The 111,722-nt window shown below is 66.5% G+C and carries 101 protein-coding genes and 2 rRNA genes (1 of these 103 running past the window's edge); 57 read left to right on the forward strand and 46 right to left on the reverse strand.

What is annotated here, in order from left to right; translation table 11 throughout:
- Both rrf (ACNFBT_RS15325) and rrf (ACNFBT_RS15330) read left to right on the forward strand, forming a co-directional pair.
- A 5S ribosomal RNA gene (gene rrf, locus ACNFBT_RS15325) occupies positions 1 to 111 on the forward strand; the annotation flags it as partial.
- Positions 112 to 216: 105 nt separating this feature from the next.
- Positions 217 to 332 (forward strand): 5S ribosomal RNA (gene rrf / locus ACNFBT_RS15330).
- 208 nt (positions 333 to 540) lie between these two features.
- Here the strand turns inward: rrf (ACNFBT_RS15330) and ACNFBT_RS15335 are convergent.
- The 7 genes from ACNFBT_RS15335 to ACNFBT_RS15365 form a co-directional block, all read right to left on the reverse strand.
- On the reverse strand, positions 541 to 843 hold the full coding sequence (locus tag ACNFBT_RS15335) for a GNAT family N-acetyltransferase (RefSeq protein WP_416750685.1): 303 nt from the start codon (positions 841 to 843) through the stop codon (positions 541 to 543).
- Between the two features lie 3 nt (positions 844 to 846).
- Positions 847 to 987, reverse strand: a complete 141-nt coding sequence (locus ACNFBT_RS15340) for a hypothetical protein (RefSeq protein WP_416750687.1) — start codon at positions 985 to 987, stop codon at positions 847 to 849.
- Between the two features lie 119 nt (positions 988 to 1,106).
- Positions 1,107 to 2,324 (reverse strand): beta-ketoacyl-ACP synthase I, encoded by a 1,218-nt coding sequence (fabB, locus tag ACNFBT_RS15345; protein ID WP_152222291.1) that lies wholly within the window; start codon positions 2,322 to 2,324, stop codon positions 1,107 to 1,109.
- Positions 2,325 to 2,334: 10 nt separating this feature from the next.
- A complete protein-coding gene (fabA, locus tag ACNFBT_RS15350) occupies positions 2,335 to 2,850 on the reverse strand; it encodes a 3-hydroxyacyl-[acyl-carrier-protein] dehydratase FabA (protein WP_207888227.1) in 516 nt (171 codons plus the stop codon).
- Positions 2,851 to 3,079: 229 nt separating this feature from the next.
- Complete coding sequence (locus tag ACNFBT_RS15355; protein WP_416750689.1) at positions 3,080 to 4,993, reverse strand: ATP-binding protein; 1,914 nt, start codon at positions 4,991 to 4,993, stop codon at positions 3,080 to 3,082.
- Positions 4,990 to 5,910, reverse strand: a complete 921-nt coding sequence (locus tag ACNFBT_RS15360; RefSeq protein ID WP_416750691.1) for an ABC transporter substrate-binding protein — start codon at positions 5,908 to 5,910, stop codon at positions 4,990 to 4,992. Before ACNFBT_RS15360 ends, ACNFBT_RS15355 begins: the two co-directional genes overlap by 4 nt.
- A 1-nt stretch (position 5,911) precedes the next feature.
- A complete protein-coding gene (locus tag ACNFBT_RS15365) occupies positions 5,912 to 8,020 on the reverse strand; it encodes a TonB-dependent receptor plug domain-containing protein (RefSeq protein ID WP_416750693.1) in 2,109 nt (702 codons plus the stop codon).
- A gap of 151 nt (positions 8,021 to 8,171) precedes the next feature.
- On the opposite strand from ACNFBT_RS15365, the gene ACNFBT_RS15370 reads away from it, so the two are divergent.
- From ACNFBT_RS15370 to sixA, 3 genes are read left to right on the forward strand one after another with little or no spacing between them, the layout of a single operon-like run.
- Positions 8,172 to 9,194: an NAD(P)H-dependent glycerol-3-phosphate dehydrogenase gene (locus tag ACNFBT_RS15370; protein WP_416750695.1), complete on the forward strand. Its 1,023-nt coding sequence runs from the start codon at positions 8,172 to 8,174 to the stop codon at positions 9,192 to 9,194.
- Between the two features lie 13 nt (positions 9,195 to 9,207).
- Positions 9,208 to 9,549, forward strand: a complete 342-nt coding sequence (locus ACNFBT_RS15375; protein WP_416750697.1) for a DUF4389 domain-containing protein — start codon at positions 9,208 to 9,210, stop codon at positions 9,547 to 9,549.
- On the forward strand, positions 9,546 to 10,010 hold the full coding sequence (sixA, locus tag ACNFBT_RS15380) for a phosphohistidine phosphatase SixA (protein WP_416750698.1): 465 nt from the start codon (positions 9,546 to 9,548) through the stop codon (positions 10,008 to 10,010). Before ACNFBT_RS15375 ends, sixA begins: the two co-directional genes overlap by 4 nt.
- A 44-nt stretch (positions 10,011 to 10,054) precedes the next feature.
- On the opposite strand, the gene ACNFBT_RS15385 is transcribed toward sixA, so the two are convergent.
- Positions 10,055 to 10,549, reverse strand: a complete 495-nt coding sequence (locus ACNFBT_RS15385; protein ID WP_416750700.1) for an MgtC/SapB family protein — start codon at positions 10,547 to 10,549, stop codon at positions 10,055 to 10,057.
- A 271-nt stretch (positions 10,550 to 10,820) separates the two neighbouring features.
- Here ACNFBT_RS15385 and ACNFBT_RS15390 point away from each other — a divergent pair, with 271 nt between their 5' ends.
- The 8 genes from ACNFBT_RS15390 (at position 10,821) to ACNFBT_RS15425 (ending at position 18,633) form a co-directional block, all read left to right on the forward strand.
- Positions 10,821 to 12,488: an AMP-binding protein gene (locus ACNFBT_RS15390; protein WP_416750702.1), complete on the forward strand. Its 1,668-nt coding sequence runs from the start codon at positions 10,821 to 10,823 to the stop codon at positions 12,486 to 12,488.
- Between the two features lie 15 nt (positions 12,489 to 12,503).
- Positions 12,504 to 12,929 (forward strand): hotdog fold thioesterase, encoded by a 426-nt coding sequence (locus ACNFBT_RS15395; RefSeq protein ID WP_416750704.1) that lies wholly within the window; start codon positions 12,504 to 12,506, stop codon positions 12,927 to 12,929.
- A gap of 222 nt (positions 12,930 to 13,151) precedes the next feature.
- Positions 13,152 to 13,955: an AraC family ligand binding domain-containing protein gene (locus ACNFBT_RS15400; protein ID WP_416750705.1), complete on the forward strand. Its 804-nt coding sequence runs from the start codon at positions 13,152 to 13,154 to the stop codon at positions 13,953 to 13,955.
- 38 nt (positions 13,956 to 13,993) lie between these two features.
- Positions 13,994 to 14,641: a LysE family translocator gene (locus ACNFBT_RS15405; protein ID WP_416750707.1), complete on the forward strand. Its 648-nt coding sequence runs from the start codon at positions 13,994 to 13,996 to the stop codon at positions 14,639 to 14,641.
- A gap of 230 nt (positions 14,642 to 14,871) precedes the next feature.
- Positions 14,872 to 15,672 carry an alpha/beta fold hydrolase gene (locus ACNFBT_RS15410; RefSeq protein ID WP_416750709.1) on the forward strand — a complete coding sequence of 267 codons (801 nt, stop codon included), beginning with the start codon at positions 14,872 to 14,874 and terminating at the stop codon, positions 15,670 to 15,672.
- A 9-nt stretch (positions 15,673 to 15,681) separates the two neighbouring features.
- Positions 15,682 to 16,542 (forward strand): alpha/beta hydrolase, encoded by an 861-nt coding sequence (locus ACNFBT_RS15415; protein WP_416750711.1) that lies wholly within the window; start codon positions 15,682 to 15,684, stop codon positions 16,540 to 16,542.
- Between the two features lie 155 nt (positions 16,543 to 16,697).
- Complete coding sequence (locus tag ACNFBT_RS15420) at positions 16,698 to 17,516, forward strand: DUF4892 domain-containing protein (RefSeq protein WP_416751207.1); 819 nt, start codon at positions 16,698 to 16,700, stop codon at positions 17,514 to 17,516.
- A 67-nt stretch (positions 17,517 to 17,583) separates the two neighbouring features.
- The gene (locus ACNFBT_RS15425) at positions 17,584 to 18,633 is read left to right on the forward strand and encodes an AI-2E family transporter (RefSeq protein WP_416750713.1); all 1,050 of its coding nucleotides are present in this window, start codon (positions 17,584 to 17,586) and stop codon (positions 18,631 to 18,633) included.
- Positions 18,634 to 19,116: 483 nt separating this feature from the next.
- On the opposite strand, the gene ACNFBT_RS15430 is transcribed toward ACNFBT_RS15425, so the two are convergent.
- The 5 genes from ACNFBT_RS15430 to ACNFBT_RS15450 all read right to left on the reverse strand — a co-directional run bounded on the left by ACNFBT_RS15430 (position 19,117) and on the right by ACNFBT_RS15450 (position 23,845).
- Entirely contained in the window at positions 19,117 to 20,397 is a 1,281-nt protein-coding gene (locus tag ACNFBT_RS15430) for a CynX/NimT family MFS transporter (protein ID WP_416750715.1), read from the reverse strand.
- Positions 20,398 to 20,427: 30 nt separating this feature from the next.
- Positions 20,428 to 21,075 carry a FadR/GntR family transcriptional regulator gene (locus tag ACNFBT_RS15435; protein ID WP_416750717.1) on the reverse strand — a complete coding sequence of 216 codons (648 nt, stop codon included), beginning with the start codon at positions 21,073 to 21,075 and terminating at the stop codon, positions 20,428 to 20,430.
- 119 nt (positions 21,076 to 21,194) lie between these two features.
- Positions 21,195 to 21,917 (reverse strand): XopAW family type III secretion system calcium-binding effector, encoded by a 723-nt coding sequence (xopAW, locus tag ACNFBT_RS15440; RefSeq protein ID WP_416750719.1) that lies wholly within the window; start codon positions 21,915 to 21,917, stop codon positions 21,195 to 21,197.
- A gap of 106 nt (positions 21,918 to 22,023) precedes the next feature.
- The gene (locus tag ACNFBT_RS15445; RefSeq protein ID WP_416750721.1) at positions 22,024 to 23,106 is read right to left on the reverse strand and encodes a sensor histidine kinase; all 1,083 of its coding nucleotides are present in this window, start codon (positions 23,104 to 23,106) and stop codon (positions 22,024 to 22,026) included.
- Positions 23,087 to 23,845, reverse strand: coding sequence for a response regulator (locus ACNFBT_RS15450; protein ID WP_416750723.1), 759 nt, complete (start codon positions 23,843 to 23,845; stop codon positions 23,087 to 23,089). Before ACNFBT_RS15450 ends, ACNFBT_RS15445 begins: the two co-directional genes overlap by 20 nt.
- 321 nt (positions 23,846 to 24,166) lie before the next feature.
- On the opposite strand from ACNFBT_RS15450, the gene kdpF reads away from it, so the two are divergent.
- The 6 genes from kdpF to ACNFBT_RS15480 all read left to right on the forward strand — a co-directional run bounded on the left by kdpF (position 24,167) and on the right by ACNFBT_RS15480 (position 32,326).
- Positions 24,167 to 24,256 carry a K(+)-transporting ATPase subunit F gene (kdpF, locus tag ACNFBT_RS15455; protein ID WP_090262021.1) on the forward strand — a complete coding sequence of 30 codons (90 nt, stop codon included), beginning with the start codon at positions 24,167 to 24,169 and terminating at the stop codon, positions 24,254 to 24,256.
- 8 nt (positions 24,257 to 24,264) lie between these two features.
- Complete coding sequence (gene kdpA, locus ACNFBT_RS15460; RefSeq protein WP_416750725.1) at positions 24,265 to 25,959, forward strand: potassium-transporting ATPase subunit KdpA; 1,695 nt, start codon at positions 24,265 to 24,267, stop codon at positions 25,957 to 25,959.
- Between the two features lie 12 nt (positions 25,960 to 25,971).
- Positions 25,972 to 28,056, forward strand: a complete 2,085-nt coding sequence (gene kdpB, locus ACNFBT_RS15465) for a potassium-transporting ATPase subunit KdpB (protein ID WP_416750727.1) — start codon at positions 25,972 to 25,974, stop codon at positions 28,054 to 28,056.
- 172 nt (positions 28,057 to 28,228) lie between these two features.
- Positions 28,229 to 28,777 carry a potassium-transporting ATPase subunit KdpC gene (gene kdpC / locus ACNFBT_RS15470; protein WP_416750729.1) on the forward strand — a complete coding sequence of 183 codons (549 nt, stop codon included), beginning with the start codon at positions 28,229 to 28,231 and terminating at the stop codon, positions 28,775 to 28,777.
- Positions 28,778 to 28,932: 155 nt separating this feature from the next.
- Entirely contained in the window at positions 28,933 to 31,590 is a 2,658-nt protein-coding gene (locus ACNFBT_RS15475) for an ATP-binding protein (protein WP_416750731.1), read from the forward strand.
- Positions 31,591 to 31,633: 43 nt separating this feature from the next.
- Positions 31,634 to 32,326: a response regulator gene (locus tag ACNFBT_RS15480; RefSeq protein WP_416751209.1), complete on the forward strand. Its 693-nt coding sequence runs from the start codon at positions 31,634 to 31,636 to the stop codon at positions 32,324 to 32,326.
- Positions 32,327 to 32,855: 529 nt separating this feature from the next.
- Here the strand turns inward: ACNFBT_RS15480 and ACNFBT_RS15485 are convergent.
- Positions 32,856 to 33,893: a patatin-like phospholipase family protein gene (locus ACNFBT_RS15485; protein ID WP_416750733.1), complete on the reverse strand. Its 1,038-nt coding sequence runs from the start codon at positions 33,891 to 33,893 to the stop codon at positions 32,856 to 32,858.
- 107 nt (positions 33,894 to 34,000) lie between these two features.
- Here ACNFBT_RS15485 and selD point away from each other — a divergent pair, with 107 nt between their 5' ends.
- On the forward strand, positions 34,001 to 35,035 hold the full coding sequence (gene selD / locus ACNFBT_RS15490; protein WP_416750735.1) for a selenide, water dikinase SelD: 1,035 nt from the start codon (positions 34,001 to 34,003) through the stop codon (positions 35,033 to 35,035).
- Positions 35,035 to 36,135 (forward strand): tRNA 2-selenouridine(34) synthase MnmH, encoded by a 1,101-nt coding sequence (gene mnmH, locus ACNFBT_RS15495; RefSeq protein ID WP_416750736.1) that lies wholly within the window; start codon positions 35,035 to 35,037, stop codon positions 36,133 to 36,135. Before selD ends, mnmH begins: the two co-directional genes overlap by 1 nt.
- 4 nt (positions 36,136 to 36,139) lie before the next feature.
- On the opposite strand, the gene ACNFBT_RS15500 is transcribed toward mnmH, so the two are convergent.
- Both ACNFBT_RS15500 and ACNFBT_RS15505 read right to left on the reverse strand, forming a co-directional pair.
- Positions 36,140 to 36,601 carry a thermonuclease family protein gene (locus ACNFBT_RS15500; RefSeq protein WP_416750738.1) on the reverse strand — a complete coding sequence of 154 codons (462 nt, stop codon included), beginning with the start codon at positions 36,599 to 36,601 and terminating at the stop codon, positions 36,140 to 36,142.
- Between the two features lie 59 nt (positions 36,602 to 36,660).
- Positions 36,661 to 37,653, reverse strand: a complete 993-nt coding sequence (locus tag ACNFBT_RS15505; RefSeq protein WP_416750739.1) for an aldo/keto reductase — start codon at positions 37,651 to 37,653, stop codon at positions 36,661 to 36,663.
- Positions 37,654 to 37,768: 115 nt separating this feature from the next.
- On the opposite strand from ACNFBT_RS15505, the gene ACNFBT_RS15510 reads away from it, so the two are divergent.
- The 6 genes from ACNFBT_RS15510 to ACNFBT_RS15535 all read left to right on the forward strand — a co-directional run bounded on the left by ACNFBT_RS15510 (position 37,769) and on the right by ACNFBT_RS15535 (position 48,538).
- The gene (locus tag ACNFBT_RS15510) at positions 37,769 to 38,668 is read left to right on the forward strand and encodes a LysR family transcriptional regulator (protein WP_416750741.1); all 900 of its coding nucleotides are present in this window, start codon (positions 37,769 to 37,771) and stop codon (positions 38,666 to 38,668) included.
- Positions 38,669 to 38,828: 160 nt separating this feature from the next.
- A complete protein-coding gene (tpx, locus tag ACNFBT_RS15515; RefSeq protein ID WP_371226394.1) occupies positions 38,829 to 39,329 on the forward strand; it encodes a thiol peroxidase in 501 nt (166 codons plus the stop codon).
- 197 nt (positions 39,330 to 39,526) lie between these two features.
- Positions 39,527 to 40,840, forward strand: coding sequence for an MdtA/MuxA family multidrug efflux RND transporter periplasmic adaptor subunit (locus tag ACNFBT_RS15520; protein ID WP_416750743.1), 1,314 nt, complete (start codon positions 39,527 to 39,529; stop codon positions 40,838 to 40,840).
- The gene (locus tag ACNFBT_RS15525) at positions 40,837 to 43,959 is read left to right on the forward strand and encodes an MdtB/MuxB family multidrug efflux RND transporter permease subunit (RefSeq protein ID WP_416750744.1); all 3,123 of its coding nucleotides are present in this window, start codon (positions 40,837 to 40,839) and stop codon (positions 43,957 to 43,959) included. Before ACNFBT_RS15520 ends, ACNFBT_RS15525 begins: the two co-directional genes overlap by 4 nt.
- Positions 43,959 to 47,069, forward strand: coding sequence for a multidrug efflux RND transporter permease subunit (locus tag ACNFBT_RS15530; protein ID WP_416750746.1), 3,111 nt, complete (start codon positions 43,959 to 43,961; stop codon positions 47,067 to 47,069). The genes ACNFBT_RS15525 and ACNFBT_RS15530 overlap by 1 nt, the downstream gene beginning before the upstream one ends.
- A complete protein-coding gene (locus ACNFBT_RS15535; RefSeq protein ID WP_416750748.1) occupies positions 47,066 to 48,538 on the forward strand; it encodes an efflux transporter outer membrane subunit in 1,473 nt (490 codons plus the stop codon). Before ACNFBT_RS15530 ends, ACNFBT_RS15535 begins: the two co-directional genes overlap by 4 nt.
- A 6-nt stretch (positions 48,539 to 48,544) precedes the next feature.
- On the opposite strand, the gene ACNFBT_RS15540 is transcribed toward ACNFBT_RS15535, so the two are convergent.
- The 5 genes from ACNFBT_RS15540 to ACNFBT_RS15560 form a co-directional block, all read right to left on the reverse strand.
- Complete coding sequence (locus tag ACNFBT_RS15540; RefSeq protein ID WP_416750750.1) at positions 48,545 to 48,838, reverse strand: hypothetical protein; 294 nt, start codon at positions 48,836 to 48,838, stop codon at positions 48,545 to 48,547.
- A 38-nt stretch (positions 48,839 to 48,876) separates the two neighbouring features.
- The gene (locus tag ACNFBT_RS15545; protein ID WP_416750751.1) at positions 48,877 to 49,473 is read right to left on the reverse strand and encodes a C40 family peptidase; all 597 of its coding nucleotides are present in this window, start codon (positions 49,471 to 49,473) and stop codon (positions 48,877 to 48,879) included.
- Between the two features lie 145 nt (positions 49,474 to 49,618).
- Entirely contained in the window at positions 49,619 to 50,203 is a 585-nt protein-coding gene (locus tag ACNFBT_RS15550) for a C40 family peptidase (RefSeq protein ID WP_416750753.1), read from the reverse strand.
- A gap of 120 nt (positions 50,204 to 50,323) precedes the next feature.
- Positions 50,324 to 50,647 carry an antibiotic biosynthesis monooxygenase family protein gene (locus ACNFBT_RS15555; protein ID WP_416750755.1) on the reverse strand — a complete coding sequence of 108 codons (324 nt, stop codon included), beginning with the start codon at positions 50,645 to 50,647 and terminating at the stop codon, positions 50,324 to 50,326.
- Complete coding sequence (locus tag ACNFBT_RS15560; protein ID WP_416750757.1) at positions 50,644 to 51,378, reverse strand: glutamine amidotransferase-related protein; 735 nt, start codon at positions 51,376 to 51,378, stop codon at positions 50,644 to 50,646. Before ACNFBT_RS15560 ends, ACNFBT_RS15555 begins: the two co-directional genes overlap by 4 nt.
- Before the next feature lie 85 nt (positions 51,379 to 51,463).
- Between ACNFBT_RS15560 and ACNFBT_RS15565 the strand changes: the two genes are divergently transcribed.
- A complete protein-coding gene (locus ACNFBT_RS15565) occupies positions 51,464 to 52,375 on the forward strand; it encodes a LysR family transcriptional regulator (protein ID WP_416750758.1) in 912 nt (303 codons plus the stop codon).
- A 54-nt stretch (positions 52,376 to 52,429) separates the two neighbouring features.
- Here the strand turns inward: ACNFBT_RS15565 and ACNFBT_RS15570 are convergent, their stop codons facing one another.
- Positions 52,430 to 52,804, reverse strand: coding sequence for a hypothetical protein (locus ACNFBT_RS15570; RefSeq protein ID WP_416750760.1), 375 nt, complete (start codon positions 52,802 to 52,804; stop codon positions 52,430 to 52,432).
- Between the two features lie 235 nt (positions 52,805 to 53,039).
- On the opposite strand from ACNFBT_RS15570, the gene ACNFBT_RS15575 reads away from it, so the two are divergent.
- Together ACNFBT_RS15575 and ACNFBT_RS15580 are read left to right on the forward strand one after the other, a co-directional pair.
- Positions 53,040 to 53,357, forward strand: coding sequence for an I78 family peptidase inhibitor (locus ACNFBT_RS15575; RefSeq protein ID WP_416750762.1), 318 nt, complete (start codon positions 53,040 to 53,042; stop codon positions 53,355 to 53,357).
- Positions 53,358 to 53,772: 415 nt separating this feature from the next.
- Complete coding sequence (locus tag ACNFBT_RS15580; protein ID WP_416750764.1) at positions 53,773 to 56,148, forward strand: type VI secretion system Vgr family protein; 2,376 nt, start codon at positions 53,773 to 53,775, stop codon at positions 56,146 to 56,148.
- 1,144 nt (positions 56,149 to 57,292) lie between these two features.
- Here the strand turns inward: ACNFBT_RS15580 and ACNFBT_RS15585 are convergent.
- The gene (locus tag ACNFBT_RS15585) at positions 57,293 to 58,216 is read right to left on the reverse strand and encodes a LysR family transcriptional regulator (RefSeq protein ID WP_416750766.1); all 924 of its coding nucleotides are present in this window, start codon (positions 58,214 to 58,216) and stop codon (positions 57,293 to 57,295) included.
- A 121-nt stretch (positions 58,217 to 58,337) separates the two neighbouring features.
- Between ACNFBT_RS15585 and ACNFBT_RS15590 the strand changes: the two genes are divergently transcribed.
- Positions 58,338 to 59,099 (forward strand): 3-oxoacyl-ACP reductase family protein, encoded by a 762-nt coding sequence (locus ACNFBT_RS15590; protein WP_416750768.1) that lies wholly within the window; start codon positions 58,338 to 58,340, stop codon positions 59,097 to 59,099.
- A gap of 112 nt (positions 59,100 to 59,211) precedes the next feature.
- On the opposite strand, the gene ACNFBT_RS15595 is transcribed toward ACNFBT_RS15590, so the two are convergent.
- Complete coding sequence (locus ACNFBT_RS15595; RefSeq protein ID WP_416750770.1) at positions 59,212 to 60,300, reverse strand: FUSC family protein; 1,089 nt, start codon at positions 60,298 to 60,300, stop codon at positions 59,212 to 59,214.
- Positions 60,301 to 60,386: 86 nt separating this feature from the next.
- On the reverse strand, positions 60,387 to 61,823 hold the full coding sequence (locus tag ACNFBT_RS15600; RefSeq protein WP_416750772.1) for an ArnT family glycosyltransferase: 1,437 nt from the start codon (positions 61,821 to 61,823) through the stop codon (positions 60,387 to 60,389).
- Between the two features lie 116 nt (positions 61,824 to 61,939).
- Between ACNFBT_RS15600 and ACNFBT_RS15605 the strand changes: the two genes are divergently transcribed.
- Together ACNFBT_RS15605 and ACNFBT_RS15610 are read left to right on the forward strand one after the other, a co-directional pair.
- Positions 61,940 to 63,001: a metallophosphoesterase gene (locus ACNFBT_RS15605; RefSeq protein ID WP_416750774.1), complete on the forward strand. Its 1,062-nt coding sequence runs from the start codon at positions 61,940 to 61,942 to the stop codon at positions 62,999 to 63,001.
- An 86-nt stretch (positions 63,002 to 63,087) separates the two neighbouring features.
- Positions 63,088 to 65,151, forward strand: a complete 2,064-nt coding sequence (locus ACNFBT_RS15610) for a putative bifunctional diguanylate cyclase/phosphodiesterase (RefSeq protein WP_416750776.1) — start codon at positions 63,088 to 63,090, stop codon at positions 65,149 to 65,151.
- Here ACNFBT_RS15610 and ACNFBT_RS15615 read toward each other — a convergent pair.
- A complete protein-coding gene (locus tag ACNFBT_RS15615) occupies positions 65,135 to 66,001 on the reverse strand; it encodes a LysR family transcriptional regulator (RefSeq protein WP_416750778.1) in 867 nt (288 codons plus the stop codon). The genes ACNFBT_RS15610 and ACNFBT_RS15615 overlap by 17 nt on opposite strands.
- A 178-nt stretch (positions 66,002 to 66,179) precedes the next feature.
- Between ACNFBT_RS15615 and ACNFBT_RS15620 the strand changes: the two genes are divergently transcribed.
- The 3 genes from ACNFBT_RS15620 to ACNFBT_RS15630 are packed head-to-tail and all read left to right on the forward strand — an operon-like array spanning position 66,180 to position 68,501.
- Positions 66,180 to 66,815: an ankyrin repeat domain-containing protein gene (locus tag ACNFBT_RS15620; RefSeq protein ID WP_416750780.1), complete on the forward strand. Its 636-nt coding sequence runs from the start codon at positions 66,180 to 66,182 to the stop codon at positions 66,813 to 66,815.
- Positions 66,816 to 66,843: 28 nt separating this feature from the next.
- Complete coding sequence (locus tag ACNFBT_RS15625; RefSeq protein ID WP_416750782.1) at positions 66,844 to 67,299, forward strand: nucleoside deaminase; 456 nt, start codon at positions 66,844 to 66,846, stop codon at positions 67,297 to 67,299.
- Entirely contained in the window at positions 67,296 to 68,501 is a 1,206-nt protein-coding gene (locus tag ACNFBT_RS15630; protein WP_416750784.1) for a CynX/NimT family MFS transporter, read from the forward strand. Before ACNFBT_RS15625 ends, ACNFBT_RS15630 begins: the two co-directional genes overlap by 4 nt.
- 337 nt (positions 68,502 to 68,838) lie before the next feature.
- On the opposite strand, the gene ACNFBT_RS15635 is transcribed toward ACNFBT_RS15630, so the two are convergent.
- From ACNFBT_RS15635 to ACNFBT_RS15660, 6 genes are all read right to left on the reverse strand, one after another.
- Positions 68,839 to 69,006, reverse strand: coding sequence for a hypothetical protein (locus ACNFBT_RS15635; RefSeq protein WP_178119515.1), 168 nt, complete (start codon positions 69,004 to 69,006; stop codon positions 68,839 to 68,841).
- Positions 69,007 to 69,136: 130 nt separating this feature from the next.
- Positions 69,137 to 69,352: a hypothetical protein gene (locus tag ACNFBT_RS15640; protein ID WP_416750786.1), complete on the reverse strand. Its 216-nt coding sequence runs from the start codon at positions 69,350 to 69,352 to the stop codon at positions 69,137 to 69,139.
- Positions 69,353 to 69,585: 233 nt separating this feature from the next.
- The gene (locus tag ACNFBT_RS15645) at positions 69,586 to 70,983 is read right to left on the reverse strand and encodes an efflux transporter outer membrane subunit (RefSeq protein ID WP_416750788.1); all 1,398 of its coding nucleotides are present in this window, start codon (positions 70,981 to 70,983) and stop codon (positions 69,586 to 69,588) included.
- Entirely contained in the window at positions 70,980 to 74,171 is a 3,192-nt protein-coding gene (locus tag ACNFBT_RS15650) for an efflux RND transporter permease subunit (protein ID WP_416750790.1), read from the reverse strand. Before ACNFBT_RS15650 ends, ACNFBT_RS15645 begins: the two co-directional genes overlap by 4 nt.
- A gap of 108 nt (positions 74,172 to 74,279) precedes the next feature.
- Positions 74,280 to 75,515: a multidrug efflux RND transporter periplasmic adaptor subunit MexE gene (gene mexE / locus ACNFBT_RS15655; RefSeq protein WP_416750792.1), complete on the reverse strand. Its 1,236-nt coding sequence runs from the start codon at positions 75,513 to 75,515 to the stop codon at positions 74,280 to 74,282.
- A gap of 341 nt (positions 75,516 to 75,856) precedes the next feature.
- Positions 75,857 to 76,771, reverse strand: a complete 915-nt coding sequence (locus ACNFBT_RS15660; RefSeq protein ID WP_416750794.1) for a LysR family transcriptional regulator — start codon at positions 76,769 to 76,771, stop codon at positions 75,857 to 75,859.
- A 314-nt stretch (positions 76,772 to 77,085) separates the two neighbouring features.
- On the opposite strand from ACNFBT_RS15660, the gene ACNFBT_RS15665 reads away from it, so the two are divergent.
- The gene (locus ACNFBT_RS15665; protein WP_416750796.1) at positions 77,086 to 78,105 is read left to right on the forward strand and encodes a zinc-dependent alcohol dehydrogenase family protein; all 1,020 of its coding nucleotides are present in this window, start codon (positions 77,086 to 77,088) and stop codon (positions 78,103 to 78,105) included.
- Between the two features lie 349 nt (positions 78,106 to 78,454).
- On the opposite strand, the gene ACNFBT_RS15670 is transcribed toward ACNFBT_RS15665, so the two are convergent.
- A complete protein-coding gene (locus ACNFBT_RS15670; protein WP_416750798.1) occupies positions 78,455 to 78,802 on the reverse strand; it encodes a GFA family protein in 348 nt (115 codons plus the stop codon).
- 101 nt (positions 78,803 to 78,903) lie between these two features.
- Here ACNFBT_RS15670 and ACNFBT_RS15675 point away from each other — a divergent pair, with 101 nt between their 5' ends.
- Complete coding sequence (locus ACNFBT_RS15675) at positions 78,904 to 79,182, forward strand: hypothetical protein (RefSeq protein WP_416750799.1); 279 nt, start codon at positions 78,904 to 78,906, stop codon at positions 79,180 to 79,182.
- 86 nt (positions 79,183 to 79,268) lie between these two features.
- Positions 79,269 to 79,877, forward strand: coding sequence for a flavin reductase family protein (locus ACNFBT_RS15680; protein ID WP_416750801.1), 609 nt, complete (start codon positions 79,269 to 79,271; stop codon positions 79,875 to 79,877).
- Positions 79,878 to 79,889: 12 nt separating this feature from the next.
- On the opposite strand, the gene ACNFBT_RS15685 is transcribed toward ACNFBT_RS15680, so the two are convergent.
- Positions 79,890 to 80,264, reverse strand: a complete 375-nt coding sequence (locus ACNFBT_RS15685) for a hypothetical protein (RefSeq protein ID WP_416750803.1) — start codon at positions 80,262 to 80,264, stop codon at positions 79,890 to 79,892.
- A gap of 273 nt (positions 80,265 to 80,537) precedes the next feature.
- Between ACNFBT_RS15685 and ACNFBT_RS15690 the strand changes: the two genes are divergently transcribed.
- A complete protein-coding gene (locus tag ACNFBT_RS15690; RefSeq protein WP_416750805.1) occupies positions 80,538 to 82,493 on the forward strand; it encodes a methyl-accepting chemotaxis protein in 1,956 nt (651 codons plus the stop codon).
- On the opposite strand, the gene ACNFBT_RS15695 is transcribed toward ACNFBT_RS15690, so the two are convergent.
- Both ACNFBT_RS15695 and ACNFBT_RS15700 read right to left on the reverse strand, forming a co-directional pair.
- Positions 82,461 to 84,197: a SulP family inorganic anion transporter gene (locus tag ACNFBT_RS15695; protein ID WP_416750807.1), complete on the reverse strand. Its 1,737-nt coding sequence runs from the start codon at positions 84,195 to 84,197 to the stop codon at positions 82,461 to 82,463. The genes ACNFBT_RS15690 and ACNFBT_RS15695 overlap by 33 nt on opposite strands.
- A gap of 236 nt (positions 84,198 to 84,433) precedes the next feature.
- On the reverse strand, positions 84,434 to 85,438 hold the full coding sequence (locus tag ACNFBT_RS15700; protein WP_416750809.1) for an NADP-dependent oxidoreductase: 1,005 nt from the start codon (positions 85,436 to 85,438) through the stop codon (positions 84,434 to 84,436).
- A 226-nt stretch (positions 85,439 to 85,664) separates the two neighbouring features.
- On the opposite strand from ACNFBT_RS15700, the gene ACNFBT_RS15705 reads away from it, so the two are divergent.
- The 8 genes from ACNFBT_RS15705 to ACNFBT_RS15740 all read left to right on the forward strand — a co-directional run bounded on the left by ACNFBT_RS15705 (position 85,665) and on the right by ACNFBT_RS15740 (position 95,047).
- Positions 85,665 to 86,426, forward strand: coding sequence for an SDR family oxidoreductase (locus tag ACNFBT_RS15705; protein ID WP_416750810.1), 762 nt, complete (start codon positions 85,665 to 85,667; stop codon positions 86,424 to 86,426).
- Positions 86,427 to 86,861: 435 nt separating this feature from the next.
- Positions 86,862 to 87,752: a bile acid:sodium symporter family protein gene (locus ACNFBT_RS15710; protein ID WP_416750812.1), complete on the forward strand. Its 891-nt coding sequence runs from the start codon at positions 86,862 to 86,864 to the stop codon at positions 87,750 to 87,752.
- Positions 87,753 to 88,077: 325 nt separating this feature from the next.
- Positions 88,078 to 88,617: a fimbrial protein gene (locus tag ACNFBT_RS15715; protein WP_416750814.1), complete on the forward strand. Its 540-nt coding sequence runs from the start codon at positions 88,078 to 88,080 to the stop codon at positions 88,615 to 88,617.
- A 91-nt stretch (positions 88,618 to 88,708) separates the two neighbouring features.
- A complete protein-coding gene (locus ACNFBT_RS15720; RefSeq protein WP_416750816.1) occupies positions 88,709 to 89,455 on the forward strand; it encodes a molecular chaperone in 747 nt (248 codons plus the stop codon).
- A gap of 496 nt (positions 89,456 to 89,951) precedes the next feature.
- Positions 89,952 to 92,495 carry a fimbria/pilus outer membrane usher protein gene (locus ACNFBT_RS15725; protein ID WP_416750819.1) on the forward strand — a complete coding sequence of 848 codons (2,544 nt, stop codon included), beginning with the start codon at positions 89,952 to 89,954 and terminating at the stop codon, positions 92,493 to 92,495.
- A gap of 35 nt (positions 92,496 to 92,530) precedes the next feature.
- Positions 92,531 to 93,556 carry a fimbrial protein gene (locus ACNFBT_RS15730; RefSeq protein ID WP_416750821.1) on the forward strand — a complete coding sequence of 342 codons (1,026 nt, stop codon included), beginning with the start codon at positions 92,531 to 92,533 and terminating at the stop codon, positions 93,554 to 93,556.
- A gap of 104 nt (positions 93,557 to 93,660) precedes the next feature.
- Positions 93,661 to 94,644: a fimbrial protein gene (locus tag ACNFBT_RS15735; protein ID WP_416750823.1), complete on the forward strand. Its 984-nt coding sequence runs from the start codon at positions 93,661 to 93,663 to the stop codon at positions 94,642 to 94,644.
- Positions 94,645 to 94,855: 211 nt separating this feature from the next.
- A complete protein-coding gene (locus ACNFBT_RS15740; protein ID WP_416751211.1) occupies positions 94,856 to 95,047 on the forward strand; it encodes a hypothetical protein in 192 nt (63 codons plus the stop codon).
- A gap of 460 nt (positions 95,048 to 95,507) precedes the next feature.
- Here the strand turns inward: ACNFBT_RS15740 and ACNFBT_RS15745 are convergent, their stop codons facing one another.
- Genes ACNFBT_RS15745 through ACNFBT_RS15755 form a run of 3 tightly spaced genes read right to left on the reverse strand, consistent with a single transcriptional unit; the run spans position 95,508 to position 98,532 of the window.
- Complete coding sequence (locus ACNFBT_RS15745; RefSeq protein ID WP_416750825.1) at positions 95,508 to 96,671, reverse strand: AAA family ATPase; 1,164 nt, start codon at positions 96,669 to 96,671, stop codon at positions 95,508 to 95,510.
- 46 nt (positions 96,672 to 96,717) lie between these two features.
- Positions 96,718 to 97,917: a benzoate/H(+) symporter BenE family transporter gene (locus ACNFBT_RS15750; RefSeq protein ID WP_416750827.1), complete on the reverse strand. Its 1,200-nt coding sequence runs from the start codon at positions 97,915 to 97,917 to the stop codon at positions 96,718 to 96,720.
- 12 nt (positions 97,918 to 97,929) lie between these two features.
- Complete coding sequence (locus ACNFBT_RS15755) at positions 97,930 to 98,532, reverse strand: LysE family translocator (protein WP_416750829.1); 603 nt, start codon at positions 98,530 to 98,532, stop codon at positions 97,930 to 97,932.
- Positions 98,533 to 98,704: 172 nt separating this feature from the next.
- On the opposite strand from ACNFBT_RS15755, the gene ACNFBT_RS15760 reads away from it, so the two are divergent.
- Positions 98,705 to 99,346, forward strand: a complete 642-nt coding sequence (locus ACNFBT_RS15760; RefSeq protein WP_416750831.1) for a hypothetical protein — start codon at positions 98,705 to 98,707, stop codon at positions 99,344 to 99,346.
- Here ACNFBT_RS15760 and ACNFBT_RS15765 read toward each other — a convergent pair.
- A complete protein-coding gene (locus tag ACNFBT_RS15765; RefSeq protein WP_416750833.1) occupies positions 99,343 to 99,786 on the reverse strand; it encodes a MarR family winged helix-turn-helix transcriptional regulator in 444 nt (147 codons plus the stop codon). The genes ACNFBT_RS15760 and ACNFBT_RS15765 overlap by 4 nt on opposite strands.
- Positions 99,787 to 99,868: 82 nt before the next feature.
- Between ACNFBT_RS15765 and ACNFBT_RS15770 the strand changes: the two genes are divergently transcribed.
- The 4 genes from ACNFBT_RS15770 (at position 99,869) to ACNFBT_RS15785 (ending at position 103,491) form a co-directional block, all read left to right on the forward strand.
- On the forward strand, positions 99,869 to 101,035 hold the full coding sequence (locus ACNFBT_RS15770) for a PLP-dependent aminotransferase family protein (RefSeq protein WP_416750835.1): 1,167 nt from the start codon (positions 99,869 to 99,871) through the stop codon (positions 101,033 to 101,035).
- A gap of 9 nt (positions 101,036 to 101,044) precedes the next feature.
- Entirely contained in the window at positions 101,045 to 101,647 is a 603-nt protein-coding gene (locus ACNFBT_RS15775; protein WP_275607765.1) for a glutathione S-transferase family protein, read from the forward strand.
- A gap of 435 nt (positions 101,648 to 102,082) precedes the next feature.
- Positions 102,083 to 102,544: a bacteriohemerythrin gene (locus tag ACNFBT_RS15780; RefSeq protein WP_416750838.1), complete on the forward strand. Its 462-nt coding sequence runs from the start codon at positions 102,083 to 102,085 to the stop codon at positions 102,542 to 102,544.
- Positions 102,545 to 102,642: 98 nt separating this feature from the next.
- Positions 102,643 to 103,491 (forward strand): cache domain-containing protein, encoded by an 849-nt coding sequence (locus tag ACNFBT_RS15785; protein WP_416750840.1) that lies wholly within the window; start codon positions 102,643 to 102,645, stop codon positions 103,489 to 103,491.
- 63 nt (positions 103,492 to 103,554) lie between these two features.
- Here the strand turns inward: ACNFBT_RS15785 and folE are convergent, their stop codons facing one another.
- The 4 genes from folE to ACNFBT_RS15805 form a co-directional block, all read right to left on the reverse strand.
- Positions 103,555 to 104,100, reverse strand: a complete 546-nt coding sequence (gene folE / locus ACNFBT_RS15790) for a GTP cyclohydrolase I FolE (protein ID WP_015476787.1) — start codon at positions 104,098 to 104,100, stop codon at positions 103,555 to 103,557.
- A 130-nt stretch (positions 104,101 to 104,230) separates the two neighbouring features.
- Positions 104,231 to 104,788 carry a Smr/MutS family protein gene (locus ACNFBT_RS15795; protein WP_416750843.1) on the reverse strand — a complete coding sequence of 186 codons (558 nt, stop codon included), beginning with the start codon at positions 104,786 to 104,788 and terminating at the stop codon, positions 104,231 to 104,233.
- 67 nt (positions 104,789 to 104,855) lie between these two features.
- Complete coding sequence (locus ACNFBT_RS15800) at positions 104,856 to 105,173, reverse strand: hypothetical protein (protein WP_416750845.1); 318 nt, start codon at positions 105,171 to 105,173, stop codon at positions 104,856 to 104,858.
- Positions 105,174 to 105,344: 171 nt separating this feature from the next.
- Positions 105,345 to 105,941, reverse strand: a complete 597-nt coding sequence (locus ACNFBT_RS15805; protein WP_416750846.1) for a cysteine hydrolase family protein — start codon at positions 105,939 to 105,941, stop codon at positions 105,345 to 105,347.
- Between the two features lie 178 nt (positions 105,942 to 106,119).
- Between ACNFBT_RS15805 and prmB the strand changes: the two genes are divergently transcribed.
- Positions 106,120 to 107,037 (forward strand): 50S ribosomal protein L3 N(5)-glutamine methyltransferase, encoded by a 918-nt coding sequence (prmB, locus tag ACNFBT_RS15810; protein ID WP_416750848.1) that lies wholly within the window; start codon positions 106,120 to 106,122, stop codon positions 107,035 to 107,037.
- A 161-nt stretch (positions 107,038 to 107,198) separates the two neighbouring features.
- On the opposite strand, the gene ACNFBT_RS15815 is transcribed toward prmB, so the two are convergent.
- Both ACNFBT_RS15815 and ACNFBT_RS15820 read right to left on the reverse strand, forming a co-directional pair.
- The gene (locus ACNFBT_RS15815) at positions 107,199 to 107,984 is read right to left on the reverse strand and encodes a hypothetical protein (RefSeq protein ID WP_416750850.1); all 786 of its coding nucleotides are present in this window, start codon (positions 107,982 to 107,984) and stop codon (positions 107,199 to 107,201) included.
- Positions 107,985 to 108,031: 47 nt separating this feature from the next.
- Positions 108,032 to 109,063 carry an alpha/beta hydrolase gene (locus ACNFBT_RS15820; RefSeq protein ID WP_416750852.1) on the reverse strand — a complete coding sequence of 344 codons (1,032 nt, stop codon included), beginning with the start codon at positions 109,061 to 109,063 and terminating at the stop codon, positions 108,032 to 108,034.
- A gap of 122 nt (positions 109,064 to 109,185) precedes the next feature.
- Between ACNFBT_RS15820 and aroC the strand changes: the two genes are divergently transcribed.
- The 3 genes in view from aroC to ACNFBT_RS15835 are tightly spaced (at most 58 nt apart) and all read left to right on the forward strand, a layout consistent with a single transcriptional unit that may run on beyond the window.
- Positions 109,186 to 110,277: a chorismate synthase gene (aroC, locus tag ACNFBT_RS15825; protein WP_416750854.1), complete on the forward strand. Its 1,092-nt coding sequence runs from the start codon at positions 109,186 to 109,188 to the stop codon at positions 110,275 to 110,277.
- 58 nt (positions 110,278 to 110,335) lie between these two features.
- A complete protein-coding gene (locus tag ACNFBT_RS15830) occupies positions 110,336 to 111,499 on the forward strand; it encodes an MFS transporter (protein ID WP_416751213.1) in 1,164 nt (387 codons plus the stop codon).
- Positions 111,483 to 111,722: the 5' end (the start) of a methylthioribulose 1-phosphate dehydratase gene (locus ACNFBT_RS15835; RefSeq protein WP_416750856.1), read on the forward strand. It continues 384 nt past the right edge of the window; the window shows 240 of its 624 coding nt (coding positions 1–240); its start codon is at positions 111,483 to 111,485; its stop codon lies off the right edge, out of view. The genes ACNFBT_RS15830 and ACNFBT_RS15835 overlap by 17 nt, the downstream gene beginning before the upstream one ends.

Raw genomic sequence — 111,722 nt, forward strand, 5'->3', positions numbered from 1 at the left:
CGACCATAGAGCGTTGGAACCACCTGATCCCATCCCGAACTCAGCAGTGAAACGACGCATCGCCGATGGTAGTGTGGGGTTTCCCCATGTGAGAGTAGGTCATCGTCAAGCACCTATCCCAAAGCCCCTGATCAGCACTGCTGGTCGGGGGCTTTGCTTATTAGTGTAAGCAACCCGAATTCGGATGAGCGCCAAGGCGAGCATCCAACCGAATTGCTTGACGACCATAGAGCATTGGAACCACCTGATCCCATCCCGAACTCAGCAGTGAAACGATGCATCGCCGATGGTAGTGTGGGGTTTCCCCATGTGAGAGTAGGTCATCGTCAAGCTTCTAATTCCAAAGCCCCTGATCAGCGCGAGCTGGTCGGGGGTTTTGTTTTTGGGGCGGAAAAAGGCTGGTTGCTGTGCTGGTTCTGGTGGTAACCGGAGATTCTGGCGTGCGCTGTGAGCGTGGTTTTCGCGGACAAGGTCCGCTCCTACGAGAGCTGCAATCGAGTGGTGACGACGGAGCAGGGCGGTTCGCGAGCAAGCTCGCTCCTACAAGGTCGCTAACGTCTTGATCATGATGAGAGTGCGCTCTTCGCCGTGGAGCTGTTCGCGCACCACGCGATAGCCCAGGTGAGCGTAGAAGCTTTCAGCGGTGAGGGAAGAGGGGATTAGCAGGGCCTCTATACCGCGCTCCAGGGCGACTTTCTCGATGCGGGTCAACAGGGCCTGGCCGATGTCTTTGCGCTGCTGCAGAGGCGCTCTGAAGAGGCTGCGTACGGCATTGCCATCACCGACGATCTCGTCGCCAAGTATGGCCACGAAAACCAGGCGTTGCTGCAGCAACTCGATCACCCGCTAAGGCGTGAAGCTTGCCACCACCGACTCGATGACGCTCACCGGGTAGTCCTGGTCGTTACTCTTCCTGACGGCAGCCACTATCGCCCGGCTAATGGTCTCGGCGTTGTCGCTGTGGGCCTGCCTGATCGTCAATTCCATCTGCACGCTTCCGGTTATCAACCCTGGCCATCCTGACGGGATCGAGAGCGGGAGGGTAGGGCTGAATCGCAGACAACAAAAAAGGCGCCCTGGGGCGCCTTTCTTGTTTGGATCACCGATCAGCCGTTGTGGCGTTTCAGGACCAGGGTGGCGTTGGTGCCGCCGAAGCCGAAGCTGTTGCTCATGACGGTGTCGATCTTCGCGTTCTCGCGAGTCTCGCGCAGGATCGGCATGTCGGCGACTTCCGGGTCCAGTTCGTCGATGTTGGCCGAACCGGCGATGAAGTTGCCTTCCATCATCAGCAGGCAGTAGATGGCCTCGTGAACGCCAGCGGCGCCCAGGGAGTGGCCGGACAGGCTCTTGGTGGAGCTGATGGCCGGGGCCTTGTCGCCGAACACTGCACGCACGCCACGGATTTCAGCAACGTCGCCGACCGGGGTGGAGGTGCCGTGGGTGTTCAGGTAGTCGATCGGGGTGTCCACGGTCGACAGGGCCTGCTGCATGCAGCGGATAGCGCCTTCGCCGCTCGGGGCAACCATGTCGTAGCCATCGGAGGTGGCGCCGTAGCCGACGATTTCGGCGTAGATCTTGGCGCCGCGCTTCAGCGCGTGTTCCAGCTCTTCGACAACGACCATGCCGCCGCCGCCGGCGATGACGAAACCGTCACGCTTGGCGTCGTAGGCGCGGGAGGCCTTTTCCGGGGTCTCGTTGTACTGGGTGGAGAGGGCGCCCATGGCGTCGAACAGGCAGCTCTGGCTCCAGTGTTCTTCTTCACCGCCACCGGCGAAGACGACGTCTTGCTTGCCCAGCTGGATCTGTTCCATGGCCTGGCCGATGCAATGCGCGCTGGTGGCGCAGGCCGAGGAGATGGAGTAGTTCACGCCCTTGATCTGGAAGGGAGTGGCCAGGCAGGCGGAAACGGTGCTGCCCATGGTGCGGGTGACGCGGTATGGGCCGATGCGCTTGACGCCCTTCTCGCGCAGGGTGTCGATGGCTTCCATCTGGTTCAGGGTGGAAGCACCACCGGAACCGGCGATCAGGCCGGTGCGCGGGTTGGAGATCTGCTCGGGGGTGAGGCCGGAATCCTTGATTGCCTGTTCCATCGCCAGGTAGGCGTAGGCGGCGGCGTCGCCCATGAAGCGGAAGACCTTGCGGTCGATCAGCTCTTCCAGGTTCAGGTTGACCGAACCGGAAACGTGACTGCGCAGGCCCATCTCGGCGTAGCTCGGGTTGTGGCGGATGCCAGCACGGCCTGCACGCAGGTTGGCGGAGACGGTGTCTTTGTCATTGCCCAGGCAGGAAACGATGCCCAGACCGGTGATCACGACGCGACGCATGCGGATACCCTTAGAAGCTGTCAGTGGAAGTGAACAAGCCGACGCGGAGGCCTTCGGCGCTGTAGATTTCGCGGCCATCGACGCTGACGCTGCCGTCGGCGATAGCCAGAACGAGCGATCGATTGATCGTACGCTTGATGTGGATGTTGTAGGTGACTTTCTTGGCGGTCGGCAGGACCTGGCCGAAGAACTTCACTTCACCCGAACCCAGGGCGCGGCCGCGGCCGGGGTTGCCCTGCCAGCCGAGGTAGAAGCCCACCAGCTGCCACATGGCGTCAAGGCCCAGGCAGCCCGGCATGACGGGGTCGCCTTCGAAGTGGCAGGCGAAGAACCACAGGTCGGGGTTGATATCCAGCTCGGCGACCAGTTCGCCCTTGCCATACTTGCCGCCGGTTTCGCTGATGTGGGTGATGCGGTCGATCATCAGCATGTTGGGGGCGGGCAGTTGCGCATTACCCGGGCCGAAGAGCTCGCCGCGGCTGCAACGCAGCAGGTCTTCTCGGGTGAAGGCGTGTTGTTTGGTCATGCGAGCTCCTCAAAAATCTTGGATGGCAGGCGGTGTTGGCTTCTGCCTGCGGCGCCGCGTTCCGTTGTTATTGTCACGGTCTCACGCGGCAGCCTAGTCATAGACTATTGCCTTTAAGTGAAAGTCACAGCGTCCGGCGAACGCTTGTTCACTTTTCGTCGGCGCCGGTTTTTTGTCAGGGGCAGATGCCCGTGGTCGGTCCGCAGTTTGGTGCATGCCAGCGCGCGGATCAACGCCCTGGAGCAACCCAGCGCTGCAGAATCCGTTGCAGTTCAGCGCGTTTGAACGGCTTGGCCAGGTAGTCGTTCATCCCCGCCTCCAGGCAGGTTTCCCGGTCGCCCTGCAGGGCGTTGGCGGTCAGGGCGATGATCGGCACCTGTTCGCCGCCGGGTTTCGAGCGGATCTGCCGGGTGGCCTCGTAGCCGTTGAGCACCGGGAGCCGGCAATCCATGAGGATTACCGCGAACTCGCCGCGCTCGGAGGTACGGACCGCCTGGACGCCATCGCCCACCAGCGTGACGCGATAACCCAGGCTGCGCAACATAGCTTCTATGACCGTTTGATTCACCGGGTTGTCCTCGACGAGCAGCACGGACTGACCAGCGGCAATCATATCGGCGCCCGCTTCGCTTTCCTGCGAAGTGCCTTGGCGCTCGCGGAAGGGCAGGGGGATTTCCAGGGTGAAGGTCGAGCCGCAGCCTTCCTCGCTGCTGGCACTGAGGGTGCCGCCCATGCGCTCGGCCAGCGTCCGGGCGATGGTTAGGCCCAGGCCGGTGCCGCCGTAGCGGCGCGAGGTGGAGGAGTCGGCCTGCTGGAAGGCGTCGAACATGTGCTCCAGGCGCTCGTGGGAGATGCCGATGCCGCTGTCCTGCACCGAGCAGCTGAGCCACAGGACTTCATCGTCCAGCGCTTGCCAGGTGGCCTCCAGCCGCACACCGCCTTCTTCGGTGAATTTCAGGGCATTGCCCAGCAGGTTCACCAGGATCTGCCGGATGCGCGTCGGGTCGCCCTGGACTTCGAGTGCATTCAGGCCGTCCTGTACCGCCAGTTCCAGCTCCAGGCCGCGCTGGTGCGCGCTGTGCTGGAAGACCTGTACGGAACTCTGGATCAGCTCCAGCAGGTTGAACGGGATGCGCTCGAGCTCCAGCGCTCCGCGCTCGATGCGGGAGAAGTCGAGGATGTCGTTGATCACTTTGAGCAGGTGCTCGGTGGATTCGGTCGCCAGCGCGCTGTACTCCGCCTGCTCCTGGTTCAGCTCGGTGGTTTCCAGCAGCTGGAGCATGCCCAGCACGCCATTCATCGGCGTGCGCAGTTCGTGGCTCATCATCGCCAGGAAGTCGGACTTGGCGCGGTTCGCCTCTTCGGCCTCCTCGCGCGCGGCCACCAGTTGGGCGATGCTGCGCTCCTGCTCCAGGGCGGCTTGTTGCAGGCCGCGGGCGAGGTTGTTGATGTGCCGGGCGAGGTCGCCGACTTCGCCGTCGTCGGGCACGGGCAGCGTGGTGTGGTAGTCGCCGCTCTGGATCGCCTGGACCGCGCGGCCCATGGTGCTGATCGGCGCGGCCAGACGGCGCGCCAGGCGACGGGCGAGGAGGTAGGTCAGTACCAGTGCGAAGAGCGCCAGCAGGCTGGCCTTGAAGAGGATTTCCTGTTGCCGCTCGCTGAAGGCATCGCTGGCCATGCCGACCACTACCCGGCCGAGGTAGTCGCTGCTGGAGGCCGGGGCTGCGGCGGCATCGAGGGCGACGTCCAGGTTGCCGTCACTGAGCTGGATGTTCTCGCGCTGGATCGCGGCATGGAAGATTTCCACCTTGGTGGTGGCCTGTGCCGGGTCGGCGGGATGCTCGACGTAGACCAGGATGTTGTCGCTGCGGTCGCGTACTTCGATGAAGCGCACGTGGGCGGTGCCCAGGGTGGCGCGCAGCAGGCTCTGCAGTACCGGCAGGTTGCCGGAGATGACGCCGTATTCGGCGGCCGGCGCCAACTGGTTGGCGATCAACTGGCCGGTGTGGTTGGACTCCTGCCGCAGGTCCTGCAGGCGCGAGTAGGTGAAATAGCCGGTGAGCAGCAGTGTCAGCAATAACGCCGGACCGAGGCTGATGGCCAGCATGCGCGTCTGGATATTCCAGCTCTTGCGGGCGCTCATGGGGATTCTCCTTCGGCAAGACGATGCGCGAGCGAGGCGTCGTCCGGCAGCTCGATGCCCAGCGAACGCGCCACCTGGCGGTTGCTTTGCACCTTGAAGTGTTCAGGGTAGAGGCTCTGGGGCCATTGCGATGGCGGCTGATCGAGCAGTGGGTCGAGCGTGTCCAGCCAATCGTCCTGGTCGCTGTAGGTACTGGCCAGGCTGCCGGCCCTGACGAACGCCACCGTGGGGCCGATCAGGGCGTGATTCTCGGCGTAGGCGCTGAGCAGGATGCCTTTGACGGTGCGCGGGTTGTAAAGCAGTTTGTCGTCCAGCCCGAGCAGCAGGTCACTGCTATCGAGCAATTCACGCAGCGGGCGGGGATCGTCGCCGCGGTCTTGCTCCTGGGCGACCAGCTCGACGCCGAGCTGTCGGGCGTGTTCCGCCAGCTCGTTCAGCAGGAACTCGCTGGCGGGGCTGTAGAGCACGCCGATGCGCTGTGGCTTCGGTTGCAACTGCAGGGCCAGTTGCAGTTGCCGGGCAGGCGGTGGATCGCTCCAGAGCAGGCTGATGCCGTCGGGATGGCGGCCATCGAGTAGCTGCTGCGCTTCGACACGGCTGACCAGCAGCGTCAGCGCGGGTGGGCCCTGATCGCTGGCCAGGCGCCAGTTCAACGCGGCGGTTCCCAGCAGCAACAAATGGGTTTCAGGAGAGAGCCTCGAGGCGGGGGGCAACTGCTCGGGTGACTCCACGCGGATCTGGTCCTGCGGGCGGCGTTCGGCGAGCGCCTGGCTGAACGCCTGCACGGCCGCGCCCTGTTCACTGCTGACCAGCAGCAGCTCGCGGGCCTGCGTCGGCAACGCCAGCAGGCAGAGCAGGCCGAGCAGCAAGGGCCTGACAAGGTGTCCGAGGCTCATCCCTGAGCGGCGGGCCGCCATGCTAGAAATCCACCTCGGCGCTGAAATACAGCAGGTGACGGTCGTCGTAGCGGTTTTCCGGCCAGGTCAGCGGCTCATCGTCCAGGCGCTGTTGCAGCACACCCGCCAGTTCCAGCGCGGCGCTGCCCAGGGGGAAGCGCTTGGCCACGCGCAGGTCCACGCGCTCGAAGCGGTGTTCGTTCAGCGCGTCATCGCCGTAATAGAACACCGCGCTCGACCAGCCACGGCCCCAGTCGCGCATCCAGCCCGCCGAGCCGCTGTTGCGGGCGGTGAGGCGCCGGTCATAGCGGCTGCTGGCGTCGTAGTCGACATAGGCGTAGGTGAAGCGCAGGCGATCCCGGAGGCCGACGCGCCAATCCAGTTGGGTCTCGGCGCCGCTGAAGCGGATTTCGTTGTCGTTGGTGGGTTCGAAGTCGGTCAGCTTCAGCGGATCGCTGATCAGGTCGTGAATCTCGTCGTGGTACGCCTTCACGTCCAGCGCCAGACCGAGCTCGTCGAACTGGCCGTTGTAGCCGACTTCGCGGGAGCGCATGCGCTCCTGATCCAGGTCCCCGGGCCCATGGGCGCGGGCGAAATAGTAAGCGGTGCTCTGGCCATAGGGCGCCGGGCTGAGACGGCGTGCGCGATAGCTCCAGTTCACGTCGTTCTCGTACATGTCGGGTGAGCGCACGGCTTCGGAGTACACCGCCCGCAGGCTGTGGCGCGGCGTGATCAGGTAGTTCAGGGCGATGCGTGGGCTGACGGAGCTGCCGGAGCTCTGGTCGTCTTCCAGCATGGCACCGCCCTGCAACAGCCAGTGGGGCGTCAGGTGCCATTCCAGCTGGCTGAACAGCCGCCAGATTTCGTTGTTCACCGTGCCGTTGAAGTAGGTCTCGGAGGTCGCCTGGTCATGGCGGTAGCTCATGCCGGTGAGCAATCGAACGCCATCGGTCAGGCTCAGCGTGTCCTGCATTTCGAGGTCGTAGCGGGTCTCGCGGATGTTCTGGTTCACCTGGCCGCAGGCCGGCGCGCCGGCTCCGCCGACGATCTGCCGCAGCACCTGGTTGGCCAGGGCCTGCTCCTGGGCGGTGCCCTTGGGGATGCGTGGCAAGGCGTCTGCCAGCTTCTCCACGTACTTCGGGTCGAGTGCCCAGAGCTGACCCAACTGAGGGCTGAATACGATCTGCGCCTCGCAGGCGCGGAAGTCCTGCAAGCGCTCCCAGTGCTCGGCATAGCCCTGGACGTAGAAGCTGTGCTGCGGATTGGCGTCGAAGGTCCAGCGCATGGAGCCGGCATAGTCGCGGGCTGTCAGGTCGGAGTCGCTGTCGCCGGCGGGGATGCCGTCGAAGACCGGGCGGTAGTTGTAGGGCCGCTGGTTGCTGCCTTCCTTCGCGGCGATCTGCCAATCCAGCGTGTTGCGCAGGTCGAGGCTGTGGTTGGCCACCAGGTTGAAGCGGGACAGGCGGCGGCCGTCGCGGTAGTCGCGGTCGAACTGGTCGTGGTCGAAGCCATCGTCCGCCTGGCCGGAGAGCGACAGGCGATAGTCGCTGGACTCGCCCCGCAGCCCTTGGCTGGCGTACCAGTCGCGGATGCCGTTCTGCCCGGCGGTGTACTTAAGGCGCGTGCCCTGGCTGTCGGCGGGGTGGCGGGTGAGGATGTTGATCACGCCCATCAGAGCGTTGGCGCCATAGCTCACGGCGTTCGGGCCGCGGAATACCTCGATGCGGTCGATGTCCTCGATGGCCACTGGAATGTCGCTCCAATCCACTGTGGCCAGGCCTGGGCGGTACACCGAGCGGCCGTCCACCAGCACCTGCAGGCGGCGCGCCTCGGTGACGTTGGTGCCGTGGTAGTTGACCGTGGCCTGATTGCCGGACAGGTAGCCGACCATCATGCCCGGCACCAGGCGCATCAGTTCGGGGATGTCACGGGCGCCGGAGGCGCGGATCAGGTCGCGGTCGAGCACCGTCATGCTGCCCGGCACCTCGGCCGGCGACTGCTTCAGCCGGCTGGCGGTGAGCACGTCCGGGACATCCACGCGATCGACGAAGAGATCGCCGGCGACTGCCTGACCCGCCAGCAGGGCGGCAAACAGGGACAGCGGCAGGGGAGCGCGGGAGGAAAGCTGCACGGAACGGCCTTGTTCTCGATTTCTTCTTGAATAAACGGATGTTAAACGAGGCGCTGTTGTTTGCCAGTCCTGCGATCCGGGCTGGCCGCTGCGCGACGGGGCCTTATAATGCCTCAATCGCCGCCCCGAGGCGGCCCGTGATGGAAAAGACATGACTGAGCAGCAACCGATCGCCGTCCTCGGCGGTGGCAGTTTCGGTACCGCGTTCGCCAATCTGCTGGCGGAGAACGGCCAGCGCGTTCGCCAGTGGATGCGCGACGAGGAACAGGCCGAAGCGATCCGCACCCAGCGCGAGAACCCGAACTACCTCAAGGGCGTGCGTATCCATGCCGGCGTTGAGCCGACCACCGACCTGCCGGCGACCCTGGCCGCGTGCGAAATGATCTTCGTCGCCGTGCCGTCCAGTGCCCTGCGCAAGGTGCTGGAGGGCCGCAGCGAGGAGCTGGCGGGCAAGATGCTGGTCAGCCTGACCAAGGGTATCGAGGCGCAGACCTTCAAGCTGATGAGCCAGGTCCTCGAGGAAATCGCGCCGAAATCCCGCATCGCGGTGATCTCCGGCCCGAACCTGGCACGCGAGATCGCCGAGCATGAGCTGACCGCCACCGTGGTCGCCAGCGAGGACGAGGAAGTCTGCAAGCGGGTGCAGGAAGCGCTGCACGGCCGCACCTTCCGCGTCTACGCCAGCGGCGACCGTTTCGGTGTCGAACTGGGCGGCGCGCTGAAGAACGTCTACGCCATCATCGCCGGCATGGCCGCCGCGCTCGGCATGGGCGAGAACACCAAGGGCATGCTGATCACCCGCGCCCTGGCGGAGATGACCCGCTTCGCCGTCAAGCTCGGCGCCAACCCCATGACCTTCCTCGGCCTCGCTGGGGTGGGCGACCTGATCGTCACCTGTTCGTCACCCAAGAGCCGTAACTATCAGGTCGGTTTCGCCCTGGGCGAGGGCTTGAGCCTGGACGACGCCGTGGCGCGCATGGGCGAGACCGCCGAAGGCGTGAATACCCTGCGCGTGCTCAAGGCCAAGGCCGACGAGCTGCAGGTCTACATGCCGCTGGTGGCCGGCCTGAACGCCATCCTGTTCGGCGGCCGTACCCTGGCACAGGTCATCGAGGCGCTGATGAGCGGCGAGCCGAAGACCGACGTCGACTTCATTCCCACTACCGGTTTCTGAGGGAGGCAATCCCATGTCTGCTGAGCGTATGGAAAAAGAATCCCTCGTCCTGCGAGTCGTCTGGATGCTGGTGTTCGCCCTGGTCTGGTTCGCCGCGGAGATCCTTCTCGGCGTCGTCGTGGTGGTCCAGCTGATCTATCGGATCATCTATGGCGCGCCGAGCGGCAGCCTGATGGCCTTCGGCGACAGCCTCAGCCAGTACTTCGCGCAGATCGGCCGCTTCGGCACCTTCCAGACCGAGGAAAAGCCCTGGCCGTTCGCCGACTGGCCAGCCGCCCGCGCACCCCAAGGCGAGCAGCCGCACAGCGTGCCGCCCGCCGAGCATCCGGCGCGCGACGAAGAGCCCAAGCTATGAAGCTCTGGCTGCTGCGCCACGGCGAGGCCGAGCCGCAGGCCCGTCGCGACTCGGAGCGACGCCTGACCGCCCACGGCCGCAAGGAAGTGCTCAAGAGCGCGGCCCAGCTCGCCGGCCAGCCGCTCGACGGCATCCTCGCCAGCCCCTACGTGCGCGCCCAGGAAACCGCCGAGCTGATTCGCGAGGCCCTGGGCTTCGACGGCTCCGTCGGCACCGCCCCCTGGCTGACCCCGGACGACGATCCCAAGGATGTCCTGCGCTTCCTCGACGGCCGCACTGAGCGCAACCTGCTGCTGGTCAGCCACCAGCCGCTGATCGGCTCCCTGGCCGGCCTGCTGGTCCACGGCAGCCGCACCGACGCGGTGCCCTTCAGCACCGCGTCGCTGGCCGAACTGGAGGGCGAGTGCCCGGTGGCGGGGTTGATGGAGCTGGTGTCGCTGCACCATCCGCGGCACAACTGAGCGCACATGCCACTCCATCAACAAGGCCCCGAAAGGGGCCTTGTTCATTTCAGCGGATCATCGTCGTCGGTCAGCGTGGGCGCTGGTTTGCGGAAGCGGGCGTCGATGTGGTGTTCCAGCCAGCTGCCCAGGCTGAGGATCAGCAGCGTCAGCACCACGCCGAACGCGGCGGTGACAGCGTGGCCGCTGCCGCAGGCGATGCCGATCATGGACGACACCCAGATGGAGGCGGCGGTGGTCAGGCCTTCCACGCGGTAGCGGTGCTCGTGGTGGACGATGACCCCTGCGCCGATGAAGCCGATGCCGGTCAATACGCCCTGGACCACCCGGCTGGCGGCGTCGGGGCTGGTCGGGTGCAACTGCAGGATGACCCCCACCGCCAGCGCGGCGGCCAGTGAGGTCAGGGCGTGGGTGCGCAGGCCGGCGGGGCGGTTGTGCAGTTCGCGGTTGAGGCCGACCAGGCCGCCGCAAACGGTGGCGATCAGCAGGTTCAGCAGCAGGTCGAGCTGGCCTGGCGGTATCTGGAAGGCTTCCGGCATGGCGGATATCCGTCGGGGGTGTTCCCGAAAGGGTAGTGCGCCTTTGCTCGCAAAGTACTGTCGCCGGGCAAATCGTCGCCGGATGTTTCGCCGAAAAGATCCATGGCAGAGCGGCTGCATTCGGTCTGAAGGACACTCCCTACAAAAGTTCACACGATCAGTCTTGTCTGAAGTGTCCGTGCATGGAATATTCAACCAAGCAAGTGCTTGGTTGATCTATCGCTATACCTCTGAGCTACACCTCTGAAAAAGAACAACAAAGGAGGGGCACGTGGTTAAAGCAGTCCGATTACCGCTCGACCTGTTCTATCAGCGCGAGACCAGTCACCCGAACAAGCCTTACCTCGTCCAGCCGCTGGGCGGCGGCGAGGTGGAAACGCTCACCTGGGGCGAAGTGGGCGATCAGGCGCGGCGCGCCGCCGCCTGGCTCCGCAGCCTGCAACTGCCTGCGGGCAGCCGGGTGGCGATCATTTCCAAGAACTGCGCGCACTGGGTCGTCGCCGATATTGCCATCTGGATGGCCGGCCACGTGTCCGTGCCGCTGTACCCCAACCTCACCGCCGATTCCGTGCGCCAGGTGATGACTCACTCCGAGGCGGCGGTGGCCTTCGTCGGCAAGCTGGACGACTGGCCGGCGATGGTCGATGGCATTCCGCCGGGCGTGCCGACCGTGGCGCTGCCGCTGCATCCGCAAGGGCGCTTCGACCACCAGTGGGCCGACCTCCAGAGGCAGTCGCCGCTGCGCGACGATCCGCGTCCGGATGCCGCCACCCTGGCGACCCTGATCTACACCTCCGGCACCACCGGCACGCCCAAGGGCGTGATGCATACCTTCGGTAATTTCGCCTTCTCCGCGAGCCATGCCATCGACCTGTTCGGGGTGGGGGAGGAGGACCGCCTGCTGTCCTACCTGCCGCTGTGCCACGTGGCCGAGCGCATGTTCGTGGAAATGGCGTCGATCTACGCCGGCCAGACGATCTACTTCGCCGAGAGCCTGGACACCTTTGTCGCCGACATGCGCCGCGCGCGGCCCACGGTGTTCTTCGGCGTGCCGCGCATCTGGACCAAGTTCCAGATGGGCGTCTACGCGCAAATGCCGGCGCAGAAGCTCGACCGCCTGCTGCGCCTGCCCATAGTCGGGCGCCTGGTCGGCCGCAAGGTGCTCGCCGGCCTCGGCCTGGATGCCGTGCGCTACGCCCTGTGCGGCGCCGCGCCGGTACCCGAAGCCCTGCTCGACTGGTACCAGCGCCTTGGCCTCAATGTACTGGAGGTCTACGGCATGACCGAGAACTGCGGCTATTCCCACGTCTGCCGCCCCGGTGAGCAGAAGAAGGGCTGGATCGGCCGCAACAGCCCCGGCGTGGAGGTCCGCATCAGTGACGAAGGCGAGGTGCAGGTGCGTAGCGGTGCGACCATGCTCGGCTACTACAAGGACCCGGAGCGCACCGACGAGGCCATCACCCGGGACGGCTTCCTGCGCACCGGCGACAAGGGTGAGCAGGACGCCAACGGCAACCTGCGCCTGACCGGGCGGATCAAGGAAATCTTCAAGACCGCCAAGGGCAAGTACGTGGCGCCGGCGCCCATCGAGAACCGCCTGGCGGTGCATTCGCGTATCGAGCAGATCTGTGTGGTCGGCGATGGCCTGATCGCGCCGCTGGGGCTCTGCGTGCTGTCGGAGATCGGCCGGCAGGAAGCGGCCAATGGCGCCCGCGGCGAGTTGGAGCAGAGCCTCAAGGCGCTGCTGGACGAGGTGAACGACGCCCTGGACAAGCACGAGCGGCTGGCCGGACTGGTGCTGGTCCGTGATGTCTGGACGGTGGACAACGGCTTCCTCACCCCGACCCTGAAGATCAAGCGCAACGTGGTGGAGGGCGCCTACGGCCGGCGCTTCAATGAATGGGCGGAGCGTCGCGAGGCAGTGCAGTGGCATGACTGAGCAGGGGGAAAGGCAATGATCTGGCGCAACGTGCCCAATCTGGAAAAGCTCAACGCGAACCTGAAGAACACCATTGGTGAAGTGCTCGACATCCGTTTCGAGGCGTTCGACGACGACTCGCTGAGCGCCAGCATGGTGGTGGATTCGCGTACCCACCAGCCCTATGGTTTGCTGCACGGTGGCGCTTCGGTGGTGCTGGCGGAGACCGTGGGCTCCACCGCCAGCTACCTGTGCCTGGATTCCAGCCAGTACTACTGCGTCGGACTGGAAGTGAACGCCAACCACCTGCGCGGCCTGCGCAGCGGGCGGGTGACGGCGGTGGCGAAAGCGGTGCACATCGGCCGTTCGACCCATGTCTGGGAAATCCGCCTGCATGGGGATGACGGCAAGCCGAGCTGCATTTCGCGGTTGACCATGGCCATTGTGCCGCTGGAGCGCTGAGCGGTTTCGTAGGGTGCATAACCCGGAATGGGTTATCCGCCCTACAGAGTTGGAGCGCTGAGTGGTTTGCTTTTTGTAGGAGCGAGCTTGCTCGCGAACAATGCCGTGCACCAAGGCATCAGGCGGTTCGCGAGCAAGCTCGCTCCTACAGGTCCCGCGCCGTTTGGCACCCGTCGCAATTTTGTCCAAGACCCACCGTTCCCGCGCCGGTAGAGTAGGCGCATGGAACGCATCGAACACCACAGCAGCGGCCTGCCCGGCGTCCGTTTCATCGACGCCGAGTACCGCCGTTTCGCCTTTCCCCGGCACTTCCATCTCGACTACCACGTCGGGCTGGTGGTGGACGGCTGCCAGCGCTACACCCATCGCGGTGAGCGCTCGCTGGCCGGAAGTGGCGACATCCTGCTGATGAGCCCCGAGAGCATCCACGATGGCGCCAGCGAGGGTGACGAGGGGTACCGCATCCGTGTGCTGTCCATCGACCCGCAATGGCTGGACGACGCCTGCCGCGCCTTCAGCGATGGTCGCCAGGGCGCGCCCAGGCTGACCGCCGCGCAACTGCGCGATCCGCGCCTGCAGGTCGAATTGCAGCGCGCCCACGCCCTGTTGCTCGGTGGCGAACGCCTGGCCCAGGAAGGGCAGCTCTGGCAGGCACTCGCCGCGTTGCTGCAGCGTGCATCCAGCCTGCGTATCCGCGAGCCGGGGCAGGGCTTCGATCCCCTGACCTGGGCGCGCCTCCGCGAGTGGCTCGAATCGCGCCTGGAGACGCCGCCGACGCTGGAGGAGATCGCCGCGTTCTGCGACCTCAGCCCCTGGCAGGTGCTGCGCCGCTTCCGCCACCAGTGCGGATTGCCGCCGCACCAGTGGTTGACCCAGTTGCGCCTGGAGCGCGCACTGCCGCGGGTGATCAAGGGCCAGCCGTTGTCGGAGATCGCCCTGAGCCTCGGGTTCTACGACCAGGCCCATTTCAGCCGCCTGTTCCGCCGCACCTACGGATTGCCGCCCGCGCGACTACGCCAGCGCTGATCCGCTCCCATTTCACTTTCCCACTGGAGAATCCCGCCATGCAGGAGGTTCACGCCTTGCTCATGCTCACCGCCGTGTTCGCCGTCGCCCTGGTCAGCCCCGGGCCGGATGTCGCGCTGGTGGTGCGCACCGCTTTGCACCAGGGCCGCCGCGCCGGCGTACTCAGCGCCCTGGGGCTGGCCTGCGGCATCCTGGTCCATGGCACCCTGGTGTTGACCGGCGTGTCGCTGCTGCTCAGCCGCTCGCCGCTGCTGTTCAGTGCGCTGCAACTGGTGGGCGCGGCCTATCTTGGCTGGCTCGGCATCGGCGCACTGCGCGCTCTGCGCAAGCCGGGAGGGGCAGGGCGGATCGACGGCGAGCTGGCCGACTCCAGGTTCGGCCCCTGGTTGCGCGGTCTGGCGACCAACCTCTTCAACCCCAAGGCGCTGGTGTTCTTCCTTGCGCTGCTGACCAGCCTGATCCCGGCGGACATGTCGGCGCCCGGCAAGGTCGCGGTGGCGGTGATGCTGTTCGGCACCGGCTTCATCTGGTTCAGCCTGCTCAGCGTGATCCTCACCAGGCCGCTTTGGCAGCAGCGCCTGCTGCGCGCCGTGCCGGTGATCGACGGCGCCTGCGGCCTGGTGTTCCTGCTGGTGGCGGGCGGAATCCTGTTCAGTGTGGTGAACCACGCAACGCATTGGGTTTGACTGTTGCCGGCGGATAACGCGTTCCGCGCCCTACGAACAGCGTCATGCAGGGCGAATAACCGTTCACGGTTATCCGCCGAAGTCGCCGTGCACGAAGCGAGGATCAGGGCAAAACCGCCGGAGCGCCATGGACTTTGGCCGTAGTGCCGTCATTCGCGGCAGTGCGGGTCATTGCCGCGCTCTCGGTGCTGTCGGAAAATTCAGGCTGTCATTCCCCTGAGTTCGCCGGCATGCCGCAATCGGTCTTCTTCGCCCACGCCAACGGGTTTCCATCGGGCACCTACAGCAAGCTGTTCGACGCCCTGGAGCCGGATTACCGGGTTCACCGGCTGGACATGCACGGCCACGACCCGCGCTTCCCGGTGAATGCCAACTGGGAAAACCTGGTGGAAGAACTCCTGCATCACCTCGAAGCGCTGGACGAGCCGGTCTGGGGCGTCGGCCATTCCCTGGGCGGCGTGCTGCATTACCATGCCGCGCTGCGCCGTCCGGAGCTTTACCGCGGCGTAGTGATGCTCGACTCGCCCCTGCTTACCTTCGCCGACCAGCTGGTGATCCGCGTGGCCAAGCGTTTCGGCTTCATCGACCGACTGACGCCCGCCGGGCGCACCCTCGGTCGCCGCGAGGACTTCAGTGACTTCGCCGAAGCCCTGGAGTACTTCGCCGGCAAGCCGCTGTTCAAGCGCTTCGATCGCGACTGCCTGGAAGCCTACGTGCGTCACGGGCTGGCGCAATCGGCGGCGCAGGGGCTGCGGCTGAAGTTCGACCCGGCCACCGAGATCAGCATCTACCGCAACGTCCCGCACACCAGCCCCGGCCGGCCGAAGCAACTGGCCGTGCCGTTGACCATGGTGCGCGGCCGCCACAGCCGCGTGGTGCTGCCGCATCACGCACGATTGGTGAGCCGCATTCCGCTGGGCGAGAACCTGTCGCTGCCGGGCGGTCACATGTTCCCGCTGGAGCGCCCGCAGGACACCGCCGCGCTGCTCAAGACCGTATTCGCCCGCTGGCAGCAGCGTGCAAGCCAATAAGGAATCGCCATGACCGCCCACGTCCAGGAAATCCGCCTGAACCTGCCGCACATCGAGCTGGCTGCCCACTTGTTCGGCCCGGAAGACGGCCGCCCGGTGATCGCCCTGCACGGCTGGCTGGACAACGCCATGAGCTTTGCCCGCCTGGCGCCGAAACTGCCCGGCCTGCGCATCCTCGCCCTCGACTTCGCCGGCCACGGCCTCTCGGCGCACCGCGCGCCGGGCGCCAGCTACCTGCTGTGGGACTACGCCCTGGACGTGCTGATGGTGGCCGACCAGATGGGCTGGGAGCGTTTCACCCTGCTCGGGCACTCCATGGGCGCCATCGTCTCGGTGCTGCTGGCTGGCGCCATGCCCGAGCGCGTCGAGCGCCTGGCGCTGATCGACGGCCTGGTGCCCTACACCGGCGAGGCGGAAACCTCGCCGCAGAAGCTCGGCGAGGCGCTGCGTGCGCAGATCGCGCTGCCGAACAAACGCAAGCCGGTGTACGAAGCCATCGACCGCGCCGTGGAAGCGCGCATGAAGGGTGTCGGCGCGGTCAGCCGCGAGGCGGCGGAACTGCTGGCTTCCCGTGGCCTGATGCCGGTGCCCGGTGGCTACACCTGGCGCAGCGATTCGCGCTTGACCCTGCCATCACCGCTGCGCCTGACCCGCGCCCACGCGCGGCAGTTCGTCCAGGCCATCCAGTGCCCGACCAGCCTGGTGCTGGCGCAGCAGGGGATGCTGCTGGTGGAGCCGGCCACCCGCGAACTGCTCAAGGATCGCCCCATCGAGGTCCATGAACTGCCCGGTCAGCATCACCTGCACCTGGATGACGAGGCCGGCGCCGAGGCGGTGGCGGCGATCTTCCGGCCCTTCCTGCTGGGGTGAGGGCAACACCCTGTAGCGCCCTTCGGCTTGACTAAACCGGGGCCTGCCGCGAGTCTGCACGGATCGCTTCAGGGAGATTGTGCATGCTCGACATCCAGACCGCCGCGCGCCCGTGCTGCAAAGGGACTTTCCAGACCGCCGCGCAGAGGACCCGGATGCCACGGCTGCTGCCCGCTCTGCTGTTGGGCGGCCTGCTCGCTGCCAGCGCTGGCAGCTTCGCCGCCGATCTGCCCGACAGCCACGACCTGGAGATCCTGCCGCGCTTCCCGCGCTCGGAAATCGTCGATTTCAACCAGGCCGCAACCCAGGAACGGACCTATCCGCAGGGCTCGATCAGCCGCATCAGCGGGCGCCTGCGCATGGAAGGGGAAGTGCGCGCTATCGGCAATCTCACCGCCGTGACCTACCGCCTGCCCGACGAGGATTCCAGCCAGAGCGCCTTCGCCGCCGCCCGCAAGGAGCTGCTCAAGGCCGACGCCACGCCGTTGTTCTGGTGCGAAAGCCGCGACTGCGGCTCCAGCAACCTGCTGGCCAACGCGGTGTTCGGCAACTCCAAGCTCTACGGCCCGGACGACCAGCAGGCCTACCTGCTGGTGCGCCTCGCCGCCCCTCAGCAGAACAGCCTGCTGGCCGTCTACACCATCACCCGCGGCAACCGCCGCGCCTACCTGCACGCCGAACAGCTGGACAGCGGTGCTGCCCTCGGCGAGCTGCTGCCCAGCCCGTCCACCTTGATGCGCCTGCTCAAGGCCAACGGCGAGCTGACCCTGAGCCATGTGCCCGAGCAACCCGGCGGCGCCTGGCTCGACCTGCTGGTGCGCACCCTGCGCCTGGATACCGGCGTGCGCGTCGAGCTGGCCGGCAAGCATGCCGGCGACTGGCGCACCGCGCTGACCGCCCAGGGCGTGCTCGATGCGCGCCTGGAACAGGGCAAGGACGACAGCGACGGCCTGCACCTGACCTGGCTGCGCTGATTCGCCTACGCTGATCTCTGGCGCTCTGGAAGGGGCGTCTCACCGTTCTCGATATTCCGGAGTCCCGATGTTCGACAATGATCGTCTGCTGGCGCGCCTGCTGCTGCTGGTTCTGCTCACGGCCAGCGTCTGGGTGCTGTTGCCATTCTGGTCGGCGCTGGTCTGGGCTGCCGTGCTGGCTTTCGCCAGCTGGCCGCTGATGCGCCTGCTCACCCAGTTGCTGCGTGGCCGGGAAGCCGCCGCCGCCGGCCTGCTCACGCTCTGCTGGATCGTGCTGGTGGCGCTGCCGCTGGTGTGGCTGGGTTTCGGCCTGGTGGACCGGGTGCGCGAAGGTGTCGAGCTGGTGAAGAACCTGCAGGTTTCCGGCCTGCCGCCGCCGCCGGCCTGGATGGCGCGCGTACCCCTGATCGGCGATCGCCTGATCGGCTGGTGGTACCAGGCCGACCAGCAGGGCGTGGCGATGTTCTCCGCGCTCAAGCCCTACATGGGCGAGGTCGGCAACTGGGTGCTGGCGCGCAGCGCCAAGCTCGGCACCGGGATCTTCGAACTGGTGCTGAGCCTGGTGCTGATCTTCTTCTTCTACCGCGACGGCCTGCGCCTGCAGGCCTTCGCCCACGCCATGCTGCAACGCCTGATCGGCAATGCGGCTTCGCAGTACATGGATATCATCGCCGGCACCGTGCAGCGGGTCGTCAACGGCGTGATCGGCACCGCCGCCGCACAGGCGGTGCTGGCCACCATCGGTTTCCTTATCGCCGGTGTTCCGGGGGCCTTCGTGCTGGGGCTGCTGACCTTCGTCTGCAGCCTGCTGATGGTCCCGCCACTGATCTGGGGGCCGGCGACGATCTGGCTGTTCTACCAGGAGAGCTACGGCTACGCCGTGTTCATGGCGATCTGGGGGTTCTTCGTGATCAGTGGCGTGGACAACATCCTCAAGCCGTACCTGATCAGCCGTGGCGGCAACCTGCCGCTGGTGGTGGTGCTGCTGGGGGTGCTCGGCGGGTTGCTCAGCTTCGGCTTCATCGGCCTGTTCCTCGGGCCGGTGCTGCTGGCGGTGATGTACAACCTGATCAGTGCCTGGATCGACAGTTCGGATCGGTCGCCGCCGGCGGTTTGATGGCTCGCTTGGGGGCAGGAATCGTAGGAGCGGACTTTGTCCGCGATGCTTTTGATTCTGGTGTGTATGCGTCGCTTCGGCATGTGCTGAGGCTTCTTGTTTCGCCCACTCGGGCGACCTCCTTTGGCAAACGACCCAAAGGAGGCAAAGGTCTTGCCCCTACATCCGGTTTTTCGCTTAGGCGAAAAATTCCCTCGTCGAACCGGAGTGTCAGGGGCACGCTGTGAAGGGCCATCCCTGGCCCATCGCAGCTCTCGCGACATCCATGTCGCTCAACCCCTGAAACTCCGCTTCATCGAGGCCTCCTGAAAGGGGCGGTTCGGAGTGCTCGGGTATTTCACTGGAAGGCCCTAAAGGCCAGAGCACGGCTCCTGTAGGAGCGGACCTTGTCCGCGAAAGTCATCTCGTCCACTCCAAGGCAATGACAGGGCGCGGTTCGTGAGCAAGAACCAGTCGTCCCCCTCGTTCCAACAGAAAATCGCTTTACACGTGCTCGCTCTTCGCCCGCACCAACCGATCCCGCCCGGCCCCCAGGCCGAAGCCAATCGCCGCGACCGACACCACCACGAAAATCACCCCGGTCGCGCTCCAGCCGCCGGTGACGTCGTGCACCACGCCGACCAGGAAGGGCCCACAGGCCGCCAGCGTGTAGCCCACGCCCTGGGCCATGCCGGAGAGGTTGGAGGCGACGTGGGAGTCGGGCGAGCGCAGCACGATCAGCGCCAGCGCGATGGCGAAGGTGGCGCCCTGGCCGAGGCCGAGCACCACCGCCCAGCCCCAGATGCCCGACAGCGGCGCGTAGAGCAGGCCGAGCAGACCCGCCAGGGTGAGGCTCATGACGATCACTACGGCCAGGCGCTGGTCCTTGCCGCGGGTGGCCAGCCAGGGGCCGGCCAGGGCGCTGAACAGCTGCACCATCACCGAACCGGATAGCACCAGCCCGGCCTCCACCGGGCTCAAGCCCCGGTCGATGAGGATCGACGGCACCCAGCCGAAGACGATGTAGGCCAGTGACGATTGCAGGCCCATGTACAGGGTGACCTGCCAGGCCAGCGGCTCGCGCCACAGGCCTTTCACCTTGTACACCGCGCGGTGGGCGTGGTGGTTCTGCCGGGTTTGCGGCAGCCAGACCAGCGCGGCGACTACCGCCGGCAACGCCCAGAACGCCAGCGCCAGTTGCCAGCTGTCGCCCATCAGCCCGGACAGCGGCACGGTGGCGCCGGCGGCGGTGGCCGCGCCGAGGCACAGCGCCATGGTGTAGACGCCGGTCATGGTCCCGGCGATGTGCGGGAAGTCGCGCTTGACGATGCCCGGCAGCAGCACGCCGATGATGCCGATGCTGGCGCCGGCCACCAGGCTGCCGAGGAACAGCCCGGCCACCGGGAACAGGCTGCGCAGCACGATGCCGGCGGCCAGGGTGAGCAGGATCAGCAGCACCGTGCGCTCAGCGCCGAGGCGGCGGGCGAGCATCGGCGCCAGGGGCGCGAACAGGCCCAGACAGAGCACCGGCAGGGTGGTCAGCAGGCCGGCGGCGGCCGCCGACAGGCCGGTGCCGTCGCGTACGGTATTGAGCAGCGGGGCGAGGCTGGACAGCGCAGGGCGCAGGTTCAGCGCCACCAGCACCAGGCCCAGGAGCAGCAGCCAGGGACGCGGCGGGTGCGCCGGGGGCGTCGGTTCGTCGTTGGCTTCGGCGTCGACCAGCAGTTCTTCCGGCGGGCAGGCGCGCTTGTGTTCGGCGGCGTGTGGATCGTGGGGCAGGGACATGGTGGGCATTCCGGCAAAAGGCAGAAGACGTCAGATCAGCAAGGCGCGGTTGGCGCAGGCGGCGGCGTCGGCATCGCCGCGCTCGATGGCGTCGAGCAGGTCGCGGTGCAGTTCGAAGCTCGGCTGCGGTCGGCTGGGGTCGCCGATGGTGCGTTCCAGGCCGGCGCGGATCACTTGGGAGAAGTAGCGGTACAGCTCGCTGAGCACCGGGTTGTGGGCGCTGTCGACCACGCGCTGGTGGAAGATCAGGTCATGGACGATGTAGTCGTCCAGCGCGCCGCCATGGCGAGCGGCGGAGGCCTCCAGGGCTTCGCGCAGGGCCTGGATGTCCGCATCGGTACGGCGCCCGGCGGCCAGCCGGCTGGCTTCCACCTCGATGATGCCGCGTGCTTCGAGGGCCTGTTCCACCGAGCTGCGCGCCAGCACCAGCATGGTGTCCAGCGGATTGGCGCAGGCGCGCACGTAGGTGCCGTCGCCCTGGCGCACTTCCAGCACGCCGGAGAAGGTCAGCACCCGCACCGCTTCGCGCACGGTGTTGCGGCTGATGCCGAGGGACTCGGCAAGTTCGGGTTCCGGCGGCAGGCGCTGGCCTAGGGGCCAGGTGCCGTCGTCGATTCGCAGGCGGATCTGCTCGAGGGCGATATCCACCAGCGAGCGCTTCTGAATGGGGCTGGGCATGGAAACATCCAATCATCGGATGAATGTACAGGTGCCAAGCCTAGGGCATGACCGGGGCGGGTTGCAAATGGGAGAGACCGCCGGGACGCACGCCCCGGCGGCCAATTTCGCCACGCGGATCAGGCGGCGATGTTCACCAGGCTGCCGCTGCTGGCCTGGAGGGCCGTGGCGTCGCTGCTCTGGTACTGCCTGAGCAGGTTGGCCACCAGCTTCTGGTAGGCGTCGCTGGTGCTGGAGCCATCGGCGGACTGGCTGCGCGACGGCGGCGGTGGCGGCGGGCCATCGCCACGGCCTTCGGCCTTGAAGGCGCTGGCCAGTTCGTCGCTGCTGATGCCGCCACTGCCGTCGCTGTCGAGCTTGCTGAACAGCTGGCTGAGCTTGTCGCTGCCGTCACTGCTGCCGGCAGCCGCCAGCTCGTCGGCGCTGATCACCCCATCGCCGTTGGTATCCAGCGAGCTGAGCGCGTCCTCGCTGGAGCCGCCCGCACCGCCGGGGCCGCCCATCCCGCCGGGTGGCGGAGGCGGTGGCATGGCCGCCGACAGTTCGCTCTGCGAGATGCCGCCGCTGCCATCGCCGTCGAGCTGGCTGAGCAGGTCATCGACGTCGATGTCGCTGCTGCCGCTGTCGTCGCTGGACGAAAGCGCCGAGGTCAGTTCGTCCTTGCTGATGTTGCCGTCGCCATCGTTGTCGATGGACTTGAACAGGTCTTCGTCGAACTTCGCCTTGCCCTGTGCGCCGCCGCAACTGCCAGTCTGGGTGCCGGTCGTGCTGCTGGCGGCCTGGGTCTTGGCGAGCGTCGAGCCGGAGTAGTAGCTCGTGTAGCCGCTGACGCCACTGATCATAGGACTGTCTCCCTGGTTGCCCGGAGGGTTCTCCGGTTGTCGCAGCCTCGATGGCGTCTGTGTCGCGGGTTTGTGCGCTTTGTATGCGGCTTTCTACACGGGGATCTCAGCTGCGCGGCAGGCGCAGCACGGCGGTGGCGCCGCCGCCGAGGGTCTCCTCGAAGAACAGCTCGCCGCCCTGGCGCCGCGCGGCGTCGCGGGCGATGGCAAGGCCGAGGCCGACACCGCCGGAGTTGCGGTTGCGCGAGCCTTCCAGGCGGAAGAAGGGCTCGAACACCTGCTCGCGCAGTTCGGCGGGAATGCCCGGGCCGTGGTCGCGTACGCGGATTTCCACCTCGTGGGGGCCGTCGTGCAGCTCGATGCAGACGTCGCTGGCGTAGCGCAGGGCGTTGTCCAGCAGGTTGTTCAGGCACGAGCGCAGGGCCATCGGCTGCACCTTGAGCGGTGCGCAATAGCCGTCCACGCCGACATCCTCGCCACGTTCGCAGACGTCCTCGGCCAGGGAGTCCACCAGCGCCTTCATGTCGAGCCACTGCGGCGGCTCGCTGGCGCGTTCCTGCTGCAGGTAGTGCAGGGTGGAGTCGAGCATGCCGATCATCTCGGCCAGGTCCTGGCTGATGCGCGTGCGCAGCTGCGGGTTGTCGACTTCCTCGACGCGCAGACGCAGGCGCGACAGCGGCGTGCGCAGGTCATGGGACACCGCCACCAGCATGCGGCTGCGCTGCTGCACCTGTTCGCGGATGCGTTCGCGCATGCGGTTGAAGGCGCGGGCGGCCTGACGTGCCTCGTGCGGGCCGGTTTCCGGCAAGGGCGGGCTGTCCAGGTCTTCGGAGAGGCGCAGCGCGGCATCGCCCAGGCGCCGCACCGGGCGGGCGAGCAGGCACGCGCCGATGCCGGCGGCGCCAACCAATGCCAACAGCTGGAAGAGGAACGGCAGGCTCCAGAACGGCGGATGGCGTGGCGGCGGGCCCGGGGGCGGTCCTTGCTGGAAGGCGTGTTCCGGTGGCGGCGGGGGAGGTGGCGGAGGCTGGTGCGGGCCGTAGTGGCTGAACCAGGCGAAGGCCAGCAGGTGGGCGATCACGATGGCCAGCAGGAAGACCCCGAACAGCCGCGCGAACAGGCTGTCCGCGCGCTTGAGCGGCGGCTCCTGCGCGCCCTGGGGCGCCGGCTCAGGCGATGTCGCGGACATCGAACAGGTAGCCTTCGCCACGCACGGTCTTGATCAGCCGGGGCGAGCGCGGGTCGTCGCCGAGCTTCTGCCGCAGGCGCGAGACCAGCAGGTCGATGCTGCGGTCGAAGGCCTCGATGGCGCGGCCACGGGCGGCGTCCAGCAGCAGCTCGCGGTTGAGCACCCGGCGCGGGCGTTCGAGGAACACCCAGAGCAGGCGGAATTCGGCGTTGGATAGCGGCACCACCAGACCGTCCGGCGCGTGCAGCTGGCGCAGCACGCTGTCCAGACGCCACTGGTCGAAGCGCACCTGGGCGCGCGGTTCGCCGCGCACGCCGTCCTCGCCACCGGGGCCGTTGCCGCCGCGCACCCGGCGCAGGATGGTCTGGATGCGCGCCACCAGCTCGCGCGGTTCAAAGGGCTTGGCCATGTAGTCGTCGGCGCCCAGTTCCAGGCCGATGATGCGGTCGGCCGGCTCGCAGCGGGCGGTGAGCATCAGGATCGGAATGTCCGACTCGGCGCGCAGGTAGCGGCACAGCGACAGGCCGTCCTCGCCGGGCAGCATCAGGTCGAGCACCACCACGTCATAGCTGCCGTCCTGCAGGGCGCGGCGCATGCCCACACCATCGGCCACGCCGTGGGCCTCGATATTGAAGCGCGCCAGGTAGCCGCAGAGCAGTTCGCGGATCGGCTCGTCGTCGTCCACCAGCAGGGCGCGGGTGGTCCAGCGGCGCGGGTCGTCGGAAGAAGTGTGCTGCATGGGGAGGCCTGTCGCAGGAAACGGGGGCAGGGCGGGCCGGCGGGCCGCGCGGGATACGCGACGGTGCACATGCTAACCCGACGCCGCGGGCAGGGCCACGCTGAGCGAGGCTGGGGCCGGCGGGTGTCTCCAGCGTGTCGGCTCTGTAACGGCTCCGATACATGCCCGCGAGCCGGCGCTTTTGAGCGGTTTTTTACGCTTTCTTTATGCCCCGCCAGCACCTCGGGAATCGCTCCTTTACGCCCTTCATGGGGAAAATTTCCGTCAAGCGGCAAGAGCCGCGCAAAGCGATGGAGTCGCCCGCGTGAGGAGAGAGAAATCATGAGCGTGCTCGACGGTGTGTCCCTGGTCCTGGCCACGGCACTGTTCATTTATCTGCTGGTGGCGCTGCTGCGCGCCGACCGTTCCTAGGAGTGGCCATGAACAGCCATGACGTACTGCTGATCGTCGCCTTCCTGGCGCTGGTGCTGCTGCCAGCACCCTTCCTCGGGCGTTTTTACTTCAAGGTGATGGAAGGGCAGCGCACCTTCCTGAGTCCCGTTTTCCTGCCGGTGGAACGGGCAATCTATCGCGCCTGCGGCATCGATCCCGAACAGGAGCAGGACTGGAAGGGCTACACCGTCGCGCTACTCGTCTTCAACCTCGCCGGCCTGGTCCTGCTGTTCTCGATCCTGCTGCTGCAAGGCTCGCTGCCGCTCAACCCGCAGCACCTGCCGGGCCTGGAGTGGACCCTGGCGTTCAACACCGCGGTGAGCTTCGTCACCAACACCAACTGGCAGTCCTATAGCGGCGAAGCCTCGCTCAGCTACCTGAGCCAGATGCTCGGCCTGACCGTGCAGAACTTCGTCAGCGCCGCCGTCGGCTTGGCCGTGCTGGTGGCCCTGGCCCGTGGCATCGCGCGCAAGTCGACGCACAATCTGGGCAACTTCTGGGTCGACCTGACCCGCGCCACCCTCTACGGGCTGATCCCGCTGTGCCTGCTGCTGGCGCTGTTGCTGGTCTGGCAGGGCGTGCCGCAGACCTTCCTCGACTACGCCCACGCCCTGACCCTGCAGGGCGCCGACCAGTCCATCCCGCTGGGCCCGGCCGCCAGCCAGATCGCCATCAAGCAACTGGGCACCAACGGCGGCGGTTTCTTCGGCGTGAACTCGGCGCACCCGTTCGAGAACCCGACCATCTGGAGCAACCTGTTCGAGGTCGTCTCGATCATCCTGATCCCGGCCGCGCTGGTGTTCACCTTCGGCTACTACGTGAAGGACCTGCGCCAGAGCCGCGCCATCCTCGGCTGCATGCTGGTGCTGTTCTGCCTCGGGCTGGGCGTGTCGCTGTGGGCCGAGTACCAGCCCAACCCGGTGCTCAGTGCGCTGCCGGTGGAGCAGGCCGCGCCGCTGGAAGGCAAGGAAAGCCGCTTCGGCACCACCGCCAGCGTGCTCTGGTCGGTGACCACCACCTCGGCGTCCAACGGCTCGGTGAACGCCATGCATGACAGCCTCAATCCGCTGTCGGGCATGGTGGCGATGATCAACATGATGCTCGGCGAGGTGATCTTCGGCGGAGTCGGCGCCGGTCTCTACGGCATGCTGCTGTTTGTCCTGATCGCCGTGTTCCTCGCCGGGCTGATGGTCGGCCGCACCCCGGAATACCTGGGCAAGAAGCTCGAAGCCCGCGAAGTCCGCCTGCTGGTGGCGACCCTGCTGGTGATGCCGGTGGGCGTGCTGGTGCTCGGCGCCATCGCCGCCAGCCTGCCGGGCCCGGCCGCCGCGGTCACCAATCCAGGCCCCCACGGCTTCAGCCAGCTGCTCTATGCCTACACCTCGGGCACCGCGAACAACGGTTCGGCCTTCGCCGGGTTCGGCGCCAATACCCCGTTCCACAACCTGATGATCGCCCTGGCCATGCTGATCGGCCGCTTCGGCTACATCCTGCCGGTGCTGGCGATCGCCGGCAGCCTGGCGGCGAAGAAGGCCACCCCGGTCGGCCCCAACAGTTTCCCGACCCACGGCCTGCTGTTCGTCAGCCTGCTGACCGCCACCATCCTGCTGGTGGGCGGCCTGAATTTCCTGCCGACGCTGGTGCTGGGCCCGGTGGCCGATCACCTGACGCTCGGTTTCTGAGGAGCTTTCGCAATGAATGCGCGTACCCAGGATCTCGCCCTGAACAACCCGTCGAGAAGCGCCGACAAACGCCCGACCACCGCCTTCTCCGCACTCTGGAGGCCGGCGCTGGTGCAGGCCTTCGCCAAGCTCGACCCGCGCCAGCTGCAACGCTCGCCGGTGATGCTGGTGGTGGCCCTGACCGCCGTGCTGACTACCGTGCTCTGCGTGGTGGGCGGCGAGGCTGTGCCGACCATCGTGGCGGTGCAGATCGCCGTCTGGCTGTGGTTCACCGTGCTCTTCGCCAACTTCGCCGAAGCCCTCGCCGAGGGCCGCGGCAAGGCCCGCGCCGACAGCCTGAAAGCGGGCACCCAGGGCCTGCAGGGCCTGCGCCGGACCGCCAGCGGCAGCTTCGAGAAAGTCGCCGCCAGCAGCCTGCGTAAAGGTGACGTGGTGCGGGTCGAGGCTGGCGAGCTGATCCCCGGCGACGGCGAGGTGATCGAAGGCGTGGCGGCGGTCAACGAAGCCGCCATCACCGGCGAATCCGCGCCGGTGATCCGCGAGTCCGGCGGCGACCGCTCGGCGGTGACCGGCAACACCCGGCTGGTTTCCGACTGGCTGTTGGTGAAGATCACCGCCAACCCCGGCGAATCCACCCTCGACCGGATGATCGCCCTGGTGGAAGGCGCCAAGCGGCAGAAGACCCCCAACGAAGTGGCGCTGGACATCCTGCTGATCGGCCTGACCCTGATCTTCCTGCTGGTGGTCGTCACCCTGAAACCCTTCGCCCTGTTCGCCGGGGGCAAGCTGCCGCTGGTGTTCCTGGTGGCGCTGCTGGTGACCCTGATCCCCACCACCATTGGCGGTTTGCTCTCGGCCATCGGCATCGCCGGCATGGACCGCCTGGTGCGCCTGAACGTCATCGCCAAGTCCGGCCGCGCCGTGGAAGCGGCGGGGGACGTGCACGTGCTGATGCTCGACAAGACCGGCACCATCACCTTCGGCAACCGCCGCTGCAGCGCACTGCACACCGCCCCCGGCGTGCAGCCGCTGGAGCTGGCCGAGGGCGCCTTCCTTGCCTCGCTGGCGGACGACACGCCGGAGGGCAAGTCTATTGTCGAATTCTTACAAACCGAGAGCCTGCGCGCAGAGATCATCCTGCCGGAGCCGGAGCGCAACCGCGTCACCCCGGTGGCCTTCAGCGCCGAGACGCGCCTGTCGGGCATCGACTTCGACGGTCACGTCTATCGCAAGGGGGCGGTGGACGCCGCGCTGGCCTTCGTCGGCATGGACCGCAAGCAGATGCCGGAGTCGCTGGCGAAAGAGATCGAACGCATCGCCCAGAGCGGCGGCACGCCGCTGCTGGTGGTGGCCGACGGCAAGCTGCTGGGCGCCATCCACTTGAAGGATGTGGTCAAACCGGGCATCCGCGAGCGCTTCGCCGAACTGCGTCGCATGGGTATCCGCACCGTGATGGTGACCGGCGATAACCCGCTGACCGCCGCCGCCATTGCCGCCGAGGCCGGTGTGGACGACGTGATCGCCGAAGCCACCCCGGAGAAGAAGCTGGCGCGCATCCGCCAGGAGCAGGGCGAGGGGCGCATGGTCGCCATGTGCGGCGACGGCGCCAACGATGCTCCGGCCCTGGCGCAGGCGGACGTCGGCATGGCCATGAACGACGGTACCCAGGCCGCCCGCGAGGCCGCCAACCTGGTGGACCTGGACAGCGACCCGACCAAGCTGCTGGACGTGGTGCAGGTGGGCAAGGAACTGCTGGTGACCCGTGGCGCGCTGACCACCTTCTCGGTGGCCAACGACGTGGCCAAGTACTTCGCCATCCTCCCCGCGCTGTTCGCCGGCATCTACCCGCAACTGGGCGTGCTCAACGTCATGAAACTGGCCAGCCCGCAGAGCGCGATTCTCTCGGCCATCGTGTTCAACGCGCTGATCATCGTTGCGCTGATCCCCCTGGCCCTGCGCGGCGTGCGCGTGCAGGCCACGGATGCCTCGCAGCTGCTGCGGCGCAACCTGCTGATCTACGGAGTGGGCGGGCTGGTCGCGCCCTTCGTGGGGATCAAGGTGATCGACATGATTCTGGTGGCGGTGGGGTTGGCCTGAGGCGCGCGCCTTTTCCCCTCACCCTAACCCTCTCCCAATGGAAGAGGGGACCGTCCGGAGTGATTGGGAAACGCTGAACTCGCCGGACACACCGAACGGCTCCCTCTCCCTCTGGGAGAGGGCTGGGGTGAGGGCCGATGCCCCGCTCCGAACCCAACAGAGGAACACGAACATGCTCAACCAACTCCGCCCCGCTATCGCCTCCCTGGTCCTGCTCAGCGCGATCACCGGCGTCGTCTATCCGCTGGCCGTCACCGGCATCGCCCAGGTGGCCTTCCACGACCAGGCCAACGGCAGCCTGGTGCGCGACGAGAACGGCAATGTGCGCGGCTCGGCCCTGATCGCACAGAAATTCGACGGCGCCCAGTGGTTCCACTCGCGCCCCTCGGCCGGTGATTTCGCCACCGTCTCCAGCAGCGCCAGCAACCTCGCGCCCGGCAACCCGGCGCTGGCCGAGCGCATCGCCAAGGACGCCGCCGCCCAGCAGATCGGCGCCCAGCCGGTGCCGCTGGCGCTGGTCACCACCTCCGGCAGCGGCCTCGATCCGCAGTTGCCGCCTGCCGCTGCGCTGTACCAGGTGCCGCGCATCGCCCTGGAGCGCGGCGTACCGGCCGCCAGCCTGGAAAAGCTGGTGGAGGCGAACACCGAGCGCCCGCTGATCGGCCCCGCCGTGGTCAACGTGCTGGCGCTGAACATGGCCCTGGCCAGCCTGCCTCGCTAGACTCCAGCGCCAACTGCAGTCCGGGCCGTAGCACAATGTCTCCAGCGCGCCACGGACAACCCCCTCTCCCTTTGGGAGAGGGCTGGGGTGAGCGGCTCTAGAGCCTTCACTCCACTTGATGAGGCGAGCGCCAGGAGCGCTCCGAGGATAGCGACATGACCGACCCCAACCGCGCCGACGCCCTGCTTGCCGACCTGCCGAGCATGGGCCGTGGCCGACTGAAAGTGTTCCTCGGCGCCGCGCCGGGGGTCGGCAAGACCTACGCCATGCTGCAGGCCGCCCAGAGCCAGCTGCGCCAGGGCGTGAACCTGCGCGTGGGCATAGTCGAGACCCACGGCCGCGCCGAGACCGAGGCCTTGCTCGCCGGTCTGCCGCAGCAGGTGCTCAAACGCTCCGAGTACCGTGGCATCAAGCTGGTGGAAATGGACCTCGACGGCTTGCTGGCCGATCCGCCGCAACTGGCGCTGGTCGACGAGCTGGCCCACAGCAATGCCCCCGGCAGCCGCCACGCCAAGCGCTGGCAGGACATCCAGGAACTGCTGTCGGCCGGCATCGACGTCTACACCACGGTCAACGTGCAGCACCTGGAAAGCCTCAATGACCAGGTGCGCGATATCACCGGCGTACAGGTACGCGAAACCGTCCCCGACTGGGTGTTGCAGGAGGCCTACGACCTGCTGCTGGTGGACCTGCCGCCCCGCGAGCTGCTCGAGCGCCTGCGCGAGGGCAAGGTCTACGTGCCCGAACAGGCCCGCGCCGCCATCGATGCCTTCTTCAGCCAGACCAACCTCACCGCGCTGCGTGAGCTGACCATGCAGACTGCAGCGGCACGGGTCGATGCCGACCTGGCCCACCGCTACCGCCAGCAGGGCGGCGACGCCCCGGCGGTGCGTGGGCGGCTGCTGGTCGGCGTGGACGGCGAGCGCAATGCCGAGCGCCTGGTGCGCCATGCCTGCCGCGTGGCCGAGCGTCGGCACCTGCCGTGGTCGCTGGTCCACGTCGATACCGGCGAGGCGCGCAGCGAAGAGTCGCGCATGCAACTGCAGAGCGCCCAGCAACTGGCCGAACGCCTGGGCGGCGACGTAGTGGAGCTGCGCGGCGGCGAAGTGGCGCGCACCCTGGTCGAGCACGCCAAGGAGCGCCGCGCCAGCCTGCTGCTGGTGGGGCGTTCACGGCAGCGCTGGTATCGCCGGCTGTTCGGCGGTGGCCTGGCGGCGCGCCTGCTGCGCCTGGGCGACGGGCTGGAAATCAGCGTGCTCGACAGCGAGGCCGATCTCGCTCCGCCCAAGGCGCGCGCGCAGGCGCCCTGGCCCTGGGGTGACTACCTGCTGGCGGCACTCGCTGCTGCCGGCGCCAGTGCGCTGGCCTGGGCGGTGGCGAGTGTGCTGGAGCTGCCGAATATCTCCCTGGTGTTCCTGGCCGCCGTATTGCTGGTGGCGGTGCGCAGCAGCCTCGGCCCGGCGCTGGCGTGCGCGGTGCTGTCGTTCCTGGCCTACGACTTCCTGTTCATCCCGCCGCATTTCTCCTTCGCCATCCAGCGTGAGGAGGACGTGCTGACCCTGCTGTTCTTCCTGCTCATGGCCGGGCTCACCGGCAACCTTGCCGCCCGCCAGCTCCGGCAACTGCAGGCGCTGCGCGAGACCCAGGAGGAGACCAGCCAACTGCTCGAGCTGTCGCGCAAGCTCACCGCCGCCACCGACCGCAAGGCGGTGATGGCTGCCGCCGTGCAACAGCTCAGCGGTTGGCAAGGGCTGGACATCTGCCTGCTCGGCCGGGTCAACGGCGAGTGGAAAGTGGAGGGCGGGCTGAACCGAGCGCTGGACGACCAGGAGCGTGCCGCCGCCGATTGGGCCTGGCAGCACGACCAGTCCGCCGGCCTGGGTACCGGCACGCTGCCGAGCGGGCGCTGGTGGTGGTGGCCGCTGTCCGGCGAGGACGGCCCGCTGGCGCTGCTCGGTGTCAGCCCGCGCGATGCACAGCCGTTACCCGGCTCGCGCCGCCGTCTGCTCGCGGCCCTAGGGCAACCGCTGGCGCAGGCGCTGGCCCGTGCACGCCTCGCCGAAGACCTCGAAGCTGCACGCCTGCACGGCGAAACCGAACAACTGCGCAGCGCGCTGCTGGCCTCGGTCAGCCACGACCTGCGCACGCCGCTGACCTCCATGCGCGGCGCCATCGACAGCCTTCTGGCCCTCGGCGACGCGATTCCGCCCGACGACCGTCGCGAGCTGCTGGAAAGCACCCGCGACGAGGCCGAGCGCCTGGACCGCTATATCCAGAACCTGCTGGACATGACCCGCCTCGGCCACGGTGGCCTGAAACTCTCGCGCGACTGGGTGTCGCCCGGCGACATCGTCGGCAGCGCGCTCAATCGCCTGCGCGCGGTGGTTGCTCCGTATCGCATGGAAACCCGCGTGCCGCCCGAGTTGCCGCTGCTCTACGTGCACGCCGCGCTGATCGAGCAGGCGCTGGTCAACGTGCTGGAAAACGCCGCGCGCTTCTCGCCACCCCAGGGCCGCCTGCGCGTGGCGGTGGAGGCGGTCGAGGGCGAATTGCGCTTCTCGGTCAGCGACGAGGGGCCGGGGATTCCACTGGCCGAACGTGAGAAGATCTTCGACATGTTCTATACCGCCGCCCGTGGCGATCGCGGCGGGCAGGGCACCGGGCTGGGCCTGGCGATCTGCCAGGGCATGGTCGGCGCCCACGGCGGGCGGATCACGGTGGAAGACGGTATCGACGGGCGCGGCACGACCCTCGTGCTGCACCTGCCGCTGCAGCAGCAGCCGGACATGGAGCAGCTTGATGCCGCTGTCTGAAAGGCTCAAGCTGGACGGCCCCGCCAGCCAGTCCAGTTCCCCGATGAACGCCAGCGCCGCCACCATCCTGGTCGTCGACGACGAACCGCAGATCCGCAAGTTCCTCCGCATCAGCCTCAGCGCCGGCGGCTACAAGGTGCTGGAGGCGGGCACTGGCGAAGAGGGCCTGGCCCAGGCCGCGCTGGGCCGCCCGGACCTGGTGGTGCTGGATCTCGGCCTGCCGGACAAGGACGGCCAGGACGTGTTGCGCGAACTGCGCGAGTGGTCGCAGGTACCGGTGCTGGTGCTCTCGGTGCGCGCCAGCGAGAGCGAGAAGGTGCTGGCGCTGGACGGCGGCGCCAACGACTACGTGACCAAGCCCTTCGGCATCCAGGAATTCCTCGCGCGCATCCGTGTGCTGCTGCGCCAGGGCGGCAGCGGCGAGACGCAGGAGGCCGTGATCGCGGTTGGCCCGTTGAGTGTGGACTTCTCCTACCGCCGGGTGCTGCTCGACGGCGCCGAAGTCTCGTTGACCCGTAAGGAATACGCCGTGCTCTCGACGCTGGCGCGCCACCTTGGTCGCGTGGTTACCCAGCAGCAGTTGCTCAAGGATATCTGGGGGCCGACGCATACCGCGGACACCCACTACCTGCGCGTCGTCGTAGGCCACCTGCGGCAGAAACTCGCCGATGACCCGGCCAGTCCGCGATTCATCGTTACCGAGGCGGGTGTCGGCTACCGCTTGCGCGAGAGTTGATCGCACGGAGCTCCTACAGGCTGACTCCGGCATCACCGTTTTCGTAGGAGCGGACTCCGTCCGCGATGCTCTTCTTGTTTGGGTGTTCTGCGCCGCTACGGCGTGTGCTGAGAGATTTTGTTTCGCCCCCTCGGGCGAGTCCCTTTTGGCGCCCCAAAAGGAACCAAAAGGGCTTGCCCCTGCATCCGGTTTTTCGCTTAGGCGAAAAATACCCTCGCTCCATCGGAGTTTCAGGGGCACGCGTCGACGGGCCATCCCTGGCCCAACGACGCTCTCGCGGCATCCATGCCGCTCAACCCCTGAAACTCCGATTCCACTCGGCCTCCTGAAGGGGCGCTCCGGTGTGTGCGGATATTTCTCTGGAAGACATCAAGGGCAAGAGCCAAAGCCAGAGAGGAGGGATGGGCTCCCGTAGGAGCGGACTTTGTCCGCGAAATCCCTCGCGGCGGAATCTGATTCTGAAGGGGGCACACGCGTGTCGCGCTCGTTGTAGGAGCGAGCCTACTCGCGAACCACACAACACCGGCGGTCAATACCGATTCTCTTCCTCATACCGATCCAGCGTATCGCTGGCGATCTGCCGGCCGAGGGCGATCAGCTCCGGGGCCTTGTAGAACTCGAAGAAACGGCACACGCGCTTGGGCACGTTGATCAGGATGTCCGGCGGGTAGCCGGCGATCTTGTACTGCGCCAGCGACGTCTGCATCACCTCGAAGCTCTGGTTCACCAGCTCCAGCAGGGACGCCGGGCTGCTGCTGTCGATCACCCGGCTGCCGGTGGCCGAGCGCGGCGAGCCCTTGCCTCGTGGGGCGGCGGCCGGCTGCTGCATCTCCGGCTCGGCCGGCTCCTCGGAGGCGGCGGGCACCGGGTGGAGCAGGGCGTCGGCCAGCAGTTCCGGCGGTGCTTCGCTCTCGCCACGACGGAAGAAGCTCAGCTTGCTGGACAGGCCGGAAATCACCGCGTCGAAGCGGCCCATGAGGGCGGGCGGGCGCTCGATCACCGGCAGCGAATACTGGCGCTGGTTGGTGGCGTTGAGGTTGACCGCGACGATCAGGTCGGCGTGGGTCGAGACCACCGGGACGATCGGCAGCGGGTTGAGCAGGCCGCCGTCCACCAGCATGCGGCTGCCCTGCATGACCGGGGTGAACAGGCTGGGGATCGCCGCCGAGGCACGCATGGCCTGGTGCAGGCAGCCTTCCTGGAACCAGATTTCCTGCTGGTTGGTGAGGTCGGTGGCCACGGCGGTGTAGGGGATCGGCAGGTCTTCGATGTCGATCTCGCCGAGCATTTCGTGGATCTTGCCGAACACCCGCTCGCCACGGATGGCGCCGAGGCGGAAGCTCACATCCAGCAGTCGCAGCACGTCCAGGTAATCCAGGCTTTCCACCCAGTCGCGGTATTCCTCGAGCTTGCCGGCGGCGTAGATGCCGCCGATCACCGAGCCCATCGAGCAGCCGGCAATGCAGACGATCTCGTAGCCGCGCCGTTCGATCTCTTCGATCACGCCAATGTGCGCGTAACCCCGTGCGCCGCCGGAGCCAAGTACCAGCGCGATCTGTTTTGACATCGGGCATTCCCCCTTGCGAAACGTTTCGACGATACGCTGGGGCACAAGCCGCGCCAAGGTCGGCTTTGCTAGAATCGTCGTCTGTTTTTCTTTCGCCGGAGTCCGCGATGAGCGAACCGATCCGCCTGACCCAGTACAGCCATGGTGCCGGCTGTGGTTGCAAGATTTCCCCCAAGGTCCTGGAGGTCATCCTCGCCGGCAGCGGCGCGCAGAACCTTGACCCGAACCTGTGGGTCGGCAACGCCTCGCGCGATGACGCCGCTGTCTATGCTATCGACGCCGAGCGCGGCGTGGTGTCCACCACCGACTTCTTCATGCCGATCGTCGACGATCCCTTCGACTTCGGCCGCATCGCCGCCACCAACGCCATCAGCGACATCTACGCGATGGGCGGCGATCCGCTGATGGCGATCGCCATCCTCGGCTGGCCGGTTAACGTGCTGGCGCCGGAAATCGCCCGCGAAGTGATTGCCGGCGGCCGCAAGGTCTGTGACGAAGCCGGCATCCCCCTGGCCGGCGGCCACTCCATCGACGCGCCCGAGCCGATCTTCGGCTTGGCGGTCACCGGCATGGTCGAGAAGCGCTTCATGAAGCGCAACGACACCGCCACCGAAGGCTGCAAGCTGTACCTGACCAAGCCGCTGGGCATCGGCATCCTCACCACCGCCGAGAAGAAGTCCAAACTGCGCGCCGAGGACGTCGGCGTCGCCCGCGACTGGATGTGCACCCTGAACAAGCCCGGCTCGCGCTTCGGCAAGCTGGAAGGCGTGCGCGCCATGACCGACGTCACCGGCTTCGGCCTGCTCGGCCACCTGGTGGAAATGGCCGACGGCAGCGGGCTGACTGCTCGTATCCGCTATGCGGCCGTGCCGCGCCTTGCCAGCGTCGAGTACTACCTGGAAGCGGGCTGCGTGCCCGGCGGCACCCTGCGCAACTTCGACAGCTACGGCGAGCGCATCGCGCCATTGCCGGAGCTGCACAAGCTGCTGCTGTGCGACCCCCAGACCAGCGGCGGCCTGCTGGTGGCGGTGGAGCCGGAAGGCGAGGCGCAGTTCCTGGCCGCCGCGAAGGAGCTGGGCCTGGATCTGGCGCCCATCGGCGAACTGGTCGGCCGACAGCGTCACGCGGTCGAGGTGGCGTGATGCGTGACAACACCCTCCACTACCGCGAGCTGTTCCTCGGCGATGTGAAGATGATGGACGTGCGCGCCCCGGTCGAGTTCGACAAGGGCGCCTTCCCGAACACCGTGAACCTGCCGCTGATGAACGACGTCGAGCGGCAGAAGGTCGGTACCTGCTACAAGCAGAACGGCCAGCAGGCGGCCATCGCCCTGGGCCACGAACTGGTCTGCGGCAAGGTCAAGGCCGCGCGGATCGAAGCCTGGGCGGCTTTCGCCAAGGCCAATCCCGAGGGCTACCTGTACTGCTTCCGCGGTGGCCTGCGTTCGCAGATCACCCAGCAGTGGCTCAAGAGCGAGGCCGGCATCGATTACCCGCGCGTGGTCGGTGGCTACAAGGCGATGCGGGGCTTTCTCTATGACACCACCCAGGCGGCGGCCGAGGAGTGCCAGTTCGTGCTGGTCGGTGGCCTGACCGGCACCGGCAAGACCGAGGTGGTCGCCCAACTGGCCAACAGCCTCGACCTGGAAGGCCACGCCAACCATCGGGGCTCCGCTTTCGGTCGTCGTGCCACGCCGCAGCCGGCGCAGATCGATTTCGAGAACCGCCTGGCCATCGACATCCTGAAGAAGCGCCACGCCGGCATGGAGCAGTTCGTGCTGGAGGATGAAGGGCGCATCGTCGGCAGCTGCTCGGTGCCGCTGGAGCTGTACCAGGGCATGCAGCACTACCCGCTGGTGTGGCTGGACGACAGCTTCGAACAGCGCGTGGAACGCATTCTCAAGGACTACGTGATCGACCTGTGCGCCGACCATGTGCAGGTGGTGGGCGAGGAGGGCGGCTTCGACGCCTTCGCGGCCTATCTGCGCAAGAGCCTGTCGGGCATCGTCAAGCGCCTGGGCGGCGAGCGCTACCAGCGCCTTGCCGCGATCATGGACGCGGCCCTGGAGGAGCAGAAACGCAGCGGCGCGGTGGATCTGCACCGGGGCTGGATCGAAGGGCTGCTGAGCGAGTACTACGACCCGATGTACGCCTTCCAGCGCGAGAGCAAGGAATCGCGCATCGAGTTCCGTGGCACCCAGGCCGAGGTGGTCGAGTACCTGCGCTTCCGCGCGGAGCGCTGAGTTCTCAGCGGGCGCGCCACAGGCCGATACGTCGCGCCCTTGCTTCCTGCTCTTCGAATTCGTACTGGCCTTTCTCTTCGGCCGTCTGCTCATCCGTCTGTCGCCAGTGCGCCAGGCCGACGCTCAACAGCACCCGGCCGGCGTCCAGCGTCTGGCCGCAGCCGGGACAGTCGGCCGGCTCGACCCAGACCGCCGCGCGCAGCGATCCGTCCACCTCACGTTGTGCTGCGCGCAGGTTGGCGGTCTTGCCCAGCGTGAGTCGTTGCAGAGTTTCGCGGGCGCGCTCGCCGAAGGGTTGATCGGGTGTGGGGGCGTCGATGCCGCGCAGGCGAATGGTCAGGGGTGCGCCGCCACTGGTCTGGCAACTGAGCCGATCACCGCTGTGAACGGCGGTGATCCGGCAGTCTTCCTGCGCCAGCGCGGCGCAGGACAGGGTCATCAACAGCAGGGCGGGAATCCGTCGCATGGGGCCTCCATCAAGGGAACGCCAGCATAACCGCTGGCGTTCGCTGGCAGGGCGCCGGCTCACTGGATCAGGCGCATGACCTCTTCGCTGTAGCGCCCGCCGGCAGCGGCGCCGGCGGGGAAGATGGCGTCGATCCCGGCCAGTTCGTCCGCGCTGAGTTCCAGCGCCACGGCGGCGACGTTCTCCTCCAGGTACTTGCGCTGCTTGGTACCCGGAATCGGCACCAGATGCTCGCCCTGCGCCAGTACCCAGGCTAGCGCCAGCTGCGACGGCTTTACTCCGCGCTCTGCCGCCAGTTCGCCGATTTTTCCCACCAGTTGCAGGTTCTTCGCGAAGTTTTCCCCGGTGAAGCGCGGGCTGAAGCGGCGGTAGTCATCCTCGGCGAAGTCTTCGGGGCTCTGCAGCGCGCCGGTGAGGAAGCCGCGTCCCAGCGGGCTGTAGGGGACGAAGCCGATGCCCAGGCGGCGGCAGGCTTCCAGCACGCCGTTTTCCTCCGGATCGCGGGTCCACAGCGAGTATTCGCTTTGCAGGGCGGTGATCGGGTGGACCTTGTGGGCGCGCTCCAGGGTGTCGGCCGAGGCTTCGCTCAGACCCAGGTAGCGCACCTTGCCGGCCCGCACCAGCTCGGCCATGGCGCCTACGGTTTCCTCGATGGGCACCGTGGGGTCGACGCGGTGCTGGTAGTAGAGGTCGATGTGGTCGGTACCCAGGCGTTTCAGGCTGCCTTCCACGGCTTGCCGCACATACTCCGGCCGCCCATTGGTCCCCCGGCTCGCGGGCTGGTCGGGGTTGCGCACCAGGCCGAACTTGGTGGCGAGGAAAATCTGCCCGCGCTTGCCTTTCAATGCCCGGCCGAGCAGTTCCTCGTTGGTGTGCGGGCCGTAGACGTCGGCGGTGTCGAGGAGCGTGACGCCCAGTTCCAGGGCGTGGTGCAGGGTGGCGATGGACTCCTTCTCGTCGATGCCGGTGGTATAGAAGTCGGACATGCCCATGCAGCCGAGGCCGATGGCGGAAACGCTGGGGCCCTGCGGGCCGAGGCGGCGGGTTTTCATGCTCAGTTCTCCGGGAAGTGGGGAAGCGGATTCATTCTTGTTGTTTGGCGTGCATGGATAAACCGGCTGATTACGGTTTAACTATTTGGCTGAAATGAATAATCGGAGCTTCGTCATGGACCGCTTGCAGGCCATGCAGGTGTTCACCCGCATCGTCGAACTCAAGGCCTTCGGCAAGGCGGCGGACAGCCTGCAGCTGCCGCGCGCCAGCGTGACCCAGTTGATCCAGCAGCTGGAGTCGCACCTGGGCGTACAGTTGCTGCGCCGTACCACGCGCCAGGTCAGCGTCACTGCCGACGGCCAGGCCTATTACGAGCGCTGCGTGCGGCTGCTGGAGGACCTGGAGGAGGCGGAAAGCTGTTTCTCCGAGTCGCCGGACAACCCGCGCGGCAAGCTGCGGGTCGACCTGCTCAGCTCGCTGGGGCGGCTGGTGGTGATCCCGGCGCTGCCGGCGTTCTGCCGCCGCTATCCGCAAATCGAGCTGGAACTGAGCCTCAACGACCGCCAGGTGGACCTGGTGCGCGAGGGCGTGGATTGCGTACTGCGCGGGGGTGATCTGCCTGACTCCAGCCTGGTGGGGCGGCGTATTGCCGAGCTGGAGCAGCTCACCTGCGTGAGCCGCTCGTACCTTGAGGAATATGGCGTGCCGGAGCATCCGGATCGGCTGGCCGGGCATCTGGCGGTGAATTACCAGTCGGCGTCCAGCGGACGCATCTTCGACCTGGAGTTCGGCTTCGATTCGGGGCTGCGTACCACTCGATTACCGAGTCGGATCACGGTGAATAATGCTGATGCCTATATCGCCGCTTGCCGCGCCGGTTTCGGGCTGATCCAGGCGCCGCGCTATCATCTGTGCGATGGGCTGGCCAGCGGTGAGCTGGTGGAGGTGTTGGAGGCCTGGCGTCCGCCGCCGCTGGCGTTGAGCGTGCTGTATCCGGTGCGGCGGCAGATGTCGCGGCGGTTGCGGGTGTTTTCCGATTGGCTGGCGCAGTTGTTCGCCGGGCAGAATGGGTGACAGCTCAACTGTCACTGCCGTGTTCCCGACGGGAAATCCTCCGCATATCCGAGCGTTCCGCTAGGGCAAGTCGTGCTAGGATTTGCCCCCCGGCCCCGATTCCTCGGGCGGTGTTGGCACTCCGCCAACGCTGCCACCCCTCACCAGAAGGATCCAAGCAATGGCTCAAGTCACCCTCAAGGGCAATCCGGTTTCCGTCGATGGCAAGCTGCCGCAGAAAGGCGAACAGGCTCCGGCCCTCAAGCTGGTCGCTGGCGACCTTTCCGACGTCACCCTGGAAACCTACGCCGGCAAGCGCAAGGTGCTGAACATCTTCCCCAGCGTCGACACCCCGACCTGCGCCACCTCCGTGCGCAAGTTCAACGCCGAGGCGAGCAAGCTGGCCAACACCGTGGTGCTGTGCGTTTCCGCCGACCTGCCGTTCGCCCAGGCGCGCTTCTGCGGCGCCGAAGGCCTGGAGAACGTGGTCAACCTGTCCACCCTGCGTGGCCGTGAGTTCCTCGCCAACTACGGTGTGGCCATCTCCAGCGGTCCGCTGGTTGGCCTGGCTGCCCGCGCCGTCGTGGTGCTGGACGAGCAGAACAAGGTGCTGCACAGCGAGCTGGTCGGTGAAATCGCCGACGAGCCGAACTACGCCGCCGCCATCGCTGCCCTCAGCTGATGTCGAACCGGGCCGACCTGCAAGGTCGGCCCGGCTGGTCGGAACCCTTCCGACCGATCCGGGGCGCAACGTCCTGGAAAATTCGTAACCTCCGGTAAATCAAAGGTAAATAGCGGGTAAAGAGACTTTGCCTGCGGCCTCGCTGTGCTTATCGTTCAGCCTCGCTATCCTCTTTTCTTTTCGCCATGACGACGACCATGACCCCAAGCAATGGAACGCCCTCCAAACTCCGCACCCTGCGCCCCTGGCTCTTCACCGCGATCATCTTCGCCGGTGTGGTAGGGCTGATCATGTGGCTGCATTCGACGTCCAGCGGGGCGCCGGCAGCCCTGGGCGGTGGGCGTGGCGGGCGGCCAAGCCCGGGGCAGATGGCGGCGGGGCAGGGCAGTGCGGTGACCGTCAGCGTCGCGCCTGCGGTCAAGGGCGACCTGCCGGTGCATTACCACGCCCTCGGTACCGTCACGGCCTACAACACGGTCAACGTCCGGGCGCGGGTCAGCGGCCAGCTGGTGAAGGTGCCGTTCCAGGAAGGTCAGGAAGTGAAGGCTGGCGACGTGCTCGCGGTGATCGACCCGCGTCCGTTCCAAGCCGCGCTGGACCAGGCCCAGGGCACCCTGCTGCAGAACCAGGCGCAACTGAAGAACGCGCAGATCGACCTCGCGCGCTACAAGGGCCTGTATGCCGAGGATTCCATCGCCAAGCAGACCCTGGATACCCAGGAAGCCCTGGTGCGCCAGTACGAAGGCACGCTGAAGACCAACCAGGGCCAGGTCGCCGACGCCAAGCTCAACCTCGAATTCACCCAGGTGCGCGCACCCATCTCCGGCCGCGTCGGCCTGCGCCAGGTGGACGTGGGCAACCTGGTCACCTCCGGCGACACCACGCCGCTGGTGGTGATCACCCAGGTCAAGCCGATCTCCGTGGTGTTCAGCCTGCCGCAGCAGCAGCTCGGCACCATCGCCCGCGAGCTTTACGGCAACAAGCCGGTGCCGGTCCAGGCGCTGGACCGTAACCAGAACCAGACCCTCGCCAGCGGTGTGCTCAAGACCCTGGACAACCAGATCGACACCACCACCGGCACGGTCAAGCTCAAGGCCGGTTTCGAGAACGACGACCACAAGCTGTTCCCCAACCAGTTCGTCAACGTCCGCCTGCTCGCCGAGACCCTGCAGGGCGTGCTCACCATCCCGGCCAACGCCGTGCAGCGTGGCAACGACGGCACCTACGTCTACAAGGTGGGCGAGGAGACCAAGGCCGCGCGCCAACTGGTCACCCTGGGCACCAGCGAGGGCGAGCGGGTGGTGGTCACCGAGGGCCTGAAGGAGGGCGACCGGGTGGTCGTCGAAGGCACCGACCGCCTGCGCGACGGCATGCGCATGAACATCGTCGCCTCCGACGAGAAGGCCCGCGCCGCCGCCAGCCAGGACGGCGACAAGTCCACCGCCAAGCCGTTCGGTTCGGGCAATTCCGTCCAGAGCAGCCCGGCCCAGGACAGCGGTAAGAGCGAATGAACCCGTCACGCCTGTTCATCCTGCGGCCGGTCGCCACCACGCTGTTGATGGTGGCGATCCTGCTGTCGGGGATCATCGCCTATCGCTTCCTGCCGATCTCGGCGCTGCCGGAGGTGGACTACCCGACCATCCAGGTGGTGACCCTGTATCCCGGCGCCAGCCCGGACATCATGACCTCGTCCGTGACCGCGCCACTGGAGAACCAGCTGGGGCAGATTCCCGGCCTCAACGAGATGTCCTCCACCAGTTCCGGCGGCGCCTCGGTGATCACCCTGCAGTTCAGCCTGCAGGTGAACCTGGATGTGGCCGAGCAGGAAGTGCAGGCGGCGATCAACACCGCGCAGAGCCTGCTGCCCAAGGACCTGCCGAACCAGCCGGTGTACAGCAAGGTGAACCCGGCGGACGCGCCGATCCTGACCCTGGCGGTGATGTCCACGGACATGCCGCTGCCGCAGATCCAGGACCTGGTGGACACCCGGCTTGCGCAGAAGATCTCGCAGATTTCCGGCGTCGGCCTGGTCAGCATCAGCGGCGGCCAGCGCCCGGCGGTGCGCATCCGCGCCAACCCCGCGGCCCTGGCCTCGGCCGGCCTGAGCCTGCAGGACCTGCAGAGCACCGTCACCAACAACAACCTCAACGGTCCCAAGGGCAGCTTCGACGGCCCGAGCCGTTCCTCGACCCTGGACGCCAACGACCAGCTCAAGTCCGCCGACGCCTACCGCGACCTGATCATCGCCTACAAGAACGGCTCGCCGCTGCGCGTGCGTGACGTGGCCAGCGTCGAAGACGATGCCGAGAACGTGCGCCTGGCCGCCTGGGCCAACACCTCGCCGGCGGTGGTGCTGAACATCCAGCGCCAGCCGGGAGCCAACGTCATCGAGGTGGTGGACAGCATCAAGCAGATGCTCCCGCAACTGCAGGCGAACCTGCCGGGCAGCCTCGAAGTGACGGTGCTCACCGACCGCACCACGACCATCCGTGCCTCGGTCGCGGACGTGCAGTTCGAGCTGCTGCTCGCTGTCTGCCTGGTGGTGATGGTCACCTTCCTGTTCCTGCGCAACATCTCCGCCACCCTGATCCCCAGCTTCGCCGTACCGCTGTCGCTGATCGGCACCTTCGGCGTGATGTATCTGGCGGGCTTCTCGATCAACAACCTGACGCTGATGGCGCTGACCATCGCCACCGGTTTCGTGGTGGACGACGCCATCGTCATGGTGGAGAACATCGCCCGCTACCTGGAACAGGGCGACTCGCCGCTGGATGCCGCGCTCAAGGGCTCCAAGCAGATCGGCTTCACCATCATCTCGCTGACCTTCTCGCTGATCGCCGTGCTGATCCCGCTGCTGTTCATGGGCGATGTGGCGGGGCGGCTGTTCCGCGAGTTCGCCATCACACTGGCGGTGGCCATCCTGATTTCCGGCTTCGTCTCCCTGACCCTGACGCCGATGCTCAGCGCCAAGCTGCTGCGGCACGTCGAGCCGGAGCAGGAGGGGCGCTTCGCCCGTGCCGCCGGGCGCTTCATCGAGCACATGATCGAGCGCTACGCCGCCGCCCTGCGCGTGGTCCTGCGCCACCAGGGGCTGACCCTGCTGGTGGCCGTCGCCACCCTGGCGTTCACTGCGCTGCTCTATGTGGTCATGCCCAAGGGCTTCTTCCCGGTGCAGGACACCGGGGTGATCCAGGGCATCGCCGAGGCGCCGCAGTCGATTTCCTTCCAGGCCATGGCGGGCCGCCAGCAGGACCTGGCCAAGGTGGTGCTGCAGGACCCGGCCGTGGAAAGCCTGTCGTCCTTCATCGGCGTCGACGGCAGCAACGCCACGCTCAACACCGGGCGCCTGCTGATCAACCTCAAGCCCCACGCCGAGCGCGACGTCACCGCCAGCGAAGTGATCCAGCGCCTGCAGCCTGAGCTGGACAAGGTTCCCGGCATCCGCCTGTACCTGCAGCCAGTGCAGGACCTGACCATCGAAGACCGCGTCGCCCGCACCCAGTACCAGTTCACCCTGCAGGACGCCGACCCCGAGGTGCTCGCCGAGTGGGTGCCGAAACTGGTGGATCACCTGGAACAGTTGCCGGAGCTGGTCGACGTCGCCAGCGACTGGCAGGACAAGGGCCTGCAGGCTTACATCAACATCGACCGCGACACCGCCTCGCGCCTGGGCGTGAGCCTGTCGAGCATCGACAGCGTGCTGTACAACGCCTTCGGCCAGCGGCTGATCTCCACCATCTTCACCCAGGCCACCCAGTACCGCGTGGTGCTGGAGGTGGCGCCGCAATTCCAGATCGGCCCGCAGTCGCTGGACAATCTCTACGTGCCCGCCAGCGACGGCACCCAGGTGCGCCTGTCGAGCCTGGCGAAGGTCGAGGAGCGCCACACCCTGCTGGCGGTCAACCACATCGCCCAGTTCCCGGCCGCGACCGTCTCCTTCAACCTGGCCAAGGGCGTCGCCCTGGGCGAGGCGGTGCAGGCGATCCGTGGCGTCGAATCGCAGATGGACTTGCCGATGAGCCTGCAAGGCAGCTTCCGCGGCGCGGCGCAGGCGTTCGAGTCGTCGCTGTCGAACACCCTGCTGCTGGTGCTGGCGTCCATCGTCACCATGTACATCGTGCTGGGCATCCTCTACGAGAGCTTCATCCACCCGGTGACCATCCTTTCCACGCTGCCCTCGGCGGGCGTGGGCGCGCTGCTGGCGCTGATGCTGGCGGGGCAGGACATCGGCATCGTGGCGATCATCGGCATCATCCTGCTGATCGGCATCGTCAAGAAGAACGCGATCATGATGATCGACTTCGCCCTGGACGCCGAACGCAACGAGGGCAAGCCGCCCCATGAGGCCATCTACCAGGCGTGCCTGCTGCGTTTCCGGCCGATCCTGATGACCACCCTGGCGGCATTGCTCGGCGCGCTGCCGCTGATGCTCGCCGGCGGCGCCGGCGCCGAGCTGCGCCAGCCGCTGGGCGTGACCATGGTCGGCGGCCTGCTGCTGAGCCAGTTGCTGACCCTGTTCACCACGCCGGTGATCTACCTGTACTTCGACCGCCTTGCTGCGCGCTGGGCCGCTTGGCGCGGCCGCCATGGGCTGGACGTGAACAGCATCGATCCGGCGGAAAGATCCTGATGAATCTCTCGCGCCCGTTCATCCTGCGCCCGGTCGCCACCAGCCTGCTGACCCTGGCGCTGATGCTGGCCGGCATCCTGTCTTTCGGCTTGCTGCCGGTGGCGCCGCTGCCCAACGTGGACTTCCCCACCATCCTGGTGCAGGCGGCGATGCCCGGCGCCAGCCCGGAGACCATGGCGTCCACCGTGGCGACGCCACTGGAGCGCGCGCTGGGGCGTATCGCCGGGATCACCGACATGACCTCCAGCAGCTCCCTGGGCAACACCACCATCATCGTGCAATTCGACCTGTCCAAGGACATCGACGGCGCCGCGCGCGAGGTGCAGTCGGCGATCAACGCGGCGGCGAGCCTGCTGCCCACCGGCATGCCGAACAACCCGACGTACCGCAAGGCGAACCCGTCGGACATGCCGATCATGATCCTCACCCTGACCTCGGATACCTATTCCCGTGGGCAGATGTACGACCTCGCCTCGACCATCGTCTCGCCCAAGCTCTCGCAGGTGAAGGGCGTGGGCCAGGTGAGCATTGGCGGCTCCTCGCTGCCGGCGGTGCGGGTCGACGTCAACCCGGACCTGCTCAGCCAGTACGGCATTTCCCTGGACAACGTGCGCACCGCCATCGACAACACCAATGCCGACGGGCCGAAAGGCTCGCTGGAGTTCGGCGGGCGGCACTGGCAGGTGGACTCCAACGACCAGTTGCGCAGGGCCAGCGAATACGCGCCGCTGATCGTCCACTACAACGCCGGGACCGGCGCGGCGGTGCGCCTGAAGGATGTGGCGAAGGTTTCCGACTCGGTGGAGGACGTGCGCAACGCCGGCTTCTCCGACAACCTGCCGGCGGTGCTGCTGATCATCACCCGCCAGCCGGGCGCCAACATCATCGAGGCCACCGACGCCATCCACGCGCAGTTGCCGATCATCCAGGACGTGCTCGGCCCACAGGTGAAGCTGTCGGTGATGGACGACCGCAGCCCGTCGATCCGCGCCTCCCTGGACGAAGCCGAGCTGACCCTGATCATCTCGGTGATGCTGGTGATCCTGGTGGTCTACCTGTTCCTGCGCAACGGCCGCGCCACGCTGATCCCCAGCCTCGCGGTGCCGGTGTCGCTGGTGGGCACCTTCGCCGTCATGTACCTGTGCGGCTTCTCGCTGAACAACCTGTCGCTGATGGCGCTGATCATCGCCACCGGCTTCGTGGTGGACGACGCCATCGTGGTCGTAGAGAACATCGCCCGGCGCATCGAGGAGGGTGACCCGCCGCTGAAGGCGGCCATTCGCGGTGCGCGGGAGGTGAGCTTCACCGTGCTGTCGATGACTCTGTCGCTGGTGGCGGTGTTCATTCCGCTGCTGCTGATGGGCGGCATCACCGGGCGGCTGTTCCGTGAGTTCTCGGTGACCCTGGCGGCGGCCATCCTGGTTTCGCTGGTGGTATCCCTGACCCTGACGCCAATGCTCTGCGCGCGGCTGCTCAAACCCATCGAGCGACCGCAGAAGGCTTCGGTGGCGCGGCAGAGCAACCGCTACTTCGTCGCCTTCATGCTGCGCTACCGCGCCAGCCTCAGCTGGGCGCTGGCGCACTCGCGGCTGATGGTGGTGATCATGCTGGGCTGCATCGCGCTGAACGTCTATCTGTTTGTGGTGGTGCCCAAGGGCTTCCTGCCGCAGCAGGACTCCGGGCGGCTGCGCGGTTTCGCGGTGGCCGACCAGAGCATCTCGTTCCAGGCGCTGGACCAGAAGATGGCCGAGTTTCGCACCATCCTCTCCGCCGATCCGGGCGTGGAGAACGTGGTGGGCTTCGTCGGCGGCGGCAAGTGGCAGTCGAGCAACACCGGCTCCTTCTTCGTCACCCTCAAGGACATCGGCGAGCGTGATTCGGCGGAGGTCATCGTCAACCGCCTGCGCAAGCAACTGGCGAAGATTCCCGGCGCCACGCTGTACCTGCAGGCCGGCCAGGACGTGCGCATCGGCGGCCGGCAGAGCAACGCCCAGTACGAATTCACCCTGCGCAGTGACGACCTGGCGCTGCTGCGCGAATGGGGGCCCAAGGTCGAGGCGGTGCTGAACAAGGTGCCGCAGCTGGTGGACGTCAACAGCGACGCCCAGGACAAGGGCGTGCAGAGCCGCCTGGTGATCGACCGCGACCGCGCCGCCAGCCTCGGGGTCAACGTCGCCGACGTGGACGCCGTGCTGAACAACTCCTACGGCCAGCGCCAGGTGTCGACCATCTTCAACCCGCTGAACCAGTACCACGTGGTGATGGAGGTGGACCAGCCGTACCAGGAGTCGCCGGAAGAGCTGCGCCAGGTCTACGTGATCGGCAGCGACGGGCAGCGCGTGCCGCTGTCGGCCTTCACCCATGTGGAGCCCAGCCGCGCGCCGCTGACGGTCAACCACCAGGGGCAGTTCGCCGCGACCACCTTCTCCTTCAACCTGGCGCCCGGCGCATTGATCGGCCCGGCCCGCGACGCGGTGATGGCGGCGCTGGAACCGCTGCACCTGCCCATCGACATCCAGGCCACCTTCGAGGGCAACGCCGGGGCGGTGCAGGACACCCAGAACAACATGCCCTGGCTGATCCTGCTGGCGCTGGTGTCGGTGTACATCGTGCTCGGCATCCTCTACGAGAGTTATGTGCACCCGCTGACCATCCTCTCGACGCTGCCTTCCGCCGGCGTGGGCGCGCTGCTGACGCTGATGCTGTTCCGCACCGAGCTGTCGCTGATCGCCCTGATCGGGGTGATCCTGCTGATCGGCATCGTGAAGAAGAACGCCATCATGATGATCGACTTCGCCCTCGACGCCGAACGCACCCTCGGGCTGTCGCCGCGCGACGCGATCCTGGAAGCCTGCATGAAGCGCTTCCGGCCGATCATGATGACCACCCTGGCCGCCATCCTCGGCGCGCTGCCACTGATCTTCGGCGTCGGCGGCGATGCCGCGCTGCGCCGCCCGCTGGGCATGACCATCGTCGGCGGCCTGATCGGCAGCCAGTTGCTGACCCTGTACACCACCCCCGTCGTCTACCTCTACCTCGATCGCCTGCGCCACTGGGTCAACCAGAAGCGCGGCGTGCGCACCGACGGCGCCCTGGAGACACCCGTATGATCCGTTCCCGTTCTCTTCTCCCATTGGCGCTGGCCGTGGCCCTGGCCGGTTGCGCCATCGGCCCGGACTACCAGCGCCCCGAGCTGACGGTCCCCGCCAGCTTCAAGGAGGGCGAGGGCTGGCAACTGGCCAAGCCGCAGGACGGCTTCAACCACGGCGCCTGGTGGGAGCTGTACGGTGACGCCACGCTGAATGACCTGCAGACCCGCCTGGTCGCCGCCAACCAGACCCTGGCGCAGTCCGTCGCGTCCTACCGCCAGGCCCAGGCGCTGGCCAAGGGTGCGCGCGCCTCGTTCTTCCCGACCATCAGCGCCGATGCCGGCAAGACGCGTTCGGGCCAGGGCACCGGCAGCGGCGGCAGCGTGCGCCTGCCGGATGGCTCCACCGTGGCCAGCGGCAGTGGCGGCGGCATCTCCAACAGCTACGACGCCAGCCTCGGTGTGAGCTGGGAGCTGGACCTGTGGGGCAAGCTGCGCCGCCAGCTGGAAGCCGACACCGCGAGCATGGACGCCAGCGCCGCGGACCTCGCCGCCTCGCGCCTGTCGCTGCAATCGGAGCTGACCCAGGACTACCTGCAACTGCGCGTGATGGACCGGCAGATCAAGCTGCTCAACGACACGGTGGTCGCCTATGAACGCTCGCTGAAACTCACCGAGAACCAGTACAACGCCGGCATCGTCACCAAGGCCGACGTGGCCCAGGCGCGCACCCAGCTGAAAAGTACCGAAGCCCAGGCCATTGACCTGAAGTACCAGCGCGCCCAGCTGGAGCACGCCATCGCCGTGCTGGTCGGCGTGCCGCCGGCGCAGTTCTCCCTGGCCGCCGTGGACGCCGTCCCCGCGCTGCCGCAGGTGCCGGTGCTGCTGCCGTCGGAGCTGTTGCAGCGTCGCCCGGACGTGGCGTCGGCCGAGCGCAAGGTGATCGCCGCCAACGCGCAGATCGGCGTGGCCAAGGCCGCCTGGTTCCCCGACCTGACCCTCACCGCCGCCGGCGGCTACCGCAGCGGCAGCTTCCAGAACTGGATCGAGACGCCGAACCGCTACTGGTCCATTGGCCCGCAGTTCGCCATGACCCTGTTCGACGGCGGCCTGATTGCCTCGCAGGTCGAGCAGGCCGAGGCCAGCTACGACCAGACCGTGGCCAGCTACCGGCAGACCGTGCTCGACAGCTTCCGCGAGGTGGAGGACTACATGGTCCAGCTCAAGGTGCTGGAAGAGGAGAGCGGCGTGCAGCAGGAAGCGCTGGATTCCGCCCGCGAAGCGCTGCGCCTGACCTTCAACCAGTACAAGGCCGGCACCATCGACTACAGCAATGTGGTAACCACCCAGACCACCGCGCTGTCCAACGAGCGCACCCTGCTGACCCTGCAGGGCAGCCGGCTGACCGCCAGCGTGCAGCTGATCGCCGCCCTGGGTGGCGGCTGGGATACGGCGAAGATCGCCGAGGAAGGCCAGGCGAAGCGCGACTGACGACGATCAGTCGTCGATCAGCGCGCTCAGCGGGATACGGAAGCGACTCTCGCCGTCGATCGACTTGATGCCGCGCGGCCTGGCGGTGCTGACCAGGGCGGTGCCCTCCATGCGCTCGAGCACCTCGCAGTCGATGCGGCCGACGGCGGGCAGTTGGTCGTCGTCGAGGTCCGTCTGGACCACCGAGCGGCGCTTGAGAAAACGCCAGTCGCGGCCTCCGGCATCGATCAGGCGGCATTCGGCCCAACCGGCGAAACACTCGTCGGTAAAACGTACTATTTCGACCATCAGGCTGGGCATCGTCGGGTTCTCGATCGGTTCGTGGGGGTGGCGGAGGATCAGCCGCGGAAGCGGCGAGCAGTGGTGAAACTGCGTTCCCAGTAACTGTTGGCCAGCGAATCCAGGCGAACGCGTTCGCCGGAGCTGGGCGCGTGGATGAACTGATCGTTGCCGATGTACAGCCCAACGTGGCTGGTGCGACCGCGGCCATTGTGATTGAAGAAGACGGCGTCGCCCGGTCGAAGTTCCTCACGATCGATGCGCAGGCCGCCGCTCTGGATCATCTCCCCGGTGGTGCGCGGCACCTTCAAGTCCGCTTCGGTGCGGAACAGGTAGACCAGCAGGCCGCTGCAGTCGAATCCGCCGGCCACCGAAGTGCCGCCGCGGCGGTAGGGAATGCCGACCAGCTGGCGGGCGCGGGCGACAACCCGGGAGTTGGTGCCGCGACGGCTGTCGTGCACGCCGCTCTGCAGGGGACGGGCGGCCGGCTGGTGCTGGCGGACCACATTGCGATTGATCGCCTTGGCATGGGTGCTACGCGACAGGCTGGCGACGGCCTTGTGGGCGTGGGCAGGTTTCGCGGTCTCCCTGGCCTCGCAAAGCGGGGCGGCGAGGGCAATCAACAGGGTCATGTTCAGGAGAAGAAACGGGCGCATGGTTCGTACATCGTGTGACGGCTGGTGAAACGGAGCGCTATCTTAGAAACCTCCCGGAATACGGGGATTGGGCGATACACCCAATCCGTGTAGGTCTTTTCCGATTCGAAGGCCTGGGGTGACTCGGGTTCATTTCCTTGCTGGCTCACCCGCTGAACCTTCGCGCCGTGGTGTAGCTGCGCTGCCAGTAGCCGTTGTCGAGCGAGTCGACACGGATGGTCTTGCCGGTGCTCGGCGCGTGGATGAAGCGCCGGTCACCGACGTACAGGCCGACGTGGCTGGCCTGGCCGCTGCCGTTGTGGTTGAAGAACACCGCATCGCCCGGACGCAGTTCATCCAGGTCCACTTCGTTGCTGCGCTGGGCGATCATCGATGCGGTGGTGCGCGGCAGCTGGCGATTGGCGATGCTGCTGTAGAGGTAGACCAGCAGGCCGCTGCAATCGAAACCTTCCTCCAGGCTCTCACCGCCCCAGCGATAGGGTTCGCCGATCAGCTCATGGGCGCGGGCGACGATGCGTTGGGTGTCGACGCTGCGTCGGACGTCGCCAGGCTTGTGCCCGGTCGCCGGGCGCGGCGGGCTGGGGCGGAAGGCCGGACGGATCAGTTGCCGCTCCAGCGTGTCGAGTTCGTAGCGACGCCAGGACGGCGCCTCGAAGTCGTCGGCCAGCGCAAGGCCGGGGGAGCAGGTGGCGCAAAGCAGGAGCGCGGGAAGCCAGTGGATGGGACGCACGTCGGTTCACCTCGCGGTGAGCAATCAGGACGGGCGTCATCCTAGGAATGGATAGGGAAGTCGAATGTAGGATTTTTCCACTGCCAATGAAGGCGTTTTCCACGAGGGACCAGCGGTCGTTCAGCGCTCGAATCCATAGGCGCGCTCGACCCGGCAGACCCGCACCTGGAAGGCGTCGTACCAGTCCTGCCGACCGCGCTGCCGGGCGCTGCGGTGCTCGAATACGTCCCGCCAGCGGCCGATGGCGGCTTCATCGCGCCAGTAGGACACCGTGATGCCGAGGCCGTCGGCACCCCGCGCGGATTCGACGCCGAGGAAACCCTCCTGCTCGGCGGCCAGCTCCAGCATGCGCGTCGCGGTGTCGGCGTAGCCCTCGTCCCGCTCGCTGCGCAGAGAGGTGAAGACCACGGCGTAGTAAGGCGGCTGGGGTGTGCTGGCGATCATGCGGGGCTCCCGACGCGGGTGGTTGAGTAGTGGAAGGCGGCGGCAAGGAAGGCCTGGGCCAGCGGTACGCCGACGCCAGCCAGCGCCTTGCGCTCGGGCTGGAACAGGGTGGCGAGGAAGAACGGGTGGTCGGTGGCCTCCAGCGCGCGGATGCTGCCGTCCTCACCATGGGCGCTGGCGCGTAGTGAGCTGCCGAACAGCGCGTCCTGGAACTCGGGGTTCACCCCGTAGCTGCAGCGATAGCCTTCACGGATGCTCGGCAGGCCGTAGATCGCGGCCAGTCGCGAGCCAGGGCTCAGCGCGATGGTTTCGCTGACCTCGACCAGCGAGCAGGGCAGGGCGTGGATCACCGGACGCCCGGCTTGCGGGTCGGTCTCGCCGTGGGCGGCGTCCTGCCAGCCGAGCACCTCACGGGCGCGCTCCAGCAGCGCGTGCTGGAAGCCGCCGCAGGTGCCGAGGAACGGAACCTGTTGTGTACGGGCGTAGGTTATGGCGCGCAGCGCGCCCTCGGTGTCGCGATAAGGGCTGCCGGGGATGCACCAGAAGCCGGCGTAGCGCTGCAGCGGCAAGCCGGCCGCCAGGCGCGGCGTATCCAGCCAGTCGATGCGCAGGGTGCCGTCGTGGGGCAGCAGCGACTGCTGCAGCGCCAGGGGAATCGCCCAGTGCGCAGTGACGCGACTGTCACGGTCGCCGATCAAGCCGATGCGCAGAACCTTGCGTTGCCGTCCCATGTTTCGCTCCCTTTTGCGCCGGGGCCCATTGGCGGGCCGATGGGAGCAATCTATAGTTGCGCTGGCGCAACCAAAATTGGCGGTTGTGCAATCTCGGAGTGCGTCTATGCAATATCGTCTCGAGTACGCCGATCTCGCCCTGGTGCTGGCGCTGGTGCGCGGCGGCAGCCTGGCCCGTGCGGCGGAGTTGCTGGACGTGGATGTCTCCACGGTATTCCGCGCCGTGCGCCGGCTGGAGAAGGCGCTGGGCACCGCGCTGTTCGAAAAGGGCCGTCACGGCTACCTGCCGACCGCCACCGCCCAGCAGGTCGCCAGCCAGGCCGAGCTGGCGGAGCAGGCGCTGGAGGCTGCGCGGCTAAGTCTGGAGCAGGGCCACGACGTGCTCAGCGGCACCGTGCGCCTGACCTGCTCCGACACCGTGCTGCAAGGCCTGCTGCTGCCGGCGCTGGCGCGCTTCATGAAGCGCTACCCGGCGTTGAACCTGGAGCTGACAACCTCCAACGCCTTCGCCAACCTCAGCCGCCGCGACGCCGACATCGCCCTGCGCCTGACGACATCGCCGCCGGAGCACCTGGTCGGACGTAACCTGGGCGACGTGCATTACGTCCTCTGCGCCCACCGTGACTACCTCGCCGAGCAGGGCAAGCGGCCCTGGCAGGAGATGAGCTGGATCGCGCCGGACGATTTCCTGCCCGATCACTCCAGCGTTGCCTGGCGCCGTCAGGCGTTCCCGGCGGTCGTCCCGGCCTATCGCTGCAACAGCATGCTCTCGGTGCTCGATCTGTGCCGCGCGGGCTTGGGGTTGGCGGCGTTGCCCGCCTTCCTGCTGCGCCCCGACGACGGCCTGCGGGTGCTGGAGGGGGAACTGCCGGGGTGCAGCACCCACCTGTGGTTGCTGACCCGCCCGGACTGCCGGGCACTGCGCGCGGTGGTGACGCTTTTCGAGGAGCTGGCCAGCAATCTGTTCCTGGACAAGCGGGCCGGGCGCCACGGGTAACGTTATCCCCGGAGCCGAAACGAAAGGCCCCGCGTGAAGCGGGGCCTGTGTGGTTTACCAGTGGCGATAGTGTCCCGGCGGACCGTAATAACCCGGTCCGTAGTAGCGGGGCGCGTAGTAGCGTGGACCGTAGTAGCGCGGCCCCGGCACCACCACGACCGGGCGGTAGACCGGTTGGTAGACCGGAACCGGCTGGTAGTACACCGGCGGTGGCGGCGGGTAGTAGGCCATCGGGGGCGGTGCGTAGTACGGTGCCGGAGGTGGTGCGTAGTAGGGGGCCGGAGAGGATCCGGCGACGATCGCCCCGCCGACCACGGCGCCGACTACCGCGCCAATGGCGGCGGCATCGCTGTTGCTGTTGGCCGTTGCCTGTCCGGCGAGGGCCAGGCAACCGCAGAGTACGGCGAACTGGGGAAGACGACGAAGCATGGTGTACCTCCTGGGGGCCCGGCAGGGAGCCCGATATCCATAAGACATCCGCCCGTGGAGATTGGTAAGGCCGTCCAGTGTAAAGGTTGTGTAAAAGGCGCCGCGCGGCTCTGCGCCGGGCCTTGCGTGCATCAGGTTGCAATACTTCAATGCCCCGCCCTGGGCGCCGGGCTGGTAAGGTGGCGCCCTCGTGCGTTTTACGCTTTTCACAAACTCAACATCAGGGAGACTTTCCATGCCCTTGAATCGAGTGACCCTGCTGTCGCTTTTCGCCGTGGCCGCGCTGGCCGGTTGCAGCGCCAAGGACACCTCGTCCGATGCTGCCTCGCCATCTCCGTCGGCACCGTCCGCCAGCTGCGATGCCAAGGCCGCGCAAGCGCTGATCGGCAAGATCATCGACCCGACCCTGACCGAGCAGGCCCGCCGCGATGCCGGCGCCAGCGTGGCGCGCGTGCTGCGCCCGCACCAGCCGGTCACCATGGAGTACAACTCCCAGCGTCTGAATATCGATGTGGACGATCGTCAGGTGGTGCAGCAGGTCAATTGCGGCTGATCCGCTGTCCTTGAAAAAGCCCCGCCAGTGCGGGGCTTTTTCGTTCATGAGGCCTGCAATCGCTTACGTGGCCGGCCGACTTCTACTGCGCGATTGCATCTGAAATCGCGATTGGACGACCAATGTCGAAGATTCCCCATTTCGCGCCGGAGTTTTCGAGCGGGCAGAAGGTAGGGTGAAGCCTATTTCTGTCAGGGCAAGTGCTTCAAATCCGTAGATGGGGTAGGAAAATTTCTTTTCACGCTTGAGGGAGTGGTTCCTGAGTATTGGTATCGCCCATGGTGCGCATTCTGTTCTGCATATCGCGTACTACAGGGATGCATCGCCATGTACAACGCTCCAGCCTCGTTTGTCGCTTCTGTAAATCGCATCGTTGGCATGTTCCGGGCCAAGCCAGGGGACAAGGAGGTCGGCGATGCTCAATGAAATCCGCCCCTTCTTCGACCACAGCCGCCACACGCTCTGGGTGCGCAACCTCGACGCCCCGCTCGACGTGCTCGCCTTCGTCGGCGAGGAGGCGCTGAGCCAACCGTTCGACTACCGCATTGAATTCACCTCGACGCAGAAGGACATCCCCGCCGACCAACTGCTTGGCCAGGACGCCCGCTTCAGCCTCTGCCCACCGCCCACGCCGGTGCCCTTCATCGGCATGCAGGTGCCACCGACCAAACCGTTGCGCACCTTGCACGGCGTGGTCACCCACTTCCGCCGCCTCGCCGGTTCCAACGACGAAGCCCGCTACGAGGTGACCCTGCAACCGCGCCTGGCGCTGCTCGGGCGCGGCCGGCAATACCGCATCTACCAGCACCAGTCGGTGCCGGAAATCGTCGAAGGCATCCTGCGCAGCCGGCACGACTTCGAAGGCCAGGACTTCTTTTTTGACCTCAAGCGCGAATACCCCAAGCGCGAACAGGTGATGCAGTACGGCGAAAGCGACCTGGCTTTCATCCAGCGCCTGCTCGCCGACATCGGCATCTGGTACCGCTTCACCGCCGACGAGCGCCTGAACATCGACGTGGTTGAGTTCCACGACGACCAGCGCAACTACCAGTTCGACGTCATCCTGCCGCTGCGCCCGCAGTCGGGCACCAGCAGCAGCGGGCAGGATGCCGTCTGGCAACTGCAATCCCACCACGGCGTGGTGGAAAAGAACCTCCATATCCGCGCCTACCACTACCGTGATGCCGGCGCCTACCTGGAAGGCGAAGTCGACCAGACCCGCGGCGACCCGACCACCTACGGCGAGGCCTTTCACTACGCCGAGCCCTACACGGTACTGGGCGACGCCATCGACCAGGCCGAAGACCTGCAAAGCGAGTCCGGCTACTTCTATGCCCGCCTGCGCCACGAGCGCTACCTCAACGACCACACCCGCCTCAGCGGCCACACCAGCAGCGCCGCCCTGGCCCCCGGTCAGGTGCTCAAGATTGATGGCGGCGCACCGGAGGCCTTCCGCCCCGGCGCGGTGATCTCCCACCTGCGCACCACCGCCGCACGGGATCGCAGCTTCGAGGCGACTTTCGACGCCATCCCCTACTCGGAAGCCGTCTGCTTCCGTCCACCGCTGCTGCCCAAGCCGATCATCGCCGGCACCATCCCCGCCCGCGTCACCAGCCCGCAGCCCAACGACCTCTATGGCCACATCGACATTGAAGGCCGCTACAAAGTTAATTTCTTATTTGATAGGGACACCTGGCCCGCCGGCCAGGAAAGCATGTGGCTGCGCCTGGCCCGGCCCTACGCCGGGGAAACCTACGGCCTGCACTTCCCGCTGATCCAGGGCACCGAAGTGGCCGTGGCCTTTTTCGAGGGCCAGATCGACAAGCCCTACATCGCTGCGACTCTCCACGACAGCCAGCACCCCGACCACGTCACCCTGAAAAACTACCAGCGCAACGTCCTGCGCACGCCCAGCAACAACAAGCTGCGCATGGAAGACCGGCGCGGCGAGGAACACATCAAGCTCAGCACCGAACACAGCGGCAAGAGCCAGCTCAACCTCGGGCATCTGGTGGATGCGCAGCGGCAGAAACGTGGCGAAGGCTTTGAGCTGCGCACCGATGGCTGGGGCGCCATCCGCAGCGGCAAGGGCGTGTTCATTTCCGCTGATGAGCAGCCACGCGCCCAAGGCCAGGTGCTGGCCATGCAGGAAGCTGTCGCCCGCCTCGAACAGGCCGGCGACGAGATGCAGAAGCTCTCCACCGATGCCGAGACCGCCAAGGCCGATCCGGCCCAGGTACAGGCGCAACTCGACCTGCTCAAGCAGGACCTGGAGCAGCTGAAATCCTCCGTCCTCCTGCTCAGTGCGCCCAAGGGCATCGCCCTCACCAGCGGCAACCACCTGCAACTGGCGGCGCAGCGCAACCTGATATTCAACGCCGGCAGTAATGCCGACATGAGCGTGGTGAAACGCCTGTTCATCGGCGTGGGTGAAGGGCTGAGCCTGTTCGTGCGCAAGCTCGGCATGAAGCTCATCGCCAACCAGGGCGCGGTACAGATTCAGGCACAGAACGACCGCATGGAACTGCTGGCGCGCCAGGCGTTGGACATCGTCAGCACCGAGGACGAAATCCACATCACCGCCAGGAAGAAGATCGTCCTCAATGCCGGCGGCACCTACATCACCCTCGACCCCTACTGCATCGAGTCCGGCACCCAGGGCGACTACCTGATCAAGTCCGCGCACTTCGATTTCCAGGGGCCGGCCAAGCAGCCCTTGGCGACTCCCGAACTGCCGCAACTCACCCAACACGAGAACAAATACCAGCAGATGACGGGCTACTCCGGCTGACCTCTGCCATCGCACAGGCAATACCAACCAAGGAGCGGAATCACCATGCTGAGCGCCTGAAGCTCAGGGCGCAGAAGGAGGGTCTTTCTTGTCCGCCGTCCGTCCAGCGCGAATTGGCTCGATTGCAATTTACCTGTCTGGATACGCAGTGGCGGACAGTGCATACAGCGTATCGCTTCCGTTGTCGGCAGGGGCATATCCTTACTTGTCCCGCGATAAGTCTACGGGAGTTGTACGGCTGCCATGCCTGCCGTGCTGACGAAAGAATGCGACGGTTGGAGCAGCGAGCGGCGCAAGATGGCAGTCAATGCCTAGACCTGGAAAGCCCGTGGGCGGGGGTGGGGAAGAAGTATCGCTTTCGCTGTCTGCGCGACCCGAACCATGAATGGTTGCGTACGTATCCGTTCGCCTTGAGAAATGCTGGCTGCCCTCACTGCTCCTTGTCGGAAACAACCCGGAAGCGCCTCGATATCGACGGCTTGCAACGCTTGCAGGCTGCGGCGAAACGTCAGGGCGGTGAGTGCCTGGCGTCGGAATTCATCGGAGTGAACCACAAGTACCGGTTTCGCTGCGCCAATGGACATATATGGGCGGCCAATGGGGCACGTATCTTGAGGGGCGAGAATTGGTGCCGCAAATGCCATAGCCTGAGCATAAGGCTGACGCTCGAGGATATGCGGCAGGCCGCCGCAGCCCATGGAGGTCAGTGCTTATCAACGAAATACCACATGAACTCCACTCACTATGTCTGGCTATGTGTCTGTGGGCATACCTGGCGCGCGACTTTCGCCAATGTTCGGGCAGGTACCTGGTGTCCGACCTGCGCTCACATGAGCCATACAAAAGTAGGTTCGGCTGCCTGGAGGCGATATCAGGCTCATGTGTTCAGAGAGTGAGCGGGACACGCCAATGAAAAAGTCCCGACAAGTTCGGGGCTTTTCGTATCCGGCAGGCATCAAACCGTAGGGCGTATAGCCGTTTGCAGTTATACGCCGCTTCACCGATGTTCCGGCCAGAGCATCTGTTGAGCCCGGAGTGCCCTCTGGCATGTACTTCGAACCAACTACGGAGCGCCCGGATGTCACGCTCAAACGGCGTATAACGTCGAACGTTATACGCCAACGCCAAGTGGAGTCCTGCCGCCTCAGATCGCCGAAAACCGCTGCCCCAGCCCGCTCTCGCGAAAGTGCTCGACTACATACTCGACAAAGACGCGGGTCTTGGCTGGCAGGAGCTTTTGCGCGGCGTAGTAGATGGCGGTGTTGCCGGCATCCACGTACCACTCCGGCAGCACCCGGACCAGCCTGCCATCGTCCAGGTACGGCAATGCGTGCTGCATGCTGACCAGGGTGATGCCCAGCCCCTTGAGGGCGGCGAAGCAGGCCGCTTCCGGGTCGCTCAGGGTCATGCGTTCCTTCAGGGCGATGGGCGCCTGGGCGTGCTGGCGGTTGACCAGCGGCCAGGGGCGCACCCGGCCGGTCTGCGGCGAGCGGATGCGGATGCCGTCGTGGCTGGGCAGGTCGCTCGGATAACGGATCGGCGGATGGGCGTCGAGGTATTCCGGCGAGGCCAGCAGCACCAGGTGCGCCGGCGACAGCTTGCGCGCCACGACCCCCGGCGGCAGCTCGAAGCCGCCGCCGATGGCTGCGTCGAAGCCTTCGGCGATCAGGTCCACCTGGCGGTTGTCGAAGTGCCAGTCCGGGCGGATCGACGGGTAGCGCCCGAGGAAGTCCGGCAGCAATGGCAGGATGTAGTCGCGGCCGAACACCAGCCCCATGCTCACTTTCAGCACGCCGCTGGGCTGGCCGTCGGCGCTGGCCAGGTTGGCGATGGCGCTCTGCAGGCTGGCGAGGCCGCCGCTGGCTTCATCGAGAAATCGTTCACCGGCTTCGGTCAGGGTCAGGCTGCGGGTACTACGCTGGAACAGCCGCACGCCCAGGTTGTTCTCCAGCCGGGCGACGTTCTTGCTCACCGCCGCCGGTGTCAGCCCCAGGCGCCGCGCGGCGGCGGCGAAACTGCCGGCTTCGGCGCTGCGCACGAAGCACTCGATACTGATCAGGCTTTCCATGGGTGGTATTCCGGATGTTTGGTATCGACTGAATATAGCGATTACTGGCTACCGAGTAATGAGTCCGAAGGGGAAACTGGCCCCGTCGAACTGATTCCCCACTACTTCCTGGAGACACACCATGACCACCACGCAATCCACCCGCGCATCCCTCATCGGCAAAGTCGCATTCGTGCAAGGCGGTTCCCGTGGCATCGGCGCCGCCATCGTGCAGCGCCTGGCCAATGAAGGCGCCAGCGTCGCCTTCACCTACGTCAGCTCGGCACAGAAGGCCGAGGACCTTGCCGCCAGCATCGAAGCCACCGGCGGTCGCGCCCTGGCGATCAAGGCCGACAGCGGCGACGCCGCCTCCGTGCAGGCCGCCATCGACAGCGCCGCCCAGCGTTTCGGCCGTATCGACATCCTGGTGAACAACGCCGGCGTGCTGGCCATCGCCCCGCTGGAAGAGTTCAACCTGGACGACTTCGACCGCACCCTGGCGGTGAACGTACGTAGCGTCTTCGTCGCCACCCAGGCCGCCGCGCGGCACATGGGCGAGGGCGGCCGGATCATCACCATCGGCAGCACCAACGCCGATCGCATGCCCTTCGGCGGTGGCGCCGTGTATGCCATGAGCAAGTCGGCGATCGTCGGCCTGACCAAGGGCCTCGCCCGTGACCTCGGCCCGCGCGGCATCACCGTGAACAACGTGCAGCCCGGCCCGGTGGACACCGACATGAACCCGGCTGACAGCGACTTCGCGGAATCCCTGATGGGCCTGATGGCGGTCGGCCGTTATGGCCGCGCGGAAGAAGTCGCTGCCTTCGTCGCTTACCTGGCGGGCCCGGAAGCGGGCTATATCACGGGCGCCAGCCTGACCATCGACGGCGGTTTCGCGGCTTGATTGGCTGCGCGTCGGCATAACTGCGTTGAAAAATGCCCCGGGCTGCTCATTTGCAATCTGCAAACTCCGCGCCCGTGGCATTTTTCGCCTTGTTCTGCTCTAGCTCGCGCAATCAAGCTCTATCTCTACTCTGGATGTTCCAGTGCACGGCCGTGGCGGCGAGTTTCTCCGAGAGCATCTCCACCTGTTCGTACAGGCGCAGCGTCAGCCAGTAGAAGCCCTGCTTCTCGAAGGAGTCGGTGAGGTTGAGGGGGCGCGCGGGGAGGTTCTCCAGGCCCTGGCAGGCCTGCACCAGTTTGCTGGTGCGGCTGAACTTCAGGGCATGGGCCGATTGCAGCAGCAGGCGGCCGATCAGTTGCCGGTGGCTGTCCAGGCTCGCCGGCACCGGTTCGATCTCGCCGGCCTGGGCGGCGAACTGGCGCGAGGCGATCAGCGATTCGAGGGTGCCCATCACGGCGCGGTGAATGCGCTGGATGATCTCCAGGTCGCGCAGCGGCATCCCGGTCTCCCGAGCCACCGGCCCCAGGTGGGCGCGGGAGGCCACCAGACGGTGGTCCAGCTCCTCCAGCTGGCGGGCGAAATGCTCCGCGGTGAAGTCGTGGTTGGACGACAGTTGCCCATACATCCGCGCGCAGGCCCGCAGGTTGTCCGAGAGCAGGTAGCGCCAGACGTAGACCGCCCGCAGCGGATAGATCTGCGAGAAGAGCAGGGCGATGGCGACCCCGATCAGCACGTTGGCCGAGCGCCACAGGCCTTCGGTGAAGCCGGTTTCCCCGGGGCCCGCGACGATGCACAGGGTAATCCCCGCGAGCAGCGCCACGTAGCCGGGGCGGCGGATGGCGAAGAACGCCGAGGCGGCGCCGAACACCGACATCAGCAGGTAGGCCAGGAGCTGGGAGCGGGTCTGGTCGTAGACGGCGATCACGCACAGCCCCAGCACCGCGCCGACCAGGGTGCCGACGATCCGCTCGTAGGACTTGCCGCGAATGGTGCCCTGGTGCACCAGCCCGCCCATCACCACCAGCACCGTCACCGAGGACCACAGGCCGTGGGGCAGCTGCAGCGCGTTGGTCAGCAGCATCGACGCCAGTAGCGCCAGGCCGACCCGGATGCAGTGGATCCAGGCGGCGTAGCGGTAGCGGCTGTAGGGGTTGGCCAGGCGGCGGAAGGGCAGGCTGAGGATCGACGGGGGCTTCGCCAAGGGAAGCGGCTCCTGTGCGGGCAATGGCGATATGGCAAGGTTAGCCGGTCCCGCCGGCGTCGGAGCGGTGGCAGGTCAATGCCGGCTCACTCGTGGTCGACGAAGTAGTAGTCGCGCTGGCCGACCCGGAAATGCTGCAGCACGCTCAGCGGCGGCTGTGGCGTTTCCAGGCTTTCCAGCAGGGCGACGTGCCCGCCGGGCTGGGTGAGCTGCGCCATCAGTTGCTCGTGGGTGTCCAGCGCCGGCAGACGGCTGCGGCTGTAGAACACGGCGGCGCCGGCCAGGCGTTCGCTGGGCTGGAACAGCGTGACCTGCCGGCCCGCCTCCTGCTGCTGGCGAATCTCCTGGGTCAGTGGCAGGAAGGATTCCTGCTGGTCCGCGCGCGGTTCGATCCACAGCGCGTAGCCCAGGTAGAAGCCAGGTACCAGCAGCATCAGGGCGAGCAGCAGGCCGCGCGCTTGGCGGTCCCCCTGGGCATGACGGGCCCGCCAGCGCTGCAGCAGTTCGCGGCCGTACTCGGCGCCGATCACCGCCGCCGCCGGGGCGAGCGACATCAGGTAGACCATGCGTTTGCTGGAGGCGAACGTCAGCAGGGTGAACTGCGCTGCCAGCCAGAGGCAGAAGAACAGCAGGTAGCGATCGCTCGCCAGGCGTTTGCGGAAGTGCCAGAGCCCCAGGTAGAGCAGCAGGTTCCACGGCAGGAAGGCCTGCGGCAGGCGGACCAGGTAGTAGTAGAAGGGCTCGAAGTGGCCGGCTTCGCTGAACGAGCCGTTGAAGCGCCCGACGCTGTTGGTCCAGAGGATTTCCTGCAGGGCGGTGATGCCGCCGTCGCGGTACAGGAACATCAGCCAGATGAGCAGCGGGACCAGGCCCAGCACCGTCCAGAGCGCCGGCCGGACCCAGGCGGAAATCTCCAGGCGCCTTTGGGTGACGGTGTCCCAGAGCAGGCAGGCGAAGATCACCACGCCCGGCAGCGCCAGGCCCAGCACACCTTTGCTCAGGGTGGCGAGCGTGATGCCGAGGGTGAAGGTCAGCCAGTGGCCCGGCCGGCCCGGCGACTGCAGCCAGACCTGCAGGAAGGACAGCAGCGCCAGCGTCACGCCGAGGGCGAGCAGGGCGTCTTCACCCACCTGGCGGGCGTTGCTCCAGAAGCTCGCCAGGGTCATCAGCATCAGCGCGGCGAACAGTGCCAGCAGCGGCGGCCGCCCGATGCGCCTGAGCGTGCCGTAGAGCAGCAGGACGCAGCACAGCCCGGCGAACGCCGAGGCCAGGCGTGCGGCCAGCGCGGTCGGGCCGAGCAGGCGCATGGCGGTGACGTCCAACCACAGGCTGAGCGGCGGCTTTTCCAGGAAGGGCAGGCCGTTCAGGCGGGGCGTCACCCAGTCATGGTCGAGGTACATCTCCATCGCGATGCCGGCTACCCGGGGTTCGGTGGAGCCCTGCAACTGGTGATTGCCCAGCGCGGTGAAGAACAGCAGGCCGCCCAGCAGGAGCAGCAGGGCGAGGTGGCGGTAGGAGGGCATGGTGTATCCGGCGTGGTTCGCTATGTCGCCAGATATAGGCGATGGCGCCTTAACACAGAATTAACCTACAGGGTGCTTCACTTTGACGCACAACCGACATGTCCCAGGGATTCACCATGTCCACCCGCCCGCTGAGCTCCACTGCTTCTCCCTCACCGCGCCGACGTCTTCTGCGCAGCCTGCTGCTGACCTTCGCCGCGTTGCTGGTGGTGGCGGGTTGCCTGGTGGGTTATCTGGTGATGGTTCCGCCGTCGCCTTATACCCCGCTGGCCGGCCAGCCGGCCTCGCAGGTCACCCTGCTGGCGCTGGGCGACCAGGGCAGCGGCAACCTCCAGCAATGGCGAGTAGCGCGGGGCATGGAGCGGGTCGCGGAAAGCGAGGGCGGGCTGAACATGGTGCTGCTGCTGGGCGACAACTTCTACGGCAAGCCGCTGACCGGGACCGGTGATGCTGCCTGGCAGCTGAAGTTCGAGCGTGTCTATCACGGCAACTGGCTGAGCCACGTTCCCTTCTATGCAGTGCTGGGCAACCACGATTACCCGAATTCCGCCGCCGTCGAACTGGACTACGGGCGCAAGGGCGCGGGCTCCGGCCGCTTCCAGATGCCCGATCCCTTCTATGTGCGTGATTTCGGCGAAGTCGAGGGCCGTCCGCTGTTGCGCGTAGTCTTCCTCGACACCTCCCAGGACGCCGCCGGCCGCCTGCGCCAGGCGGACTTCCTGGAGGCGGCCTTCGCCAAGGGCGGCCCGGCGCCGATGTGGAAGATGGTGGTGGCGCACCATGCGATCCGCAGCGGCGGCGGCAAGCACGGCGAGGACCAGGAACTGCTGGCCCAGCTGTTGCCCTCCATGCAGCGCAGCGGGGTGGACATCTACCTGTCGGGCCATGAGCACAATCAGCAGGTGCTGGTGCACCCTGGTGAGCCGGCCTGGCTGATTTCCGGCGGCGGTGGACAGACCATCGATACCTTCAAACCCGCGGCGCCGACCGATGACGTGCCGTTCGCTCTAGCCAGTCCGGGGTTCGCCCGCCTGGCCTTCACCCCGGAGCGGCTGCAACTGGCTTACTACGACGCGGACGGGCGCCAGGAGCAGCGTTTCCTTTGGGCACGGGCCTGCCCGTGGATGGCGCAAGGTTGCCTGCACCGGGACGACGCGACCCAAATAGCGACGAACTGACTCGCTTGCCAGTGTTGTGCCACCAGGGATTTCGCTAAAATCCGGGCCTTTTGCGCGATCCTTTCCTGCGCGCCTCGAGAGCCCCCATGCTGACTGGTAGTTACGATCCCTCCCTGGTCTTGATCTCGCTCTGCGTGGCGATCCTGGCGTCCTACACCGCTCTCGACCTCGCCGGCCGGATCGCCACCGCCAGGGGCTGGCCGACGCTGCTGTGGATCGCTGGCGGCGGGGTGGCGATGGGCATCGGCATCTGGTCGATGCACTTCATCGGCATGCTTGCCTTCAGCCTGCCCATTGCTCTGGGTTACGACATGCCGCTCACGCTGCTGTCACTGGCCATTGCGGTGATCAGTTCCGGGTTCGCCCTGGCGCTGGTCAGCCAGGAGAGCCTGCCGCCGTGGCAACTGGTAATCGGCGCCCTGGCGATGGGCGCCGGGATCAGCTGCATGCACTACCTGGGGATGTCGGCGATGCTCATGCAGCCGGGCATCGACTACGACCCGTTGTGGTTCGGCCTGTCGCTGCTGATCGCCGTGCTCGCCTCGGGGGCGGCGCTGTACATCGCCTTCCGCCTGCGTCGCAACACGCCCTACGTGCGCCTGGTGCGCGGCGGCGCGGCGTTGGTGATGGGCGTGGCGATCGTCGGCATGCACTACACCGGCATGGCCGCGGCGCGCTTCCCCGAAGGCAGTTTCTGCGGCGCGGCGCCCAGCGGGCTGGGCAATGACTGGATGGCGGTGCTGATCATCGTCGTCACCCTGGCGGTGATCGGTATCGCCCTGCTGACCTCGGTGCTCGACGCGCGCCTGGAGTCGCGCACCGCGCTGCTCAGCTCGTCGCTGGCGCGGGCCAACCAGGAACTCACCCAACTGGCCCTGCACGACAACCTGACGCGCCTGCCCAACCGTGTGTTGCTGGAGGATCGCATCGAGCAAATGATCAGCAAGGTGCAGCGTAACGGCGGGCATTTTGCGCTGATGTTCCTTGATCTTGACGGCTTCAAGCCGGTCAACGATGCCTTCGGTCATCATGTCGGCGACCTGTTGCTCAAGGATGTCGCCAGTCGCCTGCGCAACAACCTGCGCAGCGAGGACACGGTGGCGCGCATCGGCGGCGACGAGTTCGTCCTGCTGGTGTCCCTCGCCGAGCTGGAAGACGCCATGACCATCGCCAGCCAGCAGGTCAGCCTGCTGGCGCAGCCGTTCCAGGTCTCCGGCCAGGAGCTGCGCATCGCCGCCAGCATCGGCATCGCGCTGTATCCCGGTGATGGCGCCACCCAGCAGGAGCTGCTGCGCAACGCCGACGCCGCGATGTACCACGCCAAGGGCAACGGCAAGAACGGCTACAGCTTCTTCGAGCAGTCGATGAACACCAATGCCCGCAACCACCTGCAACTGGTCCACGACCTGCGCGCGGCTCTGGCGCGGCGCGAGTTCGTCCTGCATTACCAGCCCAAGTTCGCCGCCAGCGGCGAGCCGGTCGGCGCCGAGGCGCTGCTGCGCTGGCTGCACCCGCAGCGCGGCCTGCTGATGCCCGATACCTTCATCGCCCTGGCGGAGCGTACCGGCCTGATCATCTCCATCGGCGACTGGGTGCTGGACGAGGCCTGCCGGCAGATGAGCCTGTGGTATGCGCAGGGCTACCGCGACTGGCGTGTGGCGGTGAACCTCTCGGCGCTGCAGTTCTGCCACGCCGGGCTGGTGGACTCGGTGGCCGGCGCGCTGAACCGCTACCAGCTGCCGGCCAACTGCCTGACCCTGGAAATCACCGAGACCACGGCGATGCGCGACGCCGATGCGAGCCTGGAAATCCTCGGGCGCCTGGCGGAGATGGGGGTGGACCTGTCCATCGACGATTTCGGCACCGGCTATTCCAGCCTGCTGTACTTGAAGCGCCTGCCGGCCAACGAGTTGAAGATCGATGGCGGCTTCGTCCGCGACCTGGAGCAGGACAGCGACGACGCGGCGATCGTCTCGGCCATCGTCGCCCTGGGCCAGGCGCTGGAGTTGCGGATCGTCGCCGAAGGGGTGGAAACGCCGCGCCAGCAGGACTTCCTCACCCGCCTGGGCTGCGATTCGCTGCAAGGCTTCCTGTTCGGCAAGCCGGTGCCCGCCGAGCAGTTCATCGATCACATCAGCGCGACGGCGTGACCTCGGCGAGCTGCGCACACAGGTTGCGCAACTGCTCGCACAGGCTGCGCCCGGCGCTGCCCAGCTCGGGGCGGGCGTAGAGCGCCAGCTCCAACCCGTCGATCGGGGCGAAGCCCTGCGCGGCGTCCAGCAGTCGATGACCGGCATGACGGCCGCGCAACGGCAACAGGCTCACGCCCATTCCCGCGGCCACCGCCGCCGACAGGCTGGCCAGGCTGCCGCTGCTGTAGCTGATGCGCCAGCGCCGCCCGCTGGCTTCCAGGGCGTGGATCATCTCCTGGCGATACAGCGCGCCGAGCGGGAACACCACCAGCGGCAACGGATCGCGGGCGGCGGCAGGGTTGTCGGCGCTGTCCAGCCAGGCCAGCGGTTCCGGCCAGTGCGCCAGGCAGTCGCTGTCGGCGCCCCATTGCTTGACCAGCGCCAGGTCCAGCTCGCCGCTGCGGTACTGGCGCAACAATTCCTGGCTGAGGCCGCTGGAGACTTCCAGGCGCAGGCGCGGACGCTCCGCGCTGAAGGCCGCCAGCAGCGGCATCATGCGCTCCCCGGCGAAGTCCTCGGGCATCCCCAGGCGTAACACGCCTTCGCTGTGCTCGCTGCTCAGCGCCTCGCGGGCTTCGCCGCCCAGCTGGAGGATGCGCCGGGCGTAGCCGAGCAGGCGTTCACCCTGTTCGGTGGGCAGCACCTGGCGCTGGCTGCGGTCCAGCAGGCGGCAGTCCAGGCTCTGCTCCAGCCGCAGGATCTGCTGGCTGACGGTGGATTGGGTCAGGTGCAGCAGCTCGGCGGCGCGGGTGAAGTTGCCGGCATCCACCACCATCACGAAGCTGCGCAGGAGGTTGGGGTCTAGCATTTCGTTTTCCACTGAATGGCATGTTTCTATTTAATTTCAACATAGAATGCCCCTTCGTCATACTAGCGGCATTGTTTTCGAGGCTGTTGCCGCTTCGCCGCGCCTGCCACGGGCTGCACCGCGCCGGGCGTCGTCAGCCCGACAGCCTCCGGGCACGACAGCCGACAGAGGAGCGCCAATGGACACGCCGACCATCCAGACCGAGGACGTGCACAGCCGCGCGGCGGTGGAGGCCCTGCTGGTCGCCGCCAGCGCCGGGCGCGAGGAGGAGGTGGCGGCGCTGCTCAAGCGTGGCGTGCCGGTGGATGTCACCGACGGCCAGGGCAACACGCCGCTGCTCCTGGCCACCGCCCGGGACCGCGTGGGCGTCGCCGGCCTGCTGATCGCTTCCGGCGCCGACGTCAATCGGCAGAACCACATCCACGACAGCGCCTACCTGCTGGCCGGGGCAGCGGGGCGTCTGGAAATCCTCAAGCTGACCCTTGCCCACGGGGCAGACCTGCGCAGCACCAACCGCTATGGCGGCACCGCGCTGATCCCGGCCTGCGAGCGCGGCCATGTGGAGGTGGTGGACACCCTGCTGCGCGCGGGCGTCGATCCGGACCATGTGAACAAGCTCGGCTGGACCGGGCTGCTCGAAGCCATCCTGCTCAGCGATGGCGGCCCGCGCCACCAGGCCATCGTGCAACGACTGATCAACGCCGGGGCGAACCTGAACCTGGCCGACAACGACGGCATCACGCCGCTGCAACACGCCCGCCAGCGCAACCAGACCACCATCGCCAGGATGCTGGAAGCCGCCGGCGCGCATTGAGCCCATGCCGATTTTGAAGAGAACTGCCATGCAACACGAAAACTTCATGCGCGAGGCCCTGCAACTGGCCCGCGACAATATCGAGGCCGGCGGCCGCCCGTTCGGCGCCGTGCTGGTCAAGGACGGCCAGGTGATCGCCCGTGCCGCCAATTCCATTCACCTGGACTGCGATCCGACCGCCCATGCCGAGCTGCTGACCCTCCGCCGTGCCGCCTCCGTGCTCGGTACGCCGCGCCTGGAGGGCTGCGTGATCTACGCCAGCGGCCACCCGTGCCCGATGTGCCTGGCGGCCATGCACCTGTGCGGCGTCGAGGCGGCGTACTTCGCCTATTCGAACGATGAGGGCGAGCCGTTCGGCCTGTCCACCGCCCGCGTCTACCAGCAGATGACCCTGCCGCCGCAGCAGCAGACGCTGCCGCTGCGGCCATTGCGGCCGGCCGGGGAAGAGGGGCTCTATGTGCGCTGGCAGGCGCACGGCAAATGAGCCGCAGCATCGCCGTAGCGGCGGGAGAAACGACCCGCGCCAGCTGGGTCGGCCTGCTGGTGATCGTCGCGTTGGGTATCAACCTGCGACCGATCCTCACCTCCATCGGCCCCTTGCTCACCGATATCCGTGACGCCACCGGCCTGGGTTTCCAGGGCGCCTCGATGCTCACTGTTCTGCCGGTCCTGTGCATGGGCCTGTTCGCCCTGGCCTTGCCCTGGGTCGGCCCGCGCCTGGGGGAAAGCCGAGGCGTGGTCGCTGGCCTGCTGGCCATCGGCGCCGCCTGTTTCTGGCGCCTGCTGCTGGACAGTGGCATGGCCCTGATCGCCAGCGCCGTGCTGGCCGGCACCGGGGTGGCGATCATCCAGGCGTTCGTGCCAGGGGTGATCAAGCGCTGGTTCCCGCACAAGGTGCCGTCGGCCATGGGGCTGTATTCGGCCTCGCTGATGGCCGGCGGCGGCAGCGCCGCGGTGCTGGCACCGGTGGTGTCGGAGCATTTCCACCGCTGGCAGGATGGCCTCGGCGCCTGGCTGCTGCTGGCAGTGGTCGGGTTGTTGCTGTGGGCGGTCGCACGCCCGCGCGAGACGCCGCTGGCCACGCCGCCGCGGCAGGCGGTGCAGCACTATTTCGGCAGCCGTCGCGCCTGGCTGCTGGCGCTGTATTTCGGGGTCATCAACGGCGGCTACACCAGCATGGTCGCCTGGCTGCCGGTGTATTACCGCCAGTTGGGCTGGAGCGCTCAGGCCAGTGGCGGGCTGATCGGCCTGATGACTATCTTCCAGGTGATCGCCGCGCTGACCATTCCGTTGCTGAGCCGCGGCTCCTCGGACCGTCGCGGCTGGCTGAGCCTGTGCCTGCTGATCCAGCTTGCCGGCTTCGTCGGGCTGATCGTATCGCCGCTGCACCTCTCCGGCCTCTGGGTGGCGTTGATCGGCTACGGCCTGGGCTCCTGTTTCGCCCTGAGCCTGACGCTGACCCTCGACCATCTGTCCGACCCGGGTGCGGCAGGGCGCCTGGCGGCCTTTGTGCAGGGCATCGGCTTCATCGTCACCGGCATCATTCCCTACGTGACCGGCGCTCTGCGCGACAGCACCGGCACCTTCCAGGCGTCCTGGATACTGCTGGCGGTGTCGGTGGTGGCGATGCTGGGGGTGACGCTGCGTTTCTCGCCCAAGGGGTATGCGCGGGCGATGGGCAGGTAAGCGATCCGCTGGTTGCCAGGGCGCCCGGTGGGCGTCTTGCGCGGACAAAGGCTGGGCGTCCTCGTTGCACCGGCGGGATACATCTGTGCTCGGGGCGGCCCTCACCCTAACCCTCTCCCAGGGGGAGAGGGGACCGTTCGGTGCAGGAGGAAATCTCGGTTTCAGCCGGCATGGACAGCTCCCTCTCCCTGAGGGAGAGGGCTGGGGTGAGGGGGAAAGTGCAGGCACAGGCTGTCCGGAAGTAGACAGTTGCTCCTACGGGAATGGGGGGAGCGAGAAACGGACCAGTATCGCAATTGGTCCATGCGCACATCGCGGATCGGGCCGTCGCCCGCTGCTACACCGATGTTGCCAGGTAGATCCGGTAGGTGATGACCGACAGCATGCTCAGCACGCCGATCCACATCAGCAGTACGCCAACGCCCCGTTCGCGGATGGTGAAACCGATCCCCAGCATGAACATGCCGAAGACGATGATGGCGATGGTGACGAGGATGGAGTCCATGGCGTGTCCTTGTCGCAGTGTTCCGATAGATGAAGTTTAGGCCAGCGACCGCTCGAATTGCCTTGATCCGTGTGAGTCGGGCGGGCGGATGATAGCTGCCTGGCATCGATTGCCCAAGCCGCGATGCCGCTCATGCCTGCTTTGCCTTCCTGCGGACCAGGCGGTAGGCCTTGAGCGTCAGGTGCAGGCCGCAGGGGCGTCGTTCGAGGTAACCCAGGTGAATGAGCAGGTCACTCAGGCCGGGATGGATCACTGCACCGCAAAGTACGCCGGCAAGAACCTTGCGCAGTTCGGTGTCCGAATGGGAGGAGGAGCTTTTTCTGCCGCCTCTTCGTTCGTTGCTCATGGTGGCCTGTTCCCTGTTTTTCTTTTTATCAGTCTGCGGCCTAGGGCTGTTCGGCGCATTTCCTATCGCTATCGGAAAATACCGATCCATACATCAGTATCTGGCAGAGTCTGGAAACTCATCATGTTCCGTTTATGGGAGCGGCGCGGATCGCCCATAAAAAAGCCCCACGGTCCGGAGCTCAGACCGCAGGGCTAGAAGGTCGAGATTGTCTCGACCGGGAGAGGAAACGATCAGGCCGAGGGCTGCCAGCCGCCGCCCAGGGCCTTGTAGATGGCGACGATGCCGCGATACACGTCCACTTCCGCCAGCGCCTGGGCGTCTTCGGCGGCCAGCTGTTCGCGTTCGGCGTCCAGCAGGTTGAGGAAGTCCACGGTACCTTCGCGGTACTGCTGGCCGGCCTGCTGCGCAGCGTTGCGGCTGGCCTCGGACTGGCGCACCAGCGAGACAAGGCGCTGCTGGCGCTTGCCATAGTCGCTGAAGGCGTTGGACGATTCCTCCAGCGCCAGCAGGACCTGTTGTTCGTAGGTCGCCAGGGCCGCGTCGGCGTCGGCCTTGGATGCCCGCAGGCGGGCCCGCACACTGCCCAGGTCGAAAGCCGCCCAGGTGATGCTCGGGGCGACGCCCCAGGCATTGGCGGCGGCCGAGCCGATCTGCGAGCCGCGCCCGGCGGTGAAGCCGAGGAAGCCGCCAAGGCTGACTTTCGGGAACAGGTCGGCGGTGGCCACGCCCACGTCCGCTGTGGCGGAGGCCAGGCGGCGTTCGGCGGCGGCGATGTCCGGGCGGCGGCGCAGCAGTTCGCCCGGGTCGCCGATCGGCAGGGCCTTGGCGATGGCCGGCAGCTGCTTGGGCGACAGGTCCACGCTCAGTGCGTCCGGGCGCTGGCCTAGGAGGGTGGCGATGCGGTTCTTCTGCCGGACCTCCTCGGCCTGCAGTTGCGGCACGCTGGCTTCGGTGGCGGCCAGGCGCGCTTCGGCACGCTGCACGTCCAGTTCGTTGCCCACGCCGGCATCGCGCAGCTGGATGGTCAGGTCGCGGGACTCGCGCTGGTTCTCCAGGTTGCTCTTGGCGATGCTTTCGCGCAGCTGCGCGCCGCGCAGTTGCCCATAGGCATCGGCCAGCTCGGCGATCAGGCTGACCTGCAGTTGCTGCAGGTCGGCCAGCGCAGCGTCGCTCAGGGCATCGCTGGACTCCAGCTCGCGGCGCACGCGGCCGAACAGGTCGACTTCCCAGATCATGTCCAGGCCCAGGTCGTAACGCTCCTGGTTGACCCGGTCATCGGTCTGCCCCGGCACCTGGCCCTTGCCGATCTGCGCGGAGGCGCGGCTGGTGACGGTGGGGAAGCGGTCGTTGGCGACGTCGTCGCGGATCGCCCGCGAGGCCAGCACGCGGTCATAGGCCACGCGCAGTTCGCGGTTTTCCTTCAGGACCTGATCGACCAGTTGAATCAGCACCGGGTCGTCGAACTGCTTCCACCAGGCGTCTTCGTAACGCGTACGGTCGTAGTCCTTGGCCTGGGCGTTGCTGTCCAGCCGAGCCGGCGCGGTGTCCGGCTTCTGGTAGTCGGGGCCGACCATGCAGGCGCTGAGGGCCAGCGCGAGCAGGGCAGGGGCGAAGAGTTTCAATTTCATACCGAATGCGCCTCGTGGGTCAGGGTGGCACGCGCTTGTTTCTTCGCTTCACGGGCTTCCATGACGCGACGGATCAGCACATAGAAGACCGGGGTCAGCAGCAGGCCGAAGAAGGTCACGCCGAGCATCCCGGAGAACACCGCGACACCCATGGCATGGCGCATTTCGGCGCCGGCGCCGGACGACAGCACCAGGGGCACCACTCCCATGATGAAGGCGATGGAGGTCATCAGGATCGGCCGCAGACGCAGGCGGCAGGCTTCCAGTACCGCGCTCAGGCGGTCCATGCCTTCGTCCTGTTTGTCCTTGGCGAACTCGACGATCAGGATCGCGTTCTTGCACGCCAGGCCCACCAGCACGATCAGGCCGATCTGGGTGAAGATGTTGTTGTCGCCGCCGGACAGGATCACGCCGGTGATGGCCGACAGCAGGGTCATCGGCACGATCAGGATCACCGCCAGCGGCAGGCCCCAGCTCTCGTACAGCGCCGCCAGCACCAGGAAGGCGAGCAGCACGCAGAGCGGGAAGACGAACACCGCGGTGTTGCCGGCGAGGATCTGCTGGTAGGTCAGGTCGGTCCACTCGTAGGTCATGCCGTTGGGCAGTTCCTGCTTCAGCAGCTTCTCGATCGCCGCCTCCGCCTGGCCGGAGCTGTAGCCCGGCGCGGCGGCGCCGTTGATCTCGGCGGTGATGAAGCCGTTGTAGTGCATCACCCGGTCGGGGCCTGCGGTGTCGCTGATCTTGATGAAGGTGGCCAGCGGGACCATCTCGCCCTGGTTGTTGCGCACCTTCAACTGACCGATCTGCTCGGGCTCCAGGCGGAACTTCTGGTCAGCCTGGACGTTCACCTGGTAGGTGCGGCCGAAGCGGTTGAAGTCGTTGGTGTACAGCGAACCCAGGTAGACCTGCAGGGTGTCGAAGATATCGCTGATCGCCACGCCGTGGGTCTTGGCCTTCTCGCGGTCGATGGCGGCATCCACCTGCGGCACGTTCACCTGGTAGCTGGTGAACACCGACATGGGGTTGAGCTCGGGCAGCGCACGGGCCTTGTTGAGGATGTTCTGGGTCTGGTTGTACAGCTCCTCGTAACCCAGGTTGCCACGGTCCTCCACCTGCAGGCGGAAGCCGCCGATGGTGCCCAGCCCCTGTACCGGCGGCGGCGGGAAGATGGCGATGTAGGCGTCCTGGATGTCGGCGAACTGCTTGTTCAGCTCGGCGGCGATCTCATTGGCGGACATGCCCGGGCCCTTGCGCTGGTCGAAGTCCTTCAGCGGTGTGAAGACGATGCCGCTGTTGGGGCTGTTGGTGAAGCCGTTGATCGACAGGCCGGGGAAGGCCACGGTGTGCTCGATGCCCGGGTGCTTGTTGGCAATGTCGGACATGCGCTTGATCACCGCTTCGGTGCGGTCCAGCGTGGCCGCGTCGGGCAACTGGGCGAAGGCCACCAGGTACTGCTTGTCCTGCTGCGGCACGAAGCCGGTCGGGGTGCTGGAGAAGCCCAGGTAGGTCAGGCCGATCAGCCCCGCGTAGAGGATCAGCGCGATCGAACTGCCACGCAGCACGCGGGTGACGGTGCCGACATAGCCGTGGCTGGCGCGGTCGAAGAAGCGGTTGAACGGACGGAACAGCCAGCTGCCCAGCAGTGTGTCCAGCAGTACCGAGAAGCGGTCCTTCGGCTCGTGGTGCCCCTTGAGCAGCACGGCGGCCAGCGCCGGCGACAGGGTCAGCGAGTTGAACGCGGAGATCACCGTGGAGATGGCGATGGTCAGCGCGAATTGCCGGTAGAACTGCCCGGTGAGGCCGGAGATGAAGGCGGTCGGCACGAACACGGCGCACAGCACCAGGGCGGTGGCGATGATCGGCCCGGTCACTTCGCGCATGGCGCGCTTCGTGGCTTCGATGGGGGTGAGCCCCAGCCCGATGTTCCGCTCGACGTTCTCCACCACCACGATGGCGTCGTCCACCACGATACCGATGGCCAGCACCAGGCCGAACAGCGATAGCGCGTTGAGCGAGAAGCCGAAGGCATGCATCACCGCGAAGGTGCCGATCAGCGACACCGGCACGGCGGCCAGCGGGATGATCGAGGCGCGCCAGGTCTGCAGGAACAGCACCACCACCAGCACCACCAGCACCAGGGCTTCGAACAGGGTGTGCACCACCGCCTCGATGGAGCCGCGGACGAAGATGGTCGGGTCATAGACGATGGAGTAGTCCACGCCCTGGGGGAAGTTCTTCTTCAGCTCGGCCATCTTCTCGCGCACCTCGTTGGAGATGGCGATGGCGTTGGAGCCGGGACGCTGGAAAATCGGGATGGCGACCGCCGGCTGGTTGTCCAGCAGCGAGCGCAGGGCGTACTGGCTGGAGCCGAGCTCGACGCGGGCGATGTCCTTCAGGCGGGTGATCTCGCCGTCCGGGCCGCTGCGGATGATGATGTTCTCGAACTCTTCCTCGCTGACCAGGCGTCCCTGGGTGTTGATCGACAGCTGGAAGCTGGTGGCATTCGGCGCAGGCGGCGCACCGAGGGAGCCGGCGGCGACCTGGCGGTTCTGCTCGCGGATGGCGTTGACCACGTCGCTGGCGGTCAGGTTGCGCGAGGCGATCTTGTTCGGGTCCAGCCACACGCGCAGGGAATAGTCGCCCATGCCGAACAGCTGCACGTCGCCTACGCCGTCCAGGCGCGCCAGCTCGTCCTTGATGTTGAGGATGGCGTAGTTGGACAGGTAGAGCATGTCGTAGCGGTTATCCGGCGAGGTCAGGTGCACGACCATGGTCAGGTCGGGCGAGGCCTTGTCGACGGTGATGCCGATGCGGGTGACTTCTTCCGGCAGCTTGGGCTCGGTGCGGGTCACGCGGTTCTGCACCTGCACCTGCGCGTTGTCCAGGTTGGTGCCCAGGGCGAAGGTGATGGTCAGGGTCATCTTGCCGTCGGCGGTGGACTGCGAGGACATGTAGAGCATGTTCTCGACGCCGGTGATGGCCTGCTCCAGGGGCGCCGCGACGGTCTCGCCGATCACCTTGGGGTTGGCACCGGGGAAGTTGGCGCGTACCACCACGGTGGGCGGCACCACTTCGGGGTATTCGCTGATCGGCAGCTGGAACAGCGAGATGGCCCCGCCGATCAGGATGATCAGCGAAAGCACGGCGGCGAAGATCGGCCGCTGGATGAAGAATTGCGAAAAGTTCATGGCTGGTTCCTGTCGCGAACGCATCGTTCGCCAAACCCGGGACAAAGGTCACCCGAGGCCCTGCGGGAACAGGGCCTGGGACATCACTCTTTCAAGACAGGGAAGGTGTCAGCCGCGCGGCGCGCTCGGCCTGGCGGACTTCTCGGCGACCTTCGGCGCTTCGCTCTGGGCCAGGGCCTGGCGCTGGCGTGCGAGGGTGGCGAGGGTGGCCTGGCTGGCCATTTCGACGTTCTGCGCATCGACCTGGGCGCCGGGGCGGACCCGCTGCAGGCCGTTGACCACGATGCGGTCACCCTTGGCCAGGCCGTTGCGGACGATGCGCAGGCCTTCCAGCTTCGGACCCAGCTCGATGCTGCGGTATTGCACCTTGCTGTCCTTGTCCATCACCAGCACGAACTTCTTGCCAAGGTCGGTGCCGACCGCGTCGTCCTTGATCAGCGCGGCGGGGTAGGTGCCGCTGCCGACCAGCTTGATGCGGGCGTACAGGCCGGGGGTGAACTGGTTGGCGTCGTTGTCGAACACGGCGCGGCCGCGGATGGTGCCGGTCTTGGGGTTCACCTGGTTGTCCAGGAAGTCCAGCTTGCCCTCGTGGGGGAAGCCGTCCTCGCCGGTCAGGCCCAGGTACACCGGGCTGCTGCCGCGGGCGTCCGGGCCGCCGTTGCGGGCCAGGTCCACGTACTTGAGGTAGACGCGCTCGTCGGCGTCGAAGTAGGCGTAGACCTTGTCGGTGGAGACCAGGGTGGTGAGCAGGGTCTGGCCGCTGTTCACCAGGTTGCCGGCGGTGACTTCGGCGCGGGAGACGCGGCCGTCGATGGGCGCCGTGACCTGGGTGAACGACAGGTTAAGGCGGGCGTTGTCCAGTTCCGCCTGGGTCGCGGCGACCACGGCTTTCGCTTCGGTGGCGGCGGCGCTGCGGGCGTCGGCCAGTTCTGCGGAGATGGCGTTGGTGGCGCGCAGGCGCTCGCCACGGGCGGCTTCGTTAACGGTGCGGGTCTGGTTGGCGCGGGCCTGTTGCAGCTGGGCTTCCAGGCGATGGACTTCGGCCTCGAACGGGCGCGGGTCGATCTGGAACAGCAGGTCGCCTTTCTTCACCAGCGCGCCTTCGCGGAAGGCTACGCGGTCGATGTAGCCGGAGACGCGCGGGCGCAGTTCGACGGACTCCGGAGCTTCCAGGCGGCCGGTGAACTCGTCCCATTCGTTGATCGACTGTTCGATGACTTCCGCCACGCTGACCTTGGGCGCGGGCATGTTCTGCGCCGCATCCTGGCCCTTACCGCAGGCGCTGAGCACCAGCACGGCGGCGAGCGCCAGCGGAATACGCAAGGTTTTTAGATTTCGCTCCATGGAAAAGACTCCACCGTTCTAATTGGTTTTGGGACTTCTGATGGAGCGGAGTCTGCGTTCGGTGACGCTCGGGAACTAATCGAACGGGAAAATTTTGATTATCACGTGGAGTGATAAATGCCCTTGCGTCATACGCATCAATCGATAGAGGAGGTGGGCACGAGGATTGCCCGGAGGTGGCACGGTGCTGAACCCGTAGGGCGTATAACGCTCCGCGTTATACGCCGATTGGCCTTGGTTCCAGGGCGCTTCGAGCCTGGCCCCGGAGCCGCTGGCCGGCACGGTGAGTCGGCGTACAACCGCGAACGGTTGTACGCCCTACGTTCATGCGGACGGTTGGTTCAGAGACTGTCCGGATCACCCACGAACATGGTGATGCGCGAGCGCAGCCAGCGTTCGGCCGGGTCGTTGTCCTGGGCGCCGCGCCAGACCATCGACAGCTCGGCCAGGCGGGTGGGGAAGGGCGGCTCTTCGGCGCGCAGGCCGCCAGCGGCGGTCAGGGCGAGCGCCACATATTCGGGCACGGTGGCGAGGATGTCGGTGCTGGCCAGCAACTGGGCGAGACCGACGAACTGCGGCACCGCCAGCACCACCTGGCGCTTGCGGTCCATCTCGGCCAGGGTCTGGTCGACGAAACCGTCCAGGTCGCCCGCATAGGACACCAGCGCGTGCGGGCGCGCGCAGTAATCGTCGAGGGTCAGAGTGCCGGGAATCGAATCGGCGCGCAGGACCTTCCAGGTGCTGCGACGCAGGGTCTTGCGTTTGGCGTTGGCTGGCAGCTCGTCGGTGTAGCTCACGCCCACGGAGATTTCCCCGGAGGCCAGCAGCTGCGGCATCAGCAGGTAGTTGGCGCGGCGCACCACCAGGGTGATGCCCGGTGCCTCCGAACGCAGGCGGCGCAGCAGCGGCGGCAGCAGGCCGAATTCCACATCATCGGACAGGCCGATGCGGAACACCGCCTTGCTGGTGGCCGGGTCGAAATCGGCGGCGCGGCTCAGGGCGGTGGAGATTGAGTCCAGTGCGGGGGAGAGGTGGCCGAAGATTTCCTGGGCCCGAGCTGTGGGCTCCATGCTGCGCCCGGTGCGGACGAACAGCGGGTCGTCGAACAGACTGCGCAGGCGTGCCAGGGCCGCGCTGATCGCCGGCTGGCCGAGGAACAGCTTCTCGGCGGCGCGGGTCACGCTGCGCTCGTGCATCAGCGTCTCGAAAACGATCAACAGGTTGAGGTCAACCTTGCGGAGGTCGTTGCGATTCATGAAGGCTCCCTGGCGATGGGGGAAAAGTGAAGCCCGACGCGACTTGAGTCAAGTCTGACAGATAAGTCCTTGATCAATTTCCACTTTTTTATCGAGAATCGTACACCGGCCCTGTACTCCCGATCGAGCCGCAAAATCGCCCTGCGTGCCCTGGCAAACACCCGGCGCAGAGCCTACGGGCCGCGTCGGGCTAGCGTTTGCGCCGGTGCGGAATCATCGCTGTTTATGTCAATTATCAACGGTGAACGGTGGTGTCGCCCCCAAAGCCCGGATAGAGTCCGTGGCTATAGAGACATTAAAAGGCGAGGTATGTGATGTCCCGCATGATCCGTTTCCACCAGTTCGGTGACGCCTCGGTCCTGAAGATCGAGGAAATGCCGACCCCGCAACCGGGGCCGGGTGAAGTGCTGATCCGTACCCAGGCACTGGGCGTCAGTTGGCGCGACGTGCTCTGGCGGCAGAACCTCGCCCCGGATCAGGCCAAGCTGCCGGCGGGCATCGGTTATGAACTCTCCGGCATCGTCGAAGCCGTGGGCGAAGGGGTCGACGACCTCGAACCCGGCACCCCGGTGGCCAGCTTCCCGGCCAACTCGCCGAACCAGTACCCGGCCTGGGGCGACCACGTCGTCCTGCCGCGCACTTCGCTGACGCGCTACCCCGAGGTACTGAGCCCGGTCGAAGCCGCCGTGCACTACACCGGCTTGCTGTATTCCTACTTCGCGCTGGTGGAACTGGCGCAGATCAAGCCGGGCCAGCGCGTGCTGATTACCGAGGCCGGCCACTGCCTGGCTCCGCAGGCCGTGCAACTGGCCAAGGCTCTTGGCGCCCAGGTGATCGCCACCACCAGCTCCGAGGAAACCCGCGAGTTCCTCAAGGGCCTGGGGGCGGACAAGATCATCTACACCGAGGAACAGGACCTGGTGCTGGAAGTCGAGCGCTTCACCAAGGATGAGGGCGTGGAGATCGTCCTCGACCAGTGCGCCGGCCCGCAGATGAAGCTGCTGGGTGACGTGGCCGCGCCGCGCGGCAAGCTGATCCTCTACGGCATCAACGGCGGCAACGACGCGGCCTTCCCGGCCTGTGCGGCGTTCAAGAAGCACCTGCAGTTCTATCGTCACTGCGTACTGGACTTCACCGGCCAGCCGGAGATCGGCCTGACCCGCAACGACGAAGCCGTGCAGCGGGCGCTGACCGCGATCAACCAGATGACCGCCGACCAGCTGCTCAAGCCGAGCATCGACCGGGTGTTCGACTTCGCCCAGTACCGCGACGCCAACTACTACATGGAAACCTGCCCGGGCGGTGGCCGTGTGGTGATGAAGATGCCGGAGTGATCCGTCATCGGTAGCTGAAAAAGCCACTCTTCGGAGTGGCTTTTTTGTGCCCGCCATTTTCCTGCGCCGGGGGCGATGGGCTGGCGCCTGTGATCGCGGAGAAGCTCTGCTCCTACGGGAAGAGTCGGCGCGGGGGTTGCCCTCACCCCAGCCCTCTCCCAGAGGGAGAGGGAGCTGTTCGGGGCCGCTGGAAGTGTCGGTGTACTCTGGCAACATCGACGATGTAGCCGGCTGACGCCTCGGGTTCCTCTCTCACCGCGCTGTCCCCTCTCCCACTGGGAGAGGGTTAGGGTGAGGGGACTATTGATCCGTGATAAGCGCCTGCAAGGCGAGCCTCATGTTCTTCCGGCTACACGCTCTTGCCATCGTACTGGCGAACCTTCAGCCCGCTCACATCCACCTCCGGCAGGCAACGCACGTTGATCGCGGCGATCGGGCTGCCGTCGGGCATCGCCCCATCCGCAAAAGGTGCACAGCCGCAGGTGGGGCAGAAGTGGTGCTTGATGCGGTGGGTCCTGAAGGTGTAGGTGCTCATGGCGCTTTCCGGCGTGGTCAGGCGCAGCTTGTCCCGGGGCACGAACCAGAGCAGCGAACCCCTCCGGCTGCAGATCGAGCAGTTGCACTGGGTGACTTCGCCGACCTCGCCTTCGACCTCGAAGGCGATGCCGCCGCAGTGGCAGCTTCCGTGATACAGCATGATCATGCTCCTTGTGGAGTGAACGAACAGGCAGTGTAGTCCGGCGCGGGCGGCCAGGGCCGTCTAAGCTGGAAGGCGCCTGCACAACCTAGGAGGTCGTCATGAAGGCACTTTATGCTGCACTCGCCGCCAGCCTGCTGCTGGCCGGCTGCTCGGGCACCACGGTTGACCGCGACAGCTGCGCCAGCGAACTCAACGCGGCCTGGAAGGAGCTGGACCTGGCCAAGGCTGAAGGCTTCGCCGGAACCGTGAGCTATTCCAAGGCACTGACCCTGATCACCGCCGCCAAGACCGAGCAACAGGTCGAGTCCTACGGTGGCTGCCTCGACAAGGCCAGCAAGGCGCGTTTCTACATCAAGGAATCCCGCGCCGGACGTTGATGCTGACGTGTAGGGAGCCTCTGGCGCGGGCATAATCGCCGGGCGGACGGACGCATCGATCCGTCCGGCAGTCAGGGGATCCTCGCATGCAACTCGATTTCAGCACCCTCGCGCCTGCCGACGCCTACCGTTGGCTGGCCTCCACCGTCACCCCGCGCCCGATTGCCTGGGTATCCACGCTGTCCGCCGAAGGCACCAGCAACCTCGCACCGTTCAGCTTCTTCCAGGTCATCAGCGACGAGCCGCCGACCCTGATGGTCAACACCAGCGTGCGTGGCGATGGCAGCGTGAAGGACACCCTGCACAACGTTCGCGAGACCGGCGAGCTGGTAATCCACCTGGTCAGCGCCGCTCAGGCTGAGATGATGAACGCCACCGCCGCCTGGCTGCCCCACGGCGTCAGCGAGATCGAACATGCCGGCATCGCGACCGTGCCCAGCGAGCGCGTGGCGCCGCCGCGCGTGGTCGGCGCGCCGGTAGCCTTCGAGTGCCAACTGGCCGAGATCATTCCCTATCCGGCGGACAAGCCCAGTGCCTACCTGATCTTCGCCCGCGTGCTGCTGGCGCATGTCGACGACGGCGTGATGCGCGACGAGCGCCATGTCGATCCGGCGAAGCTGGACCTGGTCGGGCGCCTGGGCGGAACCCAGTACAGCTACACACGCGACACCTTCAACATGATTCGCCCCAAATAACCCACCGTCCCGTCAGGCGAACTCCAGCGCAAGGCCCAGATGCCAGCGGTTGTCGCTGAGCCTCGCCGCATCCAACCGCTCGCCCAGGGCGAACAGCTCCCGCAGCAGGGCGGGGCGGTCGGCGAACTCCAGCGCCAGCTCCTGGATCAGGCCGAGGATGGCTTGCACCAGGCTCCGGCCGCTGTCGGCGTCGAACCAGCAGTCGAGCCGTTCGCCCTTGGCCTCGTCGCATTCGAAGGGGCAGAGGAAGCGTGCGATCGCCGGCAACATCCGTTTTTTCAGCCAGGGGTCGATCCGCTGCTGTTCGCGGTACAGCTCCGGCAATTGCAGTTCGGCGGCGAATCCGGCGATCGGACGCTGCAGGACCAGTCGATAGCAGGCATTCATTCGCGCACCTCGGTTCAAAGCAGAGGTGTCGGAATTTGCCCCGTGGCCCTGGGGCGGCGCTGTCGGCGTTGTCCGCAGGTTGTGTCTGAAAACTCCTGTCAGTGTTCTGGATGCGACCTGCACATATCCGTCAGCAGCATCACGGTGCCATCACCGCCCCGGACTCTATCCAGCGTCCGACGGCGCTCCTAATGTTCCTCGAAAAAATGACGACAACGAACAGGAGGCCTTCGTACCGAAGGACCGCCTGCACGCAGGGGAGGGGGAGATGCCATGGTTGCGTTCGTGCAACGACGTCTGGCCGATATGGGAACGGCGAAGAAACTGGCCATCGGATTCGGCCTGGTGCTGTTGTTGACGGCGCTGGTGGCGGCGATCGGCGTCGCCTCGCTGCGTTCGATCTCCCAGCGCTTCGAACTGCTCAACGACCTGTCGGCGATCAACCGTTCGGTACTGGAGATGCGCCTGCGCGAGAAGGACTTCGTGCTCGACGGCAACCCCAAGGCCGCGGAGGACCTGCGCAAGCACGCCGCGCAGCTGGGCGAGCGGGTGACGCGGCTCAAGGCGCTGCCCGAACAGGCGGCGACCATGACGCAGGTGGAGCAGGGCATCGCGGACTACCTGGCCGCCTTCGATCGCTTCGAGCAGTCCAGCAAGAGCCGGCGCCTGTCGCTGGATGCCGCAAGCTGGTCGGTGAGCGGCGCGTCCAACAGCCTGGACATCCTGCAATCGAGCCTCGCCGACGACGGCGCCTATGAGCTGAAGGAGTCCCAGGGACAGAAGGGCGAGGAACTGTTGCAGCAGGCCGGCCAGGTCAGCCAGTTGTCCCGCCTGGTGCTGCAGGGGCTCAACGAGGCCCGCTCGCGCCTGGAAGCCGGTGGCGAGGAGAAGCCCGCCGATGGCCGCATCAAGTCCGCCGCCGAGGCGCTGGAGCTTTCCAGCAAATTGCAGGCGAGCATCACTGATCCGACCTACGTGACGGTGCTCAAGGACGTGGTCACCAATATCAACGCCTTCGTCGAGAAGCTCGACGAGTACACCGCCGCCCTGCAGCAGGAAAAGCAGGTTCACGCGCAGATGCGTGAGCGCGCGGACCAGGTCATGCAGCGGGTGGACGACGCTTATGCCGCGCAGCAATCGGCCATGCTCGCCGGGCTGCGCACCAACGCCGGGCTGATCCTCGGTTCGGCGGCGCTGGCGCTGCTGGTGGGGGCGCTGGCGGCGCTGCTTATCACCTGGATGATCGTGCGTCCGCTGCGCCAGGTGATCGGCATGGCCAGCCGCATCGCCGAGGGCGATCTGAGCGCCACCATCGAGGTGCGGCGCAAGGACGAGGTGGGCCAATTGATGCTGGCCGTGGCGAGCATGTCCGACAGCCTGCGCGGTATCGTCAGTCGCCTGCGCGACGGCGTCGGACAGATCACCGCGTCGGCGCAGGCATTGTCCGGCGTTACCGAGCGCACCCAGTTCGGCGTGAACACGCAGAAGGCCGAGACCGACCAGGTGGCCACCGCGATGAACCAGATGGCCGCCACCGTGCACGACGTGGCGCGCAACGCCGAAGAGGCCGCCAGTTCCGCCGAACAGGCCGACGGCAAGGTGGCCAGCGGGCAGGAGGTGGTACGCCAGACCCTTGGCCGCATCGAGCAGTTGGCCGAGGCGGTGCGCACCGCCACCCAGAGCATCGAACAGCTCGGCCGCGAGAGCCAGAGCATCGGCAGCGTGCTCGACGTGATCAAGAGCGTCGCCGAGCAGACCAACCTGCTTGCCCTCAACGCCGCCATCGAGGCCGCGAGGGCGGGCGAGCAGGGGCGCGGTTTCGCCGTGGTCGCCGATGAAGTGCGGGCCCTGGCGCGGCGCACCCAGCAATCCACCGCCGAAATCGAAGGCCTGATCACGTCCCTGCAGAGCGACGCCGCCACCTCGGTGCAGCGCATGCAGCGCAGCCATGCGCTGGTGGAAATGACCGTTGGCGATGCGGTGCAGACCGAGGCGGCGCTGGGCACCATCGCCTCGGCGGTGGCGGTGATCCACCAGATGAACCAGCAGATTGCCGCCGCGTCCGAGCAGCAGAGCGCGGTGGCCGAGGAGATCAGCCGCAGCGTCAGCAGCATCCGTGGCATCGCCGACGAATCGGCTCAGGCCATGGAGTCCACCGCCTCCTCCAGCGTCGAGCTGGCGCAGCTCAGCCGCGAGCTACAGGGGCTGGTCGGGCAGTTTCGGCTGTAAGTGCTGTTCCCAGGTGTTCTGCGCCTTGCGCTGGCGGTGCCAGCGCTTGTAGGCGTTGACCCCGGCGCGCACCGAGCTGAACACCAGCGGCGGCTTCACCTCGCCCAGCGCACCGGAGCGCTTGAGCATCGCCAGCGTCTCGCCGGTGACCCGCGCCAGTGACAGGTGCACGCCCTGGGCATCGAGCGTCTGCTGCACTTCGCGCAAGGTCGTCAGGCCGCTGATGTCCAGGTTGAGGATGCCCTCGGCGTTGAGCAGCACCGCGCGCGGCTGGTGCGCCTCGGCCACCACCTCCAGCAGGCGCTGCTTGAAGTAGTCGGCGTTGAAGAACAGCAGCGGCGCGTCGAAGCGATAGATCACCAGGCCCGGCAAGGTGTGCGCGTCGGGGTACTGTTCCAGCTCCACCTGGCCGTCGATGCCGTGCACCCAGCCCAGCACCGCATCATGGGGGCGATAGGTGAGATAGAGCAGGCGCAGCAGGGCGAGCATGATGGCGACGAAGATGCCCGGCAGCACGCCGACGCTGAGCACACCCACCGTGGTCAGCACGCACAGGGCGAACTCGAACCGGCTCAGGTTCCAGAAACCGCGCAGGGCGCGGAAGTCGATCAGGCCCCAGCCGGCCATCAGCAGCACCGCGCCCAGCGCGGGCACCGGCACCCAGCCCAGCGGCTTGCTGAACAGCAGCAGGATCACACCAATCACCAGGGCGGCGACTACGCCGACCATCTGGCTCTTGCCGCCGACCATGTCGTTCACCGCGGTGCGCGAGTCGGCGCCGCTGATCACGAAGCCCTGGGAAATCCCGGCGCCGATATTGGCCATGCCCAGCGCCATGAACTCGTGGTTGGCGTCGATGCTGTAGCCGTGGCGGGCGGCGAAGCTGCGCGCGGTGAGCATGGCGCTGCAGAAGCTGATGATGGTGATGCCCATGGCATCGCGGAACAGGCTGCCCATCTCCTCGATGGTGGTGTGCGGCAGGCTCAGCGTGGGCAGGCCCTGGGGTACTTCGCCGAGCAGTTTGATGCCGTACTGGTCGAGCCCCAGCAGCGCCGCCGCCAGGGTGGCGAACAGCACGCCGACCAGGGCGCCGGGGATCTTCGGGAAGAAGCGCGGCAGGACGATCATCAACAGCAGCGTGGAGGCGCCCAGGGCCAGCGTCGGCAGGTGGGTGGCTTCGAGGTTGCGCAGCAGGGCGACCAGGCCACGGATGAAGCCGCTGGTTTCGCTGTGGTAGCCCAGCAGTTTGCCGAGCTGGCCGGCGATCAGGCTCAGGCCAATGCCGTTGAGATAGCCCACCAGCGTGGGCCGCGAGAGGAAGCTGGCGACGAAACCGGCGCGGGCGAAACCGGCGGCGATGGACAGCGCGCCGACCATCACCGCGACGATCATCGACAACTGCAACAGGCGTTGCGGATCGCCTGCCGCCAGCGGTGTGATGGCGGCGGCGACCATGGCGGCGGTGGCGGCGTCCGGGCCGACCATCAACTGCCGCGAACTGCCCACCAGGGCGTAGATCAGCATCGGCAGGATGCAGGCGTAGAGCCCGACCTGGGCGGGGAAACCGATGATCTGCGCGTAGGCGATGGCGGTGGGAATCTGCACCGCGGCGACCGACAGGCCGGCCTGGATATCGCGGGTCAGCCAGTCACGGCGATAGTGCAACAGGCTGTTCAGACCGGGCAGCCATTGGGCGAGGGGCATCGGTGAATCTTCCTTGGGGACGACCAAGGAGCAAGCTTAGATGGAATGGGGCTCGAGGCTTGTCGAAAATCAGTGAGATAGAAGGTGCCGGCGTGTCGTAGGGCGTACAACCGTTCGCGGTTGTACGCCGATACGCCGGGCATTGATACCAGCTTCGCGGTTGAACCCGGAGCGCCGTGAAACCAAGGTGAGTCGGCGTATAACGTCGAACGTTATACGCCCTACATTCCTGCCCGTCAGACCTTCAGCACCAGCTTGCCGAAGTTCTCCCCGCTGAAGAGTTTCGCCAGGGTTTCGGGGAAGGTTTCCAGACCCTCGACGATGTCCTCCTTCGATTTGAGCTTGCCCTCGGCGATCCAGCTCGCCATGTCCTTGAAGCCTTCCGGGAAGCGGCTGGCGTAGTCCATCACCACCATGCCCTCCATGCGCGCGCGGTTGACCAGCAGCGACAGGTAGTTGGCCGGGCCGCGCACCGCTTCCTTGTTGTTGTACTGGCTGATCGCGCCGCAGATCACCACCCGCGCCTTGGGCGCCAGGCGAGCCAGCACGGCGTCGAGGATGTCGCCGCCGACGTTGTCGAAGAACACGTTCACGCCCTTGGGGCACTCGCGCTTCAGGCCGGCGTTGACGTCTTCGGCCTTGTAGTCGATGGCGCCGTCGAAGCCCAGCTCGTCCACCAGGTAGCGGCACTTGTCCGCACCGCCGGCGATGCCCACCACGCGGCAACCTTTGATTTTCGCGATTTGCCCGACCACGCTGCCCACCGCGCCGGCGGCGCCGGAGACCACCACGGTGTCGCCGGCCTGGGGTAACCCGACGTCGAGGAAGCCGAAGTAGGCGGTCATGCCGGTCATGCCCAGCGCCGAGAGGTACAGCGGCAGCGGCGCGCGCTGGCTGTCGACCTTGTAGAAGCCCTTGGGCTCGCCGAGGAAGTAGTCCTGCACGCCGAGGGCACCATTCACCTCATCGCCGACCTTGAAGTCCGGGTGTTGCGAGGCGATCACCTTGCCCACGCCCAGGGCGCGCATCACGTCGCCGATGGCCACCGGGGCGATGTAGGACTTGGCGTCGTTCATCCAGCCGCGCATGGCCGGGTCCAGCGAGAGGTACTGGTTCTTCACCAGGATCTGCCCGGGGCCGGGCTCGCCGACCGGGGTTTCCACGTAGGCGAAGGTGTCGCGGGTGGCGGCGCCGACCGGGCGCTGGGCGAGCTGGAACTGGCGGTTGATCTGGGCGGTCATGGCAGTGAACTCATGGAGGGGAAAGACTTAGGTGATAGTCCGCGCGGCGGGCGACGGCAAGCTCAGTCCGCCGGAGGAATGATCACCCATCGGTCCGGGTGATCCCTCTTTCCGGAATCATCATCGACATGGATGCAGCGCCTATGCGTCGTCTGATAGTGCTTCGCGCCTGCGGAGCGCTGGCTAGACTGCGACGGTTATCTCCATTCCGCTTCGAGGTTCGCTCATGAGTCAGCTGCTTTCCGGCCAGGTCGCCCTGGTCACTGGTGCCGGCAACGGCATCGGCCGCGCCACCGCCCAGGCCTTCGCCCACGAGGGCGTGAAGGTCGTGGTTTCCGACGTCGACGCCAAGGGCGGCGAGGCCACCGTCGAGCTGATCCGCGCGGCGGGCGGCGAAGCCACCTTCATCCGCTGCGACGTGACCCGCGACGCCGAGGTCAAGGCGTTGGTCGAAGGCACCGTGGCTGCCTATGGCCGCCTGGATTACGCCTTCAACAACGCCGGCATCGAGATCGAGAAGGGCAGGCTTGCCGAGGGTGAGGAAAGCGAGTTCGACGCCATCATGGGCGTCAACGTGAAGGGTGTCTGGCTGTGCATGAAGCACCAGATTCCGGTGATGCTCGCCCAGGGTGGCGGCGCCATCGTCAACACCGCCTCGGTGGCCGGCCTGGGCGCCGCGCCGAAGATGAGCATCTACGCCGCCTCCAAGCACGCGGTGATCGGCCTGACCAAGTCCGCCGCCATCGAGTACGCGAAGAAGAAAATCCGCATCAACGCGGTGTGCCCGGCGGTGATCGACACCGACATGTTCCGCCGCGCCTACGAGGCCGACCCGAAGAAGGCCGAGTTCGCCGCCGCCATGCACCCGGTGGGGCGTGTCGGCCGAGTCGAGGAAATTGCCGGCGCCGTGCTGTACCTGTGCAGCGACAACGCCGGCTTCACCACCGGCATCGCGCTGCCGGTGGATGGTGGGGCCACGGCGATCTGATGGTTTCGGGGGAGCCCTGCGCTCGGGCCTTCCCTCACCCCAGCCCTCTCCCAACGGGAGAGGGGGCTGTTCGGCGTGCGTTGGTACTGCGGTGTTTCCAGGTGAACAGCATGCTGTCAGCCGCATCGGACAACCCCCTCTCCTTGGGGAGAGGGCAGGGGTGAGGGGATAAGCCCCGCACCGCTATTTCCATGAAGCACCCGTAGGCGCGAGCTTGCTCGCGAACCGCCCGGCGCCAAAGCGGCCGGAAAATCCGTTCGCGGGCAAGGAACGGGCGTCCCCTCGGTCCCACACGCACGCTCCGCACGATCCCAGCCCGTTCGCTACAAGATTTCGCATTCTGTTACAGGGTGAAGTGGTTTTGGCCTGCAAGGCCAGTTACAAGCGATCAGGAGACCGAAAGAATCGGCCCACCCCGGTTGGAGAATAACGACAATGACCAACGACCCCTTGCTGACCCTCTTCATGCCCATCGCCCTGGGCATCATCATGCTCGGCCTTGGCCTGTCCCTGACCATCGCCGATTTCGTCCGCGTCGTGCGCTATCCCAAACCGGTCGTCATCGGGCTGGTCTGCCAGATCATCCTGCTGCCGCTGGCGTGCTTCCTGATCACCTTGGGTTTCGCCCTGGAAGCGGCGCTGGCCGTGGGCATGATGCTGCTCGCCGCGGCGCCCGGCGGCACCACCGCCAACCTCTACAGCCACCTGGCCCACGGCGACGTGGCGCTGAACATCACGCTGACCGCGGTGAACTCGGTGATCGCCATCCTCACCATGCCGCTGATCGTCAACCTGTCGCTGCTGTACTTCATGAACGACGGCCAGACCCTCCCGCTGCAGTTCGGCAAGGTGGTGCAGGTGTTCATCATCGTCCTTGGCCCGGTGGCCATCGGCATGCTCATCCGTCGCCAGTTGCCGAGCGTGGCGGCGGCGCTGCACAAGCCGGTGAAGATCCTGTCCGCGCTGTTGTTGCTGGTGATCATCGTCCTGGCGGTGGCCAAGGACTGGCCGACCTTCGTCGCCTATGCCCCCATCGTCGGCGCGGCGGCGCTGTGCTTCAACCTGCTCAGCCTCGCCGTCGGCTACTGGGTGCCGCGCCTGCTCAGGCTACCCAAGCCGCAGGCCGTGGCCATCGGCATGGAAATCGGCATCCACAACGGCACCCTCGCCATCACCCTGGCGCTCAGTCCCATGCTGCTGAACAACAAGACCATGGCGATTCCCGCGGCGATCTACGGCGTATTGATGTTCTTCACCGCCGCCATCTTCGGCTGGTGGGTGAGCCGTGGCATGACCAAGACCGCCTCGGAGCGGGTGGCGGCCTGAGGTTTCACTTCACCATCACCCTCCGGGAGAGGGTGATGGGCTCTTGATCTCGTAGGAGCGGACCTTGTCCGCGAAGCGCCCAACGCCGAGACGAATCCGCCGGCGGATAACGCTTCGGGTTTATCGCCCTACAGGCACTTCACTCAACTAACTCGGAAAAGCGCAGCTATTCGTGCGTGAACGAGCGGGTCTTCAACAGGATTTTTCCTACACAGTGACAGGGGGATTACGGTAGGGCGAGTGAGCGGGTGAACCCAGAATCTACCCATCTCCTCCACCAACGACGGTGGTTGGGTTCCACTCACTCATGTAGGAAACCTGGCAAATGAAAAAGTCCCTGATCTCCCTCGCTACCCTGGCTGCCCTGGTCGCTTCCGTACATCAGGCCCAGGCCTCCGATGGCACCATCAACTTCAACGGCAAGGTGCAGGACGTTACCTGTACCATCAAGATCAACGGTGCCGGTACCGGTGATGGCACCGTCACCCTGCCGACTGTTTCCAAGACCTCCCTGGCGGGTGTCGGCACCACCGGTGGCGACACCAACTTCACCATCGACCTCTCCGGCTGCACCGGCAGCGAAGTCAGCGGTAACCCCGGCGTGGCGGTATTCTTCGAGCCGGGCGCCAATGTCACCTCCCAGGGCCGCCTGAAGAACACCGGCAGCGGCGCGCCGGAAGTCGACCTGGCGATCTTCCGCAACGGCTCGGCCCTGCAACTGGGTGCTGCACCGGCTTCGGCATTCACTAATATCTCGGGTGCCGGCGCCAGCATGCCCTTCACCGTGAAGTACTACTCCAACTCGGCCACCCCGAGTGCGGGTGAGGTGAAGTCCAGCGTGACCTACTCGATCGTTTACCCGTAAAACTGGCGCAATACCGGCAATGCTGCACGAGGGCCATCGCAACGATCGGCCCTCGTGCAGTCTGGATAGTCACTTTCAACGCGAGGTTCACATGAAACGTACATTGCTCGGTGGTCGCGCAGGGGCGCTGCTGATGGCGGCCTGCCTGATGATCGGTCAGGCGCAGGCCTCCATCGTGATTACCGGAACCCGCGTGGTCTACGACGCGGCCCAGCGCGAAGTGACGGTCAAGCTGAGCAATGATGGCCAGTCACCCATGCTGGTGCAGTCGTGGATAGACGAAGGCACGGTCCAGGCGACACCCGATACCTCCGCCGCCCCCTTCGTGCTCACCCCGCCCATCGCCAGGATCGACCCAAGCAAGGGACAGGCTCTGCGAGTTCGTTACACCGGGCAGAAGAGCTTGCCGCAAGACAAGGAGTCGCTGTTCTGGCTCAACGTGCTGGAGGTTCCGCCGTCGTCGGCCGAAGGGCAGAACAAGCTGAAGATCGCCTTCCGCAGCCGCTTGAAACTCTTCTATCGCCCTGCGGGATTACCGGGCAACCCCACGGCTGCGGCCGAGCAGCTGCAGTGGCGTCTGCAGCAGAAGGGGGCCGAGTGGACACTGGAGTGCCGCAACGACAGCCCGTACTACGTATCCCTGGGCAAGGTCAGCGTAAGCGGAGGCGGGCAGACCGTCAGTCCGGCGCTCGACATCAACTCCAGCATGCTGGCTCCCGGCGAACGCAAGGTGATGCCGTTGAAGAGCGCCGCCCTCGCTTCGGGCGCCAAGGTGGACTACACGAGCATCAGCGATCTGGGCGCCATGATCGAGCACTCCCAGCCCTTGAAGCCCTGACATCCGGCGCAGCTCCCTCCGCCACTGCCGGCCCGGCATTAGCCAGCCCTGCGCCGGACCGCCTTGCCCGGCCGCCTGCTGGCCGGCGCAGGCACCTTCGTTCGAAGAAGAATCGCTTCTTCGTCCCACTCGATAGCCAGCTATTGGTTGAGAAAATTCCTACGCATTTGACGGGAAGTTACGGTAGGGCGATTCGTGCGTCAGGCGGAGACTGAACCCATCGCTTCCGCACTTGCCGACAAGGCGGAGAGCACCTCAACCGCAGGGCTCATGCCATGAACATCTCGCTGAAGACCATTTCCGAAAGTGCCGGGCATCCCCGCCCACGACGACCATTCGCCGCGCGCGAGTGATCACCTCGCACTGATCCAGGCGGCCAGTCCCGCTTAGACCGCTTCCGACCACGCTCCTTCTGGACACCCGCCAATGCGCCGGGAGGAGCCCGTTTATGCCCGAGAACAAGGGGCCGTCCGCAGGACACCCACGAGGCTCAATCATGAACAGCACACGTCACCTCCCGTCTCTCAAGCTCATGACCTTCCAGCTCAAGCCGCTGGCGCTGGCCGTCTGCCTGCTGAGCGGCCTTTGCAGTGGCCTTGCACTGGCGGATGTGGATGAAGGCGAGGTGGCCGACTTCGAAAGCGACATGCTCTGGGGGCAGGGGGCACGCTCGATGAACCTGTCGCGCTTCCGTGAAAGCAATCTGGTCGAGCCGGGTGTCTACAACCTGGCCGTGCAGCTCAATGGAACGCCCGTCGGACCCCAGGACATCCGCTTCGTTGCCGGCGATCAACCCGGTCGTGGCAAGGCATGTTTCTCGCGCCTGCAATTGGAGCAGTTCGGCGTCAAGCTCGACCAACTGCCACAGGACAAGCTGACCGGCGACTGCCTCGACCTGTCGGCCCTCATCGAAGGCGCCAGCGCCAGCATCGATGTCGGTGAGCAGCGCCTGGACCTGAGCATTCCCCAGGCCATGCTGCGCCGCAACCCACGCGGCTACGTCAGCCCCGAGCGCTGGGACCGTGGTGTCAACGCCGGCTTCCTCGACTACAACCTCAACGGTTACCAGAGCAGCAGCCAGGGCAGCGACCAGCAGACCGCCTATGCCAGCCTCAATGGCGGGCTGAACCTGGGCGACTGGCGCCTGCGCCAGCGCTCGTCGCTCAACTGGGGGCAGGACGGCAAGTCCCTGCAGAAGCTGGCCACCTTCGCCCAGCGTGACGTCGACTCGCTCCGTTCCCAGCTCACCCTTGGCGACGCCTATACCGATGGTGACCTGTTCGACTCGGTCCCCCTGCGTGGTCTGCGCCTGAACAGCGACGACCGCATGCTGCCCGACTCCCAGCGCGGCTACGCGCCAGTCGTGCGCGGCATCGCCGCCACCAACGCGCGCGTCACCATTCGCCAGAACGGCTACATCATCCACGAGGAAACCGTCGCCCCCGGTGCCTTCGAAATCAGCGACCTCAACCCCGCCAGCGACAATGGAGACCTCGACGTCACCGTGACCGAGGCCAGTGGCCAGGAAAGCCGCTTCACCGTACCGTTCTCCTCGGTGGCCCGCTCCCTGCGCCCCGGCGTTTCGCGCTACACCGCAAGCGTCGGCCAGGTGCGGGACCTCACATACGGCTACAGCCCCTACGTCGCCCAGGCCACCTACCAGCGCGGCATCACCAACAGCGTCACCGCCTACACCGGCAGCTCGATCTCCGACGGCTACACCTCCGCGCTCCTGGGCGGCGTACTCAACACCGAGTACGGTGCCTTCGGCGCGGACCTGACCCAGGCCAGCACTGACCTGGAGGGGCAACAGTACAGCGGCCGCTCGGTGCGCATCAGCTACAACAAGATCCTGCAGAGCACCGGCACGCACTTCACCGTCGCGTCCTACCGCTACTCCACCGATGGCTACTTCGGCCTCAACGATGCCCTGAACGCGCGGGACCAGCTCCAGGAGTACGGCGACGAGAAAGGCGGCGCAGATGCCATCCGCCGTGCCCGCAGCCGCAGCGAAATCAACGTCAGCCAGAATGTCGGGCGCGGCTACCTGTTCGTCAGCGGCTCACGGCAGAACTACTGGAACGATACGGGTTCCGACACCCAGTTCCAGGCCGGCTACAACCACAGCTGGAACTGGGGCAGCGCCTCCGTCAGCGCCTCCCGTACCCAGGACGCCTTCGGCAATGCAGAGAACCAGATGCTGCTCAGCGTCTCCCTGCCCATCGGCGCGACTGGCAGCAACCGCCCGTACCTCACCAGCAGTGTCAGCCGCAGCAGCAGCGGCGCCAGCAACCTGCAGAGCACCTTGAGCGGCACCGCCGGCAATGACGGGCAGATCAACTACGGCATCACCAGCGCCTACGACAGCCCGGCCGACGGCCAGAATGCCGCAAGCCTGGGCGGCAATGCCCAATACCGCGACTCCTACGGCACCCTCAATGGTTCCGTGAGCCAGGGCCGCGACTACCGCCAACTGTCGGCCGGCATCGCCGGCTCCGTGGTCGCCCACCCCAATGGCGTCACCTTCGGCCAGACCCTGGGCGACAGCATCGCCATCATCGACGCACCCGGCGCCGTCGGTGCCCAGGTCAGCAGCGCCAGCAACGTCAAGCTCGATGGCAAGGGACAGGCCGTGGTGCCGTACCTGACGGCCTACCGGGTGAACACACTGGAGCTGGACCCCAAGGGACTGTCCGACGAGGTCGAGCTCAAGAGCACCACGCAGGACGTCGTACCGCGCAGCGGCGCCGTCATGCTGGTCAAGTTCGAGGCGGTCTACGGCCATGCACTGCTGATCCAGAGCCGCCAGAGCGACGGCAGCCCGCTGCCGTTCGGCGCCAGCGTCTACGATGAGAAAAATCAGGAAGTCGGCGTGGTCGGGCAGGGCGGCAAGATCTTCGTTCGTGTCGACAAGGACAAGGGAGAGTTGCATGTCCCGCTGGATGACGGCGGGCGCCAGTGCGTCATTACATATCGACTGCCACAACAGGGCGCTGACGGCGCCAAGCCAATGGAAACCTTGAATCAGCCATGCCAGTGACCAGCAGCAGTGACTGGTCTGGAAAGGGAGCAATGATGAGCAGAGATCATACAAGCGTTGCAACGGGATTGCTGGCTGCCGTGCTGCTCATCGGCGCGGTGCCGGGAGCGCAAGCCGTGGTGAAATGCACAGCCGCCGCCGGTGTGACACTGGACATGCCCGCCAGCATCAGCGTGCCTCGCGATCGCGGCCTGGGCACACCACTGAGCGCCTGGATCGAATCGGGCTACGTGGTAGGCGAGAGTGCCTGTACCTATACCGATCCAAACAGCGCCTATAGCCAGGCCCGAGGGGCACTGGTGCCTACCGGCAAGCGTATTAACGATTCGGGTATCGACTACCCGGTGTATGCCACATCCCTCCCTGGGGTCGGCGTCATTGTCGCTGCCAAGGATGCAGGGGCTGACTGGGTTGTGCTGGAGCCTACCGCGGTTGATCTTTACAAGGCTTCCTGGACCGCATGGGGGTTTCACGCCAAGGCTCGCTTGGTGGCCACGGGGGAGCCGATTGGTACGGGGACCGTGGCCAAGCTGACCATTGGCGAACATTTCATCGCTGAAAAAAGCAATGGCTCCAAATCCGCCATCTTCCCGGTCTATATGTCTGCCACCAATGTCACGAGCTCCACATGTTCCGTGGAAGCGGGTTCGGTGAGCATCCCCGTCGATCTGGCGATCACCAGCTCCTCAAAACTCCAGGGGCCGGTGGGCACCACGGATGGCAACGCGAGCTTCAATATCCGCCTCAATTGCAGCACGGGCATGAACGTCTACATGACCCTCAGTGACGCCAACAATCTGGGCAACAGCTCCGATACCCTGACGCTTAGCCCCAGCCCGGTTCAGGCCACGGGTGTGGGGATTCAGGTCCGGCGTAACGGCACGCCGATACGCTTTGGCCCCGACGCTTCGATGGCAGGCAACACCAACCAGATATCGCTCGGTGCTTCGCCCAACGGTGTGTTGACCATTCCCTTCACTGCCAACTACATCAAGACGGCGACTACAGTACGTCCCGGCGAGGCCAATGCCGTGGCTACTTATACCCTGTCTTATCAGTAGGCCTTACCGGCGCTCCCTGGACGGGGCGGACGGACCCGAAAGCGGAATGCTCCTGACGCGTGTGCTTCACTGGTCCACCAGGAGCCAAGACAGGAGGAACTGGGATGTATAGCTGCAAAACAGGACGAGGGCCGCTTGAAGGAGTATTTCTTGTTCTGTCCATGGTATCGAGCACCGGCGCATGGGCCGCATGCAGCTTCTCCGGCGGGGCGGTTTACCGGGAGTACACCGTCACCATCCCGTCGATCACCATTCCACGCAACGCGGCCGTCGGCACATCGCTGGGAACGGCCCAGACGGCAGCCATTCCTGCCACCTCCGTGTTTGCGAGCTGCACGGCGCCGGGAATGGTCTCGCGTACCGTGACTGGCACCACGCAGATTACCGGCGATCCCAACTTCACCTACGCCACCGACGTTCCCGGAGTCGGTATTCGCTACTACGACGGAAATACCTCGGGGTACCGGCGCTATTGGGGAAAAGGCCCCTCCGAGTCGTGGGCGGGCACCTGGTCGTGGGGCTCGTCCTTCCTTGGCGCCGAACTGGTCGTCACGGGCCCCGTCGGCACGGGGGTGGTCAATGAAATTCCTACCGCCACGTTCAGCCTCGATGGCTTGCGAGTCGCCACCATCCGCTTGCTGTCCGGTACCGCCATCACCGGCAGGACCTGCAGCATCACCAGTACCACAACCAACGTGACCCTGCCGACCGTCAGGGTCAGCGACTTTTCCCAGGTGGGGGCCACCGCCGGAGAAAAGGCATTCAGCCTCAACCTGGATTGTTCCATGGCCGGCACTGCCAACGCGTTCATCACCTTCACCGACAATGCCCAGCCCGGTAACACCGGCAACCGCCTCACACTGTCGCCCGGCTCCAGCAGCAAAGGCGTGCAACTGCAGTTGTATCGGAACGGCGTTCCCATTTCCTTCGGCCCTGATGCCGCCGCGATGGGTACCACCAACCAGATCAGCCTCGGTGCCGCCACCAGCCTCTCGCAGATTCCGCTTACGGTGCGCTATATCCGCACGGGCGACGTAGCGCCGGGCAGTGTTTCCGCTGTCGCCACCTTCACCCTGTCGTACCAATGATGGAGTGGCGTGCAAGCGATGCCCTGGCATCTGGGCATTCCATCCCGTCGGCGGAGATTCCCCTTTGCTCCAATCGTCCTCAGCAAATGGGACGAGGTACGCGGGAAGCGTCCTGCACAGGCTTCGGAAGAGCCTCTAGCAGGCCGCGTTGCTGCGCCTGCATGGCCGCCGGTTAGGTCTCCGGGTCGCGACGGAGGACTGCCAGGGCGCCATGGAGGAAGCCGTTCAACGGGTCGAGCGCGGGTGCGTCGAACACCACAAATCCAGCCTGTGGATCGCGCTCTTCATCGGCCGCGGCAAGCAGGAAGGAGGCTGCCGGCGCATTGCCTATGAGACGGCGTTCCTCTGGCGGTTGCAGCAGCGGCTGATGGCCGGTGCGGCCGGGAAACTCCAGGGAGACTGATGGATTTTTCTGGCTCCAGAACTGATGGTTCATCGCGGACGAAGTCTGCTCCTACAGGCCTACCCCGGCACGGACCGCTTTCTTAGGAGCTACTGTCTTCTATGGTAAGTCCGTGCCACTGAATTCCCCTCACCCCAGCCCTCTCCCAGAGGGAGAGGGGGCAGATTGTGCCGGCTGACGCAGTGGTTTCATCCTGCACCGAACGGTCCCCTCTCCCGCTTGCGGGAGAGGGTTAGGGTGAGGGGCTCTTGATCTCGTACAAGCGGACCCTTTCCGCGAAATCCATAGCGGAGGAATCCCGAGAGGCAGGTGAATGCCAATGCCTTGCGCACATTCGACGGGCGCCGGCCCTGCCGGCGGATCGCGGATAAGATCCGCTCCTACGAAAGCCTGCGCGCCGGTCCTGACCTGTAGGAGCGACGGGTTGCTCCCACACAGAGTTGCAAATCCTCATCGCCCGTCAATCCGCCCAATGCCACGCTGGGGCATCGAACATGCCCTGGTCGCGGATGCGCGTCTGGCCCAGCTCCTTGTCCAGGTGCAGGCAGTTGCACTCGGGGTGTTCCTCCAGGGTGGCAATCAGCCGGCTGGCGTGGGACACGACCCAGACCTGGGTGTGCTTCGACGCCTCGATGATCAGCCGCCCCAGCGCCGGCAGCAGATCCGGGTGCAGGCTGGTTTCCGGTTCGTTGAGCACCATCAGCGACGGCGGGCGCGGGGTGAGCAGGGCGGCGATCAGCAGCAGGTAGCGCAGGGTGCCGTCGGAGAGTTCGGCAGCGCTCAGCGGGCGCAGCAGGCCGTACTGCTTCAGCGCCACGGCGAAGCGGCCGCCGGGCTGGCAATCGATCTGCAGTTCGGCGCCGGGGAAGGCGTCGGCGATGGCGGTCTCCAGGGCGCGGGCGTCGCCGATTTCGCGGATGGTTTGCAGCGCGGCGGCGAGGTCTCGGCCATCGTGGTGCAGCACCGGTGTGCGCGTGCCCAACTGAGGTTGGCGTGCGGGGGCGTCGGCGTCGGTGCGGAAGTGGTCGTAGAAACGCCAGCCGCGAATCTGGTCGCGCAGCAGCAGCGCTTCGGGGCAGTCCGAGCCGCTGCCGATCTGGGTGAACAGGCTGTCGAAGGTCGGGATGTGCTGCTCCAGCACCTGCCAGCTGCGGCCTTCGCGGGCGCGCAGCATCGGGCCGTTGCGCTCCACCAGCAGCGAGGCGGGGCGGTACCAGGGGCCGGCCCAGATGCTCTCGTGCTTGATCTCCGGGTCCAGGCCGAAGGCGCTGACCACCGGCGGTGGCGGCAGGCCGAGGGCGATGGCATAGCCGAAGTCCTCGCCGGCAAAACCCAGCCGCAGGCGCTTCACTTCGTTGCGCGGGCCGCCCTGGACTTCCACTTCGCCCGTGCGCATGCGCCGCGAATGGGTTTCCGGCCCGGCCCAGAAGGTGGATTCCAGTCCGCCCTCGCGGGCCAGCGCATTCACCACGCCGCCTTGCGCTGTCTCGGCGAGTAGGCGCAGGGCACGGTAGAGGTTGGACTTGCCGCTGCCGTTGGCGCCGGTGATCAGGTTCAGCCGGCCCAGGGGCAGCACCAGCGAATTGATCGAGCGGTAGTTGGCGACGGCCAGGGTGTGCAGCATGCGGGCGATCCGGTTCGGAGATTCGCCCGATGCTAGCAGAAGGGTCTTACGGCGCGCGGCGCCAGTTCAGTACCAGCTGTGTCAGCAGGCCCGCGACCAGTCCCCAGAAGGCCGAGCCCACGGAGAACAGGGTGAAGCCCGAGGCGGTGACCAGGAAGGTGACCATCGCCGCTTCGCGCTGGCGCGCTTCGGCCATGGCGTTGGTCAGGCCATTGGTGATCGAGCCGAGCAGGGCCAGCGCGGCGATGGACAGCACCAGCGCCTTGGGCAGCGCGGCGAACAGCGCGGCGAGGGTGGCGCCGAAGATGCCGGCGACGCCGTAGAACAGCCCGCACCAGAGCGCGGCGGTGTAGCGCTTGTGCGGGTTCTCATGGGCTTCCGGGCCGGTGCAGATGGCCGCGCTGATGGCCGCGAGGTTGATGCCGTGGGAGCCGAAGGGCGCCAGCAGCAGCGAGGCGATGCCGGTAGTGGAAATCAGCGGCGAGGCGGGCACCGGGTAGCCATCGGCGCGCAGCACGGCGAGGCCCGGCATGTTCTGCGAGGCCATGGCGACGATGAACAGCGGGATGCCGATGCTGATGGTGGCGGCCAGGGAGAAGCTCGGGGTGGTCCACACCGGGCGCGCGACTTCCAGCTGGAAGTGGCTGAAGTTGAGCAGGCCGAGGAAACCGGCCAGGGCGATGCCCACCAGCAATGCGGCAAACACCGCGTAGCGCGGCGACAGGCGCTTGGCGATGAGGTAGCTGAGGAACATCGCCACCACCAGCAGGGTTTGTTGTTCGGCGGCGTGGAGGATTTCGACGCAGATGCGGAACAGCACGCCGGCCAGCAAGGCGGCGGCCAACGAGCCGGGCACCTGGCGCATCAGGCGGTCGAAACTGCCGGTGACGCCGCACAGGGTGATCAGCCCTGCGCAGACGATGAACGCGCCGATGGCCTCGCCATAGGGCACGCCGGGCAGGCTGCTGATCAGCAGCGCGGCGCCGGGAGTGGACCAGGCGATGACGATGGGCGTGCGGTAGCGCAGGGTCAGGCCGATGGTGGTGAGCGCCATGCCGATGGACAGCGCCCAGATCCACGAGGAAATCTGCGCGGTGGAGAGGCCCGCCGCCTGGCCGGCCTGGAACATCAGCACCAGCGAGCTGGTGTAGCCGGTGAGCATGGCGACGAAGCCGGCAACGATGGCGGCGGGGGATGAGTCGGCCAGCGGGCGCAGGGGCGTGGAGGCAGGGGTGGTGTTAGTCATGCACGGATTCCGTCAGGCGCTGGTGAGCAGCGGGTAGAGCGAGGCGACCAGCAGGGCGGCCATGCCCAGGTTGAACAGGCGCAGGCGCATGGGATTCTCCAGCCAGCGCCGCAGCAGGCTACCGAGGATAGTCCAGACGCCTACGCTGGGCAGGTTGACCACGGCGAACAGGGTGGCCAGGAGGATCACGTTGCTGATGAAGGCGTCGGGCGGCAGGTAGGTGGCGATGGCGCCCACCGCCATGACCCAGGCCTTGGGGTTGACCCACTGGAAGGCGGCGGCCTGGAGGAAGCTCATCGGCCGTGCGTTGTGCTCGCCGGTTGCCTGGGGAGCGCCTGAGCGGGCGATCTTCCAGGCGAGGTAGAGCAGGTAGGCGCCGCCAGCGTAGCGCAGCGCCTGGTAGCTCGCCGGGAAGCGCTCGAACAGCTGGTGCAGGCCCGTGCCCACGGCGACCACCAGCAGCAGGAAGCCGATGCTGATGCCGAGCATGTGCGGGAGGGTCCGGCGCACGCCGAAGTTCACGCCCGAGGCCAGCAACATCATGTTGTTGGGGCCGGGGGTGATGGAGGTGACGAAGGCGAACAGCACGAAAGCGCCGAGGAGTTCGATGGGCATGGCGGAGTACCGGTTTTGTTCTTGTGCAGACTGATTGTGTTTGCAGACTACTGCCGGTGGTGGGGGCTGTCCCGTAACAGCCAGTGGCCGAGTGGGCCGTACAGTCGCGGTGGCAGGCGCCGCCGTGGCGAAGTATGTTGCAGCTCCATCGTCAGCCTGGAGCCAACGGTCCATGGAGCAGAATCCTTACGCCGCCCCGAAGGTGGAGCTGGTGGACGCGCGGGCGCCGGAGCCTTTCCTGCATGGGCGCTGGAATGCCGGCGGGTTGCGGGTGCTCGCGGGGCTGAGCCTGGCCCTGCTGTTGACCGAGCTGGTCCTGCTGGGGATGTCGATCGTCAATCGACTGCCGGGCCTTGAGGCCGTTCCGCAGCTGGAGGTGTGGCTGAGTGTGCTAAGCGTGTTGCTCGGCTGCTTCCTGACCTGGCGCTGCACCCGCTTCCTCGAGGACCGCTTTGGTGCCCGTGGCCTGCGCTGGCCGATGGCGATCTCGATCGCCATGGCGGTGCTGATGCAGCTCCACAGCATGGTGTTCGACGTCCAGTTCAACGAGGTCCACAGCGCCGCGACGCTGGTGTTCCTGCTGATGTTCCTGCCCAGCGGCATCGCCCAGCTCTGGTACGGCATCCGGGTGCTGAAGATTCCGCTGCCTTACCCGTCCGTGAAGGTGATGGGCTGGTTCGACGTGGTGGTCGGCGGCTGCCTGGCGACCGTCATCCTGTTCGTGCCCGGCACGCTGCTGGCGATGGCCAGCGCCATCCCGCTGGCGCTGATGTTCCTGCGCGGCGCGCGGGAGCTGGATGGCGTGACGGGTTAATCCCGCTCCTGCGGATGGGCGATGGCCTGGTTCACTGCCATCCAGCCCCGGACCGCATCCTCGCCGGCCTCGCTGAAGGCGCGCTGCAACAGGCGGTCCTGTTCGCGGCGCAGGGCCTTCTCCAGCTTGCTGCCTTCGGGCGTCAGTTCCAGCAGGCGCTTGCGCTTGTCGCTGTCCGCCGCTTCGCTGCGGATCAGGTGCATTTCCAGCAGTTGGCGCAGCGGGGTGTTCAGGGCTTGCTTGGTCACGCCCAGGGCGGCCAGCAGCTGGCTGACGCTTAGGCCCGGATTGCGCGCGATGAAGAACAGAATGCGGTGGTGGACGCGGCTGAGCCCGCGGCGGGCAAGCATTTCGTCCGGTTTCGCGGTGAAGGCCCGGTAACTGTAGAAGAAGGCTTCGATGGCCTGGAGTTGCAGTGCGCTTTTTATTAGGTCAGGCATATTGACGTATCCGTCTCGGGCGTCGTAGCTTCGGTCAAGCAGTTTGACTCATTCTTCCGTGCTCACGCTACCGGTGACCCCCATGGCCTTCTCCGAACGCATTGCCCGTCTGAAAAGCTCCCTGATCCGTGAAATCCTTGCCGCGGCGCAGCGCCCGGAAGTGATGTCCTTCGCTGGTGGCCTGCCCGCCGAGGCCATGCTGCCGAAGGTCGACTGGGATGCGATGCCGGTGGGGATGGGGCAGTACGGCATGAGCGAGGGCGAGCCGGCGCTGCGCGAGGCCATTGCCGCCGAAGCGCGAAGCCTGGGCGTGCCCTGCGAGGCGAGCCAGGTGCTGATCGTCAGCGGCTCGCAGCAGACCCTGGACCTGGCCAGCAAGTTGTTCATCGATCCGGGCACCGAAGTGCTGCTCGAAGCGCCGACCTATCTCGCTGCCTTGCAGGCCTTCCAGCTGTTCGGCGCCCACTGCCTGACCGTGCCGCTGGGCGCCGAGGGGCCGGACGTCACCGCGCTGCGCCAGCGCCTGGAAACCAGCAAGCCAGCCTTCGCCTACCTGATCCCGACTTTCCAGAATCCGTCCGGCGTGCGCTACAGCGAACAGCGCCGCGATGAGGTGGCCGTCCTGCTCGACGAGTTCGGCGTGACCCTGATCGAGGACGAACCCTACCGCGAGCTGGTGTTCGACGAGGGTGCCGCGACCCCGCTGGTCAGCCGCCTGAAGAAGGCCAGCTGGATCTACACCGGCACCGTCTCCAAGACGCTGCTGCCGGGCCTGCGCGTGGGCTTCCTGATCGCCACCCCGGACCTGTTCCCGCACCTGCTGCGCCTGAAACAGTCCGCCGACCTGCACACCAACCGCGTCGGCCAGTGGCAGGCGCTGCAGTGGTTCGGCACCGAGGCCTACCGTGGCCACCTGGCCGAGCTGCGCGACTTCTACCGCATCCGCCGCGATGCCATGCAGGCGCAGCTGGAGGAGCACTTCGCCGATCTGGCCGAGTGGAACGTGCCGCAGGGGGGGCTGTTCTACTGGCTCAAGCTCAAGCAGCCGCTGGATACCCGCACGCTGCTGGACGCCGCGCTGGCGCAGAACGTAGCCTTCATGCCCGGCGAACCCTTCTTCACCCAACCGGATGCCAACCCCGGCTACCTGCGGCTGAACTTCAGCCATGTGGCGCCGGAGCGCGCGGGCGAGGGCCTGCGCCGCCTGGCTGTCGTGATCCGCGACGCACAAGCCGCCAAATCCAGCTGAGGAGCGACCATGTACACCGTCTACGGCGATCAACTCTCCGGCAACTGCTACAAGGTCAAGCTGGCCCTGCACCTGCTCGGCCTGCCTTACCAGTGGCGCGACATCGATATTCTCAAGGGCGAGACCCAGACCCCCGAATTCCTGGCGAAGAACCCCAACGGCAAGGTGCCGGTACTGGAGCTGGAAGACGGCACCTGCCTGTGGGAATCCAACGCCATCCTCAACTTCCTCGCCGATGGCAGCGAGCTGCTGCCCAGCGAACCGCGCCTGCGCACCCAGGTCCTGCAGTGGCAGTTCTTCGAGCAGTACAGCCACGAGCCCTATGTGGCGGTGGCGCGCTTCATCGAGTTCTACCTCGGCCTGCCCGAGGAGCGCCGCGAGGAGTACGCCAGTTGCCACAAGGGCGGCTACAAGGCGTTGAAGGTGATGGAGAAGCAGCTGGAGCAGACGCCCTATCTGGTGGGCGACCGCTATTCGATTGCCGACATCACCCTGTACGCCTACACCCATGTGGCGCACCAGGGCGGTTTCGACCTGTCGAATTTCCCGGCGATCAATGCCTGGCTGGCGCGGGTGGCCGATCATCCCCGGCACGTCACCATGCAGGACTAAGCGTCCCGCCCCGCACCTGAAAACGCCGCTTCCCTGAAGCGGCGTTTTTGTTTTCCCGGCGGGAACAATTTTCTTGGCATCCGTAGGGCGTACAACCGTTCGCGGTTGTACGCCGATACACCGTGCACATCATCGGCACCCTTGCCACCCTCGGAGTGCCCCGAAGCTGCGGCTTCGGGCCGGTCCCGGCGTGCTCATGGTCAAGCGGCGTATAACGTCGAACGTTATACGCCCTACGCCATTTCGAAGAGTCGGCGCAATCCGACCTTCTAATAAAAAACTTGCAAGATCATGCACTTAGGTAATTTCCACTTGACCCGCATCATGGCAACGATCCGCCGCCATCCCTAACCTTGCCCGGCTGCATGCGGTCGTTCCGATGTGGCCGGGTGCGAGTCGCAGGCAGTGTCGTCGCCCGGCGGGTGAGGGGGAAAGATGGCCTATCTGGTCTGGCAGGAGGATCTCGATACCGGGATTCAGGTAATCGACACGCAGCACAAGCGCATCGTCGAAATGATCAATCAGCTGCACGAGGCGCAGGCGCAGCATGACCGGGCGCTACTGGGCAACGTGATCGAGGAGCTGGTCGACTACACCCTGTCGCATTTCGCCTTCGAGGAGACCCTGTTGGAGGACTCCGGCTACCAGTTCACCCGCGCCCACAAGAAGGTGCACGAGCTGTTCATCAAGCGGGTTTCCGACTACCGCATGCGCTTCGAGTCCGGCGAGGACGTGGCGGATGAACTCAAGGGCCTGCTGGGCCGCTGGCTGTTCAATCACATCCGTAGCGACGACGCCAATTACGTTGAGGCGGTGAAGGCCAGCATGCAGGAGCTGACCCGCGACCAGAGCCAGGGAGGCTGGCTGTCGCGCTCGATGAAGCGCTTCTTCGGCTGAATCGCCGGGGAAATCGGCCCTGTCGCGACGCGAAACCTCCAAGGCTATCTATGCTCAGTGCTACATAACGAGAAGACATGCCATGGGGGTTCATCGGTATGAAAACGCTGTTGAAATCGCTGTTGCTGGTTTCCCTGCTGACGTCTGCATTTTCCCTGTTTGCCGCGCAGGCCACGGCCCCGACCGAGGCCAAGCGCGCCCAGGCGCTGCTGGCCAAGGCCGTGGCCTACTACAAGAAGGAGGGCGACAATGCCTTTGCGGCATTCAGCCGCCAGGGCGAGTTCGTCGATGGTGATCTCTACGTCTTCGTGCTGGACAGCAAGGGCACCATGCTGGCCAGCGGCGGGCCGTCGGTGGTGCTGATCGGCCGCGACATGTCGACGACGCTCGATCCCGCCCTGCGCCAACAGTTCGCCAAGACGCTTGCCCAGCCGGTCACCGGCAAGGTCCAGCAGACGGACTACCGCTGGAAGAACTGGGCCGATGGCCGCACCGAACGCAAGCACGTGTACTACGAGCGGGTCGGCGACCGCTTCATCGCCACCGGCTATTACATACCGCGCGCCACGCCGGAGCGGGCGATGGCGATGCTGGACAAGGCGGTGAAGGCCATCGAGGCCGACCCTGACGGCACCTTTCGCAAGATCAATGCGCTCGATCGAAACTTCATCGAAGACGATCTCTATGTTTTCGCCGTCGATCTCGATACCTCGAAGTTCGTCGCCCACGGCTTCAACAGCCGTATGGTCGGCACCGACTTCGCCACGCTGAAGGACCCGGGCGGAAACCCGGTCGGGCACGCCATGCTGGAGTTGGCCCGCGGCCAGGGCGAAGGGGAGTTCGCCTACCAGTGGCGCAACCCGGTGACCACCCAGGTGGAGAACAAGCACGCCTTCCTGCGCAAGGTCGGCCATTACATGGTCGCGGTGGGTTACTACACGCGCTGATCGGGAACGGCAGGTAGAAAAAAACCGGCCCTCGGGCCGGTTTTTTCATGGCGGCGGTTCGGCTCAGCGGATCAGGCTGAGGAACTCGCTGCGGGTGGCGGCGTTTTCGCGGAATTCGCCGAGCATCACCGAGGTGACCATCGAGGAGTTCTGCTTCTCCACGCCGCGCATCATCATGCACATGTGCTTGGCCTCGATCACCACGGCCACGCCCAGCGCGCCGGTGACCTGCTGCACGGCCTCGGCGATCTGCCGCGACATGTTTTCCTGGATCTGCAGGCGACGGGCGTACATGTCGACGATGCGCGCGACCTTCGACAGCCCCAGCACCTTGCCGTTGGGGATGTAGGCGACGTGGGCCTTGCCGATGAAGGGCAGCAGGTGGTGTTCGCACAGCGAATAGAGCTCGATGTCCTTGACCAGCACCATTTCACTGTTGTCGGAGCTGAACAGGGCGCCGTTGACGATCTCCTCCAGCGTCTGCTGGTAGCCACGGCAGAGGTACTGCATGGCTTTGGCGGCACGCTTGGGCGTGTCGACCAGACCTTCGCGGGTGACGTCCTCACCGAGCTGGCTGAGGATCGCGGAGTAGTGTTGTTCCAGGGACATGGATCTACCTGTGGCAATGACAAATATGAGAACCGTGGCGCAGGGTAGGGCGCGCGGCTGTGGCTGGCAAGGGCGGAGTGCCGGTTGGCGCGTTATGGCGGCCGCGCTGTCGCCAATCGTTCGGCCCGGCTTACTCGTCCCGGCCTTCGAGCATGGTCCGCCGCAGCATCACATAGATGGCGCCGGTGCCTCCGTGGCGCGGCAGGCAGGAGGCGAAGCCGAGCACCTGCGGATGCTGGCGTAGCCAGGTATTCACGTGGCTTTTCATCATCGGGCTCTTGCCGTCGATGCGCGCGGCCTTGCCGTGGGTGACGCGGACGCAGCGGACCTCGAAGCGGGCAGCTTCGGCGATGAAGTCCCAGAGCGTCTCGCGGGCCTTTTCGATCTTCATGCCGTGCAAGTCGAGGCTGCCCTCGAAGCCTATCTGGCCGGCCTTGAGCTTGCGCATCTGGCCTTCCTGGACGCCATCACGGGCCCAGTAGAGTTCGTCCTCGGGGCCGACGTCGATGACGAACTGGTCGGAGAGGCCGTCCACCCGGATGTTCTCGACGCGCACGGTCGCGTTCTGCCGTAGCTCCTTGAGTTGCTTGCGGTCGGCCTTGGGCTTGCCGGTATCGGCCTGGTCCACGGCGATGCGCTTCACGCCGCGCATCTCGCGGCTGAACAGGGAAAAATCGTCGTCTTGCATGCGCACCTCCACGAAGAGCCGCGCAGTTTAACGGATCACACGGAGCTTGCGGATATCCGCAGGCCGCTCAGTCGCGCTTCTTCATCAGTCTCGGCGACAGGCTCAGGCCCTCGCGGCCGCGTGCCCGGCGGCGGGCGGCGCGCCAGAACATCACCCCCAGCCACAGGCCGAGCAGGCCGATGACCAGCAGGACGGCCCCGGCACCCGGCTCAATGTGCAGCACGCCCACGGCAGGCTGGCGCCGCAACAGCGCGGCGACGCCGGCCATCGCGGAAAGAATGCCGAGGGTGGCGATCACCGCGGCCAGGGCGGCGGCGAAGCGCCAGCGCCAGCGTCCCGGACGCTTGGGACGCAGGGTGCGCGAATAACTATCGGACAACTTCATCCCGACTTCCTCATCTGGTGAACGAGGCTATGACCGGTCAGGGCTGGAAGGGGTTCCAACCCCGGGGTCGGGAGGCGCGGCTGGCTGGGTTGCAGCCGGGCCGCGGGCTCTGCGCCTTAGCTGAGCCTAACCGCTGGCGGTTGTGGCTGCCGCCCGTCGGGACGGACGGTGTCAGACCAGGGCCTGGGCCTGCGAGACCACCGCGGCGAAGTTGTCGCCCAGGGCGGCGATTTCGGCCCGGTGCAGTTCACGGGCGGCAAGCACGCCGCCTTCCGGAGTGGGGATGTCGCGGGTGGCGCAGGCGGCGTCCACCAGGGTGCAGCGGTAGCCGTAGTCCTTGGCGGCACGCACGGTGGTGCTGATGCTCGAATGGGTCATGAAGCCGCAGACGATCACGTCGAGACGGCCGTTGGCCTGCAGGCGGTCATGCAGGTCGGTGCCGGCGAAGGCGTTGGGCAGGCGCTTGTCCACCACCACTTCGCCCGGCAGCGGGGCGAGCTCGGGGAGGAACTGGCCGCGCGGGCCCTGCGGGTCGAGCACGCCGCCACGCACGCCCAGGTGGTGCACATGGACGATCGGGGTGCCCATGGCCCGGGCCGACTCCAGCAGCAGACGAATCTGCGCCACCGCTGCATCCAGGTCCGGCAGGGCCAGCACGCCGCTGCGGTACTCCTCCTGGGCATCGATGATCAACAGAGTGCTCTGGCGCAGCGCGGCCGGCGGATACCCGCGTCCACTGATCTGCAGCATGCTGAGCGGATGGGACATGTCTCAACTCCTGATAATCCACGTGCCACCATTGTGGGCTGTAACGCGCCCCCTGTGAATCTTTGCGAACTCGCTCCAAAGTGGTATTGGCAATATCAACGATAGCTGGTCGGGGCGCGCCAGCGGGTCGCCGTTCCGGTAGAATGCGCCCCTTTTTGCGAGCTGCGAGGACTGCGCCGTGACTCAATCCCGTTTGCTGACCCTGCGTGACCACATCCGCTGGGCGGTCAGCCGTTTCCACGCCGAGGAGCTGTTCTTCGGTCATGGCACCGACAACGCGTGGGACGAGGCCCGCCAACTTGTGCTCGGTGCGCTGCATCTGCCGTGGGAAATGGCCGATGCCTACCTGGACTGCCGCCTCGAGGATGAAGAGCGCGAGTACGTGATGCACCTGCTGCGCCGGCGTATCGAAGAGCGCGTGCCGACCGCCTACTTGTTGGGCGAGGCCTGGTTCTGCGGGTTGCCGTTCGTGATCGACGAGCGCGTGCTGGTGCCGCGTTCGCCCATCGCCGAGCTGATCGAGCGCCGTTTCGAGCCCTGGCTGGCGGTCGATCCGGCGCGCATTCTTGATCTTTGCACCGGCTCGGGCTGCATCGGCATCGCCTGCGCCAGCGCCTTCCCCGATGCCGAGGTGGTGCTGGGCGACCTGTCCTTCGATGCCCTGGAAGTGGCCAACATCAACATCGAACGTCACGAACTGGGCGAGCGCGTCTACACCGTGCAGGGCGATGGCTTCGCCGGCCTGCCGGGGCAGCGCTTCGACCTGATCGTGTCCAACCCGCCCTATGTCGACGCCGAAGACTTCGCCGACATGCCCGCCGAATACCACCACGAGCCGGCGCTGGGCCTGGCCTGTGGCGACGATGGCCTGGACCTGGTGCGGCGCATGCTGGCCGAGGCGGCGGACCACCTGACCGAGCGCGGCAGCCTGGTCGTCGAGGTGGGCAACAGCCAGGTGCACGTGGCGGCGCTCTATCCGGAAGTGGACTTCACCTGGCTCGACTTCGAGTACGGCGGCCATGGCGTATTCCTGCTCTCGGCCCAGCAGTGCCGGGATCATCAGGAGCTGTTCAAGGCGCGGGTGAAGGGGGCGTGAGGCAGGGCGTATAACGCTCCGCGTCATACGCCGCGTGGCCCTGGTCGCGGTTCGTTCGAGGTCCGGCTGGGCCATGGAGTGATTGGTGGCTTGGGTGTGTCGGCGTACAACCGCGAACGGTTGTACGCCCTACGTTTCCGGACGTCTGGGCAGGCCGCGCTTCAGTGCGTGGCGATCCAGATCAGCAGCCCCGCCTGGAACACCGCGAACACCGTCAGGCAGGCGATGGTGAAGCGCAGGCTGGTGTCGTCGCGGCGGAAGGTCTCGATGCGCTGCTCCAGGCGGCGGATTTCGCTGGCCTGGGTGGCGAGGTTGTGGTCGGCGGCTTCGAGCATGGCGGCGGCGTCCAGCAGCGGCAGGATCTGCACCTTCTCCTTGTGCCAGTCATCGTACAGCTCGCTGACCCGGCCGACGCTGTAGCGCGCCTTGAGAAGCCCCGAGTCCTCGTAGATCACATCGAAGCCCTGGGCGCGCAGGAAGTGATCCCGGCGCTGGCGGGCCTCTTCGCTCACCGCGTCCTTCATCGCCAGCGCACCACCTTCTACCCGGTAGTGCGACCACTTCTTCTTTGCCCAGCCCACCCCTTGCGCCAGCAAGAAGCGGCCCAGGCCCCGGTTCATCGGCTCGGTGGCGAAGCCCGAGTCGGCGCCGAAGCGGATTTCCTTGTTGCGGTGGTCCGCCCAGACCTCCAGCAGGTTCACTTCCTTGCGCAGCATCTGTCCCGGCAGCTGGATGGTCAGGCGCAGCAGGCTCTGTTCGCTGCTGTGGCGTTCCACCCGGCCGAGCTGGACGAAGCGCAGCGGGCGCGCGCCGGTCGAGCGGTCGGTGGGCAGCGGCGCCAGGCGCAGCAGGCGGTAGTGCTCCGGGGCCAGTTCCGCCCACGGGTGGGGGCGGGCAGGGATCTGGGCGGCACTTTCGTCGAGGGGAGTGGGTTCGGCTTGGTTCATGGAGCGATCCTCGGGCCCGGTGGGCGTGACCGGGGTTGTCCCAGGGGTTATCGACAGATCTCGACGTTTCTTGAGACGTTCGCTCCAGATAAGGCGAGGGTGGCGTTGGGCAGGGTGCGGGTGGTCTTCACGAAGGCGACGATGCGCTGCACCAGCTCCCGCGCCAGAGGCAGGTTGGGGTTGTTGTAGGAGGCCAGCTGCTGCGGGCCGCTGGCCGGGACGATGCGCAGGATGTGGTTCATGCCGTCGATCAGGTACAGCTCGCTGTCGGGCTTGGCCTGCTTGAGCGCCAGGGCGTCTTCTTCGCCGACCTGGATGTCATGCCGTCCCTGGAGGATCAGCGTTGGCATCTTCAGCGCGGCGAAGGCGCGGGCCGGGTCCTGGTGGAACAGCGAGATCAGGTAGGGCTGCACGCTGGGGCGGAACAGCGCCAGCAGCGGCTGCGGCACCCGTGGCTGCAGCTGGCCGGCGTTGAGGTCGTCGATCAGTTGGTTGGCCTGCGCCAGCAGGGGCGGCGGCAGGCGGCCCTGCAGTTGCTCGCGCAGCACCTCGCCGATGGGGCGGGAGCTGCCGGAGATCGAGACCAGCTCGTCGGCGTGGGACCTGGGCGCCGCCAGGCTGGCGATCAGTGCGCCCTCGCTGTGGCCGATCAGCACCTGGCGGCCGAAGCGCGGGTCGCGCGCCAGCCGGTCGCTCCAGGCGATGACGTCGGCGACGTAACCGTCGACGCTGAGTTCTTCCTCCCGTGGCGCCGCCGCCAGGCTGCGGGCCACGCCGCGCTTGTCATAGCGCACGCTGGCGATGCCGTTCTCCGCCAGCGCTTCGGCCAGCTTGCGCAGGTAGCCGTTGTTGCCGCCCTCGGGGTTGTTGCCGTCGCGGTCGGTGGGGCCGGAACCGGCGATCAGCAGGGCGACCGGCGGCGGGGTTGCGCTCTGCGGCAGCAGCAGGGTGCCGCGCAGCACGCCGTGGCCGGTGTCCAGGTCGTAGGGGCGCTGCAGGATGCTGCTGGGAGCGGCTTGCGCGGTCGATCCGAGCAGGCTGGCGAACAGGCAGAGGCAGAGGAGGGCGAGACGGCGCATCGATGACTTCACGGTGGAGGTGATGGCGCTTTGATCCTCAATACCCGCGAAGGTTCGCAGGGCGGATTGACGCAGGTATACTGCTCGGCCATTTTGATCCCCTGTCTTCCGCGGAGCCTCGCATGTCCGGCAACACCTACGGCAAGCTGTTCACCGTCACCACCGCTGGCGAAAGCCACGGCCCGGCGCTGGTCGCCATCGTCGACGGCTGCCCGCCCGGCCTGGAGATTTCCCTGGAAGACCTGCAGCGCGACCTGGACCGCCGCAAGCCCGGCACCAGCCGCCACACCACCCAGCGCCAGGAAGCCGACGAGGTGGAAATCCTCTCCGGCGTGTTCGAGGGCAAGACCACCGGCACCCCGATCGGCCTGCTGATCCGCAACACCGACCAGAAGTCCAAGGACTACTCGGCGATCAAGGACCTGTTCCGCCCGGCCCACGCCGACTACACCTACCACCACAAGTACGGCATCCGCGACTACCGTGGCGGCGGCCGTTCCTCGGCGCGCGAGACCGCCATGCGCGTAGCCGCCGGCGCCATCGCCAAGAAGGCCCTGGCGGGCATGGGCATCAGCGTGCGCGGCTACATGAGCCAGCTCGGCCCGATCGAAGTCCCGTTCAAGACCTGGGACAGCGTCGAAGAGAACGCCTTCTTCAGCCCCGACCCGGACAAGGTGCCGGAGCTGGAGGCCTACATGGACCAGCTGCGCCGCGACCAGGATTCGGTCGGCGCGAAGATCACCGTGGTCGCCGAAGGCGTGCCGCCGGGCCTGGGCGAGCCGATCTTCGATCGCCTGGACGCGGAACTGGCCCACGCGCTGATGAGCATCAACGCGGTGAAGGGCGTGGAAATCGGCGCCGGCTTCGCCAGCGTTGCCCAGCGCGGCACCGAGCACCGCGACGAGCTGACCCCGGAAGGCTTCCTGTCGAACAACGCCGGCGGCATCCTCGGCGGCATCTCCAGCGGCCAGCCGATCATCGCCCACCTGGCGCTCAAGCCGACTTCCAGCATCACCACCCCCGGCCGCTCCATCGACGTGGACGGCAACCCTGTGGAGGTGATCACCAAGGGCCGCCACGACCCGTGCGTAGGCATCCGCGCCACCCCCATCGCCGAGGCGATGATGGCCATCGTGCTGCTCGACCACCTGCTGCGCCACCGCGCGCAGAACACCGACGTGAAGGTCGGCACCCCGGTCCTCGGCCAGCTTTGAGTGACCTGAACCTCCCGCGAGCCGCCCGGTTCGCGGGAGTGTCGCTCGACTCCCGCCGCTGATGGCTCAGGTTCCCTACTGGCGGCTGTCCAGTTTCTACTTCTTCTACTTCTGCCTGCTGGGCGGGACGGCGCCGTTCCTCGCGCTGTATTTCCACCATCTTGGCTTCCCGGCTCCGCGCATCGGCGAGCTGGTGGCCATCCCCATGCTGATGCGCTGCGTGGCGCCCAACCTGTGGGGTTGGCTGGGCGACCGCAGCGGCCAGCGGCTGGCCATCGTGCGCTTCGGCGCGGTGTGCACGGCGTTGTGCTTCGCCGGCATCTTCCTGGGTCACAGCTACGCCTGGCTGGCGCTGGTGATGGCTGGGCATGCGTTCTTCTGGCATGCCGTGCTGCCGCAGTTCGAGGTGATCACCCTCGCGCACCTGAGCGGACGCACCGAGAGCTACAGCCGCATCCGCCTGTGGGGCTCCATCGGCTTCATCTGCACCGTGGTCGGCCTCGGCTGGCTGTTCGAGCGCGCCAGCCTGGATACCTATCCGCTGGCGCTGCTGGCGATCATGCTCGGCATCATCGGCGCCAGTTGGTGGGTGCCCAATGCGCAACCGCCGGTGCGCCAGGACGAGGCCAGCGCCGGCGGCTTCCTCCAGCAACTGCTCAAGCCCGGTGTGCTCGCCTTCTACCTGTGCGTAGGCCTGATGCAGTTGTCCCACGGCCCGTACTACACCTTTCTGACCCTGCACCTGGAAGCGCTCGGCTACTCGCGCGGGCTGATCGGCCAGCTCTGGGCGCTGGGCGTGGTGGCCGAGGTGCTGCTGTTCCTGGTCATGCCGCGCCTGCTCAAGCGCTTTTCCCTGCGCCAGGTGCTGGCGGCGAGCTTCCTGCTGGCGGCCTTGCGCTGGCTGCTGCTGGGCACGCTGGCCGGGCATTTGCCGGTGCTGCTGTTCGCCCAGTTGCTGCACGCCGCCACCTTCGGCAGTTTCCATGCTGCCGCCATTCATTTCGTCCAGCGCAGCTTCCAGGCTCGCCAGCAGGGGCAGGGCCAGGCGCTCTACGCCGCGCTGGCGGGGACCGGCGGCGCGCTGGGCGCGCTTTACTCCGGCTACAGCTGGGGTAGCCTTGGCCCGGCGTGGACTTTCGCCATCGCCAGCCTTGCCGCGCTGGCTGCCGCTTTTATCATCTGGACCCGTCTGAACGAGGACCCGCATGAACGACACCCGTGAACAGCTGACCCAGCAGATCATCGAAGCCGGGCGCTTCCTCTACGGCCGCGGCTGGTCGCCGGCCACCAGCAGCAACTATTCGACGCGCCTGGCCGCCGACCGCGCGCTGCTCACCGTTTCGGGCAAGCACAAGGGCCAGTTGGGCGTCGACGACGTGCTGGAGACCGATCTGGCCGGCAACAGCCTGGAACCGGGCAAGAAGCCTTCGGCGGAAACCCTGCTG

The sequence above is a fragment of the Pseudomonas sp. NY15181 genome (assembly GCF_048068055.1).
Lineage (GTDB): Bacteria > Pseudomonadota > Gammaproteobacteria > Pseudomonadales > Pseudomonadaceae > Pseudomonas.

Coding starts and splice junctions, on each gene's coding strand:
- ACNFBT_RS15340 (WP_416750687.1), bottom strand. CDS start 987: ATGGAATTGACGATCAGGCAGGCCCACAGCGACAACGCCGAGACCATT.
- fabB (WP_152222291.1), bottom strand. CDS start 2,324: ATGCGTCGCGTCGTGATCACCGGTCTGGGCATCGTTTCCTGCCTGGGC.
- fabA (WP_207888227.1), bottom strand. CDS start 2,850: ATGACCAAACAACACGCCTTCACCCGAGAAGACCTGCTGCGTTGCAGC.
- ACNFBT_RS15355 (WP_416750689.1), bottom strand. CDS start 4,993: ATGAGCGCCCGCAAGAGCTGGAATATCCAGACGCGCATGCTGGCCATC.
- ACNFBT_RS15360 (WP_416750691.1), bottom strand. CDS start 5,910: ATGGCGGCCCGCCGCTCAGGGATGAGCCTCGGACACCTTGTCAGGCCC.
- ACNFBT_RS15370 (WP_416750695.1), top strand. CDS start 8,172: ATGACTGAGCAGCAACCGATCGCCGTCCTCGGCGGTGGCAGTTTCGGT.
- ACNFBT_RS15375 (WP_416750697.1), top strand. CDS start 9,208: ATGTCTGCTGAGCGTATGGAAAAAGAATCCCTCGTCCTGCGAGTCGTC.
- sixA (WP_416750698.1), top strand. CDS start 9,546: ATGAAGCTCTGGCTGCTGCGCCACGGCGAGGCCGAGCCGCAGGCCCGT.
- ACNFBT_RS15385 (WP_416750700.1), bottom strand. CDS start 10,549: ATGCCGGAAGCCTTCCAGATACCGCCAGGCCAGCTCGACCTGCTGCTG.
- ACNFBT_RS15395 (WP_416750704.1), top strand. CDS start 12,504: ATGATCTGGCGCAACGTGCCCAATCTGGAAAAGCTCAACGCGAACCTG.
- ACNFBT_RS15400 (WP_416750705.1), top strand. CDS start 13,152: ATGGAACGCATCGAACACCACAGCAGCGGCCTGCCCGGCGTCCGTTTC.
- ACNFBT_RS15405 (WP_416750707.1), top strand. CDS start 13,994: ATGCAGGAGGTTCACGCCTTGCTCATGCTCACCGCCGTGTTCGCCGTC.
- ACNFBT_RS15410 (WP_416750709.1), top strand. CDS start 14,872: ATGCCGCAATCGGTCTTCTTCGCCCACGCCAACGGGTTTCCATCGGGC.
- ACNFBT_RS15415 (WP_416750711.1), top strand. CDS start 15,682: ATGACCGCCCACGTCCAGGAAATCCGCCTGAACCTGCCGCACATCGAG.
- ACNFBT_RS15420 (WP_416751207.1), top strand. CDS start 16,698: ATGCCACGGCTGCTGCCCGCTCTGCTGTTGGGCGGCCTGCTCGCTGCC.
- ACNFBT_RS15425 (WP_416750713.1), top strand. CDS start 17,584: ATGTTCGACAATGATCGTCTGCTGGCGCGCCTGCTGCTGCTGGTTCTG.
- ACNFBT_RS15430 (WP_416750715.1), bottom strand. CDS start 20,397: ATGTCCCTGCCCCACGATCCACACGCCGCCGAACACAAGCGCGCCTGC.
- ACNFBT_RS15435 (WP_416750717.1), bottom strand. CDS start 21,075: ATGCCCAGCCCCATTCAGAAGCGCTCGCTGGTGGATATCGCCCTCGAG.
- xopAW (WP_416750719.1), bottom strand. CDS start 21,917: ATGATCAGTGGCGTCAGCGGCTACACGAGCTACTACTCCGGCTCGACG.
- ACNFBT_RS15445 (WP_416750721.1), bottom strand. CDS start 23,106: ATGTCCGCGACATCGCCTGAGCCGGCGCCCCAGGGCGCGCAGGAGCCG.
- ACNFBT_RS15450 (WP_416750723.1), bottom strand. CDS start 23,845: ATGCAGCACACTTCTTCCGACGACCCGCGCCGCTGGACCACCCGCGCC.
- kdpF (WP_090262021.1), top strand. CDS start 24,167: ATGAGCGTGCTCGACGGTGTGTCCCTGGTCCTGGCCACGGCACTGTTC.
- kdpA (WP_416750725.1), top strand. CDS start 24,265: ATGAACAGCCATGACGTACTGCTGATCGTCGCCTTCCTGGCGCTGGTG.
- kdpB (WP_416750727.1), top strand. CDS start 25,972: ATGAATGCGCGTACCCAGGATCTCGCCCTGAACAACCCGTCGAGAAGC.
- kdpC (WP_416750729.1), top strand. CDS start 28,229: ATGCTCAACCAACTCCGCCCCGCTATCGCCTCCCTGGTCCTGCTCAGC.
- ACNFBT_RS15475 (WP_416750731.1), top strand. CDS start 28,933: ATGACCGACCCCAACCGCGCCGACGCCCTGCTTGCCGACCTGCCGAGC.
- ACNFBT_RS15480 (WP_416751209.1), top strand. CDS start 31,634: ATGAACGCCAGCGCCGCCACCATCCTGGTCGTCGACGACGAACCGCAG.
- ACNFBT_RS15485 (WP_416750733.1), bottom strand. CDS start 33,893: ATGTCAAAACAGATCGCGCTGGTACTTGGCTCCGGCGGCGCACGGGGT.
- selD (WP_416750735.1), top strand. CDS start 34,001: ATGAGCGAACCGATCCGCCTGACCCAGTACAGCCATGGTGCCGGCTGT.
- mnmH (WP_416750736.1), top strand. CDS start 35,035: ATGCGTGACAACACCCTCCACTACCGCGAGCTGTTCCTCGGCGATGTG.
- ACNFBT_RS15500 (WP_416750738.1), bottom strand. CDS start 36,601: ATGCGACGGATTCCCGCCCTGCTGTTGATGACCCTGTCCTGCGCCGCG.
- ACNFBT_RS15505 (WP_416750739.1), bottom strand. CDS start 37,653: ATGAAAACCCGCCGCCTCGGCCCGCAGGGCCCCAGCGTTTCCGCCATC.
- ACNFBT_RS15510 (WP_416750741.1), top strand. CDS start 37,769: ATGGACCGCTTGCAGGCCATGCAGGTGTTCACCCGCATCGTCGAACTC.
- tpx (WP_371226394.1), top strand. CDS start 38,829: ATGGCTCAAGTCACCCTCAAGGGCAATCCGGTTTCCGTCGATGGCAAG.
- ACNFBT_RS15520 (WP_416750743.1), top strand. CDS start 39,527: ATGACCCCAAGCAATGGAACGCCCTCCAAACTCCGCACCCTGCGCCCC.
- ACNFBT_RS15525 (WP_416750744.1), top strand. CDS start 40,837: ATGAACCCGTCACGCCTGTTCATCCTGCGGCCGGTCGCCACCACGCTG.
- ACNFBT_RS15530 (WP_416750746.1), top strand. CDS start 43,959: ATGAATCTCTCGCGCCCGTTCATCCTGCGCCCGGTCGCCACCAGCCTG.
- ACNFBT_RS15535 (WP_416750748.1), top strand. CDS start 47,066: ATGATCCGTTCCCGTTCTCTTCTCCCATTGGCGCTGGCCGTGGCCCTG.
- ACNFBT_RS15540 (WP_416750750.1), bottom strand. CDS start 48,838: ATGCCCAGCCTGATGGTCGAAATAGTACGTTTTACCGACGAGTGTTTC.
- ACNFBT_RS15545 (WP_416750751.1), bottom strand. CDS start 49,473: ATGCGCCCGTTTCTTCTCCTGAACATGACCCTGTTGATTGCCCTCGCC.
- ACNFBT_RS15555 (WP_416750755.1), bottom strand. CDS start 50,647: ATGATCGCCAGCACACCCCAGCCGCCTTACTACGCCGTGGTCTTCACC.
- ACNFBT_RS15560 (WP_416750757.1), bottom strand. CDS start 51,378: ATGGGACGGCAACGCAAGGTTCTGCGCATCGGCTTGATCGGCGACCGT.
- ACNFBT_RS15570 (WP_416750760.1), bottom strand. CDS start 52,804: ATGCTTCGTCGTCTTCCCCAGTTCGCCGTACTCTGCGGTTGCCTGGCC.
- ACNFBT_RS15575 (WP_416750762.1), top strand. CDS start 53,040: ATGCCCTTGAATCGAGTGACCCTGCTGTCGCTTTTCGCCGTGGCCGCG.
- ACNFBT_RS15580 (WP_416750764.1), top strand. CDS start 53,773: ATGCTCAATGAAATCCGCCCCTTCTTCGACCACAGCCGCCACACGCTC.
- ACNFBT_RS15585 (WP_416750766.1), bottom strand. CDS start 58,216: ATGGAAAGCCTGATCAGTATCGAGTGCTTCGTGCGCAGCGCCGAAGCC.
- ACNFBT_RS15590 (WP_416750768.1), top strand. CDS start 58,338: ATGACCACCACGCAATCCACCCGCGCATCCCTCATCGGCAAAGTCGCA.
- ACNFBT_RS15600 (WP_416750772.1), bottom strand. CDS start 61,823: ATGCCCTCCTACCGCCACCTCGCCCTGCTGCTCCTGCTGGGCGGCCTG.
- ACNFBT_RS15605 (WP_416750774.1), top strand. CDS start 61,940: ATGTCCACCCGCCCGCTGAGCTCCACTGCTTCTCCCTCACCGCGCCGA.
- ACNFBT_RS15610 (WP_416750776.1), top strand. CDS start 63,088: ATGCTGACTGGTAGTTACGATCCCTCCCTGGTCTTGATCTCGCTCTGC.
- ACNFBT_RS15615 (WP_416750778.1), bottom strand. CDS start 66,001: ATGCTAGACCCCAACCTCCTGCGCAGCTTCGTGATGGTGGTGGATGCC.
- ACNFBT_RS15620 (WP_416750780.1), top strand. CDS start 66,180: ATGGACACGCCGACCATCCAGACCGAGGACGTGCACAGCCGCGCGGCG.
- ACNFBT_RS15625 (WP_416750782.1), top strand. CDS start 66,844: ATGCAACACGAAAACTTCATGCGCGAGGCCCTGCAACTGGCCCGCGAC.
- ACNFBT_RS15630 (WP_416750784.1), top strand. CDS start 67,296: ATGAGCCGCAGCATCGCCGTAGCGGCGGGAGAAACGACCCGCGCCAGC.
- ACNFBT_RS15635 (WP_178119515.1), bottom strand. CDS start 69,006: ATGGACTCCATCCTCGTCACCATCGCCATCATCGTCTTCGGCATGTTC.
- ACNFBT_RS15640 (WP_416750786.1), bottom strand. CDS start 69,352: ATGAGCAACGAACGAAGAGGCGGCAGAAAAAGCTCCTCCTCCCATTCG.
- ACNFBT_RS15645 (WP_416750788.1), bottom strand. CDS start 70,983: ATGAAATTGAAACTCTTCGCCCCTGCCCTGCTCGCGCTGGCCCTCAGC.
- ACNFBT_RS15650 (WP_416750790.1), bottom strand. CDS start 74,171: ATGAACTTTTCGCAATTCTTCATCCAGCGGCCGATCTTCGCCGCCGTG.
- mexE (WP_416750792.1), bottom strand. CDS start 75,515: ATGGAGCGAAATCTAAAAACCTTGCGTATTCCGCTGGCGCTCGCCGCC.
- ACNFBT_RS15660 (WP_416750794.1), bottom strand. CDS start 76,771: ATGAATCGCAACGACCTCCGCAAGGTTGACCTCAACCTGTTGATCGTT.
- ACNFBT_RS15665 (WP_416750796.1), top strand. CDS start 77,086: ATGTCCCGCATGATCCGTTTCCACCAGTTCGGTGACGCCTCGGTCCTG.
- ACNFBT_RS15670 (WP_416750798.1), bottom strand. CDS start 78,802: ATGCTGTATCACGGAAGCTGCCACTGCGGCGGCATCGCCTTCGAGGTC.
- ACNFBT_RS15675 (WP_416750799.1), top strand. CDS start 78,904: ATGAAGGCACTTTATGCTGCACTCGCCGCCAGCCTGCTGCTGGCCGGC.
- ACNFBT_RS15680 (WP_416750801.1), top strand. CDS start 79,269: ATGCAACTCGATTTCAGCACCCTCGCGCCTGCCGACGCCTACCGTTGG.
- ACNFBT_RS15685 (WP_416750803.1), bottom strand. CDS start 80,264: ATGAATGCCTGCTATCGACTGGTCCTGCAGCGTCCGATCGCCGGATTC.
- ACNFBT_RS15690 (WP_416750805.1), top strand. CDS start 80,538: ATGGTTGCGTTCGTGCAACGACGTCTGGCCGATATGGGAACGGCGAAG.
- ACNFBT_RS15695 (WP_416750807.1), bottom strand. CDS start 84,197: ATGCCCCTCGCCCAATGGCTGCCCGGTCTGAACAGCCTGTTGCACTAT.
- ACNFBT_RS15700 (WP_416750809.1), bottom strand. CDS start 85,438: ATGACCGCCCAGATCAACCGCCAGTTCCAGCTCGCCCAGCGCCCGGTC.
- ACNFBT_RS15705 (WP_416750810.1), top strand. CDS start 85,665: ATGAGTCAGCTGCTTTCCGGCCAGGTCGCCCTGGTCACTGGTGCCGGC.
- ACNFBT_RS15710 (WP_416750812.1), top strand. CDS start 86,862: ATGACCAACGACCCCTTGCTGACCCTCTTCATGCCCATCGCCCTGGGC.
- ACNFBT_RS15715 (WP_416750814.1), top strand. CDS start 88,078: ATGAAAAAGTCCCTGATCTCCCTCGCTACCCTGGCTGCCCTGGTCGCT.
- ACNFBT_RS15720 (WP_416750816.1), top strand. CDS start 88,709: ATGAAACGTACATTGCTCGGTGGTCGCGCAGGGGCGCTGCTGATGGCG.
- ACNFBT_RS15725 (WP_416750819.1), top strand. CDS start 89,952: ATGAACAGCACACGTCACCTCCCGTCTCTCAAGCTCATGACCTTCCAG.
- ACNFBT_RS15730 (WP_416750821.1), top strand. CDS start 92,531: ATGAGCAGAGATCATACAAGCGTTGCAACGGGATTGCTGGCTGCCGTG.
- ACNFBT_RS15735 (WP_416750823.1), top strand. CDS start 93,661: ATGTATAGCTGCAAAACAGGACGAGGGCCGCTTGAAGGAGTATTTCTT.
- ACNFBT_RS15740 (WP_416751211.1), top strand. CDS start 94,856: ATGGAGGAAGCCGTTCAACGGGTCGAGCGCGGGTGCGTCGAACACCAC.
- ACNFBT_RS15745 (WP_416750825.1), bottom strand. CDS start 96,671: ATGCTGCACACCCTGGCCGTCGCCAACTACCGCTCGATCAATTCGCTG.
- ACNFBT_RS15750 (WP_416750827.1), bottom strand. CDS start 97,917: ATGACTAACACCACCCCTGCCTCCACGCCCCTGCGCCCGCTGGCCGAC.
- ACNFBT_RS15755 (WP_416750829.1), bottom strand. CDS start 98,532: ATGCCCATCGAACTCCTCGGCGCTTTCGTGCTGTTCGCCTTCGTCACC.
- ACNFBT_RS15760 (WP_416750831.1), top strand. CDS start 98,705: ATGGAGCAGAATCCTTACGCCGCCCCGAAGGTGGAGCTGGTGGACGCG.
- ACNFBT_RS15765 (WP_416750833.1), bottom strand. CDS start 99,786: ATGCCTGACCTAATAAAAAGCGCACTGCAACTCCAGGCCATCGAAGCC.
- ACNFBT_RS15770 (WP_416750835.1), top strand. CDS start 99,869: ATGGCCTTCTCCGAACGCATTGCCCGTCTGAAAAGCTCCCTGATCCGT.
- ACNFBT_RS15775 (WP_275607765.1), top strand. CDS start 101,045: ATGTACACCGTCTACGGCGATCAACTCTCCGGCAACTGCTACAAGGTC.
- ACNFBT_RS15780 (WP_416750838.1), top strand. CDS start 102,083: ATGGCCTATCTGGTCTGGCAGGAGGATCTCGATACCGGGATTCAGGTA.
- ACNFBT_RS15785 (WP_416750840.1), top strand. CDS start 102,643: ATGAAAACGCTGTTGAAATCGCTGTTGCTGGTTTCCCTGCTGACGTCT.
- folE (WP_015476787.1), bottom strand. CDS start 104,100: ATGTCCCTGGAACAACACTACTCCGCGATCCTCAGCCAGCTCGGTGAG.
- ACNFBT_RS15795 (WP_416750843.1), bottom strand. CDS start 104,788: ATGCAAGACGACGATTTTTCCCTGTTCAGCCGCGAGATGCGCGGCGTG.
- ACNFBT_RS15800 (WP_416750845.1), bottom strand. CDS start 105,173: ATGAAGTTGTCCGATAGTTATTCGCGCACCCTGCGTCCCAAGCGTCCG.
- ACNFBT_RS15805 (WP_416750846.1), bottom strand. CDS start 105,941: ATGTCCCATCCGCTCAGCATGCTGCAGATCAGTGGACGCGGGTATCCG.
- ACNFBT_RS15815 (WP_416750850.1), bottom strand. CDS start 107,984: ATGAACCAAGCCGAACCCACTCCCCTCGACGAAAGTGCCGCCCAGATC.
- ACNFBT_RS15820 (WP_416750852.1), bottom strand. CDS start 109,063: ATGCGCCGTCTCGCCCTCCTCTGCCTCTGCCTGTTCGCCAGCCTGCTC.
- aroC (WP_416750854.1), top strand. CDS start 109,186: ATGTCCGGCAACACCTACGGCAAGCTGTTCACCGTCACCACCGCTGGC.